Raw genomic sequence first — 112,804 nt, forward strand, 5'->3', positions numbered from 1 at the left:
CTCGGTGAAGGTGGACGCGCCGAGCAGCAACTCCCGCACGACCAGCAACGCCCAGCGCTCACCCACCACGTCCAGAGCCCGCGCTACCGCGCAGAACTGCCCGTACCCCGTCATGGTTCAAATATTGAACTACCGATCCGGCCACGTCCAGTCGATGATCACACCCATGAATGACGTGACGGCGACGATTGGGAACACACCGTTGGTGCGGCTGAACAGGGTCGTGCCCGTGGGATGCGCGGAGATCTTCGTCAAGGTCGAGGGGCAGAATCCGACCGGCAGCATGAAGGACCGGATGGCGCGGGCGATGATCGCCAGGGCCGAGAACGACGGACGGCTGCGGCCCGGCGACACGGTCGTCGAGTACACAGGCGGCAGCACCGGCGCATCCCTGGCGCTTGTCTGTGCAGCGAAGGGATACCGCCTGCGGATCGTCACCTCGGACGCGTTCAGCGAGGACAAGCTGGTCCAGATGGCGGCCCTCGGCGCGGAGCTCACGGTCATCCCGAGCGACCAAGGAATGATCACCAAGACACTGATCCTCGCCATGATCGAGAAGGCCGAGCAGTTCTCCCGGCAGCCGCACACCTACTGGACCGACCAGCTCACCAACACCGACAGCATCACCGGCTACCACCCACTGGGCGAGGAGATCTGGACCCAGACCGAGGGGCGGGTCGACGTGTTCGTCCAGTCGATCGGCACGATGGCCTCACTGCGCGGCACCACGACCCCGCTCAAGCGGCACAATCCGGCGCTGCGGGTCGTCGCGGTCGAACCGGCGGAGTCCGCCGTGCTCTCCGGTGGACAGCCGGGCGCGCACCGTATCGAGGGCATCGGGATCGGTTACGTGCCGCCGATGTGGGAGCCAGACCTGCCGGACGAGATCGTCCCGATCGCCACCGCTGACGCCGAGGACATGGCCAGGCGCCTGGCCCGCGAGGAGGGTCTCTTCGCTGGTACGTCGTCAGGCGCGAACGTGCTCGCCGCGATACAGATCGGCCAGCGCCTCGGACCGACCGCCAGAATCGCGACCTTACTGGTGGATTCGGGCCTGAAGTATCTCAGCACCACTGTGTACCAACGCGGATGAATTCGAAAGATGCCCTCGCCGATGGCGGCTACAACGGCGTCGGGATCGGCGTGCATACGCCGGTCAAACAGCCTCCGACGGCCAGGTACTCGATGTAAACAACCGTACCTACAACGCACTGCTGCGGGGCCTGCGTTGTCTGGGTGAGCGGGGATTCGCCGTGCTCACCGGGCGTTGGCGCGCACTGCGGCACACAACGGCGATCGGCGACATCGTCAAGGCCGCCCTCGTCCTCACGCATTTCGAACACGGCAAGACCGCATGAAACTTGTTGAGATCACGTCACTCGCCAAATATCCGAAACCAGCCGTCAGCCGTGGATCCGTCCGCTGAGCGCGGCCAGCCGCGAACCCGTCCCGCTCCACCGCAGCGCGATGATCTCCGCGGCGATCGACACGGCGGTCTCCTCGGGCGTCCGCGCGCCGAGGTCGAGGCCGATCGGTGAGGACAGCCGTTCGAGTTCCGCCTCGGTGACCCCGGCCTCGCGCAGCCGCGCGAAGCGGTCGTCGTGGGTCTTGCGGGAGCCCATCGCGCCGACGTAGCCGACGTCGAGCCGTAGCGCGACCTCCAGCAGCGGCACGTCGAACTTCGGGTCGTGGGTGAGCACGGCGATCGCGGTCCGGCCGTCGGTCCGGCCCGCTTCCGCCTCGGCGGCGAGGTACCGATGCGGCCAGTCGACGACGACTTCGTGCGCGTCGGGGAAGCGGGTCTTCGTCGCGAACACGGGGCGCGCGTCGCAGACCGTGACCTGGTAGCCGAGGTACGAGCCCATTTTCGCCATCGCGGCGGCGAAGTCGATGGCGCCGAAGACCAGCAGGCGCGCGGGTGGCTCGAAGGAGTTGACGAACACCGTCATCCCCTCGCCGCGGCGCTGCCCGTCGGGGCCGTAGTGCAGGGTGCCGGTGCGGCCGCCCGCGAGCATGCCGCGCGCGTCGTCGACGACGGCGTCGTCCATCCGGGAGGAGCCGAGTGAACCGGCGACCCGGTCCGGCCAGACGATCAGGTGCTCGCCGACCAGCCCTTCCCGTTCGTGCTCGACCACGGTCACCACGGCCACCGGTTGTCCGCCGTGGACCGATTCGACGACGTCGCCGAGTTCCGGCATCGAGTCGCGGTCGACGTGCTGGACGTAGATGTCGATGATCCCGCCGCAGGTCAGCCCCACCGCGAAGGCGTCGTCGTCGGTCACGCCGTAGCGCTGAAGCACGGGTGCGCGCTCGGCGACCACCTGCTGCGCGAGTTCGTAGACGGCGCCTTCGACGCAGCCTCCGGAGACGCTTCCGGTGACCGTGCCGTCCGGCGCGACGAGCATCGCCGCGCCCGGGCTCCGGGGTGCCGACGAGAACGTCGCCACCACCGTGCCGACCCCCACCGTCTCGCCGGCCGCCCAGCGGCGGTGCAGTTCGTCCAGTACGTCACGCATCGGCGATCTCCACCAGCAGTTGTTCCAACGTGGCCAGGCTGTGTCCGGCGAGCAGCCGATCGAGGTACGGAAGCGCGGCCACGATGCCGGACTGCACGGGAGCGTAACCTGCCCGCCCCGCGTGCGGATTAACCCAGAGTACGACGTGTGCGAGCCGGCGCAGCCTGGCGAGCTGTTCGCCGAGCAGGCCGGGGTCGCCCCGCTCCCAGCCGTCGGAGAACACGGTGACCACCGATCGCCTCGCCACGCCGCGCTGTCCCCAGCGGTCGAGGAAGGCCCGCATCGTCTCGCCGAGCCTCGTCCCGCCCGCGAAATCGGGGACGGCGGCGGCCGCGGCGAGCATCGCGTGCTCGGGGTCGCGTAACCGCAGCTGACGTGAGACCCGGGTGAGCCGCGTGCCCAGGGTGAACACCTCGACCCGGCCGGGAGCGCGCCGGGCGACGACGTGCGCGAACCGCAGCAGGGCGTCGGCGTAGGGACCCATCGAGCCGGAGACGTCGATGAGCAGGACGAGACGGCGTGGTCTGGCGCTCCGGCGCCGGTACGCCAGGCGGACGGGCTCACCACCACCCGCCAGCATCGCCCGGAGCGTGCGCGACGGATCGAGGGTGCCCCGGCGGGCGGCGCGACGGCGCGGCGACGACCGCATGGGGAGCACGGGCCGCAGCTTCGCCAGCAGTTCCCGCAGGTGGGCGCGTTCGGCGACGCTCAGTTCGGCGAGGTCGCGGTGCCGCAGGACCTCGTCCTCGCTGGCCGCCACGCGAAGCCGGTCCGGTTCGGCGCCGGACTCGCCCTCGCCGGAGGGCGCCTGGGCGAGCGAAGCGATCTTCGCGCGCTTCGGGACCGCCTGCCGGCTTCGACGCCCTGGGCGGGTCTCGGCGGCGGTGAACCAGCCGTCGAACGCGGCGTCGTAGCGCGGGAGGTCGTCGGGGTCGGCGCACAGCGTCAGGCGCCCGGCCCAGTACAGCTGTTCGGGATCGGTGAGATCGACCTCGCGCACGGCCGCGAGATAGGCCTGGACGCGGTGCGCGTCGCACGGCAGGCCCGCTTCGCGCAAAGCCTCCGCGAAGCCGACGAAACCCGCCAGGGGATCACTCACCACTCCATTATGAGCCGCGTCGGGCGAACACCGGGGTCTTCTCGCGCAGAGGTCCCATCCCGCCCATGAAGGCCGCGAGGCCGGTCAGCAGCGGGAAGCGGTCGGAAAGGCGGAGCGGCAACGGCACCGTCCGCTCGTTCAGCGTCCCGTCGAGGGCCGGCTCGATCAGCATCTTGTGCTCCCCCAGCTGCTGCTTCTGGGCCAGGGTGACGGCCAGGTTCCGTCGTCGCTGCACGCGGGCCAGGTCCCGGGCGGTCAACGTGCCCTGGACCAGCGGGCCGGCGAGGATCCGCGCGGCCGCCACGGCGTCCTGCACCGCGATGTTCACGCCCATGCCGCCGACCGGGGACATCGCGTGCGCGGCGTCCCCGATGCAGAGCACGCGCTCGGAGTACCAGTGCCGGAGCTTGGACATCCGGACCTTCAGCAGTTTGACGTCGTCCCAGTCGCGGATCGCGCTCACCACCTCGTCGTCCCAGCCGAACAGGCCGCCGATCCGGCTGCGGAACTTCTCGATCCCCTCGGCCCGCTCAGCCGCGTCCTGGCCCTTCCTGATCAGGTACGACGTCTGGAAATAGTCACCGCGGTCCATCGTCACACCGGCCCGCCCGCCCGCGAAGCAGCCGAACACCTGCGCTTCCTTGCCCGTGTCCTCACGTTTGGGCACCCGGACCCACCACACGTCCATCGGCACGTCGTACTCCTGCGACATGAGTCCCGCTTCCGCGCGCACCAGGGAGTCCCGGCCGTCGCAGCCGACCACGAGCGGCGCGGCCAGTTCCCGTTCGACGCCGTCGGAATCGCGGTAGCGCACCCCGCCGCCCTTGCGCAGGCCGGTCACCTCCGCGCCCATCCGCAGGGTGAACGTCGGCTCCTCGGCGGCGGCTTCGGCCAGCAGATTCAGGAAATCCCACTGCGGGACCATCGCGATGTACTTGTGCGGCCCGGGAACCCGGCTGAAGTCGGCGGCCACGATCTTCGCGTCGCCGATCACCATCCGCATCTTCTCCAGCCGCCGCGAGGGCAACCGCGCGAACCGCTCGCCCAGACCGAGTTCGTCGAGCAACATCAACGTCGGGGGATGCACCGTGTCACCGCGGAAATCGCGGAAGAAGTCCGCGTGCTTTTCGAGAACCGTGACCTCGACCCCGGCTCTCGCGAGCAAGAGTCCGAGCACCATCCCCGCCGGACCGCCCCCCACCACACAACACTGTGTACGTTCCATAATCGAGTTCTAGCGCGCCCGGCGGGCCATTGCGAGGTATTCGGCTCCGAAGAGGACCTAGGTCCTGCCGGAAATCCGCGTTTCTCGCTACGGTGACGGCATGTTCCCGTCCCGTGCCGTGCTCGCCGCCCTGCTCGCCTGCGCCCTCGGTGTGGCCGCGGCCCCCGCCGCCTCGGCGGCTCCGAAACACTCCCCGGTTCCGGTCGTGTACGACGGCGACTCGGATTTCGCGGACATCGCGACGCTCGCGTACCTGTGCCAGGCGCACAAGCAGCGCCGGATCGACCTACGCGCGGTCACCGTGACCAACAACGGCGCCGGGATGCCCGGACGCGCGCTGACCCATGTGCGGACGGCGCTCGAGAAATGCGGCCTGTCCGGTATTCCGGTCGCCGACGGATCCGACACCGGCGTGAACCCGATGCCCGCGGACGGTCGCGCCTGGACCGAAAGCATCCTCAACGGCGCGCTCGGCGACGCCGGCGAGCCGGCGAAACCGTCGAAGATCCGCGCGTCGGCACTGCTCGCGGCGACGGTGCTCAAGTCGTCGAAACCGGTCGTCGTGATCGCGACCGGGCCGCTGACCAATGTCGCGAAGGCACTGGATGTTCCCGGTGTGGCACAACGGATTTCGCGGCTCTCGGTGATGGGCGGCGCCTTCGACGTCCCGGGCAACCTGTTCGGCCCGGGCGCGGAGAAGTTCGACGGCACCCAAGAGGTCAACATGTGGCTCGACCCCGCGTCGGCCGACAAGGTCTTCGCCGGGATCCCGCGCGGCCGGGTCGACATCATCCCGCTCGACGCCACGAACGACGCCCCGATCACACCATCCTATGTGGAGCGTCTGGGACGGGAAGGCCGCACCGCGGAAGCGAAACTGGTCCACGCGATCGTCACTCAGCCCGACCTCACGCCGTACATCCAGGACGGCTCGGCCTTCTGGTGGGACACGCTCGCCTCGTCCGCGGTCTTCGACGCGGTGAGCCCGGTGAAGCTGCGCCCGGCGAAGGTCGACGTCCGGCAGGACGGCGCGGCCGCGGGACGCACCTACGTCACGCCGAAGGGCACGCCGCAGAACGTCGGCTACGACACCGATCCCGTCGCCTACGAGAACGGCTTCCTGAAGATGCTGAACGGCTAGGCGCGCGAGCGCAGCCCGGCGATGAGGACCCCGACCATGCGACGCGCGTCGTACCGGGAATCGCCGCCGGCACCGATGCAGAGGTTCCCGACGCCGCGCATGACCTCGATCGCCTGCAGGTCGGAGCGGATCTCGCCGGACTCGGCCGCGGCGTCGAGCAACTGCCCGCATACCGGCAGGAGACGGTCGAGGAAGTAGGCGTGCAGCGTCTCGAAACCGGTGTTGTCCGCCTGCAGCACGGCGGCGAGGCCGTGTTTGGTGACCAGGAAGTCGACGAAGAGGTCGATCCAGCGGCCTAGTGCGGTGTACGGGGTTTCGCTGCTCTCCAGCAGGGCCGGCCCGGCTTCGGCGCAGGCCTCGACCTGGTGCCGGTAGACGGCGATGATGAGGTCCGCCCTGGTCGGGAAGTGCCGGTAGATCGTGCCCATGCCGACGCCGGCCTTCGCCGCGATGTCGCGGACCGGAGCCTCGACCCCTGACGTCACGAAGACCGCGGCCGCCGCGTCGAGCAGGGTCTCTTCGTTACGCCGGGCGTCCGCGCGTTTGGACTTGGTGCCTTCTCCGCTCAAGCCACTCCTCCGCTCACGTCTACCGGATCACCGTTCCGTTTGACCAGGGTAACCCGGACGACCCCTCAGGCGAGCAGCTTGTCCAGTTTCGCGCGGACCCGGTCCAGATCCTCGCTGTACTTCAGCACCGAGCCGAGCGTCCGCGCCCCCGTCGCGGCGTCCAATTCGGACATACCCAGCGCCAGCAGTGCCTGAGCCCAGTCGAGGGATTCCGCCACCCCGGGCGGTTTCAGCAGTTCCATCGTCCTGAGCCGCTGCACCGCCGTCGCGACCTGCGTCGCGAGCCGCTCGCCCACCTGCGGGATCTTGCGGCGCAGGATTTCGATCTCCCGGCCGAGATCCGGGTGTTCGAGCCAGTGATAGAGACATCGGCGCTTGAGCGCGTCGTGCACTTCGCGGGTCCGGTTCGAGGTGAGCACCACGAGCGGCGGATGCTCGGCCCGCACCTCACCGAACTCGGGAATGGTGACGGCGTTCTCGTCGAGCAGTTGCAGCAGGAACGCTTCGAACTCGTCGTCGGCCCGGTCGATCTCGTCGACCAGCAGGACACACGGCGAGATCTGCAACGCGCGCAACAGCGGCCGGGCAAGGAGGAATCGTTCGGTGTAGAGGGATTGCTCCGCCGTCTCGACGTCGAGTTCGCCGCCGCCCGAGGCTTCGAGCGCGCGCAGGTGCAGCAACTGGCGGGGGAAATCCCATTCGTACAGCGCCTGCGCCGCGTCGATGCCCTCGTGACACTGGAGCCGGATGAGCGGCAGGTCCAGCGCCTCCGCCAGACCCAAGGCGAGCGAGGTCTTGCCGGTTCCCGGTTCGCCCTCGCAGAACAGCGGGCGGCCGAGCCGCAAGGCGAGGAACCCGGCCGTGGCGATGCCGTCGTCGGCGAGGTAGCCGACCGATTCGAGTGCTTCGGCCAGTTTCTCCGGCGATTCGACGGTCACTTCCCGATCGTAAGCCCCGGAGCGCGCCCGCTCAGCGGGGAAGATCCGCGCGGTGGTCCACATCGTGCCCGGACCCGAGGTCGCCGCATTCGACGAGCCGCAGGTCGGGGCGGCCTTTGAGCCAGTCCCGCGCGCCCTTGTCCCCCGACGCGCCCGCCACGACCTCCGGCCACCAGCGACGGCCGAGCACGACGGGATGGCCGGGGACGCCGTCGTAGGCGGCCCGCGCGACGGTGCTCGCGTCGGCTCCGTCCATCACCCGGCGCACCACCTCGGCCCCGACCCCGGGCAGATCCACGAGGTGGACGACAGCGGCTTCCGCACCGCCCTTCTCCAGCGCCTTCAGGCCCGCGCGCAGCGATGCCCCCATGCCGGATTCCCACTCCTCGGCCACGACGGCGGACGTGAGGTCGGGCAGGATCGCGCGGACGTCGTCGGCCGCGGCACCCAGCACCACCCGGACCGGCGAGCAGCCGGCGTCGGCGAGTACCCGCAGCGCGCGGACGACGAACGGTTCGCCGTCGAGGACGGCCAGCGCCTTCGGACCGCCGAACCGGCGCCCGGCCCCGGCCGCGAGCAGCAGGCCGGCGACGTCAGCCATGCTGTGTCTTATCCATGATGAGCCCGGCTCGGCGGTGCCGAAGCCAGATCGGTCTCGATGGCCCGCGCCGCGGTGAGCAGCGACGGCAGCAGTTCGCGCTCGACCGACTCCGGCGTCGTCCGGCTGGCGTGGGTGGACAGGTTGACCGCGGCCACGATCCGGCCCTGCCGGTCCCGGATCGGGGCGGCGATCGAGCGAAGGCCCTCTTCCAGTTCTTGGTCGACCATCGCCCAGCCCTGCTGAGAGACGCGCCGCAACTCGTCGTGCAGGTCTTTTTGCCTGGTCAACGTGCGCGCGGTCAGTTTCTCGAGCTTGGCCGCGTCGAAGTAGCCGTGCAGATCGGGATCTTCGAGCCCGGCCAGCAGGACGTGCCCCATCGACGTCGCGTGGGCCGGGAATCGGGTGCCGACGTTGATGCTGACGGTCATGATGCGCGAGACGGCGACACGCGCGACGTAGACGATGTCCAGTCCTTCGAGGACCGACACCGAGCTCGACTCGTGCACCTCGGCGGACAGCCGCTCCAGATGCGGCTGGGCGACCTCGGGCAGCGACATGCTCGACAGGTAGGAGTAGCCGAGTTCGAGGACCCGCGCGGTGAGCGAGAAGTACTTGCCGTCCGTGCGCACGTAGCCGAGGTCGACGAGGGTGAGCAGGAACCGGCGTGCCGCCGCTCTGGTCAGCCCGGTGGAACGGGCGACATCGCTGAGCGTCAGCTCCGCCGCGTCGGCGTTGAACGCCTTGATCACCGCCAGCCCGCGCTCCAGCGACTGGACATGGTGCGCTCCGCGCTCGGTCACCTCGCCTTCGTCCATACGAGAACCCTAACCGCCGCTCTCCTCCTGGGCGGCAGGCTCACCGAGTTCGGCGAGCACCCGCTGGGCGACGGCGAACGCGGCGTTGGCCGCCGGGGCGCCCGCGTACACGGCGGTGTGCAGCAGTACCTCGGAAATCTCCTGCGCGGTGAGTCCATTATGGACCGCCGCGCGGACGTGCATGGCGAGTTCGTCGTGGGCGTGCAGCGCGGTGAGGGCGGCCAGCGTCACACAACTGCGGGTCTTGCGGTCGAGCCCGTCGCGCGACCAGACCGAACCCCACGCGCCCCGGGTGATGTAGTCCTGGAACGGGCGGCTGAACTCGGTGGTGCGGGAAACCGCGCGGTCGACGTGCTCGTCTCCGAGGACTTCGCGGCGCACCCGCATGCCGGTCTCGTAAGTGTCGTCCGTCATCGGGTGGCCTCCAGATGCTCGACGATCAGCGCGGTGAACCGTTCGGGCTGCTCGAAGCTTCCCAGATGCGCGGCGTCTTCGACGACCGCGAGCCGGGCGTCCGGGATCCCGCCCGCGATCACCTCGGCGTGCTCGACCGGGGTGGCCTGGTCCTCGGCACCGGCGATGACCAGGGTCCGCGCCTCGATCTTCGGCAGGTCGTCGACGAGGTCCAGATGCTCGATGGCCGTACAGGAGGCCGCGTAACCCTCGGCCGGGATTCCCGCGATCATCTCGCGCAGGTACGCGACCTGCCCGGGATGCGCGGCGGCGTAGCCCGGGGTCACCCAGCGGCCGACGCCGGCCTCGGCGACCGAACCGGTGCCGTTCTCCCGGACCGTCTTCGCCCGGTCCGCCCACATCGTCGGCGGCCCGAGTTTCGCGGAAGTGCAGCAGAGCACGAGGCTTTCGATCCTCTCGGCGGCGTGGATCCCGAGCCACATCCCGGTCATCCCGCCGAGTGAAAGCCCGACGACGTGGGCGCGTTCGACGCGCTGCGCGTCGAGCAGGGCGATCAGATCACCGCCGAGGTCGTCGAGGCTGTACGGGCCGGACGGCACCGGAGACGCGCCATGCCCGCGCGTGTCGTAGCGGATGACCCGGAAACCCTGGTCCACCAAGGGTTTCACCTGCGGCTCCCACATGCGGTGGTCACTGCCGAGCGACCCGCTGAACACCACGACCGGGCCGTCCTCGGGCCCCTCCGCGACGCTGTGCGCCTTCACCGGCTCAGACATCGAAGAAGACCGTCTCTCCCTGGCCCTGCAAGCGTATGTCGAACCGGTAGCCCTCGCCGGTCTTGACGGCGATCAACGTGCCTCGACGGGCCTCCGGCACCGACGCGAGCACCGGATCTCCGGAGGTGTCGTCGTCTTCGAAGTAGATCCGGGTGACCACGCGGTGCAGGAGGCCGCGCGCGAGCACCGAGACGTCGATATGCGGCGCCTGGGTGCTGCCCGACGGACCCGGCAGCGCTCCGGGCTTGACGGTGCGGATCTCGTAGTTCCCGGCCGGATCGGTCGGGCAGCGCCCGAAGCCCCGGAACCCGCTCGCGACCGCGCCGCGCGGGTCGCCGGGGTGGTCGAACCGGCCGTCGGCGTCGGCCTGCCAGGTCTCGATCATCGCGTCCGGGACGGGTTCGCCCGCGCCGTCGAAGACCTGGCCCTGGATGCGGATCGCGGCGGGTTCGTCCGCGGCGACGACGTCCGGCCCGTCGGGCCAGGGCAGGCCGATGGACAGGTACGGCCCGACGGTCTGGGAAGGGGTCGTCTCGAGCATCAGTGCTCGTCCTCCTCGTCTTCGAAGACCGACGCCTCGCGGCCGCGGACGACGATGTCGAACTGGAAGGCCAGCGCCCACTCGGCTTCGGTGCGGTCGAGGTCGAACCGCGCGATCATCCGCTGCCGCGCCTTCTCGTCGGGGATCGAGTTGAAGATCGGGTCCTGGGAGAACAGCGGGTCTTCCGGGAAGTACATCTGGGTGACCAGGCGCTGGGTGAACGCGCTGCCGAAGACCGAGAAGTGAATATGCGCCGGACGCCAGGCGTTGTCGTGGTTCTTCCACGGGTACGCGCCCGGTTTGATGGTGGTGAAGGTGTAGCGGCCTTCGCCGTCGGTCAGGGTCCGGCCCGCGCCGTCGAAATGGGGGTCGATCGGCGACGGCCAGCGGTCCAAGGTGTGCCGGTACCGGCCGCCCGCGTTCGCCTGCCAGATCTCGACGAGCGAATCCCGGATCGGCCGTCCGTCGCCGTCGAGCAGCCGTCCGGTGACGACGATCCGCTGGCCTTGCGGCTCACCCGCGTGTCCCTTGGTGAGGTCGTGGTCGAACTCGCCGACGCGCCCCGGCCCCAGCGCCGGCCCGGTGACCTCGGTCAGCAGGTGCGGGAGCACGATCAGCGGTTCCTGGGGGTGGCGCAACGCCGTCGACCGGTATCCGGCGAAGCCGAGCGGCGGATGCGTCCCCTCCGGGTCGCGCCGGTAGCGCGGGAGCCTGAGTTCTGCGGGTGCGGACATACTGCCTCCTCCAGTGGTTCAGCGGGCCTCGAGGACGACGGCCAGCCCCTGGCCGACGCCGATGCAGATCGCGGCCAGTCCCCATCGGCCGCCGCCGCGGCGCAACTGGTGCGCGAGCGTGCCGAGGATCCGGCCACCGGAGGCACCGAGCGGATGCCCGATCGCGATGGCGCCGCCGTTGACGTTGACGATCTCCGGGTCGAGCTTCGACCACTCGCGCAGGCAGGCCAGCGACTGCGCGGCGAACGCCTCGTTCAGTTCCACCGCCGCCAGGTCGTCCCAGCCGATCCCGGCCCGCTCCAAGGCGATCTCGGCCGCGCGCACCGGGCCGATGCCGAAGACGTCGGGATCGACACCCGCCGCGCCCCGGCCGGCGATCCGGGCCAGCGGCGCCTTGCCGAGCCGCTTGCCGGCGGCCTCGTCGCCGAGCAGCAGCGCCGACGCGCCGTCGTTCAGCGGTGAGGCGTTCGCCGCCGTGACCGTCCCTTGTGGACGGAAGACGGGCTTGAGCTTCGCGAGCTTCTCCGGGCTCGATCCGGGCCGGATGCCTTCGTCCCTGGTGAGTTCGACGCCTTCGACCGGGACGACGTGGTCGTCGTAGAAACCCTCGTCCCAGGCGCGGGCGGCATTGACGTGGCTGCGGACGGCGAACGCGTCCTGCTCGTCGCGGCCGATGCCGTAGCGCTCGGCGAGCTGTTCGGTGGACTCGCCGAGCGAGACCGTCCACTGCTCCGGCATCTTCGGGTTGACCATGCGCCAGCCGAGCGCGGTGGAGTGCAGCGTCTGGTTGCCGGCGGGGAAGGCCTTCTCCGGCTTCTGCATGACCAGCGGCGAGCGGCTCATCGACTCGACCCCGCCCGCGACCGCGAGCGACGCGTCGCCGACCTGGACCGACCGGCTCGCCTGCATGACCGCGTCGAGGCCGGAGCCGCAGAGCCGGTTGACCGTGGCGCCCGGGACGGTCGTCGGCCAGCCCGCCAGCAGCGCCGCCATCCGCGCGACGTTGCGGTTGTCCTCGCCCGCGCCGTTGGCGTCGCCGAGGACGACCTCGTCCACGGTGGCCGGGTCGAGGTCGTTGCGCTCGGCCAGCGCCCGCAGCACGGTGGCGGCCAGGTCGTCCGGGCGGACCCCGGACAGGGCGCCGCCGTACTTGCCGAACGGGGTACGGATGGCGTCGAACAGGAAGACGTCGGTCATGCGCTCGCCCTTTTGAGGTCTCGGAGGATGCGGAGTTCTGCCTCGGTCGGCGCCGGGGTGGTTCCCAGGTCGCCGGCCACCTTCAGTTTCCACCCGGTCGCCGCGACGACCTGATCGACCTCGATCCCGGGGTGCAGTTCGGTGAGCGTGAGCTCGGAGGTCTCCGGGTCGGGCCGCATCAGGCCGAGGTCGGTGACCACCAGCGTCGGCCCGGCGCCGGGGAGGCCGAGCCGCTCCCGGTCGCCCTTGCCGCCGCCGTGCCCGAACGACGTCACGAAGTCGACCTTGTCGACGAAGGCGCGCGTGCTCTGCCTCAGCACCACGAACACCTCGCGGCACGACGCGGCGATCTCCGGTGCCCCGCCCGCTCCGGGCAGGCGCACCTTGGGGTTCGCGTAGTCCGGGCCGATGACGGTGGTGTTGATGTTGCCGAACTTGTCCAGCTGGGCCGCGCCGAGGAAACCGACGTCGATCCGGCCGGGCTGGAGCCAGTAGTTGAAGACCTCGGGGACGCTGACGACGGCGTCGGCGGTGTCGGCCAGTTCGCCGTCGCCGATGGAGAGCGGCAGCCGGGTCGGCTTCGCGCCGAGGCAGCCGGATTCGTAGATGAGCGTGAGGTTCGGCGCGTGGAGGCGGCGCGCCAGGTTCGCGGCCGTGCTGGGCAGGCCGATGCCCACGAAGCAGGACATCCGGTCGCCGAGCGCGCGAGCGGCGGCGACGCTCATCATCTCGTCGGAGGTGTACTCGGTCATGCCTTGACTCCCGTCAGCTCGTCGAGCCAGCGGGTGAAGCTCTCCCTGTCCCGGCCGATCGCGTCCCATGCCTGGTAGGCGTCGTTGTCCCGCGCGTAGTACCCGGCCGCGTAGGACGGGCTCGCGCCGCCGGGCACCTCGGCGACGGCGGTGACCGCCCACGACGGCAGCACGATCGCGCCCGGCCGCGGCTCCAGTTCGTCGACGATCTCCTCGACGGTGGCCAGCGACCGCTTCGCCGCCAGCACCGCCTCCTTCTGGACGCCCGTGATCCCCCAGATCTGGACGTTGCCGGACCGGTCGGCGCGCTGGGCGTGCACGATCGTCACGTCCGGGTTGAGCGCGGGGACGGCCGCGAGCTGCTCGCCGGTGAACGGGCAGGTGATGGGCTTGATCGAGTCGGTCTGCGCGGGCAGGTCGGTGCCGGTGTAGCCGCGCAGCACCGCGAACGGCAGCCCGGACGCGCCGGCGACGTACCGGTTCGCCATCCCCGCGTGGCTGTGCTCCTCGATCTCCAGCGGCACCGGCCAGGAATGCTGGACCGCGTCACGGAACCGGTGCAGCGAGCCGACGCCGGGATTGCCGCCCCACGAGAAGATCAGCTTGCTCGCGCAGCCCGCGCCGATGAGCTGGTCGTAGACGATGTCCGGGGTCATGCGGACCAGCGTCAGGCCGGTGCGGCCCTGGCGGATGATCTCGTGGCCCGCGGCGACGGGGATGAGGTGCGTGAAGCCCTCGAGCGCGACGGTGTCCCCGTCGCGCACCAGCCGTGCCACGGCCTCCTTCAACGACAGCAGTTCCGCCATCCCCACTCCCGGCCTGTTCGCTTGTTCGGATCGCGCACACTTGTTCTACATCTGAACATAGCATGATTCGGCCGGTTTCGGCCAAGTACGTGAAGGCCCCCTTCCCTACGCTCAAGGTAGGTAAGGGGGCCTTCACGTACTTGGGTCCCACATCGGCCGCACCTGTCCCGGCAGGTGGCCGTGAAGGACCTTAAGTCGAGAGGCTCACGAGGTGGTCGCGGCTTACTCCCGACGTGGGTTGTCGATGCCGCGAAAGCCACTGGAAGTTTCGGCGGGACAGCGGAGCTTGCATGTCGACTCCTAAGGGCGGTCGGAAACGAAAAGGCCCTGTACGGCGACGGCGGCCGCGCCCCGTGCCCATTCCTCGAACGGCAGCGGCCGGATGACCAGCCCGCACCGGCCCGCGCTGCCGAACGCCTGAACGGCGAAGGTCCGGCGGATCTGTTCTTCGAACAAGTCGTACGTGGCAACGCCTTCACCCGAGACGACCACGCGTTCGGGGCCGAAGAGGTTGACCAGCGCGGCCAGCCCGAGCCCGATCGCGTGCCCGGCGGCGGCGAAGACCTCCCGCAGGGATTCGTCTCCCCCGCGGGCCCTGGCGACGGCGTCGTCCATGGTCAGCGCGGGTTCGCCCGCCGCCTCCCGCGCCGCGGCGAGTATCGCCTCGGTGGACGCGATCGCTTCCACACAACCGGTTCCGCCGCAGTGGCAGGCCGGTCCGTCGTCGGAAATGGGGACATGGCCGATCTCGCCCGCGACGCCGTGGGCACCGCTCACCAGACCGCCGTTGACCACCAGCGCACTGCCGATCCCGGTACCCACCGTGACCAGCGCGAACGAGGAAGCACCGACACCTTCGCCGAACCACTGCTCCGCGACGGCGAGCGCCTTGACGTCGTTCTCCAGCGTGGTCTTCAACCCGGTCGCGTCGTCGAGGAGCCCGGCGAGCGGAACATCGCGCCAGCCCAGGAAAGGCGAGTAGCGGACGAATCCGGTCACCCGGTCGACGTCGCCGGAGATCGCGACGCCGAGGCTGTAGGTCCGGTCCCGGTAACCCTCGTCCAGCAGTTCGCCCACCAGCGCGGCGAGCGCGGTGACGACGCTTTCGACATCGTGATCGCGCAGGGGATGGTGGCGGGAGACCCGGATCCCGGCACGGAGATCGGTGACGACGCCGATGAGGTCGTCGGCGGTGATCTTCACGCCCACGAAGTACTCGCGGTCCGGCCGGATCGCGAGCGGATTCGCCGGACGGCCCGCTCCCGGCCCGGCCCGTTCCTCCGAGGCCAGCTCCTCCAGGTAGCCGGCCTCGATGAACGGACGTGCGGCTTTGGTGACCGCGGCCGAGGACAGGCCCGTCCGGCGGGACACGTCCACACGGCTGACCGGCCCCTGCGTCAGGACCGTGGTGAACACGGTCGCCGCCGCGGGACCGGTGATCGGCGCCCTTGCCGGTGCACTGCGTGGCATGGGCGGTACGGTACGGCGAATAAATTAACTTCGTCAAGAATTTATTTTTTCGCTGGTCGGCTCTACGCTCGGACCCATGTCGAGGATCGAGTCCGACCCCGCTCAGCGTCTCTGGCTGCTCAGCACCCCGGGTACTTCGTACGCACTGCGGCTCGACGCCGCCGATCAGCCGAGGCACGTGCACTGGGGTGTCCCGCTCACCCTCGAGCAGGCGACGTCGATCGCCGCGAGGCGGAACCCGGCGGACAGCAGCTTCGACGAACCCGGCGACGAGCGGCCGGAACTCCCGGCCGAGGGCGGCGCGGCGTTCGGCGTCTCCGGGCTGCAGGTGCGGTTCGCGGACGGCACCCAGGCCGTCGAATGGCATTTCCTGGGCCACGAAAGCAAAGAGGGCGAACTGACCGTCCGGCTGCGCGACCGCCACTACCCGCTCGAAGTCGCGCTGCACTACCGGGTGCACGACGACTCCGACGTCATCGAGCGCTGGACGACCTTGCGGCACACCGGCGACGGCTCGCCGATCACCTTGCTGCGCACCGATTCCGCCGCCTGGACGCTGCCGCGCCGCGCCGGCTACCGGCTCTCGCACGTGTCGGGGGCGTGGAGTTCGGAGTTCGGGGTCCGCCGCGAGCCGCTGTCCGTCGGCGAGACGACGCTGACCAGCCGGCGCGGGGTTTCCAGCCACCAGGCCAATCCCTGGCTGATGCTCGACGCGGGTGACGCGGACGAGAGCCACGGCGAAGTGTGGAGCACCGCGCTCGCGTGGAGCGGCAGCTGGCGGATCACCACCGAGCGCTCGCACACCGACCGCGTCACGTGGACCGGCGGCCTCGGTCACGAAGGGCTGACGCGGCACCTGCGTCCCGGCGAGGCCTGGGAGAGCCCGGTGTTCGCGGGGCTCTACGCGGCCGATGGCTTCGGCGGCACCAGCAGGCGTTGGCACGCCTACGTTTCCGGGCACGTCCTGCCCCATCCCGAAGAACTGCGGCCGATCGTCTACAACTCGTGGGAGGCCACCGGCTGGGACGTCGACGAGGAGAAGCAGAAGGCACTCGCCGTCGAGGCCGCCGGACTGGGCGCGGAGCTGTTCGTGATGGACGACGGCTGGTTCGGCGGCCGCGTCGACGACACCGCCGGGCTCGGCGACTGGACCCCGAACCCCGAGCGTTTCCCGGCCGGGCTCGACCCGCTGATCGACGAGGTCCACCGGCTGGGCATGCGGTTCGGGATCTGGGTCGAACCGGAGATGGTCAACCCCGACAGCGACCTCTACCGCGCCCACCCGGAGTGGGCGCTGCAGATGGCCCACCGCGAACGGACGCCGTTGCGTGGCCAGCTGGTGCTCAACTTCGGACGGCCGGAAGTCGCCGACTGGGCGCACAAATGGCTCGACAACCTGGTGGGCGGCCACGAGATCGACTTCCTCAAGTGGGACATGAACCGCGCGTTCACCGAAGCGGGCTGGCCGGAGCGCGGCGAGGACGCGTCGCGGCTGTGGATCGACCACGTCCGCGCGGTGTACTCGGTGATGGACCGGCTGCGGGCGGATCACCCCCGGCTGCGGATCGAATCCTGCGCGGGCGGCGGCGGACGGGTCGACCTCGGCATCCTCGCCCGCACCGACGAGGTGTGGACGTCGGACAACACCGACGCGTTCGACCGCATCGGCATCCAGCACGGCTACAGCCAGCTCTACCCCGCCGGCACCATGGCCGCGTGGGTGACGGACAGCCCGAATCCGCTGACCGGGCGGGCGGTCCCGCTGCGGTTCCGGTTCCACGTCGCGATGGCGGGCGTCCTCGGCCTCGGCGGCGACCTTCCACTGTGGACGTTCGAGGAGCGGCGCGAGGCCGCCGCGCTCGTGGCGCTGTACAAGGAAATCCGGCCGGTCGTCCAGCACGGCACGCAGTACCGGCTGGGCGAACCGGGCGGTACCCCGTTGACCGCGGTCCAGTACCTGCTGGACGACCGCGTGGTCGTCCTGATCTGGCAGCGGCCGACGGAGTACGGCCGCTCGCTCGTCCCGCCCCGGCTCGCCGGGCTGGACCCCGACGCGCGGTACCGCGACGACGACACCGGCGAGATCCACCACGGCGCCGTGCTGCTGTCGCACGGCATCGACCCGGTACTGGCCGAAAAGGACTACGCGAGCGCGCTGATCCGACTGACGCGGGTCGGCTGAGCGTGAAGTCCGTGAAGGCCCCCTTGAGGGACTCTGATTCCCTCAAGGGGGCCTTCACGGACTTCTGCGCGTGAGACTCACCCGCGCAGGGGATTCGCCTCCCTCATCACGGGGATTTCGCGCGGTTGGGATACCTACTGCCGGGCACTAGGCTTATGCCGTGCCCACGATCGCGGTGACCCGCTGGATTCCCGACGACGCGTTGAAGGTGCTCGCCGAGGTCGGGGAGGTGAAACTGTCCCCTGCCGACAGGCCGCTGACGCCGGATGAACTGCGCGATTTCGTCCGGGGCGCGTCCGCGATCGTCGGCATGCTGCAAGACCGGATCGACGGTGAGGTCGCCGACGCCGCGGGCCCCGAGCTGAAGGTCGTGGCCACCGTGGCCGTCGGCTACGACAACCTCGACGTCCCGGAGCTGGCCCGGCGCGGTGTCACCGTCACCAACACACCCGGCGTGCTCACCGACGCGACCGCGGACTTGGCGTTCGGGCTGCTCCTCGCGGTCACGCGACGGCTCGGCGAGGGCGAGAGGCTGATCCGCTCGCGTACGCCCTGGTCGTTCCACCTCGGTTTCCTGCTCGGCTCCGGCCTTCAGGACAAGACGCTCGGCATCGTCGGGCTCGGCCAGATCGGGCAGGCGGTCGCGCGGCGGGCACTCGGTTTCGGGATGCGGATCGTCTACTCAGGACGGTCGCGAGTCACCGAGGACGTCGAAAAGACCTTGGGCGCGGAGTACGTCTCGGTCGCCGAGCTGCTGGAGACGTCCGACGTCGTGTCGCTGCACTGCCCGCTGACGCCGGAGACGCGGCACCTCATCGACGCGGACGCGCTGAAGGCGATGAAACCCGGCGCCTACCTGATCAACACCACACGCGGACCCGTCGTCCACGAGGCGGCGCTGGCCGACGCACTCGAAGCCGGCGAGATCGCCGGGGCCGGGCTCGACGTGTTCGAAGCCGAGCCCGACGTCGAGCCGCGCCTGCTGGGCCTCGAAAACGTCGTCCTGACCCCGCACCTCGGGTCGGCGACGGTCGAGACCCGGACCGCCATGGCCGTGCTGGCCGCCGAAAACGTCGCGTCGGTGCTCACCGGCGGAAACCCGCTGACGGAGGTTCGTCCATGACTCGCGTGGTGATCGCGCCCGACAAGTTCAAAGGAAGCCTGACCGCGGTCGAAGCCGCGGAGGCCATCGCGCGCGGCGTCCGCGACGCGTTGCCCGAGGCGGAGGTCTCCTCCTGCCCGGTGGCCGACGGCGGCGAAGGCACGCTCGACGTCCTCGTCGCGGCAGGCGGACGTTCGGTGGAACTTCCGGTCCGCGGGCCACTCGAAGCCACGGTCGACGCGCGCTACGTCGTCCTCGACGGGACGGCCTACATCGAATCGGCCCGCGCTTGCGGGATCGAGTTCGTCGAGCCGAGCCCGGAAGTCTCGTTGACCGCGCACACCTGGGGCGTCGGCGAACTCCTCGCGCACGCGATCGACCACGGGGCGCGGCGGCTGGTCCTCACCGTCGGCGGTACCGCGAGCACCGACGGCGGCGCCGGGATGCTGGCGGCACTGGGCGCGGGGGTGTTCGACCCGTTCGGCGCGCCGGTCGGGCTGGGCGGCGGCACGCTGGGCCGGATCGCCTCGGCCGAACTCGGCCCGGTGCGCGAGCGGCTCGGCGACATCGAGGTCGCCGTCGCCACCGACGTGACGAACCCGCTGCTCGGACCCCGCGGGGCGGCAGCGGTCTTCGGCCCGCAGAAGGGTGCGGGGCCGCGTGAGGTCGAGCAACTGGACGAGTCGCTGGCCCGCTGGGCCCGGGCACTGCAGAACGCCGGGACCCCGGACGTCTCCGACATCCCCGGGGCGGGCGCGGGCGGCGGGGTGGCCGCCGGCGCGATCGCCGGACTCGGCGCGAAGGTCGAATCCGGTTTCCAGCTCATCGCCGGGCTCACCGGGGTCGCCGACGCGATCGAACACGCCGACCTGGTCATCACCGGCGAGGGCTCCTTGGACGAACAGAGCCTCGACGGCAAGGCACCGGCGGGTATCGCGGCCCGCGCGCGTGAACACGCCGTCCCGCTGATGGTCCTCGCCGGCCGGATTCAGCTGGACGAGAGCCAGCTCGCCGGCCTCGGCGTCGTAGGCAGCGCTGCCCTGATCGACCACGCACCTTCGCTCGACCACGCGCGGGCGCACGCGGCGGAACTCCTGCGCGAGCGGGCCGGCGAGCTGGTCCGCACCTGGGCTAGGCGCTGAGCCTGAACCCGCTGGGCTCAGCTGCCAGGCTGGGGCTGAGCCTGCGGGAGTACGGCGAAGGCGACTTCGCCGGTCTCGTCCTGCTGGACGTCGAGCACCTTGTCGTCGAGCAGCGCGGCCGCCTCGGGCTCCAAGAACACCTTGGGCCCGCCTTCCGAACCGAGCACCCGGTCGCCGCTTTCCGGCTCGGGTGCGACGGAAACGGCGAGCTGAGGACTTTCGCCCTGCTGGGAATGCATCGCGAAACGCAATCCGCCGTCTTCCCCGCCTTCCTGTCCGGTCAGTGCGGTGATCGCCTCGGCGGCGGCTTCGGTGACAGTGAGCATCGTGGGCCTTCCTTCGTCGCGGTCTTGCACTTGACCGACCACGCTAGGGCGTCCCAGCGAGGCCTGCCGTCTGAGTGAAGATCATTTTTCGCCCACGTCCGGCTCCACATCGGACGTCGACAGGGTCGTGCTGTACTCGACCCCGTCCCTGTGGCTTACCCGGCGTTCCCGCAGGCCAAACGACGACGGCTGTCGCGGGGATCACAGCAGCCGACAGGTTTACTAGCTTCACAAGTTTGTGAAACGGAGTAGCGTCAAGGTCATGACCACCACCAGGTGGGCGCCAGGGCACCGGATCATCCGGCGCGCGCCGGAGCGGCATCACGAACTCGGCCACCATGCCGCGTGGTACGTGGTCGCGGGTGTCGCCGCCACCGGCCTTCAGGCGGTGTTGTTCCTCGCCCTGCAGCCGACACTGGGTCCGCAGGTGGCGAATCTGGTCGCCCTCGCGGTCACGACCATCGGGAACACCGAGTTCCACCGCCGGGTCACCTTCGCCGCCCGGAAGAGTCATCCGGGCAAGAGGCACTTTCAAGACTTGGTGACGTTCGCCTTCTACGCGGCGTATGGCTCGATCGTGCTCGCGTCCCTCGACGCGGTGATCACCGAACCGACGGCGCTCGAACAGACGGGAGCCCTGCTCACGGCGAGTGTCGTGGGTGGCATCGCCCGCTTCGCCGTCCTTCGCTGGTGGGTCTTCGCAAGCCAGAAGGCTTAGTGTTCGACGCGTGGAAGAGATCAACGGACCGCACGACGGTGGCGCGGAACCCGACTACCGATTCACGCTCGCCAACGAGCGGACCTTCCTCGCGTGGCTGCGGACGGCGCTGGGCCTGCTCGCCGGCGGCGTCGCGGTCCATCAACTGATGCCGGACCCGTCCACGCTGAGCACCGTCCTCGCGGGGCTGTGCGTCGTCCTGGCCGCCGTGGTCGCGGCGACCGCGTATCCGCGCTGGCGCCAGGTGCAGGCCGCGATGCGCTCCGGGCAGCCGCTGCCGAAGAGCGGCATGCTGCTCGTGCTGACCGCGGGGATCCTGGCGATCACCCTGACCGCCGCCGCGCTGGTCGTCTTCTCGTGAGCGATCACGGAGCGCAAGCACAACGCACCGGATTGGCCTGGCGCCGGACCGCGCTCGCGGCTACTGCCTGCACACTCCTGTTACTGCACATGGCCGCCAGGCAAGGCTGGGGAACGGCGGTCATCCCGGTCGCGTTCGCCGGCACCACGGTGATCACCCTGGTCGCCATCGGGTCCGTTCGTGAACGGGTACTGCGCAAGGCGGAAATCCCGAAACCTCTTAACCCCGCCTGGGCAGTCATCGCATCGGCACTCGTCGTAGCGACGGCGGCCGCTTTGATCGCGGTGCGCTAAAGGCCGCGCACATCCTGCGATCACAACGGTGTTTTCGACCACGCTGAGTCTCGGTTGTATTAAGCCCACTCCGTCTAATGGGCTATCTCTAGTTGAAATCTGGACTGCTGCACGAAGGCCGCCTACGATTACGCTGCGTCGCATCGGCGGCAGATGAATCTGATCTTACGGAGCATCTGCCGCCATAATCGTTACGGAGTGTTGGCCCCTCGACAGCGACGGTCGCAGGGTCGGCCGGGGAGGACGACCATGCAAGCAATCTCCAGCGCGTCCAGAACCGTCACCGCCGATGCGGTCCCCGGATATACGACTCCGGAGAACCTGCCTCGACCGGGTGGGCGGCTGACCAAAGAGGACCTCGATCCTCTGGTCAAGGACGCGGGTGACGGGAATCCGGCGGCGATCCAAGCGCTGCTGAGGATGATCGGCCCCGTCGTCGTCCGCTACTGCCGCGCCAGAATGGGCGGCCGCGACCTTTCCTACCTGTCGGCGGACGACGTCGCGCAGGAAGTCTGCATGGCGGTACTGAAGGCACTGCCCGGCTACCAGGATCGCGGCGGTTCTTTCCTGTACCTGGTGCACGCGATCGCCGCGAACAAGGTCGCCGACGCCTACCGCGCGGTCTCCCGTGATCGCTCGGAGCCGGTGCCGGAACTGCCGGAGCGCCCCTTCGCCGACAACGAGCCCGAAACCCACGCCCTGCACCTCGACCTCGGTGCCCGGCTCAGCCGCCTTCTGTCCACTCTTCCTCGAGTGCAGCAGGAGATCCTCGCCCTCCGCATCGCCGTCGGCCTCTCCGCCGCCGAAACCGCCGAGGCACTCGGAATCTCCGCAGGCAACGTGCGTGTGACGCAGCACCGCGCACTGGCCCGCCTCCGGACGATGGTCAACCACGACGAGTTCTGATTTCCCCTTGCCGCAGGTCATCGACCGGCGGCTGACAGGCGCCCGGCCCCCGCGCCGCCCACTTCTCTCTTCTTTCTCCCGGCTTTTCGCCGGTTCTTTGTCGCGTCCCGAATCCGCCGTCACGAAACGCGCACACGACGATCGCGCTCCGCGGACATCGGCAGATCATGGTGAACCGCATGCGAAGTCGATCTCTGCTACTCGGTGTCTCGCTCGCGCTGACAACGCCCTTGATGACCGCCGTTCCGGCGCAGGCCATCCTGGGAGGCGTCGAGTCACCACGGGCTTACTCGTTCATGGGTTCGTTCCAGCCGTCCTTTCCGGCGCCACCGCGCCCCGACAAACACGGGTGCGGGGTGGAAGTCCTCGCACCACAGTGGGTTCTGACCGCGAGCCACTGCGCGGGCAAGAACCCGACCGGGGCGAGAAACGGTGTCCCGCGCGGCTGGAAGGTCCGCGTCGGATCACTGGATACACCGTCCGGAGGCGAGGTCGCCGAAGTCGACCACTACTACCGGCTGGCGACCAACCAGGATGAAGGAGGCTTCTGGGGCAAGGACGTCGCGCTGCTGCACCTGCGGACCCCGGTGAAGGCCGAGCCCGTGCAGATCGCGTCGGCCACGCCGAAGGACGGCGCGCCCGTCCGCATCCTGGGCTGGGGAATGTCCTGTGAGGACAGCACGAATCCGGCCTGTTTCCCCACGCGACTGCGGGAGGCCGACACCACCGTGCAGCCGCTCGCGGCGTGCCCGTCGGCCGAGCCGACCGGAGAACTGTGCGTCGGCGGCCGCGACGGCAAGGTCGCCGCGGCCAATATGGATTCCGGTGGGCCCGCGCTGGTCCGCGACGGCGGCCGGTGGAAAGTGGCCGGTGTGGTCAGCGGCCCCGGCGGGGAGAACGCGCCGACGCTCTACACCGACGTCACCCGGCACGCCGGCTGGATCAACGGCATCATCAGCGGCACCGCCGTTCCGCCCGACGACCGGATCCCCAACGTGGAAGGCGCGGTGGAACTGTTCGGCTGCGTCGGTTCGGTGGTCCGCTCCCCCGCCTCCCGGCCGAAGGATCCGGCGCTGTTGCTGACCAACGGCCACTGTGTGCAGGGAGAACGGCCCGCGCCCGGTGCCGCGCTGGTGGACCGGCCCGCCGACCGCGAGGTGCCCATCGCCGACCGTCATGGCTATCCCCAGGCCATCGCCCGGGCGAACCGCTTGATGTACGCGACGATGACCGGTACCGACGTCGCGCTTTACCGGCTGGACAAGACTTACGCGCAGTTGAAGTCCGAGGGCGCGAAGATCTTCCAGCTCACTTCCAAACCCGTGCGGGCGGGTGACGCGCTGACCATGGCGTACACGAGCAGCCGTCTCCAGTGCACCGCCGAGGCCGTGATCCCGCATCTGCGAGAGGGCGGTTACCAGCAGGACAACTCGATCCGTTACGCCACCGCGGAAAACTGCTCCCCGTGGCCGGGCACGTCCGGTTCGGCGCTGCTGGCCCGCGACGGCAGCACGATCGTGGGGATCCACAACACCCACAACGACGCCGGCGAACAGTGCACGGACGACAATCCCTGCGAGGTGGGGCCGGACGGGCGCGTGACCTCCGTGCGGGGCCGGGGTTATGGGCAGCAGGTCCACTTGCTCGCGGCCTGTGTGGTCGCGGAGTCGAAGCTGGACCTTTCGCGAAAGGGTTGCACTCTCACTCGCTGACCTCCGAGGGTCGCCCACGGCGCGCAAGTAGTCCTCTAGTTGCGGTGGTTGCACGCGCAAGAACCGCGACTAGAGGACTACTTGCGGGGCAGAAGTCGATAGGCCCGTCGGGCAGTGCCGTCGAAGAACTCCAGCCGCTCCGCGTCGCTGAACGAACCGGTCAGTGAAAACGCGGTGTCCACGACGACCTCGTACGCGGCCGCCAGCTCACACACGGGCCAGTCGGAACCGAACATCAGCCGCGAAGCCCCGAAAGACTCCAGGACGTGCTCGGACCACCGAGCCAGATGTCCGACCTTCCACTGTGCCCAGTCCGCCTCCGTCACCAGACCGGACAGCTTGCAGTACACGTTCTCCAACCGCCCCAAGGCCTCGACGCCCTCCGCCCACGGCTGCCACTCCCCCGAAGCGATCGGCGGCTTCGCGGCGTGGTCCAGGACGAAGACCTGGTCGGGCAACGCCGACGCGGCGGCCAGAGCCGCGGCCAGCTGGGGTGGCTTCACCAGCAGGTCGTAGGCCAAACCCGCCTCGCCGACGGCGGCGAGACCACGCAGGACCTCCGGCCGCGTGAGCCACCAGGGATCGGGCTCGTCCTCGGCCTGGTGCCGGATTCCCACCAAGGGTCCCTCGAACGCGGCAAGGCGATCCGCGACGTCGGGCGCGGTGAGATCGATCCAGCCGACGACACCGGCGATCAAGGGCTCGTTTGAAGCGACAGAAAGGAATTCACGGGTCTCCTCCTCCGAGGAGACCGTCTGCACCAGCACGGTCGCCTTCACGCCCGCCATCTCGGCGACCGCGCGAAGATCGTCCACTGTGTACGGACGACGGATCGGTTCCAGTGCCGCGCCCGACATCCACGGGTAGTTGCGCCGCGACGGGTCCCAGAGGTGGTGGTGCGCGTCGATCAAGACGTCCCTCCCGTTCGCAGCACGGTGTCCTCCCGCAGCAGGCCTTCGCGGATCAGGTCCGCCCACAGCCCGGGCGGCACGGGTCTGCGGAACCGTGTCGCGTTCAACCGCACCTGACCGGGGTCGTGCGCGCCGACGACGACGGAGACCACCGCGGGATGCGCGGCAGGCAAGGCCAAAGCGGCCTGCGGCAACTCGACACCGTGCCGCCCGCAGACCTCGGCGATCCGTTGCGCGCGCTCCACCAGTTCCGCGGGAGCCTCGGCGTAGTCGTACATCGTGCCGGGTGACGCCGTGGCGAGGATCCCCGCGTTGAACGCTCCCCCGGCCACCACGTCGACGCCGCGTTCCTGGCACAGCGGCAGGAGATCGTCGAGGGCGGGCTGGTTCAGCAGGGTGTAGCGGCCGGCCAGCAGGATCACGTCGAGGTCGAACCGGCGGACGAACTCCGTGAGCATCGGCGCCTGGTTCATCCCGGCCCCGATGGCGTCGACGACGCCTTGCTCCCGTAACTCCAGCAGGGCGGGGAACGCGCCGTTGACGGTGTCCTCGAAATGCCGGTCCGGGTCGTGCACGTAGACGATGTCCACGCGATCCAGCCCGAGGCGGCCGAGACTGTCCTCAAGCGACCGGAGGATCCCGTCGCGGCTGAAGTCCCAGCGGCGTTTGTAGGCCGCGGGGACGACGAAACCCTGGTCGTCCGTCCGCGAAGCACCGCCGGGATCGGGTTCCAGCACCCGGCCGACCTTCGTGGACACCACGTACTCGGCACGGGGATACGCCGACAACGCCGCGCCGAGCCGCCGTTCGGACAGGCCGAGACCGTAGTGCGGGGCGGTGTCGAAGTACCGGATCCCTTCGTCCCACGCCTGCCGCACGGTCGCTTCGGCCGTTTCGTCGGCGATGGCGTGGTACAGGTTGCCCAGCTGCGCGCAGCCGAGCCCGAGCGGGGACACCGACGACTTCACGGAAGCTCCCAAACCAGGCCGAGGCCCGAATCGCCGCCCGAGTAGTCGTCTTCGACGTCGAGCAGTTCCGACATCCGTGCCTGCCACGGGATATTGGCCGGATGATCACGCAGGATCGCGCGCATTTTCGCGTAGTCCTCGACTTCCACCAGGTGGAAGAGATCGAGGCCGTCGCGCCAGATCCGCCACGAACGCACCCCGGCGGCCCGCAAGGCCTCGTCGAGATCGACCGGGATGACCGCGTGGACCGATTCGTATTCGGCCTCCTTACCCGGCTTCAACCGGGTGTGGAGTGCCACTCTTTGTGGTGCGACACCGTGGGTCACCGCGCCTCCTCAGTTCGAAACATGGCACTCTGTCAACTAACACTCAAACATCCGAGGTCTTCGGGGAGGGCGGTGGAACGTGCCGGTCACCGATGTCGCGATCGACAAGATCAAGGACATGATCATCTCCGGCGAGCTCGCGCCGGGCGACAGGCTGCCGAAGGAGGCCGAACTGGCCCAGCGGCTCGGCCTGTCCCGCAGTTCGCTGCGCGAAGCGGTGAAGGCGCTGTGCCTGATCCGTGTACTCGACGTCCGCCAGGGCGACGGGACATACGTCACCAGCCTCGAACCGAATCTCCTCCTCGACGCGATGACGTTCGTGGTGGACTTCCACCGCGACGACACCGTGCTGGACTTCCTCGCCGTCCGCCGGATCCTCGAACCGGCGGCGACGGCGTTGGCCGCGATGCACATGAGCGACGACGACATCGCGGAACTAGGCCGCCTGCTCGACGAACTCGCCGACTCGCCCACGGTGGAGGCGCTGGTCGCGAACGACCTGCAGTTCCACCGCAAGATCGCCGACGGGTCCGGCAATCCGGTGCTGTGCTCGCTGCTGGACAGCCTTTCCGGCCCCACCGCGCGCGCCCGGATCTGGCGTGGGCTCACGCAGGAGGGCGCGGTCGCGAAGACCCGCGAGCAGCACCTGGCGATCTACGAGGCCATCGCCGCCCGTGAGCCCGAACTGGCGCGCTCGTGGGCCACCGTGCACGTGGCCGGTGTGGAGCAATGGCTCCGCAACGCCCTCGGCACGGCCGACGATCCGACCGTGGCCGCCGAAGCTTCCTGACACAGCACCCTCCACGGATGTTCCGTGAAGGCCACCTTGAGGGACTCTGAGTCCCTCAAGGTGGCCTTCACGCGCTTTTCAGTACTAGGTCTGAGCCTTGCCGCTCGCGTAGCGCGAGATGATCAGCGCGACCAGGATGATCACGCCGTAGATCGCCTTCAGCCACTCCGGCGGCACCTGCGCGACCTGCAGCAGGTTGGTGACCGTCTGCAGGAGCAGCACGCCGGTGAGCGCCCCGACCAGCGTGCCCTTTCCCCCGTCCAGTGAGACACCGCCGATCACCGCAGCCGCGAACACCTGCAGGATCAGCCCGTCACCCTGGTCGGCACCGAGCGCGCCGACGTAGCCCGTGTACGCGAGACCACCGAGCGCGGCCAGCACACCGGCCACCACGAACACGCCCCACGAGATGCGGTCGACCCGGATACCCGCGGCCCGCGCGGCTTCCCGGTTCCCGCCGATGGCGTAGAGCGACCGGCCGATCCGGTGATACCGCAGGCCGAGGCCGAACGCGGTGAACAGCGCCGCGGCCAGCCACACCGACATCGGCAGCCCGAGGAACGTGGTCGTCGCCAGCGCGGTGAACACGTCCAGCTGGTCGAACAGCGTCTTTCCCTGCGTGGAGCCGATCTGCGTACCGCGCAGCACCGTCAGCATCGCCAGCGTGACGATGAAGGCGTTCAGCTTCAGCTTGACGATCAGGAAACCGTTCACGAAACCGATGGCCGCACCGGCCACCAGCACGGCGAGGACCCCCGCGAACCCGGGGATTTCCGTGCCGAAGCCCGAAGACGCCACCGGGATCACCAGCATCGCGCCCAGCGCGGGCGCCATGCCCATGGTGGATTCCAGGGAGAGGTCGAACTTCCCGGTCAGCAGGACCAGCGATTCGCCCAGCACCACCATCGACAGCGCCGCGGACGCGGACAGGATGCCCACGATGCTGCCAAAGGTCAGGAAGGTGTCACTGATCAGTCCTCCGATGACCAGCACCACGATGAGCGCCGGCACCAGGGCCAGTTCCCGCAGCCATTTGAACTTCCGGCGTTTCGGTGGCGCCGCCGTGAGCGACGACGCTTTCGGATCGGTCATCACGTCATGCACCGCGCTCGACTCCTTCGATGTCGGCCACGAGGTCGCCGTCGGACCAGCCGGCCTGGTGTTCGGCGACCACGGCACCGGCGCGCAGCACCAGCACCCGGTCGCTCAGGCGGAGATCGTCCAGCTCGTCGCTGACGATCAGCACCGCCTTGCCTTCGGCCCGCACCCGGTCGACGACCGCGAGCAGGGCCTCCTTCGATTTCACGTCCACCCCGGCGGTCGGGTTGATCAGCACGACCAGACGGGGATCCCCGGCCAGAGCGCGGGCCAGGACGACCTTCTGCTGATTGCCACCGGAAAGATCGGACACCGGCTGCTCGGCGTCGGCCGCGACGATGTCGTAGTCCTCCAACGCCTTCGACGCTCTCGAGTACCTGGCACCCGGCGAAGCGAGGCCCGCCTTGCCCATGCGATCCAAAATGGACAGTGTCGCGTTGTCCATGATGGAGTGTTCGAGGACCAGGCCTTCGTGGTGCCGGTCTCGGGGCACACAGCCGATTCCGGCCCGGATCGCGGCCGGGATGTCGCCCGGCTTCAACGGCTTCCCGTCGACCCTCACGGTGCCCGTGTCCGGCGAACGCAGTCCGTATACGGTTTCGGCGACCTGGTGCTTGCCGCTGGCGTTGCTGCCCGCGAGCCCGAGCACCTCCCCGCGATGGACCCGGAGGGTCACGTCGTGGAAGCCGTCGCCGGAAAGACCGTCGACGGTCAGGACCTCGTCCGCGTCGGAAGCCAGCGCCTCACGGGTGGACGCGTCTCGGACGGAAAGCCCGCCCTGTTCCCCGGTCATCGCGTCGATCAGCTCGGCACGGCCGACTTCCGAGACCGGCGCGGTGAGGATGTGCTTGGCGTCGCGCAGCACGGTGACCGCCTGGCAGACCTCGTACACCTCGTGCAGGTGGTGCGAGATGAACAAGAACGTCACCCCGTTCGCCTGCATCTGGCGCATCCGATCGAAGAGACGCTCGATCGCCTGGCTGTCCAGCTGCGCTGTCGGCTCGTCGAGCACGATGAACCGGGCACCGTAGGAGAGCGCCCTGGCGATCTCGACGAACTGCCGGTCCTCGACCGAGAGTTCCCCGGCCGGGGTGTCGACGTCAACCCGCACGTCCCAGGAATCGAGCAGGTCCCGTGCCTGGCGGCGCAAGCGCTGCCAGCCGATCGCGAAACCCTTGCCGGACTGGCGGTTGAGGAACAGGTTCTCCGCGACGGTCAGCTGCGGGACGACCATCGCGTGCTGGTAGACACAGGCGACCGCACGTTTCCAGTCGTCCTGTTTGGACAGGGACGGGGCGGGGACGCCGCCGAACTCCACGCGTCCGGTGTCCGTTTTGGACAGTCCGGTGAGGATGGAGACCAGCGTCGACTTCCCCGCGCCGTTACGGCCGACGAGTGCGTGCGACTCGCCGGGGTTCACGGTGATGCTGACGTCGGACAGCGCCACGGTCGGGCCGTAGCGTTTACCGACGCCCTGTGCGCTGACCACCGGTACGGCGGCGGAGCCGGCGGGCAGCGCGCTCACAGGTTGTTCCCCCACAGGGCCTTGTCGTCCACGTTGTCCTTGGTGATCACAGGCGCGGGCAACTGGTCTTCGAGGATTCCGGGCCGGATCTCGACGACGGTGCTGTTGTGGTCGGTCGCACCCGGTTTGAAGGTCTCCCCCGCCATGGCCTTCTTGACCCAGTACATGCCGTACTTGGCGTAGTCGTCGGCGGGCTGGGACACGGTCGCGTCGAGTTCGCCCGCGCGGATCGCGGCCAGTTCCTGCGGGATCCCGTCGTTGCTGACCAGCACCACGTGCTTCGGGTCACCGACCGGGAAGTAGAGGTTCTTGCGCTTGAGCGCCTGCTGCGTCGGCGCCAGGTAGACCCCGCCCGCCTGCATGTACACGGCCTTGATGTCCGGATTGGCGATGAGCAGGCTGTCCAAACCGGACGAAGCCTTGTCCGCCTTCCACTCGGCGGCGACCTCGAGCACCTGGACGCCCGGGAACTTCGACTTCATGCATTCCCGGAACGCCTCGGAGCGGTCGCGGCCGTTGACCGAGGCCAGGTCGCCCATGACCTGCACGACCTTGCCCGAAGTGACCTTCGCGCCGATCGCCTCACAGGCCTTGGTGCCGTAGGCCTTGTTGTCCGCGCGCACCACCATGGCGACCTTGCCGCCCTCCGGGGCGACGTCGACGGCGACCACCGGGACGCCCTTGTTCTCCGCGGCCTTCAACCCCGCCACCACCGCGGCCGAGTCGATCGGTGTCACGACGAGACCCTTGACGCCCTGGTTGAGCAGGGTGTTGATGTCGGTGATCTGCTTCGCCGAATCGCTGTCCGCGTTGACCGTGGGCAGCGCGTCGACGCCCTGCTCCTTCGCCTTCTGCGGCACGTAGTTGTTGTAGGCCTGCCAGAACGGCGAGGTCAGCAGCGGAATCGTCGCGCCGACCTTCCCGCCCTGACCGCCGTTTCCGCCCGGCGCGGCCGCGCTGTCCTTTGTGGACCCGCAGGCCGACAGGGCCAGCCCGAGCGCGGTGGCCGCGGCGGCCACCATGATCACCCTCGTACGCACCGCATCCTCCTTGATGTGATGACAGCGGGAAAACTACTGCTGGACCGGGCCGCGCGGACGCAGCCCGTACATCCCACCGTCCACGGCGAGCGCCGTGCCGGTGGTCGAAGCCGAAAGCGGGCTGGCGAGGTACACGATCGCGTTCGCGACCTCGTCCGCGGTGACCAGTCTGCCCATCGGCTGCCGGGCGGCCAGCGCGGCCCGCTCGGCCTCCGGGTCGGCCGCCGAGTCGAGCAGCCTGCCGACCCACGGGGTGTCCGCGGTGCCGGGGCAGACGCAGTTGACCCGGATCTTGTCGGCGAGGTGATCGGTCGCCATCGCCAGGGTCAGCGAGAGCACCGCGCCCTTGCTGGCCGAATACAGCGCCCGGTCGGGCAAGCCCGCCCACGCGGCGATCGAGCAGGTGTTGACGATCGCCGCCGACGGCGAGTTCTTCAGGTGCGGCAGCGCCGCCCGCGCGAGCCGCACCATGCCGACGACGTTGACGTCGAGCACCCGGTGCCATTCGTCGTCGTCATTGCCGGTGACGTCGCCCTGCGCGCCGATGCCGGCGTTGTTGACCACGATGTCGAGCCTGCCGAACCGTTCGGTGACCGCGTCGATCGCCGAACGCACCTCGTCGTCCGAGCCGACGTCGCACCGGAATCCGGTGAGCCCGGCCGGGAGTTCGCCCGGTTTCAGGTCGAGCACCGCGACCTGCGCCCCGCGCGAGGCGAGCAGGTCCGCGACGGCCCGGCCGATCCCGGACGCCCCACCGGTGACGGCGGCGACGAGGCCTTCGAATTCACTCACTTACTGTCTCCGTCCACTCAGGACCGTCGGGGAACCGGAACCGGCGCAGGGTCGCGTCGTGCATCCGCGCGGAAAAACCCGGCGCGGACGGCGCGAGGTACCGCCCGTCGGCCACGACGGCCGGATCGGTGAAGTGCTCGTGGAGATGGTCGACCCATTCGATCGACCGGTCGGTCTCCGATCCGGAAACCGCCACGTAGTCGAACATCGACAGATGCCGCACGAGTTCGCACAGCCCGACCCCGCCGGCGTGCGGGCACACCGGGACGCCGAACTTGGCCGCCAGCAACAGGATCGCCAGGTTCTCGTTGAACCCGCCGACCCGGGCCGCGTCCAGCTGCAGCACCGAGATCGCGTCCGCCTGCAGCAGTTGCTTGAACACCACCCGGTTCTGCACGTGTTCACCGGTGGCCACGCGGATCGGGGCGAGCGCCTTGGCGATCGCGGCGTGCCCGAGCACGTCGTCCGGTGACGTGGGCTCCTCGATCCAGTACGGGTCGTACGGCGCGAGCGCGGTCATCCAGGCGATCGCGCTGGAGACGTCCCAGCGCTGGTTCGCGTCGACGGCCACGCGGATGCCCGTGCCGACGGTCTCGCGGGCGAGCTTCATCCGGCGGACGTCGTCTTCAAGATTGCCGCCGACCTTCAGCTTGATCATCTCGAAGCCGTCGGCGACCGCTTGTTCGGCGAGCCGGACGAGCTTGGCGTCGGAGTAGCCGAGCCAGCCGGGCGACGTGCTGTAGGCGCGGTATCCCTCGCGTTCGATCCGCGCGATCCGCTCCGCGCGACCGGGTTCGGCGGCGCGGAGGATGTCGAGCGCCTCCTCTTCGGTGAGCGCGTCGGACAAGTAGCGGAAGTCGACGAGGGACACCAGGTCCTCGGGCGACATCTCGGCGGCGAAGCGCCAGACGGGAAGGCCGGCGATCCGCGCGGCGAGGTCCCAGGCGGCGTTGACCACCGCGCCGATCGCCATATGCGCGACGCCCTTTTCCGGGCCGAGCCACCGCAGCTGCGAGTCGCCGACCAGTGCGCGCGACAGCTCGCCGAGCGCGGCCGCGTCCGCGGGGACGTCCCGGCCGACGACATGCGGTTCGAGCGCGCGGATCGCCGCGGCCTGGACGTCGTTGCCGCGGCCGATGGTGAAGGCGAGGCCGTACCCGTCGGGCCCGCCGTCGGTGTGGAGCACGACGTACGCGGCCGAATAGTCCGGGTCGGGGTTCATGGCGTCCGAACCGTCCAGGTCCCGTGAGGTGGGGAACCGGACGTCGAGCACCTCCATGCCGACGATCTTCGTCATGCCTGCCTCACGGTCTGGCGCTGGCGGCCGAGGCCGTCGATCTCGAGCTCGATGACGTCACCTTCCCGCAGGTACGGCTTGGGTTCCGGCTGTCCGAGCGCGACGCCCTGCGGAGTGCCGGTGTTGATCAGATCGCCGGGCCGCAGCACCATGAACCGGCTCAGATAATGCACGATCTCGGCGACCGTGAAGATCATGTCCTTGGTGGACGAATCCTGCTTCTTCTCGCCGTTGACCCACAGCTTCAGGCCGAGGTCCTGCGGGTCGGCCACCTCGTCGGCGGTGACCAGCCACGGGCCGAGCGGGTTGAAGTTCTCGCACGACTTGCCCTTGTCCCACTGACCGCCGCGTTCGAGCTGGAACTCCCGCTCGGAGACGTCATTGGAGACGGTGTACCCGGCGACGTACTCAAGGGCTTCTTCGACACTGTCGAGGTACCGCGCGGTCTTGCCGATGACGATGCCGAGCTCGACCTCCCAGTCCGTCTTGGTCGAGTTGCGCGGCACGAGCACGTCGTCGTTCGGGCCGACGACGACGTCGGAGGCCTTCATGAACACGACCGGCTCGGTCGGCACGGCGGCGCCGGACTCCTCGGCGTGCCGCCGGTAGTTGAGGCCGATACAGACGACCTTGCCCGGCCGGGCGATCGGCGCGGCGACCCTGGCCCGCGCGGATTCAGGGCCGGCTTCGGGCAGCTCACCCGCGGCCAGCGCGGCCGCGACCCTGGCGACACCGTCGCCCGCGAAGAAGCTGCCATCGATGTCGGCGGTCAGCCCCGCGAGCTCGCGCAGCGTGCCGTCCCCGGCACGTACGAACGGACGCTCACTTCCCGGCTCCCCGAGACGCAACAGCTGCACGGATTTTCCCTTCCCACCGAACCGCCAAGAATCAACGGCTCCAACAGCAACGAACAGACATCCGATGTATACCCGACCGTGTCCGGCCAGATCTAGAGGTCGTCCGGATTTGTCCCGAAAATTGATCGGATCAGTCAGCGATACCCAGCTGACCTGCGCAGTGTCGTAGGTCACACGGGGAATAGTTACCTACTCTAAGCAAGTTGTTCTTCGCGGAACACTCAGTGGTTGCCATCGGAAGGCCTTCGAGGGTAGTCGGCGGATCCAGGTTTCCGCTGGGCGTGCGGCCGCGAGGTCCTCGTACCGGGTTGTACTCGGGCCTTGCGGCCGTGCGTCCAGCGGGAACCTGGGCCGTCGAGACCCCCGGAGGACTTCCGATGGTGACCACTTAGCCTGGGGAAGGAAGAGCATGACCATCGCGCCCGAGCGAGTGGAAGAACCTCTCACGCGACCGACCATGACCGGACGCGCCCGGTTCGTTTTGATTCTCGGCTGCTTGTCCGCCTTCGGGCCCCTGTCGATCGACATGTACCTGCCCGCACTGCCGCAGATGGCGGGCGAACTGCACGCGGCGGACGCGACCGTCCAGCTCACGCTGAGCGCCTTCATCATCGGCCTCGCGCTCGGGCAGCTCGTCCTCGGACCTCTTTCGGACGCGATCGGCCGCCGCAAGCCCCTCGTGGCCGGCCTCGCGCTCTACATCGTCGGATCGATCCTGTGCGCCCTCGCCCCTAGCGCCGACCTGCTCATCGCCGCCCGCGGCGTCCAGGCCTTCGGCGCCGCCGCCGGGATCGTGATCGCCAGGGCGACCGTGCGCGACCTCTACTCCGGCACCGCGATGACGAAGTTCTTCTCGCTGCTCATGCTGGTCAACGGGCTCGCCCCGATCCTGGCGCCGATCATCGGCGGCCAGATCCTGAACTGGACGTCGTGGCGCGGGGTGTTCGTCTGCCTGACCGCGTTCGGCGCGATCCTGCTCACCGTCGTGTTCTTCCTGCTCCCTGAGCCCCTGCCCGAGGAACGCCGCACGCCGGCGCGGCTCGGCTCGGTGCTGCGGACCTACGCGAGCCTGCTCGCCGACCGCCGTTTCCTCGGCTACGCGCTGGCTTCCGGGCTGATGTTCGGCAGCCTGTTCGCCTACATCTCCGGTTCGTCCTTCGCCCTGCAGGGCGTCTACGGGCTCAGCCCGCAGGACTACAGCCTGGTCTTCGGCCTCAACGGCATCGGCATCGTGCTCGTCGGCCAGCTCAACGGCCGGATCGTCGGCCGCTTTCCGGAACGGAAGCTGCTCACCATCGGCCTGGTCGTCGCGGCCGTGGCCGGTTTCGGCGTGCTGGCGGCCGCGGCGATGGACCTGAGCCTGGTCGGGCTGCTGATCCCGCTGTTCATCCTGGTGTCGAGCATCGGCATGGTGGCACCGAACGCGAGCTCGCTCGCCCTGTCCGAGCAGGCGCGCTCCGCCGGTTCGGCGTCGGCGCTGCTCGGCGTGCTGCAGTTCGTCGTCGGCGGTCTCGCGACGCCGCTGGTCGGGCTCGGTGGCGCGGGCACCGCAGTGCCGATGGGGATCACGATGGCGGCCTTCGGCGTACTGGCGCTGCTGGCTTTCGCCACGCTCACACGCCCGCCGCGCCTCGTGGTCGCTCAGGAGGCGTAGCCGCTGCGGGACGCTATGAACGACTCGTTACTTGCAAATTTTGCAAGTAACGAGTCGTTCATAGCGTCCGGGGGCCGTCACCCAAGCGTCTTGAGTTCCGCGGTCCTCAGCTGATCCGCGGTCACCGTGGCCCGCCCGTCGACGAGCGCCTTGAGCGCGTCCCCGTCGTCCCACTGGTTGACGTTCATCGCGGCGGTCACCTGACCGTCGCGCAGCCAGAACGCGGTGAAGTCGCGGGCCGCGAGATCGCCCCGGACGACGAGTTCGTCGCGTTCGGGGTCGGCCAGGCCGCGGTATTCGCAGCCGAGGTCGTACTGGTCGGAGAAGAAATACGGGCTCTTCAGGTACGGCTCGTTCTCCCCGAGCAGGTTCCCTGCCACGTGTTCGCCTTGCCACTTCGCGCCTGCCCAGTGTTCGACGCGGACGCGTTTTCCGTAGCGGGGATGGAAATGCGCGGCGATATCGCCGATCGCGTAGACGTCGGGCGCGGCGGTCCGCAGACCGGCGTCGGCGCAGACACCGCCGTCGTCGGACAGTTCCAGCCCGGCGGCGTGGGCGAGGTCGACCCGCGGGGCGGCGCCGACGGCCACCAGCACGACGTCCGCGGGAAGTTCTTCGCCACTCTTCAGGCGGACCCCGGTCACCCCATCGGGCTCACCGGTGAATCCGGCGACCCCTTCCTTCAGCCGCCAGTTCACGCCGTGCTGCGTGTGGAGGTCCTTGAACACCCCGGACACCTGCTCGCCGAGCACGGCCAGCAGCGGTGAACCGACCTGGTCGACCACGGTCACCTCGGCGCCGTGTTCCCTGGCGGCCGCCGCGGCTTCGGAACCGATCCACCCGGCCCCGACGATCACCACCCGTTCGGCGTCCTTGAACGCCGAACGTAAGGCCAACGCGTCGTCGAGAGTGCGCAAGGTCCGCAGCCCGGGCAGGTCACCGCCGGGCACCGGGAGCGGACGCGGCTGGGATCCGGTGGCGAGGACCAGCCGGTCGAAGCGGTGCTCACCACCGACGTCGTCGAGCACGAGCCGCGTACCGAGTTCGATCCTGGTCGCGGTCGCCCCACGTTTGTGTTCGATGTTCTTCTCTTCGTAGAAACCCTCGTCGTGCACCCAATCGGGTTCCTCGGCCTTGCCCAGCAGAAGACCTTTGGACAACGGCGGCAATTCATACGGACGGTGAGTGTCGGTGCCGAGCAGCAGGATCTCGCCCTCGTAGCCGCGCTCTCGCAGCGTCCCGGCGGCCGTCGCGCCCGCCAGACCAGCACCGACGATGACGATCTTCCTGGGTTCGGACATCACGGCCTCCCAAGCGGCTTCTCTTCGCGGACGCTACTCCCGTTCGGGTCGCCTCGCCCAGAGCCGGATTGCCCGTCCGGCCCAGTGGACGTCGTAAATGATCACGAACCGCGTGGACGGTTAACCCATCAGTAGGAATGTCGGGTAACCCGCGTCACGCCGCCGAAACCGCCCCGTCCCAGCCACGGACGAGAAAGGGAGATCATGAGCACTGGAAGGATGAGGACCTTGGCACCCCGGGACGAATGGTCGGTCGGCTGCCGGGACCTGGCAGGCAGGCGCAGGGACGTGACGGTGTTCGTGAGCAGCGACAAGATCGTGCTCGTGGCACCGCCCGGAGAGGCCGCCGTACTCGGGCCGCTGGACGTGGGGCGCTTGCGTGCCGCGCTCCGCGACGCCGTGGTCGCGGTGGCCCAGCATCCGGATCACCATGAATGACAACTACCGTTCCTACTTCTGAGTAGGTAGAGTCGGCTCCGTTCGAAAGGAGCAGGCCATGACCACCTACTTCGTGACGGGCGCGACGGGTTTCCTGGGAAAACGCCTGGTCGCGCGCCTACTGCGGCGACCTGAGACCGTAGCCGTCCATGTACTGGTGAGGGAGACCTCACGCGGGAAGCTCCCGAGCCACGAAAAGCTCGTTCCCGTCACCGGCGACCTGACCGAACCCACGCTGGGCGTCGACCCGGCCAAGGTGGGACACCTCGACCACGTCGTGCACCTCGGCGCGATCTACGACCTCACCGCGGACGAAGCCGCGAACAGGTCGGCCAACGTCGACGGCACCCGCAACGTCCTGGAGTTCGCGGCCGCCGCGAAGGCCGGGATCTTCCACCACGTCTCCTCGATCGCGGTGGCCGGCGAGTACGCCGGACGCTTCACCGAGGCCGATTTCGACCTCGGCCAGAGCTTCGCTTCGCCGTACCACGCGACGAAGTTCGAGGCCGAGAAGCTCGTGCGACGGCACGGGAAGACGCCGTACCGGGTGTACCGGCCGTCCGCCGTCGCCGGCGATTCGCGCACCGGCGAGATGGACAAGATCGACGGCCCGTACTACTTCCTCCCCGCGATCTCGCGCCTCTCCGCGCTGCCTCGCCGTTTCCCGCTGGCCGCCCCTGATCTCGGCGCGACGAACCTGGTCCCGGTCGACTACGTCGTCGAAGCGCTCGAGCACCTCATGCACGCCGACGCCCCGAGCGGCAGCACCTACCACCTCGCGTCGCCACGCCCCCAGCCGCTGCACGAGGTCTACAACGCCTTCGCGCGGGCCGCGGGCGCGCCGAAGATCTCCGCCGTGCTCCCCGCCCGGCCGTCCGGAGCGCTCAAACGCGCCGGGACCCGTCTGGCGAAGTCCGCGGCGGCGGGGCTCGACCGCGTTCCGGGCGGCCGTTCGGCACGCGCGGCGGTGCTGAAGGAACTCGGCATCCCGCTCGAAGTCCTGCCGCATCTGAGCATGGACGTCGACTTCGACACGAGCGCGACCACCGCCGCGCTCGAAGGCAGCGGGATCACCTTGCCGCCGTTGAAGGAGTACGCCGGTCCGCTGTACCGGTACTGGCTCGAACACCTGGATCCCGACCGCGGCCGCCGTCGCCCGGGTCCGGAACCGTTGAGCGGCCGCAAGGTGCTGATCACCGGCGCGTCTTCCGGCATCGGGCGCGCGTCGGCGCTGGCCATCGCCGCGAAGGGCGGCGAAGTGATCCTCGTGGCCAGGCGAGTCGACGAACTCGAAGAGGTCCGCGAGCAGATCGTCGCGGCCGGCGGCAAGGCCTCCACCTACCCCTGCGATCTCACCGACGGCGACGCGGTCGACGCTCTGGTCAAGGACGTGCTCGCCGCGCACGGCGCCGTCGACATGCTGGTCAACAACGCGGGCCGCTCGATCCGCCGCTCGCTTTCGCTGTCCACCGAACGGTTCCACGACTTCGAGCGCACGATGGCGATCAACTACTTCGGTCCCGTGCGGCTGATCCTCGGGCTGCTGCCGTCGATGACGGAACGCGGATTCGGCCACGTCGTCAACGTGACGACGCAAGGGCTGCAGACCGACACGCCCCGGTTTTCCGCTTACCTGGCCTCGAAGGCCGCGCTGGAGGAGTTCGGGCTGACCGCCGGACGGGAAACGCTTTCCGACGGCATCACCTTCACCTCGGTGCGGATGCCCCTGGTGCGTACCGACATGATCGCGCCCACCGGGTCCTACCGCGGCCTGCCGGCGAGTTCGCCCGAACGCGCCGCCCGTCTCGTGGTGAAGGCACTCGAGGAACGGCCGGAGATCCTCAATCTGCCCGAAGGCAAGGCCGCCGAACTGGTGACGCTCGTCGCACCCAAGACGGTGCGGTTCTTCGCCCACCTCGCCTACCGGGCGATGCCGGAGTCCGCGCCGGAAACCCGTGGCCTGCCCCGGAAGGCTCCGCTGGCCTCCGTGGCGGGCGCGGTCACCAAGCTGGTCTGGCGCCGCCGTCCCTGACGTCCCCGCGGCCGGGCTCGATCGGGGGATGACCCCGGCCGCTACCATCGGTTTCCGGAACGCCGGGGTCGGCGAGCACGGGCCGAGGTACTCGGACGACCGGGAAGGGGCAGTGTGGACGTCGCCAGTCCCCCGCTGTCGACCGCACTGGTACGGCCGCCCCGGACAGCGCTGAGGCTCTGCCTGCACGCGGCCTGGGTGCTCGCCCTCGCGATCGGCACCGAACTCCGCGTGGGACGCTTCGGTTTCCACCCCTCGGACCAGGGTTTCATCCTCGCCCAGGCGTGGCGGGTGCTGCACGGAGAAGTCCCGCACACCGACATCATCTCCGCGCGGCCACTGGGTTCGGCGTTCCTGCACGTCGTCGACTTCGTGCTGCCGGGGCCGCTCTTCTTCGTCTCCAGCGTGCTCACCATGCTCGAGATCATCCTGGCGACCATCGCGTTCACCGTGCTGGTCACCCGGCGCCGCGTCCGTGACTGGGGGCCGGGGCTCACCGGGCTCACCGCGGCCGCGTCGCTGCTGAACCTCAACGCGTTCCCGCTGATGGCGTGGCACACCATCGACGGGATCTTCCTGACCGCCTGCGGCGCCTGGGCGCTGGATTCCGGGCTGCGCAAAGGCAAGGCGTGGCCCCGGTGGCTCGGGCTCGTCCTGCTGGGCGCCGCGGTGTTCGTCAAGCAGAGCTTCGCGCCGGCGCCGCTGATCGCGCTGCTTTGGCTGCTGCTGCACCCTTCGATGCGGGAAGGCGCGTTCCGCACCGGCCACTGGTGGGGCAGGCTGGCGGGGGATCTGCTGGCGCTCAACGCCTTTCTCATCCTCTACATCGGAATCGTCGCGTTCGACGGCGGGCTCGGCGTGATGGCCGAACAGCTCACCGGTGGACTGCCTGCCTATGGCGAACGGCTTCTCGGTCTGTGGCTGGGGAATCCCGAAGCGCTCACGCGGCCTCCGGTGCGGGGACTGGCCTTCTTCGCCATCGCCGGTGCGCTTCTGGCCTTGATCGGGATCTTCCGCGAACGGACCGGGTTCGCGGGCGCGATCTTCGCTCGGCTGCTGCTCCTGGCCGGTGTCGCGGTGGTGGTCGGCACCGTCGTCGACGGGCGTTTCACCGGCGCGTCCCGCTGGGCGGACGTCCTCTGGTGGATCCTCGGCGTCGCGCTGCTGGTGAACTGGGTGGCGACGCGGCGCTTCCACCGGATGGGCGCGCTGGTGTTCGCGACCGGGTTCATGACCAGCCTGTCGTGGGGGAACGACACCCCGACGCTGTTCACCGGGACACTCGCGCTGACCGCGCTCCTGCTGCTGGCGGACGCGCTGCCGCCGGTACCGGAACCGCCTCGCCGCCTGCGGCTGACCGGTGCGACGGCGATGGGCCTGGTCGCGGTGCTGGCGTCGGGCTGGGCCGTGGTCGCGCACCACGACAAGGCCGCCTATCTCGACATGGCGCACGAAAAGCTGACCGGCGACCTCGGCACGGTGACGCCGTCGCTGAGCGGGATCCGGACGAATCCCGGCACCTTCGCCTATATCTCCCAGATCCAGGACTGTGTCACGCGGTTCCCGGCGGGACGCACGGCGGTCCTGCCCGACAACCCGTTCGCCTATCCCGCTTTCGGCCTGCGCAACCCGTTCCCGCTGGAATGGCCGCTGCCGCTGGAGATCGTCGCCGACGCTCCACAACGGATGCTCGCGGCCGCGGACGACCTCAACCGCGACGGCGATTACCTGGTGCTGTTCCAGACCGTGAGCATGCCGACGCTGACCAAGGGCGGGCCCGTTCCCGCGCAGGTCACGCCGGAGACGCCGATCTTCGACTACCTGGGGTTGGAGAAGGCGCTCCAGTCACGGCTGACCGGGCAGACCGTCACCTGCGGAAGCTTCATCGGCAAGTACCGCAACTAGAGGACTAATTGCGGGGAGTCAGTCGACGCCCGCGTCTTCGGGGCGGCCGGCGGCAAGTCCGGCGAGGACGTCCAAAGCGGCCGAAAGCGTCTCCAGCGGCGGCGAAGACACGGCCAGCCGCACCGCGTTGGGAGCGTGCCCGGGGACGACGGCGAACGCGGCCGCGGGCGTGACCGCGATCCCCCGCCGCGCGGCCGCGGCGACGAAGGTTTCGGCCCGCCACTGCTCCGGCAGTTCCCACCAGCAGTGGTAGGCCCGCGGGTCCGCGCGCAGCGTGAACCCGGCCAGCCGGGCGGCCGTCACCCGTTGGCGTTCCGCAGCGTCGAGCCGTTTCGCCCGTTCGACGGTTTCCAGCGTGCCGCCGGTGATCCACCGGGTGGCGGCCTCGAGCGCGAACCGGGGCGCGACCCAGCCGCCCGACCGCACCGACGCCGCCAGCCGCGCCGACCATTCCGGCGGCACGGCCAGGAATCCGGTGGTCAGACCGGGCGCGAGCCGTTTGGACATGCTGTCCGCGAACACCGTGCGTTCCGGCGCGAACGTCGCGAACGGACGGATCTCCGGCCGCAGAAAAGTGTAGATCCCGTCCTCGATCACCGGGATGTCCATGCGGCGCACGGTTTCCGCCAGCTTCGCCCGCCGCTCGTCGTCCATTGTGGACCCCAGCGGATTGTGCAGCGTCGGCTGGACGTACAGCGCGCGCACGGGCGCCGCGGCGTGAGCGGCTTCGAGCGCTTCGGGGATAAGGCCGACGTCGTCGGTCTCGACGGGCACCAACTGCACGCCGAGCCGTCCGGCGAGCGCCTTGACCACGGGATACGTGATGGCTTCGACGGCGAGCCGTTCCCCCATCGGCACGAAGGCGGCGATGGCGGCCGCGATGGCTTCCCTGCCGCTTCCCGCGAAGAGAACTTCAGGCGTCCAACCGTCCCTCGCGAGCAGCCCGGTGACGGCGTCCCGGGCCTGCTTCGAGCCGGACACGCTCCCCGGTCGCAGGGCCGCCGTCAGGACGTCGTCGCGCAACAGCGGCTCCAGCGCCTTCCCGACGAGCGCGGACTGTTCCGGAAGGACGGCGAAGTTGAGTTCGAGGTCGATCATCGCCCCGCCCGGTTCGGCGAGCGCGGTCTCCAGCGGTGGTTTCGCCGCGCGGATGAACGTGCCCCGGCCGACCTCGCCGACCACGACTCCCCTGCGCACGAGTTCGCCGTAGACCCTGGCGGCGGTCGAGTTCGCGATCCCGCGCTCGCGGGCGAACCGCCGCTGCGGCGGCAACCGGTCACCCGGCCGGAGCCTGCCCGCTTCGACGTCCGCGGCGATCTCGTCCGCGACGATCCGGTAGTCCTCCATGTCTCACCTTCGATAGCACCGAGACCGCTCAGGACATTGCACTGAGCATGATGTCATCGACGGGCGTCGTGAGACGACTGCGACCTACGGAACACCACAACGGCGGGTCCCTAGGTTAGCCTAACCTGCGTGGAGACCGTGGATACCCTCACCGAGCAGAGCACGACGTCCCGCCTGCACGCGGAAGCGCTGACGCTCGCCTACGACGGCCGCACCGTGGCCGAAGACCTCGGGGTGGTCATCCCCGACCAGTCGTTCACCGTCATCGTCGGCCCGAACGCCTGCGGCAAGACCACGCTGCTGCGCGCGCTCGCGCGGATGCTCAAGCCCCGCACGGGTTCGGTGTACCTCGACGGCCAGGTGATCACCTCCTTCCCCGCCAAGGAGGTCGCGCGCCGGCTCGGTCTGCTGCCGCAGAGTTCCCTCGCGCCGGACGGCATCACCGTCGCCGACCTCGTCGCTCGCGGCCGGTACCCGCACCAGCGCCTGCTGCGCCAATGGTCCCGTGAGGACGCCACCGTGGTCGCCGAGTCCATGCGCGCCACCGGTGTCGACGACCTCGCGGAACGGCTCGTCGACGAACTCTCCGGCGGCCAGCGCCAGCGCGTCTGGATGGCGATGGCACTCGCGCAGGAGACCGATCTGCTGCTGCTCGACGAGCCGACGACCTATCTGGACATCGCGCACCAGATGGACATCCTCGACCTGTGCGCGCAACTGCACGAGGAACAGGGCCGGACGCTGGTCGCGGTGCTGCACGACCTCAACCACGCCGCGCGCTACGCGACCCACATGATCGCGATGCGGGACGGAGAGGTCCTGGCGACCGGCTCACCCGAAGAGGTCGTCACGGCCACGAACGTCGAGAAGATCTTCGAGCTGCCGTGCCGGGTCATGCCCTGCCCCGAAACCGGGACCCCGCTGGTGATCCCGAAGGCCGGACGCCGCGCCGCCTGAGCCTCCCCGCGCGGCCGCGAAGGCCGCTAGGTTGGCGAGGGAGGTGCCATGACACAGGAATTGTGGTCCGAAGTGGACGACTACCTCGCCGGGGTGCTCGTCCCGTCCGATCCCGCCCTCGAAGCCGCGCTGCTCGCCTCGGACGAGGCCGGGCTGCCGCAGATCGCCGTCGCGCCGAACCAGGGGAAGCTGCTCAACCTGCTGGCCAGGATGATCGGCGCGCATTCCATTCTGGAGTTCGGCACGCTCGGCGGCTACAGCACGATCTGGCTGGCCCGCGCCCTGCCGCCGCAGGGACGGCTCGTCACGCTCGAGTTCGATCCGAAACACGCCGAGGTCGCCCGCGCCAACATCGACTCCGCCGGGCTCGGCGGGCTGGTCGACATCCGCGTCGGTGAGGCGCTGGACCTGCTGCCGGGTGTCGAAGGCCCGATCGACCTCGCGTTCATCGACGCCGACAAGGTCAACACCCCGGCCTACTTCGAGGCGTCGCTGAAGCTCACCCGGCCCGGCGGCGTGATCATCATCGACAACGTCGTCCGCGGTGGTGCGGTGGCCAACGCGGCCAGCGACGATCCGAACGTCCAGGGGATCCGGCGGCTGCACGAGGTGATCGCCACCGAACCGCGCGTCGACGCGACGGCGTTCCAGACGGTCGGGAAGAAGGGCTACGACGGTCTGACGATCGCGCTGGTGAAGTCCTGATGGGCACCCGAAGATCCCCTGGTTTCGCGTGATCCGAGGGACGACATGCGTGACTGGACGGCGATCACCCGTGTCCAGGTGGCGATCATGCGTGATTGGACACGTAACACGCGACAGAACCCGGCCCGGGTGAGATCGCCGTCTGATCACGCGAGATCGACGTCTGATCACGGGTGACGTCCATCGACGTCGACCCGCCCAGGCCTTCCCAACCACACCAGCCCCAGGCTTAACGTCACCGAGGCGGTGCCGGAACCATCTGCGGGTCGGCGGGTTCCGGCCACCGCACCGGCAGTCCCTGGTGGAAGCCCGACATGAAGCGCTGCCACAGGTCGGCCGGGATCGTCTTGCCGGTCAGCTTCTCGCCCGCCGCGTCGCGCATCCGGCGCGGTTCGTCCGGCCCGACCCACACCGCCGTCGACAGCTGCGGCGTGTACCCGACGGCCCAGCCGCCGGCGTTGTCCCCGGTGTCCTGGAAGCGGAAGTCGCCGGTCTTCAGCGCCGCCGGGCGGTCCTTCAGCCCGGTGATCAGCACGCGGTTGATCGTGCCGGCGATCCGGCGGCTCAACGCCTCGTCGTCGTCGAACGCGGGTGCCTTGTCCGAAGGCCGTTCCCAGACGATCTCGCCGTGCTCGTCCCGGATCTTCGACACCAGATGCGGGGTGGCGCGCATCCCGTCGGCCGCGAAGGTCGCGTAGGCGCCGGCCATGTCGCTGGGCCGCAGCGGATAACGGCCGACCGCGATCCCCGGGCCGATCAGAAAGCCGTCCTTCTCCCGCATGGTCACCGCGCCGTCGACGGCCTCCGGGATCCCGGCCGCCCGGGCCGCGTTCCGGACGGCGTCCGCGCCGAGCTTCTTCGCCAGGTCGACGAAGGGGCCTTGAGCGTCGCGCCCGAACGCCTCGCGCAGCGTGCACCTGCCCGCTTCGCCGCATTCGTCGTCGAACTTGAAGGTCTCGCCGAGGAACTCGACCTCTTCCGGCAGCTTCACCGGCTCGTCCACACTGATTCCCTGCCTCACCCCGGCGGCGAGGGTGAACGGATGGAAGGCCGATCCGGCGCCGTACGGGGTTCCGGCGTAGTCGTGCACGCTCCAGCCGCCGCCGTTGTAGGCGCGGATCGCCCCCGTCCCGGGTTCGACGGCGACCAGCGCCGCCCGGAAGTGCTCGGGCTGGCCCTGCAGCCGCTCCTTCACCGCCTTCTCGGCCTCGGCCTGGGCGCGCGGGTCGATGGTCGTCTCGACCTTCATCGCGCCGCCGCGAAGCCGGTCCAGCGGGAAGCCCGCCTGCTCGAGTTCGGCGAGTACCTGCTGCTTGATGTGGTACTTCTCGTAGGTGACCCGGCCGGCCCTGGTCTCCGAAGGCGCCTGGATCGCGTCCTCCGGATAGGTCATCGTGACCGCTTCGGCCTGGCCGACGTAACCACGGGTGACCAGCTTGTTCACCACGTACGACCAGCGCTTCATGGCGTGCTGGTGGGTGGAGGCATAGGGGTCGTGCACCGACGGCGACTGGATCATCCCGGCCAGGAAAGCCGCTTCGCTCCAGGTCATCGAGTCGTCGAGCTTGCGACCGAAGTAGGCGTTCATCGCCGACGCAGGCCCGTAGGTGCCCCGGCCGAAGGAGATGATGTTGACGTAGCTCTCGAAGATCTCCTTCTTGGTCTGCTGCTGGGTGATCTTCGTGGCGAGCACCAGTTCGGAGAACTTGCGGGTGAGGGTGGCGTCCTCGTTGCCGGTCGACTTCTTGATGTACTGCTGGGTGATCCCCGAGCCGCCGCCGACCCCGGTCACCAGCGCGCGGCCGAGCCCGGTGAGGTCGAAGCCCTCGTTGTCCCAGAAGGTCGGGTCCTCCGTCGCGACGATCGCGTCGCGCAGCTTCGCCGGGATGTTGTCGTAGGAGACGAACAGCCGGTCACCGCCGGGCGGGACCACCTTGAGCAGTTCGGAGCCGTCGGTGTTCTGCAGGACGACGGTCTTGTCGAGGTCGGCGAGCACTTCCTGGGGGCTGCGGACGTCGAGCAGGACGTACGCGATGCCGAACGCGACCGCCGGGATGCCGATCAGGAGGCCGAGAGACCAGGCGCCGATCCGGCGTATCCGCCGCCACCTGCGTTTCCCGCGGTCCGGCTCCGGGGTGGCCGTGGTTTCCGACTCGGGTGCCGTTCCGTCATCCGGGTTTTCCACGCCACTGTTTTCCACGCCCAGAGAGACGCCCGAACGAGTGAAAAGGTTGTGGGAAAATCACCGATTCCTGCAACCCGTCCCACGCAAGTAGTCCTCTAGTTGCGGTAGTTCGTATCGCCAACTACCGCAACTAGAGGACGAAACGCGAAGGGGCGGGGTCAGGCGAGGAAGGCGCGAAGCAGCGAAGCGGTGCCTTCGACGTGCTCGGCCATCGCGCGGCGGGCCGCTTCGGAGTCGCCGGCGAGGATCGCGTCGACGATGGCCTCGTGCTGGACGTTGGAGTGCTCCAGGTTCGGTTCGAGCAGCGGGATCATGTCCAGCAACTGGTTGACCCGCATCCGCGCGTCCGCCATCGCCGTGGTCAGCGAACCGGACGCGGTGACCTCGGCGATCGCCAGGTGCAGCCGCGAATCCTTGCGCCGGTAGTCGCCGAGGTCGGCCGCGGCGGCCTCCGCCAGCGTGCTGGTCAGGTGCTGCCGGTCGGCCGGGCTGAGTGAACGCGACGCCGCCATCTCGGCGGCACCGGTCTCCAGGACGTGCCGCAGGCCGAGGGCGTCCTCCAGGGTGGCGTTGTCGACCTTGCGCCCGTCGGCGGCCGGAGGGGCGGGCAGGACCTCGTTGACGAACGTGCCGCCGTAGCGGCCGCGCCGGGATTCGACGTACCCTGCGTCGGAAAGAGCGCGGATCGCCTCGCGCAACGTCACCCGGCTGACGCCGAGCCGTTCGGCGAGTTCGCGCTCCGAGGGCAGCCGCTCGCCCGCGCCGACCACGCCGAGCCGGATCGCCTGAAGCAGCCTTTCGACGGTCTCCTCGAAGGCGTTGCCCGCGCGCACCGGGCGGAACAGCGCGTCACCCGCGTTCGCGACCGTGCTCGACTCCACCCTTCGAGTTTAGGCGCCCCGCAAGTCGTCCTCTGGTTGCGGTACTTGCACACGCATATACCGCAACCAGAGGACGAAACGCGGGGGTCAGCACTCGATGACGTTGACGGCCAGGCCGCCGCGCGAGGTCTCCTTGTACTTCACGCTCATGTCGGCGCCGGTCTCCCGCATGGTCTTGATCGCCTTGTCCAGCGTCACGATGTGCGAACCGTCGCCGCGCATCGCCATCCTCGCGGCGTGGATCGCCTTCGAAGCGCCGACGGCGTTGCGCTCGATGCACGGGATCTGCACCAGCCCGCCGACCGGGTCGCAGGTCAGCCCCAGGTGGTGCTCGACGCCGATCTCGGCGGCGTTCTCCACCTGCGCAGGGCTCCCGCCGAGGACCTCGGTCATCCCGGCGGCGGCCATCGCGCTCGCCGATCCGACCTCGCCCTGGCAGCCGACCTCGGCCCCGGAGATCGAGCCCGTCTGCTTGAGGATCGAGCCGATCGCGGCCGCGGTGAGCATGAACGTCACGATGCCGTCGTCGGACGACCCGCGGATGAAGCGCTGGTAGTAGTGCAGGACCGCGGGGATGATCCCGGCGGCGCCGTTGGTCGGCGCGGTGACGACGCGGCCGCCCGCGGCGTTCTCCTCGTTGACCGCCAGCGCGTACAGGCTCACCCAGTCCATGGCGTACAGCGGATCGCCGACGCCGTCTTCGGCGAGCAGCTTCTCGTGCAGCGCCTTGGCCCGTCGCGGCACCTTCAGCCCGCCGGGCAGGACGCCCTCGTGCGCGCAGCCGTTGTGCACGCATTCCACCATGACCTGCCAGATCTCCAGCAGGCCTTCGCGAACCTCCTCGCGCGTGCGCCAGGAAAGTTCGTTGCGCAGCATGATCTCGCTCATCGGCAGACCGGTGTCCGCGCAGTGCTTCAGCAGGTCCGCGCCGGTGCGGAACGGGAACTCCAGCTTCGTCTCGTCCTCGACGACGACGGTGTCGGTCTCGTAGGACTCGTCGCGCACGAAGCCGCCGCCGACGGAGTAGTACGTCCGCTCGCGCAGCACCTTCCCGTCCGCGTCGAACGCGCGGAAGATCATGCCGTTCGGGTGTGCCGGCAACGACTTCCGCCGGTGCATCGTCAGGTCGGTGTCCTCGACGAACACGATTTCGTGCTCGCCCCGCACCAGCAGCCGGGCCGATTCACGGATCGCGGCGACCTTGCCGGACACCGTGTCGGTGTCGATCTCCTCCGGACGCTCGCCGGAAAGCCCGAGCATGACGGCCTTGTCACTGCCGTGCCCGAATCCGGTCGCGCCCAGTGAGCCGAAGAGTTCGGACTGGACCCGGGTCGTGGCGGGCAGGTCGCCGTCGGCGGCCAGACCGTCCACAAAGGTCAGTGCGGCACGCATCGGACCCACCGTATGAGAGCTGGAGGGGCCTATGCCGATCGAAAACAGGTCGAAGACGCTGATCGCCATTGATCTGCCCTCCTTCCTATCTGGCCAGCAGTGAGCTGGCTTCCTGTGCTGCGGGGCCTTCGGAAACGAGGTGGGCCAGGTTCTCCGACAGCTCTTCGCCTCGGTGAGCCTTCGTCTGCGCGAAAAGACGACCCGCGCGGTACGACGACCGGACCAGCGGCCCCGCCATCACACCGGCGAAACCCATCGCCTCAGCAGCGTTCGAGTGCTCCACGAACTCCTCCGGCTTGACCCACCGGTCCACCGGATGATGCCGCGGCGAAGGCCGCAAGTACTGGGTGATCGTCAAGATCTCACAACCCGCGTCGACCAGATCCTTCATCGCCGGAGCCACCTCCTCCGGAGTCTCACCCATACCCAGGATCAGATTCGACTTCGTCACCAAACCGGCCTCACGAGCCCGCGTAATGACCTCCAACGACCGCGCATACCGGAAACCAGGGCGGATCCGCTTGAAGATCCGCGGCACCGTCTCCACATTGTGCGCCAACACCTCAGGACGCGAACCGAACACCTCGGCCAGCTGATCCGGGTCCGCGTTGAAGTCCGGGATCAACAGCTCGACACCGGTACCCGGGTTCAACGCGTGGATCTGACGCACGGTTTCGGCATACAGCCACGCACCACCGTCCTCCAGGTCGTCGCGCGCGACACCGGTCACCGTGGAATAGCGCAGCCCCATGGCCTGCACCGACTCCGCCACCTTGCGCGGCTCGGTCGTGTCCAGCGCCGCCGGCTTGCCCGTGTCGATCTGGCAGAAGTCACACCGACGGGTGCACTGGTCGCCGCCGATCAGGAACGTCGCCTCACGGTCTTCCCAGCACTCATAAATGTTGGGACAACCGGCCTCTTCACAAACAGTATGGAGGCCTTCACGCTTCACCAAGCCCTTCAGCTCAGTGAACTCCGGACCCATCCGCGCCCGCGTCTTGATCCACGGAGGCTTCTTCTCGATCGGAGTCTGCGCGTTGCGGACTTCGAGACGGAGAAGTTTGCGCCCCTCGGGAACGGCACTCATCGCTTGAGGTCCGCGTACAGCGGGTGCTTCTTCGCCAGCAGTTCGACCCGGGCGGACAGCGACTGGCTCAGCGCCTCGTCGAAGTCGGGGCGCAGCGCCTCGGCGATGATGTCGGCGACCTCGGTGAAGTCCTCGGCGCCGAAGCCGCGGGTGGCCAGCGCCGGGGTGCCGATCCGCAGGCCCGACGTGATCATCGGCGGACGCGGGTCGAACGGGACGGCGTTGCGGTTGACCGTGATACCGACCGAGTGCAGCCGGTCTTCGGCCTGCTGACCGTCCAAAGTGGAGTTGACCAGGTCGACGAGCACCAGGTGCACGTCGGTGCCGCCGGTCAGCACGCGGACGCCCGCCTCGGCGCAGTCCGTACGGGAAAGTCGGTCGGCCAGGATCTTCGCGCCTTCGAGCACGCGCTCCTGACGCTCGCGGAACTCGGGGCTCGCGGCGACCTTCAGCGCGACGGCCTTGGCGGCGATGACGTGCTCCAGCGGACCGCCCTGCTGGCCGGGGAACACCGCCGAGTTGATCTTCTTGGCGAGTTCCTGACGGCACAGGATGATGCCGCCGCGCGGGCCGCCGAGGGTCTTGTGCGTGGTCGTGGTGACGATGTCCGCGTACGGCACCGGGCTCGGGTGCAGTCCTGCGGCGACAAGGCCGGCGAAGTGCGCCATGTCTACCATGACCTTCGCGCCGACCTCATCGGCGATGCGGCGGAACTCGGCGAAGTCGAGCTGACGCGGGTACGCCGACCAGCCGGCGATGATCAGCTTCGGCTTGTGCTCCTTGGCGAGGCGCTCGATCTCCTCGACGTCGACGATGCCGGTCTCTTTGTCGACATGGTAGGCGACGACGTTGTAGAGCTTGCCCGAGAAGTTGATCCGCATCCCGTGCGTCAGGTGCCCGCCGTGGGCGAGGTCGAGACCGAGGATCGTGTCGCCGGGGTTGAGCACGGCGACCATGGCGGCGGCGTTGGCCTGCGCGCCGGAGTGCGGCTGGACGTTGGCGTGCTCGGCGCCGAACAGGGCCTTCGCGCGGTCGATCGCCAGCTGCTCGATGACGTCGACGTGCTCACAACCGCCGTAGTAGCGGCGGCCGGGGTAACCCTCGGCGTACTTGTTGGTCAGCACCGAACCCTGCGCTTCGAGCACGCCCACCGGGGCGAAGTTCTCCGACGCGATCATTTCCAGGGTCGACTGCTGCCGGTCGAGTTCGGCGGCGACGGCCACGGCGACCTCGGGGTCCACTTCGGACAGGGCTGCGTTGAACAAAGAAGTGTCTCCCATTTCAGCTCTCCTGGGTGAGCACGGCATAAGCCTGGGCGTCGAGCAGGGCGGGCACGTCACCGGACAGACGCACCTTCAGGAGCCATCCTTCGGTGTAGGAGTCCGAGTTGATGACCTCGGGGGTGTCCGTTGTGGCCTCGTTCACCTCGACGACCTCGCCGTCCACGGGCGCGTACAGCTCGCTGACCGACTTGGTCGACTCGACCTCGCCGAACACCTCGCCGGCGGTGACCGTGTCACCGACCGCGGGAAGCTGGACGAACACGATGTCGCCGAGCGACTCGGCGGCGAAGGCGGTGATGCCCACGGTGGCGACACCGTCGACGACGCGCAGCCACTCGTGTTCCTTCGTGTACTTCAGGTCCTGGGGGATGCTCATGGTCGTTCAAGTGCCTTTCAGGCGCGGGAGTAGAAGGGCAGGGCGACGACCTCGACGGGCTCGACGCGGCCCCGGATGTCGACGGAAAGCTCGGTGCCGGGCTCGCTGTGCTCCCGGTCCACATAGGCCATGGCGATCGGGTAGCCCAGGGTCGGCGAGAGGGCACCACTGGTGACCTCGCCGACCTCGGTCTCGCCGGCCAGCACGGTGTAGCCGTGGCGCGGCGCGCGGCGGCCCGCGCCCTTGAGACCGACACGCACGCGGGGAACGTCCGCTTTGGACAGTTCCTCGAGCGCGGCCTTGCCGACGAAGTCGGCGGGCTTCTCGAACTTGACGACGCGGCCGAGGCCGGCCTCGAACGGGCTCAGCTGGAGGCTGAGTTCGTTGCCGTACAACGGCATTCCGGCTTCGAGACGCAGGGTGTCGCGGCAGGCGAGACCCGCCGGGAGCAGGCCGTGCGGCTCGCCCGCCTCGGTGAGGATGCGCCAGACGGCGGGAGCCTCACCGGCCGGGACGTACAGCTCGAAGCCGTCTTCGCCGGTGTAGCCGGTGCGGGCCAGCAGGACGTCGTGTCCCTTCACGACGGCCGGGACGCTCGCGTAGTACTTGAGTGCGCCGAGGTCGGCGTCGGTGACGGCGCCGAGGATCTCGACGGCCTTCGGGCCCTGGACGGCGAGCAGCGCGACGTCCTCGGACTTGTTGTCGACGACCGCGTCGAACCCGGCGACGCGCTCGGCCAGCGCCGCGGCGACCACGGCGGCGTTGCCCGCGTTGGCCACGACCAGGAACTTCTCGTCGGCGAGGCGGTAGACGACCAGGTCGTCGAGCACGCCGCCACTGGCGTCGCAGATCATCGTGTAGCGCGCCCGGCCCGGCTTGACGCCGGACAGGTTGCCGACCAGCGCGAAGTCGAGGACGTCGGCGGCCTGCGGGCCGGTCACCTCGATCTCGGCCATATGCGAGAGGTCGAACAGCCCCGCCGTCTCGCGAACCGCCTTGTGCTCCGCCAGTTCGCTGGTATAGCGCACGGGCATCGACCAGCCCGCGAAGTCGGTGAACAACGCACCAAGTCCTTTGTGGACTCCGTGCAGGGACGTCTCTTTCGACATCGAGTGCCTCAGTTCTCGTAGGCGTTGAGCGGCGGGCAGGAGCAGACGAGGTTACGGTCCCCGCGCGCACCGTCGATGCGGCGCACCGGGGGCCAGTACTTGGCCTTGCGATTCACTCCGGCGGGGTACACCGCGAGTTCGCGGTCGTAGGGCAGATCCCAGTCGCCCACCAGCGTTTCCGCGGTGTGCGGGGCGTTGCGCAGCGGGCTGTTGTCCGCGGCCCAGCGACCCTGCGCGACGGCGTCGATCTCGGCGCGGATGGCGATCATCGCGTCGCAGAAGCGGTCGATCTCGCCGAGGTCCTCGGATTCGGTCGGCTCCACCATCAGCGTGCCCGCCACCGGGAAGGACATGGTCGGGGCGTGGAAGCCGTAGTCGATCAGGCGCTTCGCGACGTCGTCCACGCTGACGCCGGTCTCCTTGGTGAGCCCGCGCAGGTCGAGGATGCATTCGTGCGCGACCAGACCGTCCTGACCGGTATAGAGCACCGGGTAGGCCTGGTTGAGCCGCTTCGCGACGTAGTTCGCGGCGAGGACGGCGACCTGGGTCGCGGCGGTGAGCCCGCCGGCGCCCATCATGCGGACGTACGCCCACGAGATCGGCAGGATCGACGCCGAGCCGTACGGGGCGGCGCTGATCGGGCCGACGCCGGTCGACGGACCGGCCTTCTCCAGCAGCGGGTGGTTCGGCAGGTACGGCGCGAGGTGCGCGCGCACCGCGACCGGGCCGACGCCGGGGCCGCCGCCACCGTGCGGGATGCAGAAGGTCTTGTGCAGGTTCAGGTGCGAGACGTCGCCGCCGAACTCACCCGGCTTGGCCAGGCCCAGCAGCGCGTTGAGGTTCGCGCCGTCGACGTAGACCTGACCGCCCGCGTCGTGGACGATCTTGGCCAGCTCGTCGATGCCGTGCTCGTAGACACCGTGCGTGGACGGATAGGTGACCATGATCGCGGAAAGCGTGTCGCGGTGGGCCTCGACCTTGGCGCGCAGGTCGTCGAGGTCGACGTTGCCCTCGTCGGTGCACTTGACCACGACGACGCGCATCCCCGCCATGACGGCGGAAGCGGCGTTCGTGCCGTGCGCCGACGACGGGATCAGGCAGACCTCGCGCTCCTTCTGGCCGTTCGCGTGGTGGTACGCGCGGATCGCGAGGAGGCCGGCGAGTTCGCCCTGGCTGCCCGCGTTCGGCTGCAGCGACACCTTGTCGTAGCCGGTGACTTCGGCGAGCCAGCCGGAAAGCTGCTCGACCAGCACGTGGTAGCCCTCGGCGTCCTCGGCCGGGGCGAACGGGTGGATACCCGCGAACTCGCGCCAGCTGATCGGCTCCATCTCGGTGGTGGCGTTGAGCTTCATCGTGCAGGAGCCGAGCGGGATCATGCCGCGGTCGAGCGCGTAGTCCAGATCGGACAGGCTGCGCAGGTAGCGCAGCATCGCGGTCTCGGAGCGGTGCGAGTGGAACACCTCGTGGGTGAGGTACTCGCTCTCGCGGTTCAGGCCGGCGGGCAGCGACGCGCTCTGGCCCGCGTCGGCGTCGATCCCGAAGGCACGCAGCACCTTGGTGATGATCGCGGGCGTGGTGACCTCGTCGACGGCGATGCGGACGTGGTCGGCGTCGACCGGGCCGAGGTTGATCCCGTTCTCGCGCGCGACGGCGACGACCGCTTCGGCCTGGCCGGGCATGCGGGCGAGGACGGTGTCGAAGAAGCCTTCGTGGACGACCTCGACGCCGCCGGAGCGCAGCGCGTCCGCCAGGCCGGCGGCGAGTTCGTGGACGCGGGTCGCGATGCGCTTGAGGCCGTCCGGACCGTGGTAGACCGCGTACATCGCGGCGAGCACGGCGGGCAGGACCTGCGCGGTGCAGATGTTCGACGTCGCCTTCTCGCGGCGGATGTGCTGCTCACGGGTCTGCAGCGCGAGGCGGTACGCGGGGTTGCCGTCGGCGTCGACCGAGACACCGACGAGGCGGCCCGGCAGCGAGCGCTCGAGCCCGGCGCGGACGGCCATGTACCCGGCGTGCGGGCCGCCGTAGCCGAGCGGGACGCCGAAGCGCTGGGTGGAACCGGCGGCGATGTCCGCGCCGAACTCACCCGGAGCGGTGACCAGCGTGAGGCCGAGCAGGTCGGCGGCGACGGTGTACAGCGCGCCGGCGGCCTTCGCGGTCTCGGAGATGGCGGAGTAGAAGCCCGCGCCGCGCAGCACACCGGAGGCACCCGGGTACTGGACGACGACGCCGAAGAAGTCCTCGGGCAGGCCGGTGAGCAGGTCGCGGACCTCGACCTCGACGCCCATCGCCTCGGCGCGGGTGCGCACGACGGCGATCGTCTGCGGCAGACATTCGGCGTCGAGGACGACCTTGTTCGACTTCACCTTCGACGCGCGGCGCATCAGCATGACGGCCTCGGCGACCGCGGTGGACTCGTCGAGCAGGGAGGCGTTCGCGGTGGCGAGACCGGCCAGTTCGGAGACCATGGTCTGGAAGTTGAGGAGGGCTTCGAGACGGCCCTGCGAGATCTCCGGCTGATACGGCGTGTACGCCGTGTACCAGGCCGGGTTCTCCAGCACGTTGCGGCGGATGACCGCGGGGGTGACCGTGTCGTGGAAGCCGAGGCCGATCATCTGCGTCATCGGCTTGTTGAGCGCGGCGAGCGCGCGGAGTTCGGCGATGGCGTCCTCTTCGGACGCGGCGGGCGGGAGTTCGAGGTCGCGGGTGACCCGGATCGCGGACGGGACGGCCGCCTGAACCAGGGCGTCAAGGCTGCCGTAACCGACCTCGGCGAGCATCTTGGCCTGCTCGGACTCCGAAGGGCCGATGTGCCGGTCGTCGAAGGGCGTACTGGTCAAGGGAGCTCCTTTGGTCAGGCGCCGGATAGACCGGTGCGCTGGGAACTCCCCCTCTGTCATGGCACCTGAGAGTTTCACCACCGCGAACGGTGGCTTTCACCTTGGGTGAGACGCCTCGAAGCGCCTGCTTTCCAGAGTGGCCTCGCGGAAGCGGTAGTGGATACCTGAGAGATTCCGGGGAGTTTGCTCCTTCGGTGCCCCACCACGTTCGTGAGGGCTCTCCCGCTCCAGCTCAACGGCCCTGTCTGTAGTTGTGCGCACACCGTACCCGGCCCGTTCGGCACGCGTCTACTTCTGGCCGATCACGTCACTTGTCCCGGCCGCCCGGACACTCGGTGTGCCCGGACGGCGCTTACGAGATCAGGCGTTCGGCGTCACCGAACCGGGCCGACCTTGGTCTCGACGTGCTGCTTCACGGCGTCGTCGACGATCTCCCGCATCTTGTCGACGGTCATGTCGGGGTCGTTCGACAGCGCCGCGATCGCGGCCATCAGGGCAGCCTGGTTCGCGGCCATCCGGCCTTCGATGTACTCGGCATGACCGATCGCGCCGGCGAGGGCGTTCTCGACGGTGATCCTCGAGCCGTTCCACGTCGCGAGGGTGTCCGTGAGCTGCATGTCGTCCTCCTGGGGATAGAGGTGGGCGTTGCTGTAGGACTGGTTCCAATCCACGAGCCCGGCCGAACCGGGCAGGGAACCGCTCGACGTGTACTGGTGCACCTCGTAGCGGCCTTGGTACATGCCGCCCGCTTCCGGCTTGTTGCCGAACCGGGCGACCCAGATCACCGGGTCCTCCGGCCACAGGTCGGGGCGGCAGGCCTGCATTTTCGACGCGTTCATGTAGACCGCCGGCCGGATGCCCTGCCGCCGCGTCTCGGCGCAGAACGCGCGGCCGAAATCGACCGCCTCGCGGGTGCTCCAGGTGTGGATCTTCGGGTCGTCCTCGATGTCGGTCGCCGGGGTGACGCCGAGCCCGCCGAGCCGGTTGCACTCGGCGAGGAGCCCCCGCGCGGCGGCGGCGCCGTCGCCGGGCTGCGCGTAGTCGTAGCCACCGAACGGGATCCTGGCGTCGCGGAGACGACGCGCGTGCTCGTCGGCCGTGTACACGACGTTCCCGACGGTCCTGGAATACCGTCGTCCGCCGTCGGTCATCTTGACCCAGGCGTACTCGACGCCGGGGAAGCTGGCGCCCGCCTGGTAGACGGGGTGAACGTCCACCCCTTGTCCTGTGGCCATGGTCGGATACCTCCGGGGGATCGGGACCTTGGTTCTTCCCTCCGGGCCGGCTTCCGTCGGCGCCGCGGCACTCCGCGGGTTCGACGAGACACGGCGGGTCCTGGCCGTTATCACGGTAACGGCCGTCACACCCGTTTGTCGCCATTGCGGCCGGTGGGCGGAACGAGCGCAGCCCATTCGGGCGCATACACAAGGACCTATCCGGCCCTGAAGTCCCGGTCACCGGGACGAGTCAAGCTCCCGCCACAGCCCGACCCGCCACCGGTGGCGGGTCGAGAAACGATCAGAGCGGGGTTACATAAGCCCCCGCGATGCCGCCGTCCACCAGGAACTGCGACGCGGTGATGAACGAGGCGTCGTCACTGGCCAGGAAGGCGACCGCGCCCGCGATCTCCTCCGGCTCGGCGAACCGGCCGACCGGCACGTGCACGAGACGGCGCGCGGCCCGCTCGGGGTCTTTGGCGAACAGTTCCTTCAGCAGCGGAGTGTTCACCGGCCCCGGGCACAGCGCGTTGACCCGGATGTTCTCCCGCGCGAACTGCACGCCCAGTTCCCGGCTCATCGCCAGCACCCCGCCCTTGGACGCGGTGTAGGAGATCTGCGACGTCGCCGCGCCCATCACCGCGACGAACGACGCGGTGTTGATGATGGAACCCTTGCCCTGGCGTCGCATATGCGGCAGCACGGCCTTGCAGCACAGGTACACCGAGGTCAGATTGACCTTCTGCACCTTCTCCCACGCGTCGATGCCGGTGGTCAGGATCGAGTCGTCCTCGGGCGGGGAGATGCCGGCGTTGTTGAACGCGACGTCGACCGAACCGAATTCGTCCACAGTGGTCTGGAACAGGGCCTCGACCTGTTCGGCGTCGGTGACGTCGGCCTGCACGAACAAGCCGCCGACCTCGTCGGCGGCGGCCTTACCCGCCTCCGCCGAGATGTCGCCGATGACGACCTTCGCGCCCTCGCTCGCGAGTCGTTTGGCGGTCGCGAGCCCGATGCCGCTGCTGCCGCCGGTGATGACCGCGACGCGACCTTCGAAACGGTGAACCATCATTCCTCCGTGCTGATAAAGACGTTTTTGGTCTCGGTGAAGGCATCCACGGCGTCCGGGCCGAGTTCGCGGCCGAGGCCGGACTGTTTGAACCCGCCGAACGGGGTCCAGTACCGGACCGACGAGTGCGAGTTGACCGACAGGTTCCCGGCCTCGACGCCGCGCGCGACGCGGAACGCCCGGCCCACGTCGCGGGTCCAGATCGAGCCGGACAGCCCGTATTCGGTGTGGTTGGCCATGGTCACCGCGTCCGTCTCCTCGGCGAACGGGACGACCGCGACGACCGGGCCGAAGATCTCGTCCGACGCCAGCGGATGCTGCAGGTCCGGCGGCGTGACGACGGTCGGCGCGAACCAGTAGCCGGGCCCGACCGGTGCGCTGCCCCGGAAGGCCACCGGCGCACTGTCGTCCACATAGGACGAAACCTTCGCGTGGTGCCCGGCCGAGATCAGCGGCCCCATCTCGGTCAGGTCCAGCCGCGGGTCCCCGACGACGACGCCCTGCACGGCGGGCTCCAGCAACTCCATGAACCGGTCGTACACCTTCGCCTGCACCAGGATCAGCGACCGCGCGCAGCAGTCCTGCCCGGCGTTGTCGAACACGCCGTAGGGTGCCGTGGCCGCGGCCTTTTCGAGGTCGGCGTCGGCGAACACGATGTTCGCGTTCTTGCCGCCGAGCTCCAGCGTCACCCGTTTCACCTGGGCGGCGCAGCCCGCCATGATCTGCTTGCCGACCTCGGTGGAGCCGGTGAACACCACTTTCCGCACCGCCGGGTTGTCCACGAACCGTTGCCCCACCACGGATCCCTTGCCCGGGAGTACCTGGAAGACGTCTTCGGGGATCCCTGCCTCACGGGCCAGTTCGCCGAGCCGGATCGCGGTCAGCGGGGTGAGTTCGGCGGGTTTGAGCACGACGGTGTTCCCCGCGGCCAGCGCGGGCGCGAAACCCCAGCCCGCGATGGGCATCGGGAAGTTCCACGGCACGATCACGCCGACGACGCCGAGCGGCTCGTGGAACGTCATGTTCACGCCGCCGGGCACCGGGATCTGCTTGCCGCTCAACCGTTCCGGCGACGCCGAGTAAAAGGTGAGCACGTCGCGGACGTTGCCCGCCTCCCAGCGCGCGTTGCCGATCGTGTGGCCCGAGTTGGTGACCTCCAGCTGGGCGAGATTCTCGATATCGGCGTCGACGGCGTCGGCGAAACGGCGCAGCAGCCGCGCCCGGTCGCTCGGGGACACCGCGCGCCAAGCGGGGTACGCCGCCTGCGCGCGGGCGATCGCCGCGTCGGTCTCCTCGGCCGAGGTCGGCGCGACCGACCTCACCACCTCTTCGGTGGCCGGGTTGATCACCTCGAACACCGCCGACGTGTTCCCTCCCTGGGAGGCGGCATCGTACTCGGTCATCCGTGCTCCTTCGCCGCTGCTACAAGTGCCTCGAAAAGCCTTATGTCGTCGGGGTTCTGTTCGGGATGCCATTGGACGCCGAGCACGAACCCCTCGCCCGGCAGTTCCGCCGCCTCGATCGTCCCATCGGCGGCCCAGCCGACCGGGATGAGCCCTTCGCCGAGCCTGTCGATGGCCTGATGGTGATAGCAGGGCACCTTGGTCTCGGCGCCCAGGATCGCCGCGGCACGGCTTCCCTCGGCGAGGTTCACCGTAGTGGTCCCGAAGACCGCCGGCGCGGGCTGGTGATCCGTACTGTCCACAGTGTCCGGAAGATGCTGGGTGAGCGTCCCGCCCAAGGCGACGCTGAGCACCTGCAGTCCCCGGCATACGCCCAGAACTGGCTTGCGAGCGTCCAAAGCGGACCGAAGCAGTCCGAACTCGAACTCGTCCCGGTTCGGCCGGGTGTAGGTCGTCGCGTGCTGTTCCTGCCCGTAGCGAGCCGGATCGACGTCGGCGCCGCCGACCAGCACCAGACCGTCCACAGCGGACACCAGCCTGTCGTACGCGTCGCTCACCGGCGGCAGCAGGACCGGAACGCCGCCCGCCGCGACGATGCCGTCGACGTAGACGCGGTGCAGCAACGCGGCTTCGGTCTCCCACACCAGGAATTTCGCGGGCTCCAGATAGGACGTCAGCCCGATCAAGGGTTCAGAGCCGTTCGAAGCCACGGATCCGCTCCCAATCGGTGACGGCGGCGTCGTACGCGGCGTTCTCGACCTTGGCCGCGTTCAGATAGTGGTCGACGACGTCGTCGCCGAATGCCGTCCTGGCCAGCTTGCTCTCGTCGAGCAGCGCCGCGGCCTCCCGCAAGGTCGTCGGCACGGTCGGCTTGTCGGAGGCGTACGCGTTGCCCTGGAACTCCGGCTCCAGCTCGAGTTCGTTCTCGATCCCGTGCAGGCCGGACGCGATCAGCGCGGACACCGCGAGGTACGGGTTCACGTCGCCGCCGGGAACGCGGTTCTCGGTGCGGAGCGAGTCGCCGTGCCCGACGACGCGGAGCGCGCACGTGCGGTTGTCGGTGCCCCACGCGACCGCCGTCGGCGCGAAGCTGCCAGGGACGAAGCGCTTGTAGGAGTTGATGTTCGGCGCGAGGAAGTAGGTCAGTTCGCGCAGCCCGGCGAGCTGGCCGGCGAGGAAGTGTTCCCCCAGCGGGGAAAACCCGCCGGGGCCGTCGCCGGCGAGGACGGCCTCACCCTCGGTCGAGCGCAGGCTGATGTGGATATGGCAGGAGTTGCCCTCGCGCTCGTTGTACTTCGCCATGAACGTGAGGCTCTTGCCCTCCTGCGCGGCGATCTCCTTGGAGCCGGTCTTGTAGATGCTGTGGTTGTCGCAGGTGGTCAGCGCGTCGGCGTAGCGGAACGCGATCTCGTGCTGGCCGGGGTTGCACTCGCCCTTGGCCGACTCGACGTACAGTCCCGCGCCGCCCATGTCGTTGCGGATCCGCCGCAGCAGCGGTTCGATCCGGGAGGTGCCGAGCATCGAGTAGTCGACGTTGTACTGGTTGGACGGGCGGAGGTCTTGATAGCGCTTGTCCCAGGCCGACTCGAAGGTGTCGTCGAAGACGATGAACTCGAGTTCGGTGCCGACGAAGGCGCCGAGGCCGAGCGCGGCGAGCCGGTCGAGTTGCCTGCGCAGGATCTGCCTCGGCGACGCGGGCACGACGCCGCCCTGCACCCATTCGAGGTCGGCGAGGACGAGCGCGGTGCCCTCCTGCCACGGGAGCAGGCGCAGCGTCTCGAAGTCCGGACGCATCACGAAGTCGCCGTAGCCGGTCTCCCAGGACGACATCTCGTAGCCGTCGACGGTGTTCATGTCGACATCGACGGCGAGCAGGTAGTTGCACGCTTCGGTGGCGTGCGGGACGACCTCGTTGAGGAAGTACTCGGCGGCGCAGCGTTTGCCCTGGAGCCTGCCCTGCATGTCGGTGATGGCCACCAGCACCGTGTCGACGGTGCCGTCCTCCACCAGTTCCCGGAGACGTTCCAGTGTGAGCATGCCGCGCCTCTTAGCCATCAGCTCCACCTAAAGGTTCGAATCGGTCCCTTTGCGGCTCCTTCTTACCGGGTCACCTGGGAGCGGTCAACTCGACCAATGGTCTGACTCGTTACCCATTGGGTGACGAAGTTGATCCCTGGGCGGATTGTCTGTGATGCCCGGCTGAGAAGATGCTGTGAATCCCGCCGCTTCGGGAGGAGATCCGCACATCCGGAACGTTGTACGGATCAAGAGAGGTGAGAAGGAATGACACAGGCATTCACGCAGCAGACCACGATGACCCAGCCCCAGGGACGGGCCCAGCTTCCGACGCTGCCCAGCGGGTGGCCGATCGGCTCGTACGAGTCCTACTCCGAAGCGCAGCGTGCCGTCGGCCACCTCGCGGGAACGGACTTCCCGATCACCGACGTCACCATCGTCGGTGTCGAACCGATTCTGGTCGAGCGGATCGCCGGGCGGATGGGCTGGAGCAAGGTGCTGACCAGCTCGGCACTCTCGGGCGCGATGTTCGGTATGTTCCTCGGCTTGGTGCTGAGCCTGCTGAACCCGGGTGCCGGCTTGGTGCCGATCCTCGTCGGCCTCGTCGGCGGTATCGGGTTCAACCTGCTGTTCGGCGCGCTGGGGTACGCGACGTCGAAGAACAAGCGCGGGTTCATCTCGCAGAGCCAGCTGGTCGCCCGGCGCTACGACGTCCTGGCCCAGCCGCGCAACGCCGAGAAGGGCCGCGCCCTGCTGGCCGACCTGGCCGCCAGGAACGCGTTCATCCACTGAGCCTGATCCCCCGCGACTCGGCACCTTCCCGTGGGAAGGTGCCGAGTCGCTTTCTACGGGGACAGCCGATGGAGGTCTCGCGGGAAGAGCGTCGCCTGACGGACGTTGGGCAGCCCTAGCAACCGGGCCGTCCAGCGTTCGAGACCGAGCGCGAACCCACCGTGCGGCGGCATCCCGTGCGCGAAGACGTCGAGATAGTCCCGGTACGGCTCGGCGGACTCACCCCGGGCCGCCAGCGCGGCGACGTAGTCGGCGTGACGATGCAGCCGCTGGCCGCCGGTCACCAGTTCCAGCCCGCGGAAGAGCAGGTCGAAACTGTTCGAGTACGCCGGGCGCTCCCGATCCGGATGCGTGTAGAACGGCCGCTTCACCATCGGATACCCGGTGACGAAAAGGAATTCCGACCCGTGCGTGCGCAGCGCCCAGTCCGAGAGCAGACGTTCGTAGGCGGGCGCGAGGTCGGGTTCACCGCGCGGGTCCTCGTCGGACATCCCCGCGAGCAGTTCCTGAGCGTCCGCGAAGTGGATCTCCGGGATCTTCTCGGGCACCTCCGGTAGCGCGACTTCGGTTTCCGGGATGGCCTCGACCATGCCCGCCACGGCATGCCTCAGCACCTCCATCACGTCATGGTGGCCGGAGATGAAACCGAGTTCGGCGTCGAGGCTGGTGTACTGCGCCAGATGGCGGGCGGTGTCGTGCGGCTCGGCGCGGAAGACCGGACCGACCTCGTAGACCCGCTCGAACACCCCGACCAGCGCCTGCTTGTAGAACTGCGGGGACTGGGCCAGGAAGGCGGGTTTGCCGAAGTAGTCGATGCCGAAGACGTTCGCCCCGGATTCGGTGGCCGACGAGACGATCTTGGGGGTATGGGTTTCGGTGAACCCGAGCCCGTCCAGCGCCGACCGGAACCCGGCGACGCTCGCCGCCGCGATCGTGAACGCCTCCTTCAGCCGCGGGTGCCGCAGCGCGAGGGCGGCGTTGTCCAGCACCGTGGGCAGCCCGGCCTGGAGAGTCGGCCGGTAGAGGTCGAACGGCGGTGGCTCGGCGGGTTCGGAGAGCAGCCTGACCGTCGGCTCGGTCAGCTCCAGCCCACCGGGTGCCTGCGGAGTGGCGGTGACGAGACCTTCGACCTCGACCACGGTCTCCTCCGGCGGGCCACCGGGTTCGGCGAGTACCACCTGGGCGAGCCCGGAACGGTCCCGGATCACGAGGAAGGTGACGGATTTCAGCCGGCGCCGGCGGTGCACCCAACCGGCGATACGGACACGGTCGCCGACGTGGCCGGGCAGGTCGGCGACGAGGACACGCGAGATCATCACAACTCCTGTACGGATATGCGCGACCCCTTGGGAGTGCGGGCGAGAAGGGAACTCGCGGTACCACCGCACTTTCGCCGCCGCCCTGGGACGGGCGGCGGCCTCGAAGGCCCGGTGACGGGGGCCGGCCGGCGGGGCATGGGGCGCGAACGCCGTTCCTCCCCGCACTCGGGAGGGTCTTCACCGCGGGGTGCAAGGCCGCCTTCCCAGCTACCGGCGGCTCTCTGGTCTCGCGTTCCCCGGGCTACTCGTCTCCGTCAGCGCGTTGCCCCGGAGGTTACGTCCTCCGGGGCACCCCTCGCATCCGCGTTTCGTCCTCTACTTGCGGTAGTTCGTGTTCCCAACCACCGCGTTTAGTCCTCTACTTGCGGTTCTGGCCGAGCGAGGGATCAGGGCGCGACCATGTCGAACCAGTTGAAGTTCTCGATCATCTGGCGCGTGGTGCCGATGTACTGCGGGCCGGTGAGCTCCCACCGCACGACGGACCGGTAGGTGCCCGGCTTCAGGCTCTCGTCGACGCCGGTGTCGGGGTCGTCGGTGACCGGCCGGTACTCCCAGATGGTCTTCTTCTCCAGCGTGACGTCCAGCAACTGGTAGTCCGACTGCGTGCCCAGGTAGCCCGGCGCCTTGTGGTCACCGGCGCGGCCCGGGTCGGACAGCTTCAGCTGGACGGTGTTGCCGTTGAACGATCCCTTCGCCGCGACCACGGTGACGATATGCCCGCCGCTGCGCTGCAGGCTTCCCGCCGTCGGCCCGGCCTTGTAGCGGCCGTAGGCGATCTGGAGCGGTCCCTCGTTCAGCTTCTTCGCCAGTTCGCCGGAGAAATCGGTGGTGGTGGCGGAGCTCATGTTCCCGACCGACGTCGTCCAGCCCGCGTCCCGCGCCGGCTTGGTCGCGATGGTCCACGCCGTCTGCAGGTTGCCGAGGGTCGTCCCGGCGTCGTACTTCGAGTCGACGCCGATGCGGCCGATCGAGTTGGTGATGACGCCGTAGTCGGCCGGGTCCTTCGGATCGAGATTGCCGACTCTGGTGGTGATCCAGCCGACCGGGGCGCCTTTCACATGGCCCCAGTAGTGCAGGACGTTATACAGCGAAGCCGGTCCGCAGTACGCGTTTCCGTCGTTCTCCAGTCCGGCGCGGAACTGGTCGACGTCGCTGACCCCGCACTGCTTGACGTCGAAGTCGGCGCCGTAGACGTCGGTCGCCTTCACGCAGGGGACGGGGATGCCGATCTTGTCCGCCGACGCGGTGCCGGGGAAGGTGGCGACACCGGTGAGGGTCGCTGCGGCGGCGAGGATCAGGCTGGTCTTGCGGATCATGGCTCCTACCTTCGTTTTCGTCCGGCTTGGTAGGTAAAGCCTGATCCTCGGGACCCCCCAAACGCATGAGGGGTGATCCCTCAACTCTGCGGCGGTACACCCTGGGGGTCCCTCACGACAGCCCCTCAGGACAGCACTCGGGCCAGCTCACCCCTTCCGGTGATGCCGAGCTTCGTGTAGATCCGCCCGAGGTGGTTTTCGACCGTCTTCGGGGTGACGAACAGTTCCTGCGCGATCGCGCGGTTCGCCCGCCCGGACGCCGCCAGGTCCGCGACCCGGCGTTCGCTCGCGGTCAGTGAGGCGGGGCCGGTGACGATCATCCGGCGAGGCCGGTCCCCCAGCGCCTCCAACGCCTCGACCGCGCGGGTGCGGAGCACGACGGAGCCGCATTCGGTGGCCAGTTCGATCCCCCGGTTGAGCGGGGTACGCGCGTCCGTCCGGCGCCGCGCGACCCGCATCGCCTCGCCGAGGTCGATCAGCGAACGGGCGAGATGCAGCCTGGCCGGAGACCTCTCCAGCATCCCGACGGACTCGGTCAGCAGGTCGAGCCGCCGGTCGCCGTCGGCATGCGCCAGCAGCCGCAGCGCGGCACCGATCTCCGTCGCTGTCCCCCATTTCCGGGCGATGATCATCTGTTCCTCGGCCAGTTTCAGGGCATGGCCCGCTTCGCCGAGCAGCATCGCGGCCCGCACGGCGGGGACCCGCCACGGGACGGTCGGCGGGTCGACGCCGGCCGCGACCATCTCGTCGCGTTGCAGGAACGCCTGCGTCCTGGCGAGTACGGGATTGCCGACGGCGAGCGCGATCAGCGCGCGGGGCTCGTGCAGCCACATCGTCGGCATCATGCTCGGGCCGTCACCGTGGTCGGCGTCGAACCGCGCCAGCACCTCGGCGGCCGCTTCGAGGTCACCGCGTTCCATCGCGGCGTAGGCCAGGAAGTGGGTCGACGTCGCCCGGAGCGCGATCACCTGCGGCACCCCCTCCTCGGCTTCGATGGCGGCGAGCGCTCCTTCGGCCTCGGCTTCCATGACGCTCACGTTCCCGAGCCGCCAGTTGAGGAACAGCGCGGCGTTGGCGACCATCGCGAACTCGATGGGCGAACCGTGCGCCCGCACCCGTTGCCGCGCCCGGTCGATCTCCCGCCGCGCCTCGTCGATGCCGTCGGCCGAGATCAGCGCGAGCATCGCGACCACCCAGCCGACCATCACGTCGATGCTTCCGGTGGCGTCTTCGAAGTAGGCGCCGTGGGACAACGCCCGGCAGGCCGTCGCCGCGACCTCGTCCGCGGGCCGGACCTCGTACCGGCCCATCTGCGCGTGCAAGCCGAGCAGGGTGCGTTCGTCGGGGGTCCCGCCGCTCAGCGTCGCGTACGCGCGCAGGTGATCGGAGGCCACCCGGCGGTGGTGCGGCAGGAAGGAGCGGAAGACCGCGAGCCGGGCTTCGAGATGCATCCGGCCGGGATCCCGCGGGCCGCCTGGCCGGGCGGCGATAGCCTCCCGGAGTTCGGCAATGGCGGCTTCAGGGCCTTCGACGACCGCTGTGGCCGACGCGGCGGCCGCGACGAGTTCGGCGTCGGGGACGCCGTCTGCCGCCACCAGAAGCTGTTGCCGCGCCTCGGTCGCCTCTCCGGTGCGGAGCAGCGCGCGGCCGAGTTCGGCTCGCAGCGCCGCGTCTTCCGGGGTCTCTTCGACGGCCCGGCGCAAATGCGTGGCGGCCGTCTTCGGGTCACCGGCGGCGAGCAGGGCGGCCGCGGCCTTGCGGAGGATCTCGGCCGCGTCGGGCAGGATTCCCTTGGGCGCCTGCACGAGGTGGGCGGCGACCCGGTCCGCCGGGGCTTTCGCCGCGCGCAACGCCTTCGCGGCGCCCGCGTGCAGCGCCGCCCGGGCGATCGTGCCGAGATCGGCGAGGACGGCTTCACGGACGACGGGATGGACGAAGACGAGGTGGTCGCCGTCGCCGATCAGGACGTTGGCCGAGACCAGGGCCTCGACGGCGACCGAAAGCCCGGCGGCGTCCAGTTTCGCCAGCGCGCCGGCCTGCCACGGATCGCCACCGGTGCCCAGGACCGCGATGGCTCCGGCGAGCGCGACGGCCTCGGCGGGCAGCCGGCCCAGCGCGGCACGGAAGACGGTGCTGGGGCCCAGCTTCCCGACGCGCTCCGCCGTCGCGTCGGTGTCGAGCGGCAGCCCGAGGGCGTCCAGTTCGTCGACGAGAACCCTTGCCAGGAAAGGGTTTCCCCCGCTGGCCGCGTGCAGCGAGAGGACCACGGCCCAGGCGGGACGCACTCCGCGGGCGGCCACGAGTTCGGCGAGCGCTTCGAGCGAGAGCGCCTTCGGCAGCACACGTTCCGCCTGCCGCGAGATGCTCAGGTGCGCCAGCGGGCCGGCGTTCTCCGCCGGTGGGCGGGTGGCCACGACCAGCGTGATCGGCAGGTCGGCGATCCGGCGGGACAGATAGACGAGGAACTGCAGCGACGAAACGTCCGCCCACTGCGCGTCGTCGACGGTGATCAGCAACGGGCGGGTCGAGGAGAGATCGACCGCGACCCACCACAGGGCGTGCAGGGTCCTGCCCAGTTCGGCCTCGCTCGGGTCGGCGGCCGCGCAGTCGAGTGCCCGGAGCGCCTCGCCGGACGGCCCGGCGAGGATCTTCTTCCGGGTTTCCCCGCTGTAGCGCGAAACCGAACGCTCGACCATCTGGCGCACGACACCCCAGGGCATCGCGCCTTCGAGCGCGTCGCCGACGGCCTGGAGCCTGCCGAACCCGCGGTCCTTGGCCCGTGCCCGGGTCTCCTGCACCAGCCGGGTCTTGCCGATCCCCGCCCGGCCTTCGATGACCACCACCCGGCCCTCGCCCGCCGAGGTGGAGTCGAGTGCCGCGTCGATCCTCGCGAGCTCGCGATCGCGCTCGAGGGTCGGTTCGTCGCGGTTCATCCGGTCAGGCGCTTGAGCCGGTCGGGATCGCTCAGCGGCTTCCCGTGGCCGAACAGGACCAGCCGCGGCCGGAGCCCGGAGAGCCGTCGCATCGAGTCGCGGTTCAGGTCCGCGTCCCAGGTCAGGAAGTCCGGCGGCGCGGTCAGCCGCCCGATGTTGAAGAACACGTCCCCGCAGAGCAGGACGCCGTCGCTCTCCCGCCAGAGCGCGATATGCCCCGGCGAATGCCCGGGGACCTCGAGCACGGTGAATCCGGCGACGTCGTCACCCTCTTTCAGCGCGCGGGCGACGGGATGCGGGTCGGGCATCTTCATCCGGGACAGCAGCCGGGGGATCCGGCCGGGTGCCGTCGCCGGGGTGGCCGTCTCGATCGCCTGGACGTCCTTTTCCCCCGCCCACAAGGGGATCCCGAACTCCTCGCAGACCGCGTGGCTCGACCCGAAATGGTCGGGATGGGCGTGGGTGACGACATGCGCGCTCGGCTCGTTCCCGGCCAGTTGCCGGGAGACACGCCGCCGCGCGCCGGGCGTGCCGGAGTCCACCAGCACGTCTCCGACCAGATAGACGTTCATCAGGTGCGGCGGACGGCCGAGAAGTTGCCGGACCCCGGGGGCCAAGTGGCGCATTCCGGAATCGTAGCGGTCACAGGACGGGGCGAAAGGGCTCCAATGGGTCACGTTTGGTCGTGAGCGGCGATTCGGGTCCTCACCGAATCGCCGCTCACGACTTCCCCCGAAACCGGGTGGAGGCGGCCCCCGACGTCCGCCTCCACCCGGACCACCTAGCGCGTCGGCTGGGTGGAGTTCGGCGGCGGCACCGCGGAAGACGACGGCGGTGCTGCCGGTGACGAAGGCGCGGTGGACGAAGGGGGCGTCACGGGCGAGCCCTTCGGGATCGCCGCGCTGAACGGGACGTCCGTCTTTTCCTGGCAGTAGCTACGGTTTCCGTTGTAGCCGTTGAGGTTCCCCTCGTCGTCCTGCACGCCCCGCTCGAGCCTCGGCCTCGGGTAGCGGTTGTCGTCGCCGACCTTCCGCTTCTCGCCCGTGCTCTTCTCACAGCCGTACCGGACCGAACTCAGCGGACGGCCGCTCTCGTCGTAGAGGTAGACCTCCGTCAGCGGTTTGCCCTGACCGTCGAACGCGTAGATGTTCTCCACGTCGCGACTGCCGTACATCAACTGCGGGTTGCCGTAGTTGTCGCTGTAGCTCGGGGTGTAGCCGTTGTAGGAGCCGCTGCCATAAGACCGCTTCGCGATCAGGTCGACGGCGGCGCCCGCACCGCCGAGCATGCTGCCGATGACGAAGGCCGAGATCGGCACGGCCAGCCACAGCAGCCGCCGGTCGCCCTTCACCTTCGGCCCCGCCCAGATCACCGCGACGGCCGCCACGAGCATCAGCGGCAGCAGCAGCACGGCCTCGACGTCGCGCAGCACGAGCAGCAGGCCGAACACGACCAGGACCGCCGCGCACAGCACCCACCACGCGGGCTTGAGCGCCCGCAGGTAGGTCAGCCCCTTACCGTCCCTTTTGGACTGGAACGAGCTCGCGGTCTCCTTGAGCTTCATCACCTCGGGCAGCGCCGCGATCGGCGCGACACCCTTGTGCACCACGAAGGCGACGCTGATCGCGAGCACGGGCGCCACGAAAAGCAGGCCCAGCAAGGGTTCCACCCGGACCCACACCGCGGCCGCGAAGCCGAACAGCGCGAAGCCTGCCACGGAGAACACCAGTCCCCAGAACGCGAACCGCGCTCCGCCGATACCGGACTTCTGTTTCACCACAACGGTCTTGTCCCCCGCGTCGGCCGGACGCGGCGGATATCCACCGGACGTCCGCAGCTCGGCGGCGTAGCTCTCGGGGCTGCCCAGTCGCTCGATCAGCGCGTCGACCTTGGCGTTCTCCCCCAGTTCCGCTTCCATCTCGGCGAGATGGGGACGGACGTCCTCCAGGATCTCCTCGACTTCGCTCTCGGGCAGGTCGGCGAGCGCGCTCCTGACCCTCGCCAGATACACCCGCACGGCGGTCGGATTCTGCGTGCTCATGCTGCCTCTCCCAACAGGCTGTCCATCGTTGAAGCGAAAGTCCGCCAGGTCTGCGTCGACTCGGCGAGTCGTTCGCGGCCCGGCTCGTTGAGGCTGTAGTACTTCCGGTGCGGGCCTTCTTCGCTCGGCACCACGTACGACGTCAGCAGGCCTGCCTTGTACAGCCGCCGAAGCGTTCCGTACACCGAAGCGTCGCCCACTTCCTGCAACCCCGCGATCCGGAGTCTTCGGAGTACGTCATAGCCGTAGCCGTCCTCCCCGCGGAGCACCGCGAGGACTGCGAGGTCCAGCACACCTTTTAGTAGCTGACTGATCTCCACCGTCGCGTCCCTCCAGTCTTACGCAACAGAAGGTACCACGCATTGCACAGTAGTGCGCACGGCGGAGGGGGTTGCGTCCGAACGGGGTTCATGGGTTACTTAGTCCAGTAATGAACCACCGCACCTGGCGGTGGTTCCACGAAGCCTGGAACGGAGGTGTCGTGCTCGACGAAGGAACGCCGCTGTTCGTGCAGATCGCCGAACAGATCGCCGACGACATCGCCGAGGGGAGCCTGGCCGAGGGGGAACGCGTGCCATCGACCAACGAACTAGCCGCCTTCTACCGGATCAATCCGGCGACGGCGGCCAAGGGGATCAACGTGCTGACCGACGACGGCCTGCTGGAGAAACGGCGGGGCATCGGGATGTTCGTCGCAGGCGGGGCGCGGGAAAAGCTGCTCACCGACCGGCGGAAACGGTTCGCCGAGCAGTACCTCGAGCCGATGCTGGTCGAAGCCAGACGCCTCGGCATCAACGACGAATCCCTGATCTCGCTCATCCGCGGGAACGGCCATCAGAACGGAGGACCGGCCGCATGACCTCGACGATCTCCACCGCCGGATTGACCCGGCGCTACGGCGACCACCTCGCACTCGACGACGTCACGGTCGACATCGCAGAAGGAAAGATCACCGGCCTCCTGGGCCGCAACGGCGCGGGCAAGAGCACCTTCCTGCGCATCGTCACCGCGCAGGAGTTCGCCGGCACGGGCACCGTCCGCGTGTTCGGCGAGAACCCGGTCGAGAACGAGCGGGTGCTCAGCCGCCTGGTGCTCGTCCGCGAGGACCAGCAGTTCCCGGACTTCAAGGTGCGGCACGCCCTCGCGGCGGCGTCGTGGTTCTATCCGAACTGGGACGCCGAACTGGCCGACACGCTGCTGCGGGACTTCGACCTGCCGCTGAAACGCCCGATCAAGAAGCTGTCCCGCGGGATGCGCTCGGCGCTGTCGATCACGATCGGCCTGGCGGCGCGAGCGGAACTCACCCTGCTCGACGAGCCTTACGCCGGTCTCGACGCCGTCGCCCGGCAACTGTTCTACGACCGCCTTCTCGACGACTATTCGAGTCACCCGCGCACGGTGCTGCTCTCCACGCACCTGATCGACGAGGTGGCCGATCTCCTGGAGCACGTCGTGATGATCGACAAGGGCCGCGTGGTCCTCGACGCACCCGCCGACGAACTGCGCGGCTCGGCCGCCACGGTCAGCGGGCCCGCCACGGCGGTGGACACCTTCGTCGGCGGCCGCCGGGTGCTGCACCGCCGCCAGATCGGTTCGCGGGCTTCGGTCACCGTCGCCGATTCGCTCGACGCGGCGGCGAAGGCGCGGGCACACGCCCTGCACCTGAAGCTGGAACCGCTTTCGCTGCAGCAGTTGATGGTGCACACCTCCAACGGACAGACCGCAGAGGAGGCGTCCGCATGAACACCTTGGTCAAAGTCGCGCGATATCACCTGGTGGACCGGCTCCAATTCCTGGTCCTCCCGGTCGGCGTCACACTTTTCGCGTTCGGGGTGAACCTCGCCATTTTCGCGCTGATCCCCGAAACACCGGAGGAGAACTACTCCGGCGGCCTGTTCACGCTGTTCGTGTTCATGCTCGTCTGCGGCGCCTTGAGCATGACGAAGTCGCTGCCGTTCGGGCTGGCGCTGGGCGTGTCGAGGCGGTCGTACTACCTGGGCACCGTCCTGCTGGTGGGCGGCCTGTCCGCGCTGTACTCGGTGGGGATCGTCGTGTTCCAGGTGATCGAGAAGGCCACCGGCGGCTGGGGGCTCGGCCTCAACTACTTCCGGGTGCCCTGGCTGCTCGACGGCCCCTGGTACCAGACCCTGCTCACATCGTTCGTCTTTCTGACGCTGATGTTCGTCTACGGCATGTGGTACGGCCTGATCTACCGGCGTGCTTCGGTGCTGGGCGTGGTCGTGTTCGCCGCCGCGCAGGCCCTCGTGCTGCTGGGCGGAGTACTGCTGCTCAGCTGGACCGATGCCTGGTCGAAGGTCGGCACGTTCTTCAGCACGCTGACCGTGGGCGGCATCACCGGGGTACTCGCGGTGCTGGTGTGCGTCGCCGCCGGTGGCGGCTTCGCCACCATGCGCAGGGTCACCGTCTGACCTGCGTTCCCTTCCACACCAAGGAGTTCCGTCATGGCTGTGACGCACGTGGTGCTGTCGGTGCTGCTGGCCGCGATCTTCGCCCCGCTGGGGGTGGCGAAGATCCTGCGTCAACCGTCCTTGGTGTCCCGGACCGAGCGGCTCGGTTTCTCGGTCCGGGAGATCCAGGGGATCGGCGCTCTCGAAGTCGCCGGCGCGACCGGGCTGGTGGCCGGGTTCTTCTGGCGGCCCATCGGGATCGCCGCGGCGATCGGCCTGGTGGCGTTGCTGATCGGGGCGGCCGTCTCGCACCTGCGGGCCGGCGATGGGGCGAAGGAGGTCGTCCCGTCGATCTGGCTGGCGCTGGCCTCGGCGGCCGTGGCGGTCCTCGGACTCACGTGATGGGACACGGAACTCACGTGATTGGACGGCGAACTCGCGTGATTGGACGGCGAACTGCGTGTCACGCCTTCAATCACGCGAGTTCCGTGTCCGGACACGCGAAACCGGCGGCGCGGGCCTGGTCCCGGATGCGTCCGACCACAGTGGACCGTCGCCAGGCGTGGGTCACCTCGACCAGCCACGCCGCCTCGGTGGCGATGTCGGGCTCGTCGAGGTAGGTCGCCGGTACGTCGTCGGGGGCGAACCGGCGACCTACCTCGGAGGCGACGAGCGCGGCGGCCAGCGCGGCAGCCTCGATCGTCGCGGCGACGCGGGCTTCGGGGATCTTCGCCTTGCGGGCCTCGGCTTCCGCGGCCGGCGGGACTTCCGGGTCGAAGTACGGGCGCAGCGCGAGATGTCCGTCCCGGATCTCGATGACCCTGCGGTACAGGGCGAATTCCACCCCGCCCGGCATACCCGGCCCGGGATCCAGCGCGATTCCCGGGACGGCTTCGCGCATCGCGGTCCACAACGGCTCGATCCGCCGGTAGGTCCGGTACGTGCCGAGCAGCCGGAACGGGGTGGCCAGCGCCGGACCCCACACGGTGAGCGTCGCGCCTGCCCCGGCGAGCCCGACGCTCAGCGCGGCCAGGATCGACGAGAGCGTGTCCTCACCGGCGTCGACCTCGCCGGTCGTCGCGAGGATATAGATGTCGTCGACGTCCCAGAAGGTCCAGCCGAGCGCGGCGACCCCGCCGCCGACGAGCAACCACAGCCCGGTGCGCAGCGGGCCGGGATCGGCGTGGCGCGCGAAGCGGGCGAAAACGATCGAGAAGGTCAGCAGGCTGATCAGGCCGTAGACGAGGAAGAGCGCGTTGTAGGCGACGAACCAGCCGAGCCTGCCCGGCCCGGCGGCGGTGTAGTCGCCGACCCGGTAGCTGTCGGAGAGGAAGAAGAGCGCGGTCTCGGCGACCACGACGGTCCAGGAAAGCACCGCGTGCCAGCCGATCCGCTTGCCCTCCCCCAGTTTCAGCGAATGCGCGAACGCGACGGCGAAGGCCATGGCGCCGATCTTGAGGAGGTCGGCGGCGAGGTTCAGGAGACTGCCGATGGGCTCTTCGATACCGACCGCGTTCTCCATGGCCGGGGTGAGCAGCATGATCCCGCCGGCGATGCACACGCCGAAGGCGCTGAGGTACCACATCCGCCGCAACGGCTGGGTGTGGCGAGCCTGGATCAGCTTGTAGCCGAAGCCCGCGAACGCCACCACGCAACAGAAGTACGCGATGGTCTCGGTCATGGGGCTCGTCGCTTCCGGTTGCCGAAGAGGTCGTCGACCCTGGCCATCCCGCGCGCGAGGTCGCTCCCACTCTCGTCGGCGTTGGATGAACCGCGCACCGCCGTCCGGGCGACGCGCTGCGCGAGAAGGCTGGCGAGAAGTTCGGCTTCCTGTTCCTCGACGGCGCTGTAACTCGTGCGGCCGAGGACCCGGCGGACGAGTTCCGGGGACAGGTTCGGCATCAGGGCCTTGCTGGCGGCGGCGTCGAGCGCGATGCCGTCGGCTCCCGCGTCGGAACCGACGTGGCCGCACAGCAGGTGGCCGACCTCGTGCAGCAGGATATGCCGCCGGTGCAGGGCGGTGGTGTTCGTCGGGTAGAGGATGTAGTCGGCGCGTTCGGTGCTCATCAGCAGGCCGCACGGGCCGTTGGAGGGAACGCTGACCTGCATCAACTCGATCGGACGGCCGCGTTCGGCGGCCAGTTCCGCGATGAAGGCGTCGGCGTCGAAGGGCTCGGGAAGGGTCACGCCGTCGGCGAGACTCCGGCAGCGTCGCCATAACTCCTTACGGCCGCGGTCCACCTCACGCCTCCCTCTTTGTGCCGCCTCGTCCGGATTCCCTGCGGGCGATCGCGTCGATCATGTCGCTGATGGTGTCGAGTCCATCCGGTGAAAGCGTTACAGCGCGCAGAGCCACATCGCGGACGCCGGCGTCGCGCAGGGCACCGAGCAACGCGAGTTCCTCGGCGATCTTGGCGCTCTGCTCGTCGTCGAAGAAGTACGCCGGCGAGACGCCGAAGAACTGGGCGAGCGCCTCGAGGTGGCGTTTGGTGGGGTTGTCGCGGCGACCGGTGCGCAGTTGCCAGAGGTAAGTCGTCGAAAAACTCTCGCCGGTGGCCTCGCGGCAGGCCGTGGCGACCTCTTCATGGCTGTACGGCTCGCGATCGGGTCTCAGCACGATCCGGAACAGCTTGTCGATCTTTTCGGCGAGCGTCTTCTTGCCGGGCTCGGTCGCGGCCACCATCCCACTCCCTCATGTCGTGCCCGTTCATGCTAGTTGACGCGGTACCCGCATTCATACACGTCAGTTTTCACCTCGTGCGCGGGCGCGGCTGGCATCGCGGGCATGAGAACGACGAGCGGTTCATGAAGGGATCGCGCCGGATGGCCGTTCCGCAGCGGCCGCAGGGCAGGCCTTCCTGGCCGTAGGCGTCGAGCGACCGGTCGAAGTACCCGGACTGGCCGTTGACGTTGACGTAGAGGGCGTCGAACGACGTCCCGCCCGCGACGAGCGCGGCGGCCATGACGTCGCTGGCGGCGGCGAGCACGGTCCGGCCGTGGGCGGCGGTGAGCTTGTCGGTCGGGCGGGCCCAGTGGAGCTTGGACCGCCAGAGGGCCTCGTCGGCGTAGATGTTGCCGATACCGGAGACGAGGGTCTGGTCGAGCAGGGCGCGTTTGACCTCGGTGCGCCTCGACCTCAGTGCGCGGACGGCCTGTTCGAGGTCGAAACGCGGGTCCATCGGGTCGCGGGCGATATGCGCGATGGTGCTCGGCAACGCCGTCCCGTCGACCTCGGCGAGTTCCGCGAGCGCGAGCCCGCCGAAGGTTCGCTGGTCGACGAAGCGCAGCTCCGGCCCGTTGTCGGCGAAGCGGAACCGCACGCGGAGGTGCTTCTCGTCGGGCGCGCCTTCCGGCTGGACGAGCATCTGACCGCTCATGCCGAGGTGGGCGAGCATGGCCTGGCCGTCGGAGAGTTCCAGCCAGAGGTACTTGCCGCGGCGGCGCGCGGCGGTGATCTTGGTACCGGAGAGCCGTCCGCTGAAATCCTCGGCGCCGAGTTCGTGGCGGCGGATCGCGCGGGCGTGCAGGACTTCGACCTCGGTGATGGTCCGGCCGGAGACGTGCGCCTCCAGCCCGGCGCGGACCACCTCGACCTCGGGGAGTTCGGGCATGGGCCGATTCTCCCACCGGTCAGAGGAACGCCACTCCCGGCCGGGGACTTTCGTCCACGGACAGGGTGAAGATGTCGGGCCGCGCGTAGTGCCCGGAGACGTCGAGCTGGGCACGGCCCGCGACGAGGTCCGCGAGATCGATGCTCGCGGTGAGCAGACCTTCGGTTCCGGTGAGCGGGCCTGCCAGCGGCATACCGTCCGGGCCGACGATCACACTGCCGCCGGCGATGGGATCGTCGGTCTGGTCCGCTTGCTCGAAAAGGCAGGCGCTGATCACGAAGCACCGGCCCTCGGCGGCGATGTGGCGCATCGAGGCCTGCCACGTCTCGCTGTCGTCGACCGTCGGCGCGCACCAGAGCTCGACGCCCTTGGCGTACATGGCCGCGCGCAGGAGCGGCATGTAGTTCTCCCAGCAGATCACCGCCCCGGCCCGGCCCGCCGCCGTTTCGACGACCGGCATCGTGGAACCGTCGCCCCGGCCCCAGACGAGCCGTTCGCGGGCGGTGGGCACGAGCTTGCGGTGTTTCCCGACCAGCCCGTTCTCCGGGTCGAGAACGAGCGCGGTGCAGTACAGGGTCGATCCGGATCGCTCGATGACGCCGACCACGAGCGTCGCCCCGGTCCGCTGGGACAGCCCGGCGAGCGCCTCGACCTCCGGCCCGGGAACGTCGACGGCCTCGGTGAAGTACTGGACGAACCGGTCCCCGGCCACCTTGCCCTTGGGGTAGCCGCCGAGGATGGCCTCCGGGAGAACGACAAGTTTCGCTTGTGCGGCAACAATTTCGGCTTCGTGATCGAGGATGTGCTGAAGGGTCGCTTGAGTACCTTCGGAGGACGGCCCGATCTGGAGTGCGGCGATCACGGTTTCCAGCATGGGCCCGAGTCTGGCTCATGCGCGACGGCGCCACCAAGGCCATTCCGGTGGCGTGTGCGGATCGTGGACCGTGCGCCTCCGGAACTCTTCGTCCAGCGGCTCGACCTTGGCCCGGAAGTGGCCGCGACGGCGAGGCCGATACCGGCGAGCAGCGTGACACTGACCGGCCCGAGCTTCGAGGCGCTGGTGAACAGCAGGCCCGCCCAGACGAGCGCGAAGCCGAACCGGACGAAGTACAAGACCGAACGTTCTATCTGCTAGAATCTCGTTGATGACGAAGGCCCACGCTCAGCCGTCCGAAGCCCGGTCGAGGCTGATCAGCGCGGCGACCCGGATCTTCTACACGGAGGGGATCCATTCCGTCGGCATCGACCGGATCATCGCCGAGGCGAAGGTGACCCGGGCGACGATGTACCGGCATTTCCCCGGCAAGGACGACCTGATCGTCTGCTACCTCCAGGAAGCCGATCAGGCCCTCCGAAGCCAGGTGGACGCCGTCGTGGCCCAGGGGTCGCCGGCGCCCGAGACCCTCCGGGCCCTTGCCAGGTCCATCGCGGAGGGCATCCGGTCTCCCGGCTTCCGGGGATGCGCCTTCCTCAACGCCGTGGCGGAGTACCCGGACTCGGCCCACCCCGTGCACAAAGCCGTCCTCGCACACCGTCAGTGGTTCGCGCGGACGATCACCGAAGTGCTGGCCCGCATCGGGGACGCACCTGCCGAACCCGCGGCCCGGCAGGTCGTCCTGTTGCGCGACGGAGCGATGGCCACCGGCTGCCTGTCCGACCCGGAACCGATCTGTGAGACGTTCCTCCAAGGGGTCGAGGACGTGCTGCGGCTTCGTGCCGCGTCCAGGTAGCGAAATCCGTTTCCGTGCTACGGCAAGCTATCCAGGTGAACACAGACGAAATCCGCACCCGCCTGACGAGCCGATTCGGCCCCACCGCCGAGACTTGGCTCGCCGAGGTCCCCGCTCTCGCTGCACGCCTGGCCTCCCGCTGGGGCTTCACCCTCGGCGAAATGTTCGAGAGCGGGGCCTCGTCCGTCATCCTGCGGTGCCAGGCACCCGATGGGACTCCGGCGGTGCTCAAGCTCAGCCCCGACAAGGACCTGCTGGCCGAGCAGCTCGAGATGCTGCGCGTGTTCGCGCCGTCGGGCCGGGTGCCGGCCGTCTTGGCCACCGACGACGAGACCGGGGCGACGGCGCTGGAAGAGGTCCGCCCCGGCACCCTGGCCGAAGACCTCCCCCAGACGTCCTTGCCGCGGCAGTGGGGAGAACTGCTCACCGCGCTGCACGCCGTTGCCCCGCCCGAGAACTGGCCGCGGGACCTGCGCGGCCGGTTCGACGAATCCTTCGCCCGGATCGGCCGGAGGCTGTCCGAACCCGCGATCGGCGCACGGATCGACCAGGCCACTTGGCAGCGGGCCATCGAACGCTGCGAGAAGTTGCTGGACACCCAGACCTCGCCCGTGTTGCTGCACGGCGATCTGCATCTCGGCAACGCCCTCGACGGCGGCCCGTCACGCGGTCTGATCGCGATCGATCCGAAGGCGTGCGTGGGCGACCCGTGCTTCGACGCCGTCGACTACGTGGTGGCCGGTGCCGGGCACGAAGGCGTCGAGGCCCGTTGCCGGACGGTGGCGACAGCGTGCGGGCTCGACGGGGACAGGCTGCACGCGTGGAGCCGGGTGGTCGCACCGATGTTCGTCATCGCGCACCTCACCTATGGCGGTCCGGAGCCGGTGATCGACGAGCTGCTCGCGTTGACCCGGTGATTTTCAGGGTGCACGTTGTGTTCAGCGAGCCGCCGTGCCGGAGTTTGAACCCGAAGTGGTCCGGTCACCCATGATTCACCGAATCACTCGTCAGCGGAACGTTCCGCTGACGAGGACTCAGGTGGTCTTCGGCGGCTGCTCGTTGTCGATTTCGGCCGAAAGCTGGCGCCAGGCCGTCTCGGCGGCCTTCTGCTCGGCTTCCTTCTTGGTCGTCCCCGAGCCGTAGCCGAGTTCACGCCCGCCGACGAGCACCGTGGCGGTGAACTCCTTGCGGTGATCAGGCCCGGTGTCTTCGACCTTGTACTCGGGCACGCCGAGCCCGGCCGACGCGGTCAGCTCCTGGAGACTGGTCTTCCAGTCGAGACCGGCACCACGCAGCGGTGCTTCGGCGAGCAGATCGTCGAACAGGTGGTGCACGAGCTTGCGGGCGATGTCGATGCCGTGTTCGAGGTACGCGGCACCTATGACGGCTTCGAGCCCATCCGCGAGGATGCTCGCCTTGTCCCTGCCGCCGGTGAGCTCTTCGCCCTTGCCCAGCAACAGGTACGTACCCAGCCCGCCCTCGCCGAGGCCGCGCGCGACCCTGGCCAGCGCGTGCATGTTGACCACGCTGGCTCGGAGCTTCGCGAGCTGACCTTCGGCCAGATCGGGATGCGTGTTGTAGAGGTGGTCGGTGACGACCAGACCCAGCACCGCGTCCCCGAGGAACTCCAACCGCTCGTTCGGTGGCAGCCCACCGTTCTCATAGGCATAAGAACGGTGGGTCAGCGACAGCGTCAGCAGCTCGGGTTCGATGGTGATCCCGAGCGACTCGAGCAGTGGTCCGGGGTCGGCGGGCGGTCCACCGGCCGACTTACCCCCCATGACGTCAGCTACCCGTGTCAGGCGGGCTCGACGACCTGGCGACCGTTGTGCTGGCCGCAGGCCGGGCACGCGATGTGCTGGAGCTTCGGCTGCTTGCAGGCGCGGTTGGAGCAGGGCACCAGCTGAACCGGAGCCGCCTTCCACTGGCTGCGGCGCGCGCGGGTGTTGGATCGCGACATCTTCCGCTTCGGGACGGCCACGAGTAGATCTCCTTATGACGGTCTGCTCGCGGTCGCGAGCGAACTTGCTTCTCCGGAACGAGCTGGTGCTCGTCAGGCTTGCTTTCCGGGGCCTTCAGCCTGGTCATCATCCGTTTCGTCGCCGAAACGGCTCACCAGTGCGGCCCACCGAGGATCTATCTTCTCATGCCCGTGCCCGGGCTTGAGATCGGCCCACTTGACACCGCATTCAATGCACAGACCCTGGCAGTCCTCGGCGCACAGCGGGGCCAGCGGCAGCGCCAGCACCACTGCGTCGCGGACCGTCGGTTCCAGATCGATCCGGTCGTCCACCAGCCGAGGGATCTCTTCCTCGTCGGTGGTCTCCTCGGTCGCGGAACCGGGGTAGGCGAAGAGCTCGGTCAGTTCGACCTCGATGTCCTCGGTGATCGGGTCGAGGCACCGCGCGCAGTGCCCCGTCGCGACCGCGGACGCCGTGCCGCTGACGAGTACGCCTTCGACGACGGATTCGAGCATCAGGTCGAGTTCCAGTTCGGAGCCGGCGTCGATGGTGATGACGTCGGGCACACCGAGTGCGGTCTCGACGGGAATGGAGCGCTGGACGGCCTTGCTCAGGCCGGCATGACGGCCGAGCTCGCGGGTGTCGAGCACCCACGGGCTTCGGACGCGCAGTTGCGCAGGCTTGGCCTGCGGCGACTTGTTCTCAGACATCGCCCACCAGGGTACGCAGGCCTCGGGCGAAGTACGTGAAGGCCCCCTTACTTGCGTCAGGCGCAAGTAAGGGGGCCTTCACGTACTTATGCCTGGTAGTCGTAGAGCGAGGTCCGGCTGTTCCCCGGCAGGTTGACCGGCGACCTCAGATGGTTACGCCCGGAGTCGACCGTCCGCAGCGTCGTGGCGAGCAACTCGGAGAACTCGGCGAGCTTGCCGTCGACGTAGGCGTCGCATTCGCCGCGCTGCTTGTCGGCCTCGGCGTGCGCCTCGTCGACGATGCGCGCCGCTTCGCCGTGCGCGGCCTGGACGACCTCGGTCTGGGAGACGAGCCTGGCCTGCTCGGCGCGGGCGTCCTCGATGGCACGCTCGTAGGCGTCGCGGCCGGCCTGGATCATCCGCTCCGACTCGGCCCGCGAGCGGTCGGTGAGGTTCTGGAACTCGGCCTGCCCGGCGGCGACCATGCGCTCGGCCTCGCCGTGCGCGTCGCTCATCATCTGCTCGGCGCGGGCACGGGCCTCGGCGAGGATGCGCTCGGCCTCGGCCTGGGCGTCGGCGACCGCGCGGTCCGCCTCGGTGTTGGCCGTCGTGACGGTCTCCGCCGCCTCGGTGCGGGCGGTCTGGATCAGCTGGTCGCGCTTGTCGAGGACGTCCTGCGCGTCGTCCACTTCGCCCGGGAGGGCGTCGCGGATGTCGTCGAGCAGTTCGAGGGCCTCCCCCCGTGGTACGACGCAACTGGAGGTCATCGGCACGCCGCGGGCTTCCTCCACGATGGTGACGAGCTCGTCGAGCGCCTCGAAAACCCGGTACACGGCCACTCCCTACCTACAGCGATCCCCATTCCCTGAGATCAGTTTGCCCGCATTCCCGCGTCAAGGGGTGAAAGCACGCGGTACCGGGCGTGTCCCCCGACGGACCCGCCCGGTACCGCGCGCCGCTCACCGGAGGTCGAGCTCCGGATCCGTGACCACCCTGATCAGCTGATCATCGGGCGGAAGCGGGCCCTCGCCGTCCGCGGAGGCGTTCACGCTGACCGACGTGCCGTCCGCCCGGTACACGATCGCGTTACGGGACGGCGTGACGTCGCCGCTGGGAGGCAGCGACGGGACGATCCCTGAGACGACGATGGTGCTTCCGTCGGCTCGGGGTGTCTTCACGCAGTCCACCGCTTCCCCGCTCGTCACACCCGCGATGTCCGCCATGAACCAGTTGATGGCCTTCCGGCCCGGTACACAGCTGTCTTCGAGGGTGAAGCCCAGCTTGGTGGCCTCGGTTCCGCTGATCGTGACGACCAGGTTCCGGTCAGAACCGGCGGCATCCCGGTAGTTGACCGTGGCGACGAGTACGTCCCAGTCATTCTCGGTGCGCAACTGGTGCACGGAGCGGACCCGGATGTCCTTCGCCCCGGTGAGCACGTTCGGCAGCGCGGTCGCCAGATGCCCGGTGATCCGCGCTTTCTGCGCCGTCAGGTTCACCTTCGGCGAGACCGGCGGCATCGCGGAGCGCGACGGCGGCGCGACCGAGGTGGACGGCGGAGGCGTCGCCGCGGCGGGTCCGAGCGCCTGCTCACCCGGCGCCACGAACACCACCGCCGCCGCGATCACCGCCAGCGTCGCGGCCCCTGTCACCGCGATCGCGCGCCGGTTCCGCGTCCGCTTGGCCGCCGTCGCTGCGATCTCGTCCGGGTCGAAGCCGAGCGGCGGCTCGGCCAGTCTGATCCCGCGCAACCTGTCTTCGAGTTCGTCCATCACGCGCTCCTCTCGGAGACAGCCTCTTCCTGCTGTCTCTGCAGGGCCGCGCGCAGGGCATCGAGCCCTCGCGCGGCCTGGCTCCTGACCGTCCCTTCCGAACAGCGCAGCGCGACGGCGACCTCCGCGACGGAAAGATCGGCGCAGTGGCGCAGCACGACGGCGGCGCGCTGTTTCGGTGGAACTTCGGAGAGGGCGCGAAGCAGTGAATCCGAGATCCCGGCATCGGCCGGGATGGCCGGCTCTTCGGGGACGACGCCGTCGCGGTTCTCCTTCTGCCGCCACGGTCGCCGCCGCTCGTCGAGCCAGCAGCGCAACAGGATCCGCCTCGTGTAGTTGTCGACGGGCCCTTTCCGGCTGACCTTCGGCCAGACCCGGTAGAGCTTGATCAGCGCGGTTTGGACCAGATCCTCCGCGAGATGCCAGTCGCCGCAGAGCAGGTACGCCGTCCGCCTGAGCGGTAGCGCCTTGTCCCTGGCGAACTCCCTGAAGCTCGCGTCGTCCCCAGACCGCATCGTGCCTCCTCGTCCGTGTTCCGGTGTATCTCACGGGCGAGGAGGCACGGGGCGTTGCATGCGCGGGTCAGCCGTTCAGGTTGACCAGCTTGAAGCTCACGTAGCGGTCCGGGGTGTAGACGATCTCGCCGCCCTTCCCGGAGATCACGCGATCGTTCGCGCCCACCGGGAACAGCTGGTAGTAGCCCGCGGCGCAGGCCGGGAGCACGCCTTCGCGGTTCTCGTAGACCGTGCCCGTGGCGCCACCGCGGGCCTTGTCCGCGACCGACTTCGCCGCGGCCGACAGCGTCGAGTAGCCGATCTTCGTCAGCTTCGAGGTGTCGCCGCACTTCGGCGCCGGAGCACCGTTGACGTCGATGACGGAGAAGGTCTTGTAGTGGTCACCGGTGTAGAAGTGCTCCCCGCCGGTCCCGGTGACGATGCGGCGCGTGCCGCGGTTCGACGAGCCCGGGGTCGGGACGGTGTACTCGTAGTAGTAGCCCGACGCGCACTTCGGGAGGATGTTCTCCCGGTTCGAGAAGACCGTGCCGTCGTTGTCCGGATACGGGTACGGCCCACCCTTCTGGATGAGGTTGTACGTCGTCGTGGCCTCGGCCGGGAGCGCCGAGAGCGCGGTGTGCTTGAACCCGGTGAGATCCCCGCAGGGGTTCTGCTGGACGCTGACGGGAGCAGCCTGCGCGGCCTGCGCGCTGATTCCTCCGAAGAAGGTGACTAGCAGAACGAGCAGCGCGGCGGCGATCCGCGATCGTTTGTTGGTCATTTTCGGACCGTAACCCGATCGTGTGTTCGCCAGAAGGCGTCGGGATGAACTCTCCACCGCCGCTCAGCGCAACCCGACCAACGACGTCGGCCGTTCGGGTCAATCTCGTTCGGAGTACTTCTCCGCCAGGCGTTTGGACACGATCGGCGGTACCAGATGCTCGATGTCGCCGCCGAACGCGGAGACCTCCTTGACGAGCGAGCTGGACACGAACCCGTACTCCGGGTTGTTCGCCATCAGCAGCGTCTCGAGCCCGGTCAGCTCGCGGTTCATCTGGGCCATCTGGAGTTCGTAGTCGAAGTCGCTGACCGACCGCAGGCCCTTCGCGACCGCGACGATGTCGTTTTCGCGGCAGTAGTCGACCAAAAGGCCGTGCCAGGAGTCGACGCGCACGTTCGGCAGCTTCGCGGTGATCTCGCGCAGCATCTCGATGCGTTCCTCGGTGGTGAACAGGCCCTTCTTGCTCTTGTTCACCCCCACCGCGACGACGACTTCGTCGAACAGCTTGGCCGCCCGCTCGATGATGTCGAGATGTCCATTGGTGGCCGGGTCGTAGGACCCGGGACAGACCGCACGCCGCATGGCGCGGACGCTACCAAGGAGAAGGCGCCCCTGCGCGTTCGTCAGTGCGACGTCTCACACCTGATACTCGGCCCAGTAGAGCGCGGTGTCGCCGTAGCGCTTCGTCCGCATCGGCTCGAAGCCCGCCGCCCAGTCCGGTTCGCCGTCCCGCGCGGCCCGTTCGATCACCACCAGCGCGCCGGCGGTCACCCACCGGCCCGCCGCGAGCGAGGCCAGCACCTCCCCCAGGCGGGTGGAATCCACCGCATACGGCGGATCCGCGAGCACGACGTCGAACGTTTGCGGCGAAGGAGCGGCGACGACCGACTCGACCGCGCCTGCCCGGACGGTGCCGCCGAGCCCGAGCGCGGCGACGTTCCCCTTGAGCACTTCGACCGCGCGCCGGTCGGACTCGACGAACAGCGCGCCCGCCGCGCCGCGCGACAACGCCTCCAGCCCGAGCGCGCCCGAACCGGCGTACAGGTCGAGGACCTGGGCCCCCTGCAGCTCACCGGCGACTTCGAGGGCGTTGAAAAGCGCCTCACGCACGCGTTCCGACGTCGGCCTCGTGCCCTTCGGAGGGACCTTCAACCGCCTGCCGCCCGCGGTCCCCGCCACGATCCTGGTCATTGGAGCATCGTGCCTCAACGACATCCGCCGTGGCGTTCGGCAGGACTTGGTGAAGCCGCCGCCCAGCTCGCGTAGAGTCGTCCTTCGCCCTCGGAGGCGATAGAAGCGTTTAGGAGCGTTGCGTGTCCGAACCTCGGGTCAGACGGGCCGAGATCGCCATCGAGCAAGCCCATGTGGACACGGTCTACACCCGGCTCGCCGAATTGCGAGCCCAGGCTGAGGCCATGCGTGCCAAGGGTTATGAGATCGGCCATGGCGCCGGGCGTGAAGCGATCTTCGAACAGGCATCGATGCTGTTCGAGCGCGACATGATGGTGTTCCACGCCAACCAGACCCTCCAGACCCTCGACGCGGAGTACGAGGGCCTGGTCTTCGGCAGGCTCGATCATCTCGACCACGACCACATCTACGTCGGCAGGCTCGGTATCCGCGACGCCGAGTTCGACAACCTCGTCACCGACTGGCGCGCGCCCGCCGCGGCGGCGTTCTATCAAGCGACCGCCGAAGAGCCCATGGACGTCGTCCGGCGCCGGGTCATCCGGTGCTCCGGGCAGAACGTGCTCGACGTCGACGACGACGTGCTGATCGCCGACGCGGTCCCCGAAGACATGCAGATCGTCGGCGAGGGCGCGCTGATGGCCGCGCTCGGGCGGTCGCGTGGCGAGAAGATGCGCGACATCGTCGCGACCATCCAGAAGGAGCAGGACGAGGTCATCCGGGCGCCGTGGCGCGGTGTCACGGAGATCACCGGCGGCCCCGGTACCGGCAAGACCGCGGTCGCGCTGCACCGCGCGGCGTACCTGCTCTACCGGTATCGCCGTCAGCTCGGTGGCGCCGGCGTGCTGGTGATCGGCCCGTCCGGGGTGTTCACCAGCTACATCTCGCGGGTGCTGCCGTCGATGGGCGAGACGAACGTCGAGCTGCGCGCGCTGGGCGAGGTCCTCGACGGCCTCGACGCGACCAGGCAGGACGCCGCGCCGCTGGCGGCGATCAAGGGATCGCTGCGGATGCGCAAGATCATGCTGCGGACGCTGCGCGACCTCCCGCCGGACGCGCCCGAGGACATGAAGATGGTCTACCGCGGCGAGGTGCTGCGGCTGAACGCGCGCGAGCTCGACAAGGTGCGCCGCAAGGTGCACACCGCGGGCGGGCCGCCGAACCGGTCGCGTATCCGGGCGGCCGAGCTGCTCCTGGACGCGCTCGCCTCGAAGGCCGAGCAGCACGCCAAGGACGACGGACGTCAGATCGACAAGGGCGAGCTGATCACCGACCTCGGCGAGCGGATCGAGTTCCACCACTTCCTGGTGGCCTGGTGGCCGATCCTCTATCCGGCGCAGATCCTGCGCTGGCTGGGCACCGAGAAGCGGCTCGCCGTCGCGGCGAAGGGCCTGCTCAACCGCGGCGAGATCAGCATGCTCGCCGCCGACCTCGCCGACCGTTCGCGCGGCTGGACCGTCGCGGACATCGCGCTGCTCGACGAACTGCGCGTCCTGATCGGCCAGCCGCCGAAGCGGCGCCGGGGCAGGCAGACCATCGACGTCCACCCGGAGCGCGGCGGCGCCCCGACCAGGCCCGAGCACTACGACGAGTACTCGCACGTGGTCATCGACGAATCGCAGGACCTCTCGCCGATGCAGTGGCGGATGGTCGGGCGGCGCGGCAAGTACGCGAGCTGGACCGTGGTCGGCGACCCGGTGCAGAGCTCGTGGCCGGACCCGGCCGAGGCGGCTTTGGCGCGCGATCAGGCGTTCGGGGTCAAGACCGCCCGGCGCCGGTTCACCCTGCGCACCAACTACCGGAACTCGGCGGAGATCTTCGACCTGGCCGCGAAGGTCGTCGCAGGGCACGCCGAGGCCGACGAACTGCCACGTGCGGTCCGTCAGACCGGTATCGCGCCGGAGGTGCGACCGGTCGACCCCTCCGGGCTGGAGGCCGCCACCCAGGCCGCGGTGAAGGAGCTGATGGGGTCCGTCGAGGGCACCGTCGGCGTCATCACCGCCATGGACCGGGTGCCGGAGGTCGAGGGCTGGCTCGCCGAACTCGCGGACGAGCGGCTCAAGGTCGTCGGCAGTCTCGACTCCAAGGGCCTCGAGTACGACGCCGTCGTCCTGGTCGAGCCGAACGACCTCATCACGGAGTCGACCACCGGACGGCGGGTGCTCTACGTGGCGCTGACGCGGGCGACCCAGCAGCTGACGGTGCTGGCCTCGAACCCCGACTGGATCCCCGGCGCCTGATCTCTCGCAAAAAAGCTGAAGGGCTCCTTCAGGGCACTGGTGAATGTCCTGAAGGAGCCCTTCAGACCCCCGGTGAGTGAACGATGTGGGGACGCGTCTCACGTCCAGGGGCATTTCTAGCGCCAATTCGTTGTTCGGTGTCACAGCGCTGCCATCGAACAACAACGCCGAACAACGATTCGGCCGTGGTCAGGGGCACGGCGGCCGGTAATCCAGTCCCGGCAGGCGTTGTTCCCACTCCGCCGCGGTGATCCGCGGGTGGACGGCCGCACAGATGCGTTCCGCGGCCCGCTCGGGTCCGGTTTCCCACAAGCGCACGGTGCCGTCCGCGACGGCGCCCGCGAGCGTGTGCCCGTCCGGTGCGAACGCCACCGCGTACACCCGGTCGCGATCCTCGGTCAGGCTCGCCGACTCCCGGATCGCCGCCGGATCGGAGACATCCCATAGTCGCACGGACCGGTCGTAGCTGCCGGTTGCGAAGGTCTTCCCGTCTCCGCTGAACGCGACCGCGATGATGTTGTCGGTGTGCCCGGCGAGCAGCGCGACCTCCCGGGGAGCCGCCGGGTTCGACACGTCCCAGACCCGCGCGGCGCGATCGGCGCCGCCGGTGGCGGCGAGCTTGCCGTCCGGGCTGTAGGCCACCGAAAACACCGTGTCGGAATGCCCCTTCAGTACCGAAAGCGGCTTCGGCGCCTTCGCCACGGAGATATCCCATAGCCGCGCGGTGTGGTCCCAGCCGCCGCTCAGCAGGGTGCGTCCGTCGGGGCTGAACGCGAGCGAATGGACGTCGTCCTCGTGACCGGTGAGCGTCGCGAGTTCGACGGGCTTACGGCTGGCCGAGACCTCCGAGACGTCCCACAGTTTCACCGTGTGGCCGGTGCCGGCGGTCGCGAGCGTCCGCCCGTCGGGGCTGAACGCGACCGCGTCGATCTCATCCTCGGGTTCGCTGAAGACGCCGGTGTCGACGGGCTTGGCCGGATCGGTGACATCGACGAGCCGCATCGTGTGATCCCAGCTGCCGACGGCGAGCGTCCGGCCGTCCGGGCTGAACGAGAGACCACAGACGCCGTTGCCGAATCCGGTGATCTCGCCCAGCTCGCGCGGGTTCCGCCGGTCGCCGACGTCGTTGAGGCGCACGACGCCGTCGTGGCTGCCGGTGGCCAGCAACCGCCCGTCGGGACTGAACACCGCGCGGCAGGCCGCCTTCAGGGGGCCGCTGATCGCCGGGCCCGGCAGGTCCCACAGCCGGGCCGTCTGGTCGTCGCTCGCGGTGGCCAACGTCCGGCCGTCGCGGGAGAACACCGCCCAGACGACCGCCGCGGTGTGCCCGGTCAGCGCCGGTTTCTCGCGCGGGGTCTTCGGATCGGTGATGTCCCACAGCCGCGCGGCGCGGTCGAATCCGGTGGAGACCAGCGTCGTCCCGTCGGGGCTGAACGCCACGGATCGCACGATGGCCTTGTGCCCGGCCATCGTGCCCAGCGGCACCGGAGCCATCGGGTCGGCGATGTTCCACAACCGCGACGTCTGGTCCGCGCTCGCCGTCGCGAGCGTGCGGCCGTCCGGGCTGAACGCCGCCGCGTGGACGATGCCGGTGTGCCCGGCCACGACACCGAGAGGCCTGGCCTTGGGAGCGTCGGCGACATCCCAGAGCCGGACCGTGGTGTCGGTGCCCGTCGAGGCGAGCGTCCGCCCATCGGGGCTGTAGGCGAGGCCGTTGATATTGCCGGTGTGCCCGGTCAGGGTGGCCACGAGCACCGGTTTCGCGAGGTCGCGGACGTCGAACAGGCGGACCGTCCCCTCGCCGTCCGCGGTGGCGAGCACCGGTGCCGTGGGGCTGAACACGACCGCGTTGACGCGGCTGGGGTGCTCGCCGATCAGCACACCCGGCCCGGGTTTGCCGGGGTCGGCCACGTTCCACAACCGGGCGGTCTTGTCCCAGCCCGCCGTCGCGACGGCGCCGCCGTCCGAGCTGAAGGCCACCGAGTTGACGTTGCCGGTGTGCCCGGTGAGCGTGGCCAGTTCGACCGGATGGTGGGTGTCCTTGACGTCCCACAGCTTGGCCGTCTGGTCCCAGCTGCCGGTCGCCAGCACCTGGCCGTCGCCGCGCAGCGCGGTCGAGTTGATGCGGTTGCCGTGCCCCGCGACGCGGGTCGAATAGGGCGACTCGAACATGCCGAGCACGCTGCTGCGGGTCTCCACGCTCGGATCGGCCCGGTACGCGGCGAGGGCGAGCTGCGCGGCCAGCGCCGGATTCGTCGCCCGCATCTCGGTGGCCTGCCCGGCGACCTTCTGCGCGAGCGCGCTGTTGCGCTGGCTGGTCGCGGTCTGCTCGGCGCGGACGGCGTACACGGTGGCGGCCGTCGCCAGCACCAGCAGCACCGCCAGCAGCGCGACCAGCTGACGCAGGCGCCGGGTGCGACGGCGCGCGATGGCCTGCTCCCGGTTCTCGATGGCGACGCTCGCGTCGAGGAACCGGCGTTCGCGCTGGGAAAGCGCGGTGTCGTGCCCGCTCGCCCACTCCCGGGCGATGGACAGCCGCGCGCCGCGGTGGAGCCAGCCGTCGTCGCGGCCGACGGATTCCCACGCGTCGGTCGCCTCGGTGAGCTGACGGTGCACACGCAGGCCTTCGCGGTCTTCGGCGAGCCATTCCCGCAGCCGCGGCCAGCCGCGGATCAGCGCCTCGTGCGCGATCTCGATGCCGTTGTCGTCGAGGGTGACCAGCCGCGACGACGCCAGCCTGTCGAGCACGACGGCGACGTCCGGATCGTCGGCGTCCACCTCGTCGCGGGTGATGCGGCGCTTGGTGTCCTCGGTGCCCTCGCCGAGCGCGGTCATCCGCAGGAAGATCTGGTTCGCCAGCCGCTGCTGGCGCTCGCTCAGCGCGGTGAAGGTGTGCTCGGACGTCTGCGCGACCGACCGTTCGATCCCGCCCGTCGACTCGTACCCGGTGAGCGTGAGGGTGTTGCCGTGGCGGCGGCACCAGGTCTCCAGCAACGCGTGCGAGAGCAGTGGCAGCACGCCTGCCTGCCCGGTCGCGTCCGCGACCAGCCGCGAGACGAGCGCGTTCTCGACCCGGTAACCGGCGTCGATCGCCGGCCGCGAGATCGCCTGCCGCAGCTCCTCGGTGTTCATCGGGCCGACGAGGATCTGCGCGTCCTGCATGGCCTCGACCAGTTCGGGATGCCGTGCGCAGTGGGTGTAGAAGTCGGTGCGGATGCCGAGCACGACCCTGGTCCGGCTCTCCGGATCCGTCGTCGCGGCGACCAGGGCGGACAGGAACCGCTCCCGCTCCTCGGCGTCCTGGCAGAGCGTGAAGACCTCTTCGAACTGGTCGACGACCAGTACGACGTCGCCCTCGCGGTCGGCGACCAGCTGGCGGGCGGCGAGGCCGAGGTTGCGCGGGTGCTCGGTGAACTCGGCGAGCAGCCCGCCGGGCGCGAGGCCGAGCGCGGCACCGAACTGGACGGCGCACTCCTGCAGCGGGCGCGAACCGGGCGTCACCAGGAGGGTGACGGACTCCTTGCGGACGGCGGGCAGCAGCCCCGCGCGGAGCAGCGACGACTTACCCGATCCGGAGGCGCCCAAAACAGCCAGAAAACGTTGTCCCGAAAGCCTCGCGACGAGTTTTTCGACAAGTCGTTCGCGGCCGAAGAATCGGCTCGAGTCGTCGGGCCCGAATGCGGTCAGCCCGATATAAGGGGCGGATTCCCCCTTGAGTGAGACAACCGGTGAATCGCTGACGCCGGGGCGCGTCCGCTCGGTCACGTCGTGCCACCGGGCTTCCCACTCCGGCTCGGGTCCGTCGCACGCCCGGACGTAGGCCAAGGCCACCGCCAAGCTGGGCATCTTCTTCCCGCCGGCGGCTTCGGACAGGGTGCCCGCGGAGTAGTGGGCGCGCCTGCCCAGCTCGCGGTACGTCGGATTCCCGGCCTTCTCCCGCAATCGCCGGAGATCGGCGGCGAACTCCAGTAACGGATCGTCCCCGGGGTCCAAAGGTCGCTCCGGACGCGGCACCCTCAATCCTTTCTTTTCAGTGGTTTTCCCACTGCCGTTTTAGGGGGCAACCGTACCGTGGAAACGGACGAAGTTCGCGAGGTACCGGCACTATCACGTCGGTTAATTCCGATCGCTTGACAGGTGGAGTGTGAGGAGCGCCGCTCCGCGCCGGGAAGGGATCGGGCGCCGCCCGCGTTGTACCGATGCGTGACCTCCTTGCCTGACATCCCGCTGTCCGTACTCGACCTCTCGCCCGTCGTGGCCGGAGGCGGCGTCGGTGACGCGCTGCGCAACACGCTGGACCTCGCCCGCCGCACCGAGGCGCTCGGCTACCACCGCTACTGGCTCGCCGAGCACCACAACATGCCCGGGATCGCGAGCGCCGCGACCGCCGTGATGATCGGCCAGGTCGCCGCCGCCACCGAACGCATCCGGGTCGGCTCCGGCGGGGTCATGCTGCCGAACCACGCGCCGCTAGTGGTCGCGGAGCAGTTCGGCACCCTGGAGGCGTTCCATCCCGGCCGGATCGACCTCGGCATCGGCCGCGCCCCGGGTACCGACCAGCGGACCGCGCTGGCGCTGCGCGGCCCCGGCGGCCTGACCGCGGAGAACTTCCCGCAGCAGTTCGCGGAACTGCTCGCCTACTTCGAGCACTCGGACCAGCGCGCCGTCAACGCCGTGACCGCCGAGGGCAACAAGCCGCCGGTGTGGCTGCTCGGATCGAGCGGCTTCAGCGCGCGGATGGCCGGCGAACTGGGCCTGCCGTTCTCCTTCGCGCACCACTTCAGCGCCGAGAACACGCTGCCCGCCGTCGCGCTCTACCGCGACTCGTTCAAACCGTCGGACGTCCTCGACGAGCCGCACGTGATGCTCGGCGTGTCCGTGGTGGCCGCGGAGACCGACGAGCGCGCCCACTACCTGGCCGGACCCAGCGGCCTGACGTTCCTCAGCCTGCGCAAGGGCCGCCCGATCCCGCTGCCGACGCCGGAGGAGGCCGCGGCCTACCCGTACACCGAGATGGAGCGGGTCTTCGTCGAGGACCGGTTCTCGAGCAGCATCATCGGCTCGCCGGAGACGGTCCACAAGGGACTCGAGACGCTGCTGGCCGACAGCGCCGCGGACGAACTGATGATCACGACCATGGTGCACGACCAGGCGGACCGGGTCCGCTCCTACGAACTGGTCGCGGACCTGGCCCGCTGACGCCTGCCTCCCTAGTCCGTGAAGGCCTCCTTGAGGGACTCTGAGTCCCTCAAGGAGGCCTTCACGGACTTCCCAACCCCGCCGACTCGGTCGAACACGAACGAACCGACAAGGTCCGCGGCCACCTTTGTCATAAAGGGACAAGAATTCACCGGTTACCAGGACGTGACGTCTTGATCACACCGAAGTTCTTGTCACCAAGCAGGCACGTCATTAGCGTACCGACCAGTAGGAAACGCACGGCAACACCCCGTTGAACCTATTCACCGATTCCGTTCCGCCATTCGGAGCAAAGGAATTGTCCAACCTGGGGTGTATTCGCCGTGCCCGGAAAACTGGAGGGTCGGCGTGGGCGTCCGGACTAACGCACCCTCATTTCCCGGTGCGGGTGCACTCCGGGAGACCGGCAGGCTCTACTCACTCGGCCTCGATGTCGTCCGGTTGACTTTCCGGCGTCCTTTCCAGGCCCGCGAACTGATCCAGCAGTTCTGGTTCATCGCGAGTGTGTCGATCCTGCCGACGGCGCTGGTCGCGATCCCGTTCGGCGCGGTGATCGCGCTGCACATCGGGTCGCTGACGGCGCAGATCGGCGCGCAGTCGTTCACCGGCGCGGCCAGTGTGCTGGCGATCATCCAGCAGGCCAGCCCGATCGTGACCGCCCTGCTCATCGCGGGAGCCGGCGGGTCGGCGATGTGCGCGGACCTCGGTTCGCGCACGATCCGCGAGGAGATCGACGCGATGGAGGTGCTCGGGGTCTCCCCGATCCAGCGCCTGATCGTGCCGAGGGTGCTCGCCGCGATGGGCGTCGCCGCATTCCTGAACGGAATGGTCAGCGTGGTCGGCGTCCTCGGCGGCTATTTTTTCAACGTCATCATGCAGAACGGGACACCGGGTGCGTATCTGGCCAGTTTCTCCGCCCTCGCGCAGCTTCCCGATCTGTGGATCAGTGAGATCAAGGCGGTCATCTTCGGTTTCGTCGCGGCGATCGTCGCCTCCTATCGCGGGCTCAATCCGAAAGGCGGCCCGAAAGGCGTGGGTGACGCGGTGAACCAATCCGTGGTGATCACGTTCCTGCTCCTGTTCCTCTTGAACCTGGTGCTGACGACGCTTTACCTGCAGCTCGTCCCGGCGAAGGGCAGCTGATGGTCACGACGACTCCCGCCAGACGCTCCGAGCGGGTCCGCGAAGCCGTGGACCGCCGGTTCGGTTTCCTGGACACGCTGGGCGACCAGATCCTCTTCTTCCTCAAAGCGCTCGCCTGGGTGCCCCGCGCGCTCCACCGCTATACCCGCGAGATCATCCGCCTGCTGGCCGAGGTCAGCTTCGGCAGCGGCGCGCTCGCGGTCATCGGCGGCACGATCGGCGTGATGATCGGGATGACCGTGTTCACCGGCACGGTCGTCGGCCTTCAGGGCTATTCGGCGCTGAACCAGGTCGGCACCTCGGCCTTCGCCGGGTTCGTCTCGGCCTACTTCAACACCCGGGAGATCGCGCCGCTCGTCGCGGGCCTGGCACTTTCCGCAACCGTCGGCTGCGGGTTCACCGCGCAGCTGGGCGCGATGCGGATCTCCGAGGAGATCGACGCGCTCGAGGTGATGGGCATCCCCAGCGTCCCGTACCTGGTGACGACCCGGATCATCGCGGGCTTCCTCGCGGTCATCCCGCTGTACGCGATCGGCCTGCTGACCTCGTATCTCGCGTCGCGGCAGATCACCGTGTGGTTCTTCGGCCAGTCCGCGGGCACCTACGACCATTACTTCCTGCTGTTCCTGCCACCCGGTGACGTCCTCTGGTCGTTCGGCAAGGTGCTGGTGTTCAGTGTCGTGATCGTGCTCGCCCATTGCTACTACGGCTTCCGCGCGAGCGGCGGCCCCGCGGGGGTCGGCGTGGCGGTCGGCCGTGGCGTGCGGACCGCGATCGTGGCGGTCAGCGTGCTGGACTTCTTCCTCAGCCTCGCCATCTGGGGCGCGACCACGACGGTGCAGGTGGCCGGATGAGGCGCCCCGGGCTGCGCAAGGCGGGGGTCCGGACGGCCGGGGTGCTGTTCCTCGTCGTGATGGCGGTGCTCGTGACGCTGTCGATCAAGATCTATCGCAAGGACTTCGTCTCGTCGGTCCCGGTGACCTTGCAGGCGGACCGGGTCGGCAACCAGTTGCGCGTGGGCGGGCAGGTCAAGGCTCGCGGTGTCCTGGTCGGCGAGATCCGGGACGTCCGCGCGACACCGCGAGGCGCGGAGGTCGACCTGGCCATGGAGCCGGACAAGGTCTCGCAACTGCCGAAGAACGTGTCCGCGCTGCTCGTGCCCAAGACGTTGTTCGGTGAGCGGTACGTGCAACTGTCCATTCCGGACGGACCGGGCGGACCCTCACTCACCTCGGGTGACGTGATCACGCAGGACCGCTCGGCGAACGCGATCGAGCTGGAGCGGGTCTTCGACAACCTGTTGCCGCTGCTCAAAGCGGTACAGCCGCAGAAGCTCGCCACCACCCTGACCACGGTCTCCACCGCGCTTCAGGGCCGGGGCGACCAGATCGGGGACACGCTGGCCACCGCGGCGGCGTACCTCAAGGAGTTCAACCCGAACCTCCCGGCCCTGAACGACAACATCCGCGATCTGGCCACGGTTTCCAAGCTGTACGGCGACATCGCGCCGGATCTGCTCGACGCGTTGAGCGCCTCCGCGGTCACCCTGAACACCGTCCAGGAGAAACGAGCCGAACTGGCGACCGTGTACCAGCAGGTGACGTCGTCCTCTCAGCACATCACGACGTTCCTCGCCAACAACCGCGCCAACATCATCGCGCTCGCCGCCGACAGCCGGGCACCGCTGGAAGTCGGGGCGAAGTACTCCCCGAGTTTCAAATGCACGCTCGACGCGCTCGCCGGACTGAAGCCGCAGATGGACAAGGTGCTGGGCAAGGGCACCAAGGAACCCGGACTGCACGCGGAGATCACCATCACCGAGCCTCGCGGAAAGTACGTACCCGGCAAGGACGACCCGGTCTACAACGCCACCGGCGAGCCGCGCTGCTATCCGACGAACGGCATGATGGGCCAAGGGATCGCGGCGACCGGCAAGGACACCGGCGTGCCGCCACTGCTTCCCGGTGCGGAAGGCGACCTCGGCCTGCCGAACTCGCCGCAGGAACGAGAACTGATCTCCACGCTGGTCGCGCCGTCGGTCGGCGTCCCGGTCAACCAGGTCCCCGCGTGGGGCAGCGTGCTCGTCGGCCCGCTCTACCGCGGCACGGAGGTGACCCTGCGATGAGGAACTTCGTGAGCCCGCTGATCAAGGGGCTGATCTTCATCGTCATCACGACGCTCGCCACGGTGCTGCTGGCGGTGTCCATCACCAACACCGGACTCGGCGACACCAAGACCTACAGCGCGAAATTCCTCGACGCGACGTCGCTGAACATCGGCGACGACGTCCGGATCTCCGGGGTCCGCGTCGGCCAGATCGAGGAACTCGAAATCGCCGACCACAGCGTCGCCCGGATCAAGTTCTCCCTCGACACCGAGCGCAGGATCCCCGCCGACGTGAGCGCCGTGATCAAGTACCGCAACATGGTCGGGCAGCGCTACATCGCGCTGGAACGCGGCAAGGGCACCACCGAACTCCTCGAGCCCGGCGACGAGATCCCGCTGGAGCGCACCACCCCGGCGCTGGACCTGACCGAACTGTTCAACGGCTTCAAACCGTTGTTCCAGGCGTTGTCCCCCAAGGACGTCAACCAGCTTTCCGGTGAGATCGTCCAGGTACTCCAGGGCGAGGGCGGCACCGTGGAAAGCCTGCTGGCGCACACGGGCTCGCTCACCACCACGCTCGCCGGCCGCGACAAGGTGATCGGCGAGGTGATCACGAACCTGGACACCGTGCTGAAGACCATCAACGGCAAGGGCGACGCACTGTCCACTTTGGTCTCCACGCTGAGCGAGCTGGTGTCCGGCCTCGCCGGTGACCGCACCGAGATCGGGGAGGCCATCTCCGGGATCGCCGGCCTCACCACCGCCACCGCGGGACTGCTCGAACAGGGCAGGCAACCGCTCAAGGACAGCATCGAAGGATTGGGCCTGCTCTCGGGCCAGCTCGTGGGAGGCAAGGCGGACGTCGAACAGTTCCTCACCGTGCTGCCCGGGAAGCTGACCGAACTGGGACGGCTCGGCTCGTACGGATCGTGGATGAACTTCTACCTTTGCTCGGCCGTCCTGCGGACCGATCCTCCCCGCGGGGTGCCGGCGACGGCGGAGAGGTGCACGGCGTGAAGCCTTTCAAGGAACGGAATCCGATCGTCGTCGGGCTCGTCGGCAGCGTGGTCGCGGCCGGGATACTGGCCGCGACGCTCAACTACGAAGATCTCCCGATCGTCGGCTCCGGAACCACCTACCAGGCCGAATTCTCCGAGGCGGCCGGGTTGCAGGCCGACGACGAGGTGCGGATCGCCGGGATCAAGGTCGGCGCGGTGAGCGACGTCGCCCTGGCCGAAGACCACGTGGTCGTCAGCTTCCGGGTCAAGGACGCTTGGGTCGGCGACAAGACCGCCGCCGAGATCAAGATCAAGACCTTGCTGGGCCGCAAGTTCCTCTCGCTGCGCCCGACCGGCGAGGCGGTACAGAACCCCAAGCAGGTCATCCCGCGCACCCGGACCGTGACGCCCTACGACGTCACCGAGGCGTTCAACGGGCTGGCCGACACCGCCGGCGCGATCGACACCGACCAGCTCGCGGAAAGCTTCACCACGCTCAGCGACACGTTCAAGAACTCGCCCGAACACATCCGGAAGGCCTTGGACGGGCTGACGTCGCTGTCGAAGACGGTGTCCACACGGGACACCGAACTCAACAGCCTGCTCTCGAACGCGCACGGGCTCACCACCACGCTCGCGAACTCGAACGACGACTTCGCCAAGCTCCTCTCGGACGGCAATCTCCTGCTGACCGAACTGGACAACCGGCGGCAGGCGATCCACGACCTGCTCACCGGCTCACAGGACCTCGCCACGCAGCTTTCGGGCCTGGTGAAGGACAACAAGGACCAGCTGGGCGGCGCGCTCAGCCAGCTCGGACAGGTGACGGACATCCTTCAGCGGCAGAACGACAATCTCGCCAAGAGCCTCGATCTCGCCGCGCCGTATTTCCGCGTGGTGAACAACTCCCTCGGCAACGGGCGCTGGGTCGACAGCTATCTGTGCGGGCTCATCCCGGAGAACCGGGATCCGTGCACCCCGGTGATCCCCCGTGGAGGTGGCCGGTGATCAGCAGGTTCGTCACCCTCGCGCTCGTACTCGCCCTCGCCGTCGTCGGCGGCCTCTGGTGGATCTTCTCCGGTAACGGGCTCGACCAGGTCACCGTGTACTTCTCGCGCGCGGTCGGTGTCTACAGTGGATCGGACGTGCGGGTGCTCGGCGTCCGGGTCGGCCAGGTCGAATCGGTGGCCCCGGAAGGGGAACAGGTCAAGGTCGTGCTGACCGTCGACGGCTCGACGCCGATCGCCGTCGACACCAACGTCCTCGTCGTGGCGCCGAGCGTGGTGGCCGACCGGTACGTCCAGTTCACCAAGCTCACTCGCACCGGGAACCGGCTGGACGACGGCGCGGTGATCCCGGTCGAGCGCACCGGTACGCCGGTGGAACTCGACCAGCTCTACTCCAGCCTCGACACCCTCGCCAAGGCCCTCGGCCCCAAGGGGGCGAACGCCGACGGCGCACTCTCCGAGCTGCTCCGCACCGGCGCGAAGAACCTGCAGGGCAACGGAAAGCCGTTCAACGAATCGGTGCGCAACTTCGCCGACCTGGCCAGGACGCTGTCGGGTAACTCCGACAACCTGTTCGCCACGGTCGACGAGCTGCAGCGGTTCACCTCGATGCTGGCGACCAATGACCGCAACGTCAGCGAGGTCAACAGACAGCTCGCCTCGGTGACCGGCACCCTGGCGCAGAACAAGGACGAGCTGTCCCGCGCGCTCAACGGGCTCGGCAGCGCGCTGGCGGAGATCCAGCAGTTCATCAAGGACAACCGCGCGCTCATCAAGTCCAATGTGGACAAGCTCGCGGCGACCACCGGGACACTGGTCGACAAGCGCGCCGCGCTGGCCGAAACCCTCGACACCCTCCCACTGGCGGTGACGAACGTGCTCGAGGCCGTCGACCCGAAGACCGGGAAGCTGCAGGGCCGTGGGTTCCTGGGCGACTACGCCGCGCTCCCGCTGCCGGTCTCCGGCGACACCTACGCGGGCCAAGGGGGACGCAGATGACCGCGAAACGGGCGATCGCCGTGTTCGCCGCGTGCTGCGTCGCGCTCACCGGCTGCTCCGGCGAGTTCAAGGGCGTCTACGACCTGCCGCTGCCCGGCGGCGCGGACCTCGGCGACCATCCGTACCGGGTGACCGTGCAGTTCGCGGACGTGCTCGACCTGGTCCCCCAAGCCTCGGTGAAGGTGGGCGACGTCCCAGTTGGCCGGGTCGAGACGATCCGGCTCGGCGAGGACGGCTGGACGGCCGAAACCGTCCTGGCGGTCAACGGCGACGTCGCCCTGCCCGCCAACGCGATCGCGCGGCTGCGCCAGTCCAGCCTGCTCGGTGAGAAGTTCATCGAACTCGGCCCCAGCGCCGCGAAGGCCGAAGGCCGGCTCGGTGACGGCGGGGTGATCCCGGTCGCGAGCACGAACCGCAACCCGGAGTTCGAAGAGATCTTCGGTGCGCTGTCACTGCTGCTCAACGGCGGTGGGATCGGCCAGCTGCAGACCATCAACCGGGAGCTGTCCAAGGTGATGGACGGCAACGAGGAGGAGATCCGTTCCTTCCTGTCCACTGTGGAACAGCTGATGTCCAACCTGGACTCGCACCGGTCGGAGATCACCTCGGCGCTCGACGGGCTCAACCAGCTTTCGACCACACTGGCCAACCGGAAGAAACAGGTCGAGGGGGCGCTCACCGATCTCAGCCCCGGCTTGCGGAGCCTGTCCGACCAGCGCACCCAGCTGGTCTCGATGCTCCAGTCGCTCGACCAGCTCTCCGGCGTCGGCGTCGATGTGATCACCAAGAGCCGCGACGATCTGGTCGCCGACCTGACCGCGCTCGCGCCGATCCTCAAGCGGCTGGCCGACGCCGGCCAGAGCCTCCCGCAGTCGCTGGAGATCCTGCCGACGTTCCCGTTCACCGACGCCGTCCTCGACGGCATCAAGGGCGACTACCTGAACGTCTACGCCTCGCTCATCCCAGGACCCGGCGTCCCCCTGCCGCCGCCAGGCGAGGGCACCCCGCCCGGACTGCCGACCCTGCCGTTGCCGGCGTCCGGAGGTAGCTGATGCTCACCGCACGTATCCGGATCCAGGTGATCGCGTTCGTCATCATCGCCTTGGCGACGACGGCGTTCGTCGGGGCCAACTACGCGGGGCTGGGCCGGCTCTTCGGGGCGAGCGGGTACACCGTGAAGCTCGCGCTGACCGACGGCGGCGGCCTGTTCACCAACGGCGAGGTGACCTATCGAGGCGTCGCCGTCGGCCGGGTCGGCGAACTGCGGCTCACCGCGGGCGGTATGGAAGCGGATCTGCTGATCGACGACGATGCCCCTCAGATCCCGGCGAACTCGCGTGCGGTCGTGGCGAACCGCTCGGCGGTCGGCGAGCAGTTCGTCGACCTGCAGCCGAGGACCGGCGACGGGCCGTTCCTCGCCGAGGGTTCGGTCATCCCCCGCGAGGCGACGAGTGTTCCGCTGCCGGTGCAGAACCTGCTGACGAACCTGGACTCGCTGACCGCCTCCGTGCCCACCGAGGACCTGCGGACCGTGGTGGACGAACTCGACAACGCCCTGCGAGGTTCCGGCGCGAACCTGCAGGTACTGCTCGATTCCACCACTGACTTCACCAAGCAGGCCGCGATCCACCTGCCGCAGACGGAGAAACTGCTCACCGACGGCTCGACCGTGCTGAAGACCCAGGTCGATTCGTCGCAGGCATGGCGGGAATTCAGCGGCAACACCAAGTTGTTCGCCGAGCAGCTGTCCCGTTCGGACGGTGACCTGCGCAAGCTGATCGCCACCGCGCCGGACGCGGCGACCCAGCTTTCCGGTCTGCTGCGGGACAACGAGCCGGGCCTGCCGATCCTGCTGGCGAACCTGCTCACCACGTCCCACGTGTTCTCCGCCCGCACCGACGGCCTGCGGCAACTGCTGATCAACACCCCGAAGGCGGTGTCCGCCGTCGACGCGGCGATCGACGGCAAGTCCGCGAAGATCGAGCTGGTCCTGAACTTCTTCGACCCGATGCCGTGCACCAAGGGCTACGAGGGAACGAAGATCCGCAGCAGCGCGGAGCTTTCGGCGCTGCCGTTCAACACCGGTGCCGCCTGCACGCTCGACAAGGGCAACCCGAGTTCGGTCCGCGGCTCGCAGAACGCGCCCAAGGGCGGTGTCCCGCCCGCCGCCATCCCCGGCGGATTCGGCGCGAACGGCCAGCCGACGTCCACGAGCCTCGAGGAGATGCTGTGGCTGCGCAACTGAAGATCGCGATCGCCGTGTTCGCCGCGGCCTGCGCGTTCGCGGGGTGGGCCGGGTACGGCTGGTTCACCGCGACGAACTCCGGGGCCGTGTCCTACGGGAACTCACGCGATGACGCGCTGAAGAACGGGCGCGAGCTCGTCGCCCGGCTGACCAGCCTCGATCACCATCGGATCGACCAGGGCATCGCCGACTGGCTCGCCGCGTCGACCGGTCCGCTGCGCGATCAGCTGAGCAAGGCCGACGACGCGACGAAGCAGACGCTGGCCAAGGACGCGACGGTGTCGACGGGCAAGGTGCTCGACGCGGCGATCAGCGAACTGGACGACCACGCGGGAACGGCGAAGATGCTGGCTTCGGTGGAGATCACGATGGCACGGGACGGCGCCGCGCCGTCGACCAAGCGCAACCGGTTCGCCGCCGGGCTGACGCGGACCGGCGAAGGCTGGAAGCTCAGCGCTCTCGACCAGCTTCCGGTAGGTGCGCGATGACCGCCACGGCCGACACCGACGCTGACGCCGATGCGCAGACCGAGCCCGAGGCCACGGCCGAATCCGTCACCGAAGAGACCGCCGAACAGCCGTCCCGGCGGCCGAAGCTGCCGCTGATCCTGCTGGTCGTGGCGGCGGTGCTCGTCGCGGCGGGCGTGTGGTTCACGGTGGAGGCGAAGTCGATCTCGTCGGCACCGTCGGCGGCCAACACCGCGCTCACCGACGTCGGCGCGACGGCCGAGGTGAACGCGGCGGTGACCGTGGCGCTCAACAAGGTCTTCTCCTATTCCTACGACCGGACCGACGTCACCGAAAAGGCGGCCGCCTCGGCACTGAGAGGTAAGGCGCTGGAGTCGTACAATCAGTTGTTCGCCCAGGTCCGGGAAAAGGCTCCGGCGCAGAAACTCGTCCTCACGACCCGCGTTTCGTCCTCGGCCGTACAGGAACTCTCCAACGGCCGAGCGCGGCTTCTGGTATTTCTCGACCAAGCGGCCACCCGGGCCGACAACAATTCTTCGACGGCGGCCGCCGCGCAGCTTTCGGTCACGGCCGAACGCGAAGGCGACAATTGGGTCATCACAGACCTCATCCCCCGGTGACAAACCGGTAATTCCCTTTTTCGTCCGCGTTACAAAACAGGAGAGAAAACGAGGAGAAAGCCATGTTCGGTCGAACGCGCCCGAAAACCGCCCGTCGCCGCCTCGGCACGGTCGTCGCACTCACCGCCGCGGCCGCCGTGGCGGGCTCCCTGGCCGCTACGCCCGCCCTCGCGGACGACCCGGTGGAGATCCCGGTGTCCTACACCGTCACCGGGAAGACCGTGGTCAAGAAGACCGGCGGCTCCCTCGACCTCGGCCCCGGTCAGCTCAACGGCGCCCTGGTCATCGACGGTGACAACGTCGGGATCCGAGGCGACCTCGCGTTACCCCCGTCGACGGCGAACATCTCGCTGGTCTCGGGTGTCTTCAAGATCAAGGCCAGAGTCCGGATCGAACCCCTCGGTCAGGTCACCGGCACGCTCGCCAACGGCGATCTGACCACGCGCTCGCAGGCCAACATGCTGATCGACAACATCGTGGTCGGCCTGTTCTGGCCGGTCATCCCGCTGCCGACGGTGCCGAACGCCTGCAAGACGGTCACCCCGCTCGACCTGACCCTGGTGTCGAAGAACGTCGACCTGTTCGCGCCGTCGATCCCGTCGTCGGGGACGTTCACCATCCCGGCGTTCAAGGACTGCTTCATCAACGACCTCGCCCTCGGGTCGCTGATCTCCGGTCCGGGCAACACCATCAACCTGGACATGAAGTCGAACCTGTAGCCGTAACGCCGTGAAGGCCTCCTTGAGGGACGCTGAGTCCCTCAAGGAGGCCTTCACGGAACGTCAGCAGAACAGTGGCGCGTTCGGGTCGACCAGGGCGACGCCAGTGCTGTCACCTGCGGAAATGGCGTAGACCGGGACGCACACACCGGAGAACTTCCAGAAGTCCGTCGGCGGTTCGGAGCTGGTGTCCCGGCTTTCCTGCTTCACGTTGCTGCCCCAGGCGAAGACGCTCCCGTCGGACTTCAGCGCGACGTTGTGGTTGAACCCGGCGTCGATGGCGACGACGTCGGACTGTGCTTCCGGCGGAACCATGGCCTGGGCCGAGGTGTTGTCGCCCCAGGCGATGACGCCGCCGTTCTTCAAGGCGATGCTGTGCCGGAACCCGGCGGAGATCGCCGACACGCCGGACGTCGCCGCCGCGGGCACGGTGATCTGGCCTTTCCCGTTGCTGCCCCAGGCGATCACGCCGCCGTTCTTGAGCGCGAGCCCATGGTCGCCGCCGGCCGAGATCTTCGTGACCCCGGACGAAACCGTCGCGGGAACAGCGGTCCGCGAACCCCAGCTCAGCACGCTTCCGTTCGACTTCAGCGCGAGATTGAAGTAGGCACTGGTGGAGATCGCGGTGACACCCGAGGTCGCGGCGGCCGGGACCACGTTCTGGCCGTAGAAACCGTTGCCCCAGGCGATCACGCCGCCGTTCTTGAGCGCCAGTTCGTGCGCCCAGCCCGCGGCGATCGCCGAGACCCCCGACGTGGCCGCGGCCGGGACGGTCGCCTGGCCGTAACTGTCGTTCCCCCAGGCGATCACGCCTCCGTCCTTGAGGGCCAAATGGGTGATCGCGCCCGCGGAAACGGCGCTCGCGCCGAGCGCCGAGACGGGGACCGTGCCCTGTCCCTGCCCGTAGTCGTTGCTCCCCCACGCCCGCGGTTCGCCGAGGGGCGCGGCGTCGGCGGTACCGGAAAGGGAAACCGTGGCGATCATTACGGCTATCGCGCTACTCGTCACGTGCCGTGTCGTGGATCGTCGATTGACTGAAGCCATGCGCGAAATGTTAACCCGGTTCCGCCGATCAGCCGCTTCTTTGTCATCCTCCGACAAACTTCATAATCACATTCAGCGAGCGCTGACAAGAAAGAACGGGTTCACCCGTCACCCTGAAACATGTCGACATGAATCCTTGTTACGTACATAACTCGCGGGTAACCTCGGTTTACCCCACCACCGAGAAAGCCGCTCAAGTCGAGCATAATTGATCAGAAAATCTCGCCGAAAGGCGCATGGGGAAAGCCGCCCGAGACGTAAACTGGATCAAAGGAGATGACAGGTATGTCCCGCAGACTTGGCAAGTTGTCAGCCGGTGTCGCCACCACCGGCATCGTATTCGGCGCGGTCGCCGTGCTCACCGCCGGCACGGCCGCGGCGGCCACCAACTACGCCACCGGCAGCGTCGCGTACATGTGCAACTTCCCCGGCATCGGCCAGCAGCAGCTGGACGTGAAGGCGAACTTCGTCGGACCGGACTCGGTCGCGGCCGGCGGCACCGCCACCCCGGCGAGTGTCGGGGGCACCGCGACGATCAACGCCACCATCAACGCCCTGCTCAACGCCGCCAACTACGACGGCGTCCGCGGTAAGGCGAACATGCCGATCACCGCCACCAACGCCACCCCGGCCGCGTCGACGGTGACGCAGCTGGACGTGCCCACGCAGATCAACCCGTACGTGCCCGGGAGCCGGACGTTCAACATCCTCCAGGACGCCGGTACCGGTGTTCCCACGCTGACCGCCGGCACGCCCGGTTCGGCGGTCGTCTCGCTCGGCACCACGTTCAACGCGGCCCTCGACTTCCACAAGAAGGACGGCAGCTGGACCGCGTGGACGTTCAACTGCACCGTGAAGAACACCAACCCGGCGCAGAACCGCGCGTTCAACCCGGCGATCCCGATCACCTGATGAACCAACCGTGCGGGGCGGGGACGCCCGCCCCGCACGGTCTCCATCGCGGCGACACGAGAGGAATCCTCATGGCACAGCAGATCCGGCGGGATCCCTCCCCCGTGACCGGTGGATCCCGCGGACTCCGCGGGCTGTCCGCCGCCCTGGCCTCCGTCCTCGTGTACTGCACCGTCGCCCTGCTCACCGCCGGCGTCCACAGTGAACTTGAAGCTGCCCGAGGTACCCGGCCCGTTCGTCGCGCCGCTCACGGTCTTCCTCACGGAAGACCCGGGCACCGCCGGTCTCACCTTCACCGCGGGCGCGCCCGGCTCGGCCACCCTCGCGCTCGGCTCACCGCTGAGCCTCACTCTCGAGCTCCACAAGACGAACGGCGCGTGGATGCAGTGGCAGGTCGGCTGCGCCGTGAAGGTCACCAGCCCGGCGCAGAACCGCATGTTCGGCCCGTCGATCGCGATAACCTGATGAACCACCGCAAGACTCGAAAGGAACCCGTATGACGCAGCAGGTTCGCCGGGCTCTCGGGAGGCTCCCCGTACTGGTGGGCGTGATCCTGCTGGCCGGGGTGAACGGCGCGCTGGCCGGGTCGGCGGCGACCGATCCGACGACACCGTCCGCGCCGCCGCTGCAGGGCGCCGCCCCCGTGCGCCAAAGCCTCGCGAACACCTGCGTCTTCGGGGATCCCGTCGGGGAACGACCGGTCACAGTGGACGTCGAAGCCACCCTGCCGAAGGTCGTCGAAACCGGAAAGCCGGTGCAGGTCAAGGACTTCTCGCTCACCTTCACCATCGGCGAGAAGGCACTCGGCGACGTCGCCGAGGTCGCCGGCGGCGCGACGGTCGAACTCACCGCGGCGCGCGAGGACAAGAAGACCCCGGTCGCGGTACCCCTGACGATCCCGGCGACCCAGGTGCCCGCCACCGGTGAGCTGAAGCTGGTCGCCACCGGCAAGGTGCCCGACATCCTGTTGAAGGTGGCGGGGGAACTCCGGCTGAGCACGGGAGCGCCCTCCCTCGCGCTGACCGCCGCCGGAACACCGCTCAAGCCGATCGCCTGCAAACAGGCCCCGGACCAGGACACCCTGCTCGGCAGCGTCACGCTGCTCACGTTCAAGACACCCCAGACTCCGGCCGGAAAACCCGGTGAGCAGAAGAAGCCGGGCACCGACGCCCGGGCCGCGGACTCTCCGGAGGACGGGGACCTGTATCCCATCGCGCTGCAGCCGTTCGAGATGCAGGGCACGTCGACCATCGCCAGGCTCGGCGCGTTCGCCCGGCTGAAGCCCGGGTTCATGATCAACGCGGTGTGGCACGTCGACCTGGAGAACACCGAGGGGCCCGGCAAGATCACCGGCTCCGTGATGATGCCGGCGAGCCAGGCGACGTTCCTCGGTTTCGGCTTCGTCCCGATCACCGGGACCATGGAACTGCTTCCCGAGGACCACTTGACCGGCAACCACATCATCGACGTCGACGGGGTGACCATCCCGGAGCCGGAAGGCAGCTCGACGGTCCTCATCCCGCTCAAGGTCTACGCGAAACTGACCGACGTCACCGTCAACGGCGTCAAGCTCGACGTCGGCGGCAAGTGCCTCACCGCCAAGCCGATCGAACTCAACCTCCGCGGCGAGAAGTACGGGATGTTCACCGGAGGCGTCGTGCGCACCGATCCGAAGACGGCGGACCCCGCCTACCGGGACTTCACCCTGCCCGGGTTTTCCGGCTGCGGCGTGACCGAAGACCTCGACTCACTGCTGACCGGGATGGCCGCGGGGCCGGGGAACCAGGCGTGTGTCGGGGTCAACCAGGTCGGCTTGCCCTGGGACGCGGAACGCAAGTGCCCGAACGTCGACCCGCCGGTGGCGCGCCGCTGAGCCGGTTCGGCTCGAGAGTGTCATGAAAGGGTCTTTCAGGACGTTTTTGTCCTGAAAGACCCTTTCATGAACGGCCACGATCAGCTGGGCGTCCACTGTGGACTCTTGCGCGGCACGGGCAGTACCTCCGGCAGCGCATAGTCTTCGGGCACCGAGGAAGGCGCAACACCGGCCCGCAGCGCCAGTTCCATTTCGAACCGCGCCCCCGGATCGCGCAGGTGCTCCCCGAAGGTCGCCTGCAGCTGGCGCATGCGGTACCGCACGGTCTGCGGGTGGACCTGAAGACGCTCGGCGATGTCGACGACGTTGCCTTGGCTGTCGAGCCAGGCTCGCAGCGTTTCGAGAAGCCGTTCCTGTTGCTTCCCGGTCATTTCGGCGAGCGGGGCGAACAGGCGGTCGCGTAATTGGCCGGTCAGCGCGGAATCGGCGTTCACGAGCAGGGTGGCCAGGTGCTCATCGGCGCGGATCACACGGCGGCGCGGGATGATCCCGCGTTCGGAGAGGTGCAGGGCGTCGCGCGCCCAGCGGAGGGAATCGGCGACGGCGTCCAGCGGCTGGCAGGGGCCGATCGACAGCCGATAGTCCGGCAACGCGGCCGTCAGGGTCGCCAGACGGGCCCCGGTGACCTCGCCGGGGATGAGCAGCCGCGGCTCAGCGCAGTCGAGTTCGGCCAGGACGTCCGAATCGACGACGTTGTGCCGCCGGGGTCTGACGCTTTCGTTGATCGGGTGCAGCACGATCGGGGTCGCGCGCTCGGGCACGGTCCAGCCGGTCAGCTGCGCGAGTTCCGCGATCGCCTTCGACGGCGCGGCAGGGGTTTCCAGCACCAGGTGCAGCAGTTTGCGGCGCCACGTGTCCAGCGCTCCCGCCGTGCGCGCCTTCGCTTCGAGGTAGCCGTCCAGCGCGACGGACGCGAGTTCGTCCATGAACGCGAGCATGGCGTCGGCCAGTTGCGACATCACCGCGGAGGAAAGCCCGCTCCGGCGGCCGACGCGCATGATGCGCCGCCACGAAACCCTTGCGCCGACACGATAAGCGGACTGCAGCGTGTCGAGGCTCCGGCCTTCCCGCATCTCGTTCTGCCCGAGCCGGTGGTGGACCTCGTGCGACTGGTCCTTCGAGACGGTGGGATCCGCGATCTGCGCGACGAACAGCGTGATCGCGTATTCGACGCCCGCGCGGATCGACTTGCCGTAGGGCCCGTCGAGCGGGCGCGCGTACGCGGGGATGGTCGCCCGGATCTCGTCGACGATCTCGTTGGCGAGGCTGCCGAGTTCCGGCCTCAGGATGTCGGCGAGCTTGCGCGGGAGCGCTCCCGGGGGCGCAGGGTGGTCGATTCCGCGCTCCAGCGACATCGCAGCTCCTTTGCTCCGCCCAGCGTCCGGTCACCCGACGATCGTCGGCGGGTGACAACGAACACATCGCGAATTCGCTCGTGAATGTGTCACCTTCCGCAGAAGAAACCGATTTCTTGTCACCATCGTGACAAAATCACGTGGTCTCGTGGTGTTTTGATGACAAGTGCCCGGCAAACGACCTACGGCGTACGTACGAACGGTGGAAGGGCGTCACTGCTTGCCGGTGAGCAATTCTCCGAGTGCCTCCAGCACGGGCTCCAGCACACGGACCTCGGTGCCGGCGCATTCGGTGATTCCGGCGCCGACGACCTCGAAGCCACTCAGCCCGCGCAGCATCGTCACCAGACGCTCGATGGTCAACCCGTCGGGCTCCGGATAGTTCAGGCCGTCGAACTCCCCCGGGTCGAGCACGTCGAGATCGAGATGGACGTACACCTTGTCCGCACCGGCGAGCCCGGCGGCGATGTCGTGCGTCTCGACGACGAGCCCGCGATCGACCGCGGCCCGCTCGGCGTCGTCGAAGACCCGGGTGCCGGCGAGTACGACACGGCCGGGTTCGAGCGGCGGGTTCGCGGCGAAGTCGGGATCGCCCTCGCCGAGCAGCGATCGCAGCACCATGCCGTGGAACGCGCCCGAGGGCGACGTCTCCGCGGTGTTCAGATCGGGATGCGCGTCGAACCAGGCGACGCCGAGCCGGTGGCCGTAGCGGAACCTGGCCACGCCGATCGGGACGAGTTCGACCCCGCAGTCCCCGCCGATGGTCAGCACCGGCCCGCCCGGTGCCTCCAGCGCGGCGAGCTGCGCGGCACGGTTCTCACCGGTGAGGACCTCGCGGTTGGCGACGCCGTCGACCACCGGCGAAGTCGCCCGGGTCTGGCGGATGTGGTGCACGGGCGCATTCAGGACGTGGCCGGCCAGTTCGGCGAGCGCGACGCAGCCCTCGGGCAACTCCGGCGCACGCTTGGTCAGCGCGCCCTGAAACTGGGGAACGGCGTTGATCAGCACCCGGTCCAGGCTAGCGGCTGCCGCAAGTCCGTGAAGGACTCCTTGAGGGACTCTGAGTCCCTCAAGGAGTCCTTCACGGACTCTTACTCCAGGACGAGCAGCAGGTCTCCACCTTCGACCTGCTGGACGGCGTTGATCGCGCGCCGCGAAACCTTGCCACCGGTGGACGCGGTGATCGAGGCTTCCATCTTCATCGCCTCGATGGTCGCGACCGTCGCCCCGGCCTCGACCTCGTCGCCGTCGGACACCTGCAGCGTGACCACGCCTGCGAACGGCGCGGCGACCTGCTTCGGGTCGGACTTGTCGGCCTTCTCCGTCGCCGGGATGTCCGACGCGATCGAGGTGTCGCGGACCTGGATCGGGCGCAGCTGGCCGTTGAGCGTGGACATCACCGTGCGCAGGCCGCGTTCGTCGGCCTCACCGATGGCTTCCAGCTCGATCAGGAGCCGCACACCCTGTTCCAGGTCGACCGAGTACTCCTCGCCCGGGCGCAGCCCGTAGAAGAAGTCCTTGGACGGCAGCACCGAAGTGTCGCCGTACTGCTCGCGGTGCGCCTCGAAGTCCTTCGTGGGCCCGGGGAACAGCAGCCGGTTCAGCGTCGCGCGCCGGTTCTCCGCCAGTCCCTTGCGGTCCTCTTCGGACAGTTCCTGCACCGGCTTCGGCTCCGCGCGGCCTTCGAGGGCCTTGGTGCGGAACGGCTCCGGCCAGCCGCCGGGCGGGTCGCCCAGCTCGCCGCGCAGGAAGCCGATCACCGAGTCCGGGATGTCGAACTTGTTCGGCTCCGCCTCGAAGTCCGCCGGTGCGACGCCCGCGCCGACGAGGTGCAGGGCGAGGTCACCGACCACTTTGGACGAAGGCGTGACCTTCACCAGGTGACCCAGGATCCGGTCCGCGGCCGCGTACATCGCCTCGATGTCCTCGAACCGCTCGCCGAGGCCGAGCGCGATCGCCTGCGTGCGCAGGTTCGACAGCTGGCCACCCGGGATCTCGTGGTGGTACACGCGACCGGTCGGCGAAGCGAGACCGGCCTCGAACGGCGCGTAGATCTTGCGCACGCTCTCCCAGTACGGCTCGAGGTCGCCGATGGCCTGCAGGTCCAGCCCGGTCGGCCGGTCCGAGTGGTCGGTGGCGGCGACGAGTGCCGACAGGGACGGCTGCGACGTCGTACCCGCCATGGACGCGACGGCGCCGTCCACGGCGTCCGCCCCGGCCTGGATCGCGGCCAGGTAGGTGGCCAGCTGGCCGCCCGCGGTGTCGTGCGTGTGGATATGCACCGGGAGGTCGAACTCCTTGCGCAGCGCGGAAACCAGCCGCGCCGCCGCCGGTGCCCGCAGCAGGCCCGCCATGTCCTTGATGGCCAGGACGTGTGCCCCCGCGCCGACGATCTGCTCCGCCAGCTTGAGGTAGTAGTCCAGTGTGTACAGCTTCTCGGCCGGGTCCGACAGGTCCGAGGTGTAGCAGAGCGCCACCTCGGCGACGGCCGTCCCGGTCTCGCGGACGGCCTCGATCGCCGGGCGCATCTGCTCGACGTCGTTGAGCGCGTCGAAGATCCGGAAGATGTCGATCCCGGTCGCCGTCGCCTCCTCGACGAAGGCGTGGGTCACCTCGGTGGGGTACGGCGTGTAGCCGACCGTGTTGCGCCCGCGCAGCAGCATCTGCAGGCAGATGTTCGGCACGGCCTCGCGCAGCTTCGCCAGCCGCTCCCATGGGTCCTCCGCCAGGAAACGGAGGGCGACGTCGTAGGTCGCGCCGCCCCAGCACTCCAGCGAGAGCAGCTGCGGCGTGGTCCGCGCGACCACCGGCGCGACGGCGAGCAGGTCCTTGGTCCGGACGCGGGTGGCGAGCAGCGACTGGTGCGCGTCGCGGAACGTCGTGTCGGTGACGCCGATGGTCGGCGACTCCCGCAGCCAGCGGGCGAACCCGTCCGGGCCGAGTTCGTCGAGCTTCTGCTTGGACCCGGGCGCGGGCTCGAGGTCCTTGGCCAGCTTGGGCAGCTTGACCTGCGGTTCGAGGGTGCGGGGACGTTCGCCGTGCGGTTTGTTGACCGTCTTGTCGGCGAGGTAGGTCAGCAGCCGGGTCCCGCGGTCGGCCGAATGGCGCGCGGTCAGCAGGTGCGGGCGCTCCTCGATGAACGACGTCGTGACGCGGCCTTCGCGGAAGTCCGGGTCGTCGAGGACGGCCTGCAGGAACGGGATGTTCGTGGCCACCCCGCGGATCCGGAACTCGGCGACGGCGCGCCGGGCACGGCCGACGGCGGTCTGGAAGTCACGGCCGCGGCAGGTGAGCTTCACCAGCAGCGAGTCGAAGTGCGCGCTGATCTCGGTACCGGAGAACGCGGTCCCGCCGTCGAGACGGATACCGGAACCGCCGGGCGAGCGGTACGCGCTGATCATCCCGGTGTCCGGGCGGAAACCGTTGGCCGGATCCTCGGTGGTGATGCGCAGCTGCAGGGCGGCGCCGCGCAGGTACACCTTGTCCTGCGAGAGCCCGAGGTCCTCCAGTGTCTGGCCGGAGGCGATGCGCAGCTGCGACTGGACGAGGTCGACGTCGGTGACCTCTTCGGTCACCGTGTGCTCGACCTGGATCCGCGGGTTCATCTCGATGAAGACGTGGTTGCCGTCCTTGTCGAGCAGGAACTCGACGGTGCCGGCGTTGCGGTAGCCGATCTGACGGGCGAACTTGACCGCGTCGGCGCAGATCCGGTCCCGCAGTTCGGACGGCAGGTTCGGCGCGGGCGCCAGTTCGACGACCTTCTGGTGCCGCCGCTGGACCGAGCAGTCGCGCTCGAAGAGGTGGATCACGTTGCCCTCGCCGTCGGCGAGGATCTGGACCTCGATGTGACGGGGATCGACGACGGCCTTCTCGATGAACACCGTCGGGTCACCGAACGCCGACTCGGCCTCGCGCGCGGCGGCCTCGATGGACTCGCGCAGCACCGCCGGGTCCCCGACGCGGCGCATCCCGCGTCCGCCACCGCCGGCGACGGCCTTCACGAAGACCGGGAAGCCGATCTCCTCGGCCGCGGCGATCAGCGCGTCGATGTCGGAGGACGGCTCGGAGGAACCCAGGACCGGCACCCCGGCCTCGCGTGCGGCCTTGACCGCGCGGGCCTTGTTGCCGGTCAGCTCGAGGATGTCCGCGCTCGGCCCGACGAAGGTGATGCCTTCGTCCTCGCACGCGCGCGCGAGGTCCGGGTTCTCGGAGAGGAAGCCGTAGCCGGGGTAAACGGCGTCTGCGCCCGCCTTCTTGGCGGCCGCCACGATCTCCTCGACCGACAGATAAGCCCGCACCGGATGACCGGGTTCGCCGATCTCATAGGCCTCGTCGGCCTTCAGCCGGTGGAGCGAATTGCGGTCTTCGTGCGGGAACACAGCCACCGTTCCCGCGCCGAGCTCGTATCCGGCGCGGAACGCGCGGATGGCGATCTCGCCACGGTTGGCGACCAGTACCTTGCGGAACATGCCGGTCCTTCCCATCATCGGATCGGTAGGTGAGGCACGTTACCCGTTCGGTCCCGCAGGGCGGGAGTTGTTGCCCAGGTGATGGACGTCATCCCCACCTGAGTTGCGCTCTGGCCGGGTCTAACGCAGCCCGCCCGCCGACGCCGCGGGAAGGCTGTGGAGCAGCCTGTTCGCGGTGCCTTCGTGGACACCGGTCAGCACGTCGACGGACGCGACGTCCACAAGCGCCTTCGCGACGTCCGCGGCCGAAACGGCGGGATGCAGGGCCCGGTACAGCGCGGCTACCCCGGCGACATGCGCGGCCGCCGACGACGTGCCGCTGAGCACCTTGGCGCCGCTGCCGCCGGCGTTGGGCCCGGGGACGTCCACCCCGGGCGCGAACAGGTCGAGGACCTCGCCGTAGTTCGACGTCGGGCCGACCTGGTCACTCGCGTCGGTCCCGCCGACGGTGAGCGCCTCGGTAACCCGGCCGGGTGAGAATTTGCCCGCGTCGGTGGCCTCACCACCCGCCGGGAGGGCGACCGGGACGACCGCGGCCAGCGCGCGGACGGCGGCGTCGAGCTGGTCGTTGGGCGCACCGCCGATGCCGAGGACGGCGACGGCGGGCTGCTGTGCGTTCTGCGTCACCCAGTCGATACCCGCGATGATCTTGTCCGTCGCTCCGCCGCCCTGGGCGTCGATCACCCGGATCGGGACGATCTGCGCCGCCTTCGCGACCCCGAACGTCCGCGACGCGGCGACGCCGGCCAGGTACGTCCCGTGACCGTTGGTGTCGGAGGTGTCGGTGCCGCCGTTGAGGAAGTCCTTACCCGGTTTGACCCGGCCGCCGAAATCCGGATGTGCGGCGTCGACCCCGCTGTCGATCACGTAGACGGTGACGTCCTTGGCATCGGTCTCGTAGTGATAGAGCTGATCGAGCCCCGCTCGCTGATCGATCCGGTCCAGTCCCCAGTTCGGCGGGTTCTGCTGGACTTCCGTCGCGGAGGCGGGCGTCGCGGCGGCCGTCACCAGCAGGACCGAGAAGGCCATCGCACCCATGCCACGCACCAGTCGAATGATCATGCCTCGGGCCTACGCCTGTCACGGGCGGGTGGCAACCTCAACGTGTGGTCGTCACCCGATCGGTTGGCGCTGGTCGGAGGTGTCCGCTGACCGTCGATTCCGGGAAGCAGACGAGCGCGTCGAAGGCGTTGACGACGTCGACGGGGTTGAACATGTGCGCGTGACGGATGCTTTGGG

The 112,804-nt window shown here is 69.0% G+C and carries 109 protein-coding genes and 1 riboswitch (2 of these 110 only partly in view); of the genes, 41 read left to right on the forward strand and 68 right to left on the reverse strand.

Annotated elements, in window-relative coordinates:
• Positions 1-114: the beginning of a winged helix-turn-helix transcriptional regulator gene (locus ACLJRL_RS30045; RefSeq protein ID WP_410659686.1), read on the reverse strand. 540 nt of this gene lie to the left of the window's left edge; the window shows 114 of its 654 coding nt (coding positions 1-114); it begins with the start codon at positions 112-114; its stop codon lies off the left edge, out of view.
• Between the two features lie 52 nt (positions 115-166).
• On the opposite strand from ACLJRL_RS30045, the gene ACLJRL_RS30050 reads away from it, so the two are divergent.
• Positions 167-1,093: a PLP-dependent cysteine synthase family protein gene (locus tag ACLJRL_RS30050; RefSeq protein ID WP_410659687.1), complete on the forward strand. Its 927-nt coding sequence runs from the start codon at positions 167-169 to the stop codon at positions 1,091-1,093.
• A 310-nt stretch (positions 1,094-1,403) separates the two neighbouring features.
• Here ACLJRL_RS30050 and ACLJRL_RS30055 read toward each other — a convergent pair whose 3' ends face one another.
• Genes ACLJRL_RS30055 through ACLJRL_RS30065 form a run of 3 tightly spaced genes read right to left on the reverse strand, consistent with a single transcriptional unit; the run spans position 1,404 to position 4,840 of the window.
• Positions 1,404-2,516, reverse strand: coding sequence for an XdhC family protein (locus ACLJRL_RS30055; RefSeq protein WP_410659688.1), 1,113 nt, complete (start codon positions 2,514-2,516; stop codon positions 1,404-1,406).
• Entirely contained in the window at positions 2,509-3,615 is a 1,107-nt protein-coding gene (locus ACLJRL_RS30060; protein WP_410659689.1) for a vWA domain-containing protein, read from the reverse strand. Before ACLJRL_RS30060 ends, ACLJRL_RS30055 begins: the two co-directional genes overlap by 8 nt.
• Before the next feature lie 7 nt (positions 3,616-3,622).
• Complete coding sequence (locus tag ACLJRL_RS30065) at positions 3,623-4,840, reverse strand: FAD-dependent oxidoreductase (protein ID WP_410659690.1); 1,218 nt, start codon at positions 4,838-4,840, stop codon at positions 3,623-3,625.
• A 100-nt stretch (positions 4,841-4,940) separates the two neighbouring features.
• On the opposite strand from ACLJRL_RS30065, the gene ACLJRL_RS30070 reads away from it, so the two are divergent.
• The gene (locus tag ACLJRL_RS30070; protein ID WP_410659691.1) at positions 4,941-5,981 is read left to right on the forward strand and encodes a nucleoside hydrolase; all 1,041 of its coding nucleotides are present in this window, start codon (positions 4,941-4,943) and stop codon (positions 5,979-5,981) included.
• Here the strand turns inward: ACLJRL_RS30070 and ACLJRL_RS30075 are convergent.
• The 12 genes from ACLJRL_RS30075 to ACLJRL_RS30130 form a co-directional block, all read right to left on the reverse strand.
• Positions 5,978-6,550 carry a TetR/AcrR family transcriptional regulator gene (locus tag ACLJRL_RS30075; protein ID WP_410659692.1) on the reverse strand — a complete coding sequence of 191 codons (573 nt, stop codon included), beginning with the start codon at positions 6,548-6,550 and terminating at the stop codon, positions 5,978-5,980. The genes ACLJRL_RS30070 and ACLJRL_RS30075 overlap by 4 nt on opposite strands.
• A 65-nt stretch (positions 6,551-6,615) precedes the next feature.
• A complete protein-coding gene (locus ACLJRL_RS30080; protein WP_410659693.1) occupies positions 6,616-7,488 on the reverse strand; it encodes an AAA family ATPase in 873 nt (290 codons plus the stop codon).
• A 31-nt stretch (positions 7,489-7,519) separates the two neighbouring features.
• A complete protein-coding gene (locus tag ACLJRL_RS30085; RefSeq protein ID WP_410659694.1) occupies positions 7,520-8,089 on the reverse strand; it encodes an NTP transferase domain-containing protein in 570 nt (189 codons plus the stop codon).
• 8 nt (positions 8,090-8,097) lie between these two features.
• Positions 8,098-8,904, reverse strand: a complete 807-nt coding sequence (locus tag ACLJRL_RS30090) for an IclR family transcriptional regulator C-terminal domain-containing protein (protein WP_410659695.1) — start codon at positions 8,902-8,904, stop codon at positions 8,098-8,100.
• A 9-nt stretch (positions 8,905-8,913) separates the two neighbouring features.
• Entirely contained in the window at positions 8,914-9,318 is a 405-nt protein-coding gene (gene pcaC / locus ACLJRL_RS30095; protein ID WP_410659696.1) for a 4-carboxymuconolactone decarboxylase, read from the reverse strand.
• Positions 9,315-10,094 carry a 3-oxoadipate enol-lactonase gene (pcaD, locus tag ACLJRL_RS30100; RefSeq protein ID WP_410659697.1) on the reverse strand — a complete coding sequence of 260 codons (780 nt, stop codon included), beginning with the start codon at positions 10,092-10,094 and terminating at the stop codon, positions 9,315-9,317. Before pcaD ends, pcaC begins: the two co-directional genes overlap by 4 nt.
• Positions 10,087-10,635 (reverse strand): protocatechuate 3,4-dioxygenase subunit alpha, encoded by a 549-nt coding sequence (gene pcaG, locus ACLJRL_RS30105; RefSeq protein ID WP_410659698.1) that lies wholly within the window; start codon positions 10,633-10,635, stop codon positions 10,087-10,089. The genes pcaD and pcaG overlap by 8 nt, the downstream gene beginning before the upstream one ends.
• Positions 10,635-11,369, reverse strand: a complete 735-nt coding sequence (gene pcaH, locus ACLJRL_RS30110) for a protocatechuate 3,4-dioxygenase subunit beta (RefSeq protein ID WP_410659699.1) — start codon at positions 11,367-11,369, stop codon at positions 10,635-10,637. The genes pcaG and pcaH overlap by 1 nt, the downstream gene beginning before the upstream one ends.
• 18 nt (positions 11,370-11,387) lie before the next feature.
• Positions 11,388-12,566, reverse strand: a complete 1,179-nt coding sequence (locus ACLJRL_RS30115; RefSeq protein WP_410659700.1) for a thiolase family protein — start codon at positions 12,564-12,566, stop codon at positions 11,388-11,390.
• Positions 12,563-13,318, reverse strand: coding sequence for a CoA-transferase subunit beta (locus ACLJRL_RS30120; protein WP_410659701.1), 756 nt, complete (start codon positions 13,316-13,318; stop codon positions 12,563-12,565). The genes ACLJRL_RS30115 and ACLJRL_RS30120 overlap by 4 nt, the downstream gene beginning before the upstream one ends.
• The gene (locus tag ACLJRL_RS30125) at positions 13,315-14,124 is read right to left on the reverse strand and encodes a CoA transferase subunit A (RefSeq protein WP_410659702.1); all 810 of its coding nucleotides are present in this window, start codon (positions 14,122-14,124) and stop codon (positions 13,315-13,317) included. Before ACLJRL_RS30125 ends, ACLJRL_RS30120 begins: the two co-directional genes overlap by 4 nt.
• Before the next feature lie 300 nt (positions 14,125-14,424).
• Positions 14,425-15,594, reverse strand: coding sequence for an ROK family protein (locus ACLJRL_RS30130; RefSeq protein ID WP_410659703.1), 1,170 nt, complete (start codon positions 15,592-15,594; stop codon positions 14,425-14,427).
• Between the two features lie 76 nt (positions 15,595-15,670).
• Here ACLJRL_RS30130 and ACLJRL_RS30135 point away from each other — a divergent pair, with 76 nt between their 5' ends.
• From ACLJRL_RS30135 to ACLJRL_RS30145, 3 genes are all read left to right on the forward strand, one after another.
• A complete protein-coding gene (locus ACLJRL_RS30135) occupies positions 15,671-17,776 on the forward strand; it encodes an alpha-galactosidase (RefSeq protein WP_410659704.1) in 2,106 nt (701 codons plus the stop codon).
• Positions 17,777-17,936: 160 nt separating this feature from the next.
• Positions 17,937-18,899 (forward strand): 2-hydroxyacid dehydrogenase, encoded by a 963-nt coding sequence (locus ACLJRL_RS30140; protein WP_410659705.1) that lies wholly within the window; start codon positions 17,937-17,939, stop codon positions 18,897-18,899.
• Positions 18,896-20,020: a glycerate kinase gene (locus ACLJRL_RS30145; protein ID WP_410659706.1), complete on the forward strand. Its 1,125-nt coding sequence runs from the start codon at positions 18,896-18,898 to the stop codon at positions 20,018-20,020. Before ACLJRL_RS30140 ends, ACLJRL_RS30145 begins: the two co-directional genes overlap by 4 nt.
• Before the next feature lie 17 nt (positions 20,021-20,037).
• Here the strand turns inward: ACLJRL_RS30145 and ACLJRL_RS30150 are convergent, their stop codons facing one another.
• Positions 20,038-20,346, reverse strand: coding sequence for an iron-sulfur cluster biosynthesis protein (locus tag ACLJRL_RS30150; RefSeq protein ID WP_410659707.1), 309 nt, complete (start codon positions 20,344-20,346; stop codon positions 20,038-20,040).
• Between the two features lie 262 nt (positions 20,347-20,608).
• Here ACLJRL_RS30150 and ACLJRL_RS30155 point away from each other — a divergent pair, with 262 nt between their 5' ends.
• The 5 genes from ACLJRL_RS30155 (at position 20,609) to ACLJRL_RS30175 (ending at position 24,336) form a co-directional block, all read left to right on the forward strand.
• Positions 20,609-21,064 (forward strand): GtrA family protein, encoded by a 456-nt coding sequence (locus ACLJRL_RS30155; protein WP_410659708.1) that lies wholly within the window; start codon positions 20,609-20,611, stop codon positions 21,062-21,064.
• A gap of 10 nt (positions 21,065-21,074) precedes the next feature.
• Positions 21,075-21,425 (forward strand): YidH family protein, encoded by a 351-nt coding sequence (locus tag ACLJRL_RS30160; protein ID WP_410659709.1) that lies wholly within the window; start codon positions 21,075-21,077, stop codon positions 21,423-21,425.
• The gene (locus ACLJRL_RS30165) at positions 21,422-21,718 is read left to right on the forward strand and encodes a hypothetical protein (RefSeq protein WP_410659710.1); all 297 of its coding nucleotides are present in this window, start codon (positions 21,422-21,424) and stop codon (positions 21,716-21,718) included. The genes ACLJRL_RS30160 and ACLJRL_RS30165 overlap by 4 nt, the downstream gene beginning before the upstream one ends.
• Before the next feature lie 249 nt (positions 21,719-21,967).
• Positions 21,968-22,624, forward strand: coding sequence for an RNA polymerase sigma factor ShbA (gene shbA / locus ACLJRL_RS30170; protein ID WP_410659711.1), 657 nt, complete (start codon positions 21,968-21,970; stop codon positions 22,622-22,624).
• 179 nt (positions 22,625-22,803) lie between these two features.
• The gene (locus ACLJRL_RS30175; protein ID WP_410659712.1) at positions 22,804-24,336 is read left to right on the forward strand and encodes a trypsin-like serine protease; all 1,533 of its coding nucleotides are present in this window, start codon (positions 22,804-22,806) and stop codon (positions 24,334-24,336) included.
• Positions 24,337-24,413: 77 nt separating this feature from the next.
• On the opposite strand, the gene ACLJRL_RS30180 is transcribed toward ACLJRL_RS30175, so the two are convergent.
• From ACLJRL_RS30180 to ACLJRL_RS30190, 3 genes are read right to left on the reverse strand one after another with little or no spacing between them, the layout of a single operon-like run.
• The gene (locus ACLJRL_RS30180; protein ID WP_410659713.1) at positions 24,414-25,247 is read right to left on the reverse strand and encodes an amidohydrolase family protein; all 834 of its coding nucleotides are present in this window, start codon (positions 25,245-25,247) and stop codon (positions 24,414-24,416) included.
• Positions 25,244-26,215, reverse strand: a complete 972-nt coding sequence (locus tag ACLJRL_RS30185) for an aldo/keto reductase (protein WP_410659714.1) — start codon at positions 26,213-26,215, stop codon at positions 25,244-25,246. The genes ACLJRL_RS30180 and ACLJRL_RS30185 overlap by 4 nt, the downstream gene beginning before the upstream one ends.
• A complete protein-coding gene (locus ACLJRL_RS30190) occupies positions 26,212-26,541 on the reverse strand; it encodes an L-rhamnose mutarotase (protein WP_410659715.1) in 330 nt (109 codons plus the stop codon). Before ACLJRL_RS30190 ends, ACLJRL_RS30185 begins: the two co-directional genes overlap by 4 nt.
• A gap of 79 nt (positions 26,542-26,620) precedes the next feature.
• Between ACLJRL_RS30190 and ACLJRL_RS30195 the strand changes: the two genes are divergently transcribed.
• Positions 26,621-27,331 (forward strand): FadR/GntR family transcriptional regulator, encoded by a 711-nt coding sequence (locus ACLJRL_RS30195; RefSeq protein WP_410659716.1) that lies wholly within the window; start codon positions 26,621-26,623, stop codon positions 27,329-27,331.
• A gap of 84 nt (positions 27,332-27,415) precedes the next feature.
• Here the strand turns inward: ACLJRL_RS30195 and ACLJRL_RS30200 are convergent, their stop codons facing one another.
• The 6 genes from ACLJRL_RS30200 to ACLJRL_RS30225 are packed head-to-tail and all read right to left on the reverse strand — an operon-like array spanning position 27,416 to position 33,940.
• Positions 27,416-28,435: an ABC transporter permease gene (locus tag ACLJRL_RS30200; protein WP_410659717.1), complete on the reverse strand. Its 1,020-nt coding sequence runs from the start codon at positions 28,433-28,435 to the stop codon at positions 27,416-27,418.
• Positions 28,428-29,954 (reverse strand): sugar ABC transporter ATP-binding protein, encoded by a 1,527-nt coding sequence (locus ACLJRL_RS30205; RefSeq protein ID WP_410659718.1) that lies wholly within the window; start codon positions 29,952-29,954, stop codon positions 28,428-28,430. The genes ACLJRL_RS30200 and ACLJRL_RS30205 overlap by 8 nt, the downstream gene beginning before the upstream one ends.
• Positions 29,951-30,982 carry a sugar ABC transporter substrate-binding protein gene (locus tag ACLJRL_RS30210; protein ID WP_410659907.1) on the reverse strand — a complete coding sequence of 344 codons (1,032 nt, stop codon included), beginning with the start codon at positions 30,980-30,982 and terminating at the stop codon, positions 29,951-29,953. The genes ACLJRL_RS30205 and ACLJRL_RS30210 overlap by 4 nt, the downstream gene beginning before the upstream one ends.
• A 45-nt stretch (positions 30,983-31,027) precedes the next feature.
• The gene (locus tag ACLJRL_RS30215; protein WP_410659719.1) at positions 31,028-31,786 is read right to left on the reverse strand and encodes an SDR family NAD(P)-dependent oxidoreductase; all 759 of its coding nucleotides are present in this window, start codon (positions 31,784-31,786) and stop codon (positions 31,028-31,030) included.
• Positions 31,779-33,083, reverse strand: a complete 1,305-nt coding sequence (locus ACLJRL_RS30220) for an enolase C-terminal domain-like protein (protein WP_410659720.1) — start codon at positions 33,081-33,083, stop codon at positions 31,779-31,781. Before ACLJRL_RS30220 ends, ACLJRL_RS30215 begins: the two co-directional genes overlap by 8 nt.
• Entirely contained in the window at positions 33,080-33,940 is an 861-nt protein-coding gene (locus tag ACLJRL_RS30225; protein ID WP_410659721.1) for a fumarylacetoacetate hydrolase family protein, read from the reverse strand. The genes ACLJRL_RS30220 and ACLJRL_RS30225 overlap by 4 nt, the downstream gene beginning before the upstream one ends.
• 409 nt (positions 33,941-34,349) lie before the next feature.
• On the opposite strand from ACLJRL_RS30225, the gene ACLJRL_RS30230 reads away from it, so the two are divergent.
• A complete protein-coding gene (locus tag ACLJRL_RS30230; protein ID WP_410659722.1) occupies positions 34,350-35,594 on the forward strand; it encodes a Bcr/CflA family multidrug efflux MFS transporter in 1,245 nt (414 codons plus the stop codon).
• A gap of 77 nt (positions 35,595-35,671) precedes the next feature.
• On the opposite strand, the gene ACLJRL_RS30235 is transcribed toward ACLJRL_RS30230, so the two are convergent.
• The gene (locus tag ACLJRL_RS30235; RefSeq protein ID WP_410659723.1) at positions 35,672-36,895 is read right to left on the reverse strand and encodes an NAD(P)/FAD-dependent oxidoreductase; all 1,224 of its coding nucleotides are present in this window, start codon (positions 36,893-36,895) and stop codon (positions 35,672-35,674) included.
• A 204-nt stretch (positions 36,896-37,099) separates the two neighbouring features.
• On the opposite strand from ACLJRL_RS30235, the gene ACLJRL_RS30240 reads away from it, so the two are divergent.
• The 3 genes from ACLJRL_RS30240 (at position 37,100) to ACLJRL_RS30250 (ending at position 41,270) form a co-directional block, all read left to right on the forward strand.
• Positions 37,100-37,333, forward strand: coding sequence for a hypothetical protein (locus ACLJRL_RS30240; protein WP_410659724.1), 234 nt, complete (start codon positions 37,100-37,102; stop codon positions 37,331-37,333).
• Between the two features lie 58 nt (positions 37,334-37,391).
• Positions 37,392-39,365 (forward strand): SDR family oxidoreductase, encoded by a 1,974-nt coding sequence (locus ACLJRL_RS30245; RefSeq protein WP_410659725.1) that lies wholly within the window; start codon positions 37,392-37,394, stop codon positions 39,363-39,365.
• 114 nt (positions 39,366-39,479) lie between these two features.
• On the forward strand, positions 39,480-41,270 hold the full coding sequence (locus ACLJRL_RS30250) for a hypothetical protein (protein WP_410659726.1): 1,791 nt from the start codon (positions 39,480-39,482) through the stop codon (positions 41,268-41,270).
• An 18-nt stretch (positions 41,271-41,288) separates the two neighbouring features.
• Here ACLJRL_RS30250 and ACLJRL_RS30255 read toward each other — a convergent pair whose 3' ends face one another.
• Positions 41,289-42,617: a PLP-dependent aminotransferase family protein gene (locus tag ACLJRL_RS30255; protein WP_410659727.1), complete on the reverse strand. Its 1,329-nt coding sequence runs from the start codon at positions 42,615-42,617 to the stop codon at positions 41,289-41,291.
• A 129-nt stretch (positions 42,618-42,746) separates the two neighbouring features.
• Between ACLJRL_RS30255 and ACLJRL_RS30260 the strand changes: the two genes are divergently transcribed.
• Positions 42,747-43,574: an ABC transporter ATP-binding protein gene (locus tag ACLJRL_RS30260; protein WP_410659728.1), complete on the forward strand. Its 828-nt coding sequence runs from the start codon at positions 42,747-42,749 to the stop codon at positions 43,572-43,574.
• A gap of 48 nt (positions 43,575-43,622) precedes the next feature.
• Complete coding sequence (locus ACLJRL_RS30265; protein ID WP_410659729.1) at positions 43,623-44,279, forward strand: O-methyltransferase; 657 nt, start codon at positions 43,623-43,625, stop codon at positions 44,277-44,279.
• Positions 44,280-44,514: 235 nt separating this feature from the next.
• Here the strand turns inward: ACLJRL_RS30265 and ACLJRL_RS30270 are convergent, their stop codons facing one another.
• From ACLJRL_RS30270 to ACLJRL_RS30330, 13 genes are all read right to left on the reverse strand, one after another.
• Positions 44,515-46,464 (reverse strand): transglycosylase domain-containing protein, encoded by a 1,950-nt coding sequence (locus ACLJRL_RS30270; protein WP_410659730.1) that lies wholly within the window; start codon positions 46,462-46,464, stop codon positions 44,515-44,517.
• 158 nt (positions 46,465-46,622) lie between these two features.
• Complete coding sequence (locus tag ACLJRL_RS30275; RefSeq protein ID WP_410659731.1) at positions 46,623-47,345, reverse strand: FadR/GntR family transcriptional regulator; 723 nt, start codon at positions 47,343-47,345, stop codon at positions 46,623-46,625.
• 87 nt (positions 47,346-47,432) lie between these two features.
• A complete protein-coding gene (locus tag ACLJRL_RS30280) occupies positions 47,433-48,806 on the reverse strand; it encodes an L-serine ammonia-lyase (RefSeq protein WP_410659732.1) in 1,374 nt (457 codons plus the stop codon).
• Between the two features lie 16 nt (positions 48,807-48,822).
• Positions 48,823-49,824 (reverse strand): lipoyl synthase, encoded by a 1,002-nt coding sequence (gene lipA, locus ACLJRL_RS30285; RefSeq protein ID WP_410659733.1) that lies wholly within the window; start codon positions 49,822-49,824, stop codon positions 48,823-48,825.
• Entirely contained in the window at positions 49,821-51,104 is a 1,284-nt protein-coding gene (glyA, locus tag ACLJRL_RS30290) for a serine hydroxymethyltransferase (RefSeq protein ID WP_410659734.1), read from the reverse strand. Before glyA ends, lipA begins: the two co-directional genes overlap by 4 nt.
• Position 51,105: 1 nt before the next feature.
• Positions 51,106-51,483: a glycine cleavage system protein GcvH gene (gene gcvH, locus ACLJRL_RS30295; RefSeq protein ID WP_410659735.1), complete on the reverse strand. Its 378-nt coding sequence runs from the start codon at positions 51,481-51,483 to the stop codon at positions 51,106-51,108.
• 17 nt (positions 51,484-51,500) lie between these two features.
• The gene (gene gcvT / locus ACLJRL_RS30300; RefSeq protein ID WP_410659736.1) at positions 51,501-52,592 is read right to left on the reverse strand and encodes a glycine cleavage system aminomethyltransferase GcvT; all 1,092 of its coding nucleotides are present in this window, start codon (positions 52,590-52,592) and stop codon (positions 51,501-51,503) included.
• Positions 52,593-52,600: 8 nt separating this feature from the next.
• A complete protein-coding gene (gene gcvP, locus ACLJRL_RS30305) occupies positions 52,601-55,432 on the reverse strand; it encodes an aminomethyl-transferring glycine dehydrogenase (protein ID WP_410659737.1) in 2,832 nt (943 codons plus the stop codon).
• A gap of 43 nt (positions 55,433-55,475) precedes the next feature.
• Positions 55,476-55,577: riboswitch (glycine riboswitch) on the reverse strand.
• Positions 55,578-55,806: 229 nt separating this feature from the next.
• The gene (locus ACLJRL_RS30310; protein WP_410659738.1) at positions 55,807-56,649 is read right to left on the reverse strand and encodes a GH25 family lysozyme; all 843 of its coding nucleotides are present in this window, start codon (positions 56,647-56,649) and stop codon (positions 55,807-55,809) included.
• Between the two features lie 301 nt (positions 56,650-56,950).
• A complete protein-coding gene (locus ACLJRL_RS30315; RefSeq protein ID WP_410659739.1) occupies positions 56,951-57,718 on the reverse strand; it encodes a 3-oxoacyl-ACP reductase in 768 nt (255 codons plus the stop codon).
• Entirely contained in the window at positions 57,718-59,121 is a 1,404-nt protein-coding gene (locus ACLJRL_RS30320; RefSeq protein WP_410659740.1) for an aldehyde dehydrogenase family protein, read from the reverse strand. The genes ACLJRL_RS30315 and ACLJRL_RS30320 overlap by 1 nt, the downstream gene beginning before the upstream one ends.
• Positions 59,118-59,831: a gamma-glutamyl-gamma-aminobutyrate hydrolase family protein gene (locus tag ACLJRL_RS30325; protein ID WP_410659741.1), complete on the reverse strand. Its 714-nt coding sequence runs from the start codon at positions 59,829-59,831 to the stop codon at positions 59,118-59,120. The genes ACLJRL_RS30320 and ACLJRL_RS30325 overlap by 4 nt, the downstream gene beginning before the upstream one ends.
• Positions 59,812-61,176: a glutamine synthetase family protein gene (locus tag ACLJRL_RS30330; RefSeq protein ID WP_410659742.1), complete on the reverse strand. Its 1,365-nt coding sequence runs from the start codon at positions 61,174-61,176 to the stop codon at positions 59,812-59,814. The genes ACLJRL_RS30325 and ACLJRL_RS30330 overlap by 20 nt, the downstream gene beginning before the upstream one ends.
• Before the next feature lie 228 nt (positions 61,177-61,404).
• On the opposite strand from ACLJRL_RS30330, the gene ACLJRL_RS30335 reads away from it, so the two are divergent.
• A complete protein-coding gene (locus ACLJRL_RS30335; RefSeq protein WP_410659743.1) occupies positions 61,405-61,929 on the forward strand; it encodes a general stress protein in 525 nt (174 codons plus the stop codon).
• Between the two features lie 53 nt (positions 61,930-61,982).
• Here ACLJRL_RS30335 and aspS read toward each other — a convergent pair whose 3' ends face one another.
• The 6 genes from aspS to ACLJRL_RS30365 all read right to left on the reverse strand — a co-directional run bounded on the left by aspS (position 61,983) and on the right by ACLJRL_RS30365 (position 69,858).
• Complete coding sequence (gene aspS, locus ACLJRL_RS30340) at positions 61,983-63,245, reverse strand: aspartate--tRNA(Asn) ligase (protein WP_410659744.1); 1,263 nt, start codon at positions 63,243-63,245, stop codon at positions 61,983-61,985.
• Positions 63,246-63,634: 389 nt separating this feature from the next.
• Entirely contained in the window at positions 63,635-64,564 is a 930-nt protein-coding gene (locus tag ACLJRL_RS30345; protein WP_410659745.1) for a hypothetical protein, read from the reverse strand.
• Between the two features lie 125 nt (positions 64,565-64,689).
• The gene (locus ACLJRL_RS30350) at positions 64,690-67,497 is read right to left on the reverse strand and encodes a helix-turn-helix transcriptional regulator (protein ID WP_410659746.1); all 2,808 of its coding nucleotides are present in this window, start codon (positions 67,495-67,497) and stop codon (positions 64,690-64,692) included.
• On the reverse strand, positions 67,494-68,123 hold the full coding sequence (locus ACLJRL_RS30355; protein WP_410659747.1) for an MBL fold metallo-hydrolase: 630 nt from the start codon (positions 68,121-68,123) through the stop codon (positions 67,494-67,496). The genes ACLJRL_RS30350 and ACLJRL_RS30355 overlap by 4 nt, the downstream gene beginning before the upstream one ends.
• A gap of 155 nt (positions 68,124-68,278) precedes the next feature.
• Positions 68,279-69,538 (reverse strand): DUF1700 domain-containing protein, encoded by a 1,260-nt coding sequence (locus ACLJRL_RS30360; protein ID WP_410659748.1) that lies wholly within the window; start codon positions 69,536-69,538, stop codon positions 68,279-68,281.
• Entirely contained in the window at positions 69,535-69,858 is a 324-nt protein-coding gene (locus ACLJRL_RS30365) for a PadR family transcriptional regulator (RefSeq protein ID WP_410659749.1), read from the reverse strand. Before ACLJRL_RS30365 ends, ACLJRL_RS30360 begins: the two co-directional genes overlap by 4 nt.
• 110 nt (positions 69,859-69,968) lie before the next feature.
• Here ACLJRL_RS30365 and ACLJRL_RS30370 point away from each other — a divergent pair, with 110 nt between their 5' ends.
• Genes ACLJRL_RS30370 through ACLJRL_RS30385 form a run of 4 tightly spaced genes read left to right on the forward strand, consistent with a single transcriptional unit; the run spans position 69,969 to position 72,348 of the window.
• Positions 69,969-70,397, forward strand: coding sequence for a GntR family transcriptional regulator (locus tag ACLJRL_RS30370; protein WP_410659750.1), 429 nt, complete (start codon positions 69,969-69,971; stop codon positions 70,395-70,397).
• A complete protein-coding gene (locus ACLJRL_RS30375; RefSeq protein ID WP_410659751.1) occupies positions 70,394-71,281 on the forward strand; it encodes an ABC transporter ATP-binding protein in 888 nt (295 codons plus the stop codon). Before ACLJRL_RS30370 ends, ACLJRL_RS30375 begins: the two co-directional genes overlap by 4 nt.
• Positions 71,278-71,967 carry an ABC transporter permease gene (locus tag ACLJRL_RS30380; protein WP_410659752.1) on the forward strand — a complete coding sequence of 230 codons (690 nt, stop codon included), beginning with the start codon at positions 71,278-71,280 and terminating at the stop codon, positions 71,965-71,967. Before ACLJRL_RS30375 ends, ACLJRL_RS30380 begins: the two co-directional genes overlap by 4 nt.
• A gap of 33 nt (positions 71,968-72,000) precedes the next feature.
• Entirely contained in the window at positions 72,001-72,348 is a 348-nt protein-coding gene (locus ACLJRL_RS30385) for a DoxX family protein (RefSeq protein WP_410659753.1), read from the forward strand.
• 73 nt (positions 72,349-72,421) lie between these two features.
• Here the strand turns inward: ACLJRL_RS30385 and ACLJRL_RS30390 are convergent, their stop codons facing one another.
• The 5 genes from ACLJRL_RS30390 to ACLJRL_RS30410 form a co-directional block, all read right to left on the reverse strand.
• Positions 72,422-73,627: an MAB_1171c family putative transporter gene (locus ACLJRL_RS30390; RefSeq protein ID WP_410659754.1), complete on the reverse strand. Its 1,206-nt coding sequence runs from the start codon at positions 73,625-73,627 to the stop codon at positions 72,422-72,424.
• The gene (locus tag ACLJRL_RS30395) at positions 73,624-74,187 is read right to left on the reverse strand and encodes a hypothetical protein (RefSeq protein ID WP_410659755.1); all 564 of its coding nucleotides are present in this window, start codon (positions 74,185-74,187) and stop codon (positions 73,624-73,626) included. The genes ACLJRL_RS30390 and ACLJRL_RS30395 overlap by 4 nt, the downstream gene beginning before the upstream one ends.
• A 1-nt stretch (position 74,188) precedes the next feature.
• Positions 74,189-74,629, reverse strand: coding sequence for an XRE family transcriptional regulator (locus ACLJRL_RS30400; RefSeq protein ID WP_410659756.1), 441 nt, complete (start codon positions 74,627-74,629; stop codon positions 74,189-74,191).
• Positions 74,630-74,696: 67 nt separating this feature from the next.
• Positions 74,697-75,557 carry a bifunctional DNA-formamidopyrimidine glycosylase/DNA-(apurinic or apyrimidinic site) lyase gene (mutM, locus tag ACLJRL_RS30405; RefSeq protein WP_410659757.1) on the reverse strand — a complete coding sequence of 287 codons (861 nt, stop codon included), beginning with the start codon at positions 75,555-75,557 and terminating at the stop codon, positions 74,697-74,699.
• 19 nt (positions 75,558-75,576) lie between these two features.
• Entirely contained in the window at positions 75,577-76,431 is an 855-nt protein-coding gene (locus tag ACLJRL_RS30410; protein WP_410659758.1) for a carbon-nitrogen hydrolase family protein, read from the reverse strand.
• 63 nt (positions 76,432-76,494) lie between these two features.
• Between ACLJRL_RS30410 and ACLJRL_RS30415 the strand changes: the two genes are divergently transcribed.
• The 3 genes from ACLJRL_RS30415 to ACLJRL_RS30425 are packed head-to-tail and all read left to right on the forward strand — an operon-like array spanning position 76,495 to position 78,204.
• Complete coding sequence (locus tag ACLJRL_RS30415; RefSeq protein ID WP_410659759.1) at positions 76,495-76,692, forward strand: hypothetical protein; 198 nt, start codon at positions 76,495-76,497, stop codon at positions 76,690-76,692.
• Positions 76,693-76,702: 10 nt separating this feature from the next.
• On the forward strand, positions 76,703-77,287 hold the full coding sequence (locus ACLJRL_RS30420) for a TetR/AcrR family transcriptional regulator (protein WP_410659760.1): 585 nt from the start codon (positions 76,703-76,705) through the stop codon (positions 77,285-77,287).
• Between the two features lie 35 nt (positions 77,288-77,322).
• Entirely contained in the window at positions 77,323-78,204 is an 882-nt protein-coding gene (locus tag ACLJRL_RS30425; protein WP_410659761.1) for an aminoglycoside phosphotransferase family protein, read from the forward strand.
• A 117-nt stretch (positions 78,205-78,321) separates the two neighbouring features.
• On the opposite strand, the gene rnc is transcribed toward ACLJRL_RS30425, so the two are convergent.
• The 9 genes from rnc to rsmD form a co-directional block, all read right to left on the reverse strand.
• On the reverse strand, positions 78,322-79,068 hold the full coding sequence (rnc, locus tag ACLJRL_RS30430; protein WP_410659762.1) for a ribonuclease III: 747 nt from the start codon (positions 79,066-79,068) through the stop codon (positions 78,322-78,324).
• 17 nt (positions 79,069-79,085) lie between these two features.
• Positions 79,086-79,268, reverse strand: coding sequence for a 50S ribosomal protein L32 (gene rpmF, locus ACLJRL_RS30435; protein WP_005160412.1), 183 nt, complete (start codon positions 79,266-79,268; stop codon positions 79,086-79,088).
• Between the two features lie 72 nt (positions 79,269-79,340).
• Positions 79,341-79,958, reverse strand: a complete 618-nt coding sequence (locus ACLJRL_RS30440) for a YceD family protein (protein ID WP_410659763.1) — start codon at positions 79,956-79,958, stop codon at positions 79,341-79,343.
• Positions 79,959-80,044: 86 nt separating this feature from the next.
• Positions 80,045-80,770, reverse strand: a complete 726-nt coding sequence (locus tag ACLJRL_RS30445; RefSeq protein WP_410659764.1) for a DivIVA domain-containing protein — start codon at positions 80,768-80,770, stop codon at positions 80,045-80,047.
• 126 nt (positions 80,771-80,896) lie between these two features.
• Positions 80,897-81,706 carry a hypothetical protein gene (locus tag ACLJRL_RS30450; protein WP_410659765.1) on the reverse strand — a complete coding sequence of 270 codons (810 nt, stop codon included), beginning with the start codon at positions 81,704-81,706 and terminating at the stop codon, positions 80,897-80,899.
• Positions 81,706-82,221, reverse strand: a complete 516-nt coding sequence (locus ACLJRL_RS30455) for an RNA polymerase sigma factor (protein WP_410659766.1) — start codon at positions 82,219-82,221, stop codon at positions 81,706-81,708. Before ACLJRL_RS30455 ends, ACLJRL_RS30450 begins: the two co-directional genes overlap by 1 nt.
• 67 nt (positions 82,222-82,288) lie before the next feature.
• Positions 82,289-82,981, reverse strand: coding sequence for a ribonuclease domain-containing protein (locus ACLJRL_RS30460; protein ID WP_410659767.1), 693 nt, complete (start codon positions 82,979-82,981; stop codon positions 82,289-82,291).
• A gap of 99 nt (positions 82,982-83,080) precedes the next feature.
• The gene (coaD, locus tag ACLJRL_RS30465; protein WP_410659768.1) at positions 83,081-83,563 is read right to left on the reverse strand and encodes a pantetheine-phosphate adenylyltransferase; all 483 of its coding nucleotides are present in this window, start codon (positions 83,561-83,563) and stop codon (positions 83,081-83,083) included.
• Positions 83,564-83,617: 54 nt separating this feature from the next.
• A complete protein-coding gene (rsmD, locus tag ACLJRL_RS30470; protein ID WP_410659769.1) occupies positions 83,618-84,172 on the reverse strand; it encodes a 16S rRNA (guanine(966)-N(2))-methyltransferase RsmD in 555 nt (184 codons plus the stop codon).
• A 122-nt stretch (positions 84,173-84,294) separates the two neighbouring features.
• Between rsmD and ACLJRL_RS30475 the strand changes: the two genes are divergently transcribed.
• Positions 84,295-86,409, forward strand: coding sequence for a HelD family protein (locus tag ACLJRL_RS30475; protein WP_410659770.1), 2,115 nt, complete (start codon positions 84,295-84,297; stop codon positions 86,407-86,409).
• 189 nt (positions 86,410-86,598) lie between these two features.
• Here ACLJRL_RS30475 and ACLJRL_RS30480 read toward each other — a convergent pair whose 3' ends face one another.
• The gene (locus ACLJRL_RS30480) at positions 86,599-90,402 is read right to left on the reverse strand and encodes a helix-turn-helix domain-containing protein (protein ID WP_410659908.1); all 3,804 of its coding nucleotides are present in this window, start codon (positions 90,400-90,402) and stop codon (positions 86,599-86,601) included.
• 210 nt (positions 90,403-90,612) lie between these two features.
• Here ACLJRL_RS30480 and ACLJRL_RS30485 point away from each other — a divergent pair, with 210 nt between their 5' ends.
• The 12 genes from ACLJRL_RS30485 to ACLJRL_RS30540 all read left to right on the forward strand — a co-directional run bounded on the left by ACLJRL_RS30485 (position 90,613) and on the right by ACLJRL_RS30540 (position 101,912).
• Positions 90,613-91,608 (forward strand): LLM class flavin-dependent oxidoreductase, encoded by a 996-nt coding sequence (locus tag ACLJRL_RS30485; protein ID WP_410659771.1) that lies wholly within the window; start codon positions 90,613-90,615, stop codon positions 91,606-91,608.
• Between the two features lie 348 nt (positions 91,609-91,956).
• On the forward strand, positions 91,957-92,751 hold the full coding sequence (locus ACLJRL_RS30490; RefSeq protein ID WP_037311541.1) for an MlaE family ABC transporter permease: 795 nt from the start codon (positions 91,957-91,959) through the stop codon (positions 92,749-92,751).
• Entirely contained in the window at positions 92,751-93,605 is an 855-nt protein-coding gene (locus ACLJRL_RS30495; RefSeq protein ID WP_410659772.1) for an MlaE family ABC transporter permease, read from the forward strand. Before ACLJRL_RS30490 ends, ACLJRL_RS30495 begins: the two co-directional genes overlap by 1 nt.
• Positions 93,602-94,876 (forward strand): MCE family protein, encoded by a 1,275-nt coding sequence (locus ACLJRL_RS30500; protein WP_410659773.1) that lies wholly within the window; start codon positions 93,602-93,604, stop codon positions 94,874-94,876. The genes ACLJRL_RS30495 and ACLJRL_RS30500 overlap by 4 nt, the downstream gene beginning before the upstream one ends.
• Positions 94,873-95,874 carry an MCE family protein gene (locus ACLJRL_RS30505; RefSeq protein WP_410659774.1) on the forward strand — a complete coding sequence of 334 codons (1,002 nt, stop codon included), beginning with the start codon at positions 94,873-94,875 and terminating at the stop codon, positions 95,872-95,874. Before ACLJRL_RS30500 ends, ACLJRL_RS30505 begins: the two co-directional genes overlap by 4 nt.
• A complete protein-coding gene (locus tag ACLJRL_RS30510) occupies positions 95,871-96,863 on the forward strand; it encodes an MCE family protein (RefSeq protein ID WP_410659775.1) in 993 nt (330 codons plus the stop codon). Before ACLJRL_RS30505 ends, ACLJRL_RS30510 begins: the two co-directional genes overlap by 4 nt.
• Complete coding sequence (locus ACLJRL_RS30515; RefSeq protein ID WP_410659776.1) at positions 96,860-97,861, forward strand: MCE family protein; 1,002 nt, start codon at positions 96,860-96,862, stop codon at positions 97,859-97,861. Before ACLJRL_RS30510 ends, ACLJRL_RS30515 begins: the two co-directional genes overlap by 4 nt.
• Positions 97,858-98,913, forward strand: coding sequence for an MCE family protein (locus ACLJRL_RS30520; RefSeq protein ID WP_410659777.1), 1,056 nt, complete (start codon positions 97,858-97,860; stop codon positions 98,911-98,913). Before ACLJRL_RS30515 ends, ACLJRL_RS30520 begins: the two co-directional genes overlap by 4 nt.
• Complete coding sequence (locus tag ACLJRL_RS30525) at positions 98,913-100,106, forward strand: MlaD family protein (RefSeq protein ID WP_410659778.1); 1,194 nt, start codon at positions 98,913-98,915, stop codon at positions 100,104-100,106. The genes ACLJRL_RS30520 and ACLJRL_RS30525 overlap by 1 nt, the downstream gene beginning before the upstream one ends.
• A complete protein-coding gene (locus ACLJRL_RS30530) occupies positions 100,091-100,594 on the forward strand; it encodes a hypothetical protein (protein ID WP_410659779.1) in 504 nt (167 codons plus the stop codon). Before ACLJRL_RS30525 ends, ACLJRL_RS30530 begins: the two co-directional genes overlap by 16 nt.
• Positions 100,591-101,193, forward strand: a complete 603-nt coding sequence (locus ACLJRL_RS30535; protein ID WP_410659780.1) for a hypothetical protein — start codon at positions 100,591-100,593, stop codon at positions 101,191-101,193. The genes ACLJRL_RS30530 and ACLJRL_RS30535 overlap by 4 nt, the downstream gene beginning before the upstream one ends.
• 62 nt (positions 101,194-101,255) lie before the next feature.
• A complete protein-coding gene (locus ACLJRL_RS30540) occupies positions 101,256-101,912 on the forward strand; it encodes a hypothetical protein (RefSeq protein WP_410659781.1) in 657 nt (218 codons plus the stop codon).
• A gap of 63 nt (positions 101,913-101,975) precedes the next feature.
• Here the strand turns inward: ACLJRL_RS30540 and ACLJRL_RS30545 are convergent, their stop codons facing one another.
• Positions 101,976-102,896, reverse strand: coding sequence for an RCC1 domain-containing protein (locus ACLJRL_RS30545; protein WP_410659782.1), 921 nt, complete (start codon positions 102,894-102,896; stop codon positions 101,976-101,978).
• A gap of 345 nt (positions 102,897-103,241) precedes the next feature.
• On the opposite strand from ACLJRL_RS30545, the gene ACLJRL_RS30550 reads away from it, so the two are divergent.
• From ACLJRL_RS30550 to ACLJRL_RS30560, 3 genes are all read left to right on the forward strand, one after another.
• A complete protein-coding gene (locus ACLJRL_RS30550) occupies positions 103,242-103,868 on the forward strand; it encodes a DUF6801 domain-containing protein (protein ID WP_410659783.1) in 627 nt (208 codons plus the stop codon).
• A gap of 201 nt (positions 103,869-104,069) precedes the next feature.
• Positions 104,070-104,333 carry a hypothetical protein gene (locus ACLJRL_RS30555; protein WP_410659784.1) on the forward strand — a complete coding sequence of 88 codons (264 nt, stop codon included), beginning with the start codon at positions 104,070-104,072 and terminating at the stop codon, positions 104,331-104,333.
• 31 nt (positions 104,334-104,364) lie between these two features.
• Entirely contained in the window at positions 104,365-105,741 is a 1,377-nt protein-coding gene (locus ACLJRL_RS30560; protein WP_410659785.1) for a DUF6801 domain-containing protein, read from the forward strand.
• An 80-nt stretch (positions 105,742-105,821) separates the two neighbouring features.
• Here ACLJRL_RS30560 and ACLJRL_RS30565 read toward each other — a convergent pair whose 3' ends face one another.
• From ACLJRL_RS30565 to ACLJRL_RS30585, 5 genes are all read right to left on the reverse strand, one after another.
• Entirely contained in the window at positions 105,822-107,096 is a 1,275-nt protein-coding gene (locus ACLJRL_RS30565; protein ID WP_410659786.1) for a PucR family transcriptional regulator, read from the reverse strand.
• A 213-nt stretch (positions 107,097-107,309) separates the two neighbouring features.
• Entirely contained in the window at positions 107,310-108,104 is a 795-nt protein-coding gene (locus ACLJRL_RS30570; protein ID WP_410659787.1) for an arginase family protein, read from the reverse strand.
• A gap of 83 nt (positions 108,105-108,187) precedes the next feature.
• Complete coding sequence (locus ACLJRL_RS30575) at positions 108,188-111,565, reverse strand: pyruvate carboxylase (protein WP_410659788.1); 3,378 nt, start codon at positions 111,563-111,565, stop codon at positions 108,188-108,190.
• Between the two features lie 120 nt (positions 111,566-111,685).
• Complete coding sequence (locus tag ACLJRL_RS30580) at positions 111,686-112,627, reverse strand: S8 family serine peptidase (protein ID WP_410659789.1); 942 nt, start codon at positions 112,625-112,627, stop codon at positions 111,686-111,688.
• 37 nt (positions 112,628-112,664) lie between these two features.
• Positions 112,665-112,804: the 3' portion of an erythromycin esterase family protein gene (locus tag ACLJRL_RS30585; RefSeq protein WP_410659790.1), read on the reverse strand. Its footprint extends 1,036 nt past the window's final position; 140 of the gene's 1,176 nt are visible here — the last part of the coding sequence; its start codon lies beyond the right edge, outside the window — the gene reads right to left on this strand; the stop codon is at positions 112,665-112,667.

Source organism: Amycolatopsis sp. lyj-112, assembly GCF_046549055.1.
Classification (GTDB): Bacteria; Actinomycetota; Actinomycetes; order Mycobacteriales; family Pseudonocardiaceae; genus Amycolatopsis.

Bases quoted from the DNA above. Each gene is read 5' to 3' on its own strand.
- ACLJRL_RS30050 (WP_410659687.1), top strand. From the start codon at position 167: ATGAATGACGTGACGGCGACGATTGGGAACACACCGTTGGTGCGGCTG.
- ACLJRL_RS30055 (WP_410659688.1), bottom strand. From the start codon at position 2,516: ATGCGTGACGTACTGGACGAACTGCACCGCCGCTGGGCGGCCGGCGAG.
- ACLJRL_RS30065 (WP_410659690.1), bottom strand. From the start codon at position 4,840: ATGGAACGTACACAGTGTTGTGTGGTGGGGGGCGGTCCGGCGGGGATG.
- ACLJRL_RS30070 (WP_410659691.1), top strand. From the start codon at position 4,941: ATGTTCCCGTCCCGTGCCGTGCTCGCCGCCCTGCTCGCCTGCGCCCTC.
- ACLJRL_RS30085 (WP_410659694.1), bottom strand. From the start codon at position 8,089: ATGGCTGACGTCGCCGGCCTGCTGCTCGCGGCCGGGGCCGGGCGCCGG.
- ACLJRL_RS30090 (WP_410659695.1), bottom strand. From the start codon at position 8,904: ATGGACGAAGGCGAGGTGACCGAGCGCGGAGCGCACCATGTCCAGTCG.
- pcaC (WP_410659696.1), bottom strand. From the start codon at position 9,318: ATGACGGACGACACTTACGAGACCGGCATGCGGGTGCGCCGCGAAGTC.
- pcaD (WP_410659697.1), bottom strand. From the start codon at position 10,094: ATGTCTGAGCCGGTGAAGGCGCACAGCGTCGCGGAGGGGCCCGAGGAC.
- pcaG (WP_410659698.1), bottom strand. From the start codon at position 10,635: ATGCTCGAGACGACCCCTTCCCAGACCGTCGGGCCGTACCTGTCCATC.
- pcaH (WP_410659699.1), bottom strand. From the start codon at position 11,369: ATGTCCGCACCCGCAGAACTCAGGCTCCCGCGCTACCGGCGCGACCCG.
- ACLJRL_RS30115 (WP_410659700.1), bottom strand. From the start codon at position 12,566: ATGACCGACGTCTTCCTGTTCGACGCCATCCGTACCCCGTTCGGCAAG.
- ACLJRL_RS30120 (WP_410659701.1), bottom strand. From the start codon at position 13,318: ATGACCGAGTACACCTCCGACGAGATGATGAGCGTCGCCGCCGCTCGC.
- ACLJRL_RS30125 (WP_410659702.1), bottom strand. From the start codon at position 14,124: ATGGCGGAACTGCTGTCGTTGAAGGAGGCCGTGGCACGGCTGGTGCGC.
- ACLJRL_RS30130 (WP_410659703.1), bottom strand. From the start codon at position 15,594: ATGCCACGCAGTGCACCGGCAAGGGCGCCGATCACCGGTCCCGCGGCG.
- ACLJRL_RS30135 (WP_410659704.1), top strand. From the start codon at position 15,671: ATGTCGAGGATCGAGTCCGACCCCGCTCAGCGTCTCTGGCTGCTCAGC.
- ACLJRL_RS30145 (WP_410659706.1), top strand. From the start codon at position 18,896: ATGACTCGCGTGGTGATCGCGCCCGACAAGTTCAAAGGAAGCCTGACC.
- ACLJRL_RS30150 (WP_410659707.1), bottom strand. From the start codon at position 20,346: ATGCTCACTGTCACCGAAGCCGCCGCCGAGGCGATCACCGCACTGACC.
- ACLJRL_RS30155 (WP_410659708.1), top strand. From the start codon at position 20,609: ATGACCACCACCAGGTGGGCGCCAGGGCACCGGATCATCCGGCGCGCG.
- shbA (WP_410659711.1), top strand. From the start codon at position 21,968: ATGCAAGCAATCTCCAGCGCGTCCAGAACCGTCACCGCCGATGCGGTC.
- ACLJRL_RS30175 (WP_410659712.1), top strand. From the start codon at position 22,804: ATGCGAAGTCGATCTCTGCTACTCGGTGTCTCGCTCGCGCTGACAACG.
- ACLJRL_RS30220 (WP_410659720.1), bottom strand. From the start codon at position 33,083: ATGACGAAGATCGTCGGCATGGAGGTGCTCGACGTCCGGTTCCCCACC.
- ACLJRL_RS30230 (WP_410659722.1), top strand. From the start codon at position 34,350: ATGACCATCGCGCCCGAGCGAGTGGAAGAACCTCTCACGCGACCGACC.
- ACLJRL_RS30235 (WP_410659723.1), bottom strand. From the start codon at position 36,895: ATGTCCGAACCCAGGAAGATCGTCATCGTCGGTGCTGGTCTGGCGGGC.
- ACLJRL_RS30240 (WP_410659724.1), top strand. From the start codon at position 37,100: ATGAGCACTGGAAGGATGAGGACCTTGGCACCCCGGGACGAATGGTCG.
- ACLJRL_RS30245 (WP_410659725.1), top strand. From the start codon at position 37,392: ATGACCACCTACTTCGTGACGGGCGCGACGGGTTTCCTGGGAAAACGC.
- ACLJRL_RS30255 (WP_410659727.1), bottom strand. From the start codon at position 42,617: ATGGAGGACTACCGGATCGTCGCGGACGAGATCGCCGCGGACGTCGAA.
- ACLJRL_RS30265 (WP_410659729.1), top strand. From the start codon at position 43,623: ATGACACAGGAATTGTGGTCCGAAGTGGACGACTACCTCGCCGGGGTG.
- ACLJRL_RS30280 (WP_410659732.1), bottom strand. From the start codon at position 48,806: ATGGCGATCAGCGTCTTCGACCTGTTTTCGATCGGCATAGGCCCCTCC.
- lipA (WP_410659733.1), bottom strand. From the start codon at position 49,824: ATGAGTGCCGTTCCCGAGGGGCGCAAACTTCTCCGTCTCGAAGTCCGC.
- glyA (WP_410659734.1), bottom strand. From the start codon at position 51,104: ATGGGAGACACTTCTTTGTTCAACGCAGCCCTGTCCGAAGTGGACCCC.
- gcvH (WP_410659735.1), bottom strand. From the start codon at position 51,483: ATGAGCATCCCCCAGGACCTGAAGTACACGAAGGAACACGAGTGGCTG.
- gcvT (WP_410659736.1), bottom strand. From the start codon at position 52,592: ATGTCGAAAGAGACGTCCCTGCACGGAGTCCACAAAGGACTTGGTGCG.
- ACLJRL_RS30315 (WP_410659739.1), bottom strand. From the start codon at position 57,718: ATGGTTCACCGTTTCGAAGGTCGCGTCGCGGTCATCACCGGCGGCAGC.
- ACLJRL_RS30320 (WP_410659740.1), bottom strand. From the start codon at position 59,121: ATGACCGAGTACGATGCCGCCTCCCAGGGAGGGAACACGTCGGCGGTG.
- ACLJRL_RS30330 (WP_410659742.1), bottom strand. From the start codon at position 61,176: ATGGCTAAGAGGCGCGGCATGCTCACACTGGAACGTCTCCGGGAACTG.
- ACLJRL_RS30335 (WP_410659743.1), top strand. From the start codon at position 61,405: ATGACACAGGCATTCACGCAGCAGACCACGATGACCCAGCCCCAGGGA.
- aspS (WP_410659744.1), bottom strand. From the start codon at position 63,245: ATGATCTCGCGTGTCCTCGTCGCCGACCTGCCCGGCCACGTCGGCGAC.
- ACLJRL_RS30345 (WP_410659745.1), bottom strand. From the start codon at position 64,564: ATGATCCGCAAGACCAGCCTGATCCTCGCCGCCGCAGCGACCCTCACC.
- ACLJRL_RS30350 (WP_410659746.1), bottom strand. From the start codon at position 67,497: ATGAACCGCGACGAACCGACCCTCGAGCGCGATCGCGAGCTCGCGAGG.
- ACLJRL_RS30355 (WP_410659747.1), bottom strand. From the start codon at position 68,123: ATGCGCCACTTGGCCCCCGGGGTCCGGCAACTTCTCGGCCGTCCGCCG.
- ACLJRL_RS30360 (WP_410659748.1), bottom strand. From the start codon at position 69,538: ATGAGCACGCAGAATCCGACCGCCGTGCGGGTGTATCTGGCGAGGGTC.
- ACLJRL_RS30370 (WP_410659750.1), top strand. From the start codon at position 69,969: ATGAACCACCGCACCTGGCGGTGGTTCCACGAAGCCTGGAACGGAGGT.
- ACLJRL_RS30375 (WP_410659751.1), top strand. From the start codon at position 70,394: ATGACCTCGACGATCTCCACCGCCGGATTGACCCGGCGCTACGGCGAC.
- ACLJRL_RS30380 (WP_410659752.1), top strand. From the start codon at position 71,278: ATGAACACCTTGGTCAAAGTCGCGCGATATCACCTGGTGGACCGGCTC.
- ACLJRL_RS30385 (WP_410659753.1), top strand. From the start codon at position 72,001: ATGGCTGTGACGCACGTGGTGCTGTCGGTGCTGCTGGCCGCGATCTTC.
- ACLJRL_RS30390 (WP_410659754.1), bottom strand. From the start codon at position 73,627: ATGACCGAGACCATCGCGTACTTCTGTTGCGTGGTGGCGTTCGCGGGC.
- ACLJRL_RS30400 (WP_410659756.1), bottom strand. From the start codon at position 74,629: ATGGTGGCCGCGACCGAGCCCGGCAAGAAGACGCTCGCCGAAAAGATC.
- mutM (WP_410659757.1), bottom strand. From the start codon at position 75,557: ATGCCCGAACTCCCCGAGGTCGAGGTGGTCCGCGCCGGGCTGGAGGCG.
- ACLJRL_RS30410 (WP_410659758.1), bottom strand. From the start codon at position 76,431: ATGCTGGAAACCGTGATCGCCGCACTCCAGATCGGGCCGTCCTCCGAA.
- ACLJRL_RS30420 (WP_410659760.1), top strand. From the start codon at position 76,703: ATGACGAAGGCCCACGCTCAGCCGTCCGAAGCCCGGTCGAGGCTGATC.
- rnc (WP_410659762.1), bottom strand. From the start codon at position 79,068: ATGGGGGGTAAGTCGGCCGGTGGACCGCCCGCCGACCCCGGACCACTG.
- ACLJRL_RS30440 (WP_410659763.1), bottom strand. From the start codon at position 79,958: ATGTCTGAGAACAAGTCGCCGCAGGCCAAGCCTGCGCAACTGCGCGTC.
- ACLJRL_RS30450 (WP_410659765.1), bottom strand. From the start codon at position 81,706: ATGGACGAACTCGAAGACAGGTTGCGCGGGATCAGACTGGCCGAGCCG.
- ACLJRL_RS30455 (WP_410659766.1), bottom strand. From the start codon at position 82,221: ATGCGGTCTGGGGACGACGCGAGCTTCAGGGAGTTCGCCAGGGACAAG.
- ACLJRL_RS30460 (WP_410659767.1), bottom strand. From the start codon at position 82,981: ATGACCAACAAACGATCGCGGATCGCCGCCGCGCTGCTCGTTCTGCTA.
- coaD (WP_410659768.1), bottom strand. From the start codon at position 83,563: ATGCGGCGTGCGGTCTGTCCCGGGTCCTACGACCCGGCCACCAATGGA.
- rsmD (WP_410659769.1), bottom strand. From the start codon at position 84,172: ATGACCAGGATCGTGGCGGGGACCGCGGGCGGCAGGCGGTTGAAGGTC.
- ACLJRL_RS30495 (WP_410659772.1), top strand. From the start codon at position 92,751: ATGGTCACGACGACTCCCGCCAGACGCTCCGAGCGGGTCCGCGAAGCC.
- ACLJRL_RS30500 (WP_410659773.1), top strand. From the start codon at position 93,602: ATGAGGCGCCCCGGGCTGCGCAAGGCGGGGGTCCGGACGGCCGGGGTG.
- ACLJRL_RS30505 (WP_410659774.1), top strand. From the start codon at position 94,873: ATGAGGAACTTCGTGAGCCCGCTGATCAAGGGGCTGATCTTCATCGTC.
- ACLJRL_RS30520 (WP_410659777.1), top strand. From the start codon at position 97,858: ATGACCGCGAAACGGGCGATCGCCGTGTTCGCCGCGTGCTGCGTCGCG.
- ACLJRL_RS30525 (WP_410659778.1), top strand. From the start codon at position 98,913: ATGCTCACCGCACGTATCCGGATCCAGGTGATCGCGTTCGTCATCATC.
- ACLJRL_RS30535 (WP_410659780.1), top strand. From the start codon at position 100,591: ATGACCGCCACGGCCGACACCGACGCTGACGCCGATGCGCAGACCGAG.
- ACLJRL_RS30540 (WP_410659781.1), top strand. From the start codon at position 101,256: ATGTTCGGTCGAACGCGCCCGAAAACCGCCCGTCGCCGCCTCGGCACG.
- ACLJRL_RS30545 (WP_410659782.1), bottom strand. From the start codon at position 102,896: ATGATCGCCACGGTTTCCCTTTCCGGTACCGCCGACGCCGCGCCCCTC.
- ACLJRL_RS30550 (WP_410659783.1), top strand. From the start codon at position 103,242: ATGTCCCGCAGACTTGGCAAGTTGTCAGCCGGTGTCGCCACCACCGGC.
- ACLJRL_RS30560 (WP_410659785.1), top strand. From the start codon at position 104,365: ATGACGCAGCAGGTTCGCCGGGCTCTCGGGAGGCTCCCCGTACTGGTG.
- ACLJRL_RS30565 (WP_410659786.1), bottom strand. From the start codon at position 107,096: ATGTCGCTGGAGCGCGGAATCGACCACCCTGCGCCCCCGGGAGCGCTC.
- ACLJRL_RS30575 (WP_410659788.1), bottom strand. From the start codon at position 111,565: ATGTTCCGCAAGGTACTGGTCGCCAACCGTGGCGAGATCGCCATCCGC.
- ACLJRL_RS30580 (WP_410659789.1), bottom strand. From the start codon at position 112,627: ATGATCATTCGACTGGTGCGTGGCATGGGTGCGATGGCCTTCTCGGTC.